Origin of the sequence: Vibrio sp. 10N.286.51.C3 (genome assembly GCF_003050065.1) — a bacterium.
GTDB classification, from domain to species: Bacteria; Pseudomonadota; Gammaproteobacteria; order Enterobacterales; family Vibrionaceae; genus Vibrio; species Vibrio crassostreae.
Genome location: NZ_PIGC01000006.1, coordinates 115,343 through 230,685, shown reverse-complemented (window position 1 = coordinate 230,685; position 115,343 = coordinate 115,343). Strand labels below are relative to the sequence as shown.

The following is a 115,343-nucleotide window of genomic DNA, read 5'->3' as shown; positions in this document are numbered from 1 at the left end:
ATGAGATAATTGATATAAGTGGTTTCAAGACAATCTTGTTCCCACACTGATAAAATCCGTTTAGCCGCAAAATAATAGTCTTTGTTTCTCAACAGCATCCCAACGGTGCAGCTAAGCTTTTCAAATCGAACGTGATCGCTCGCAGAGATGTAGTCATCTTCACTTTCAATAATGGGCGCTAAACCATCAGCAAACCAATTATTCAATATTTCTCGCATCTCTAATTCAGACTCAGGCACATCCACGCTAGATAACTCTCGATGTTGAGGTGGCGGCACTATGTACTTCGACGCTTGCGGTGAACTGACATAACGATACATGTCGTTCCTCCTTCATAGCTGACTCTTCTAATAATTAAGGACATATTTACCTGTTCTCAAGTTTAATTAGCGAAACAAGCAACAAAAAACAAATTAAAAAAAGCCATGTATCAATAACTCTACATGGCTTTAATTAGGGCAACTTTACGCTGCCCTATTTACTTGTTGGTTTAGACTAAAACTAAGCCCTCTCGATTAAATCGAGCTTTGGTCGAAGTCGTTGCCTTGATCGGTTCCAGTTTGAGAATCTGAATCGAAGCTTCCAGAGTCGTCCGTGAAGTCAACACCTTGGTCTTGACCTCCCGCATTTGTCCAGTCGCTGCCACCAGATTCCATACCCGCCATGTCCGGTTGCTGCTCTTGCGTAGAACCTTGCATGGTGTATTGGTCATCGACCTCAACTTCAACAGAACCGCTAGCACCGTCTATTGAGCTACCCAGTTCGTCGTAACCTTGGAATTGGATCTCGCTAGTACCTTCATAACCTTCTGGAAGTTCAACGGATACAGGCTGCTCTAAGTTGCCACTGATTGTGAAGCTACCATCACCGTTATCAAGTGCGTTGCTCACAGTAGCGCCCTCAGGTAAGCCAGACATATCAGCGTAATCAACCGATTCGTTACCACTCACCTCATCTGGAATCGAGATAGAGATGGTATCGCCCGGTGCCGCGGTTACATCAGCTGTACTGTCTTCAGTTTCAACATCTTGAGATTGGTCATCAGCTTGTTGCGCCACTTCCACTTGTTGCTCTTCTGTTGCTTGAGCTGCTTGAACTTGTGGTTCATCACTTTGTACTGAATCATCGGCTACTTGGATGCTTACGCTGTGACTTGATACTTCACCACCGTCGTTAACTTCAACATTCATCGCTAAATTGCCATCGAAGTCTTCGTTCGGCCAGTACGTCCACTCACCTTCACCAGATTCCGCGAAGAAGCCAGCATCGTTCGCGTCTGCAACATCAACAACTTGTGCAGAGTCACTCACGCCCAACTCATCCACCAACTGTGCATCCGTGATAATTAGTGAACCATCATCAGCTAAGGCATAACCTTCGCTCGCCGCTGCTTCATCTCCGCCTTGGATATCCACATTGAAGAAGCTTTCGATGCGATTTTCGCCATCGGTCGCTATGAATCCAACTTGAACATCGCCGGTGTAGTCTTCAGCTGGTGTGAATTGATAGTTACCTTGGTTATCGCTCTCAATGACGCCCTGACCTTCCACCAAGCTTACTGACTCAATGCTTAAGCTATCACCTTCTGCATCGCTCAGATTCGCTAACATATCTTCATCAGTGAACGACAAGGTTGTATCCGCTGCGATTTCCGTCGTCGTAATGCTGTTAACTTCTGGTGCTGCATTCTCTTGTGAGTCGTCTTCTTTCACGACTACGCCAGTTTGCTCATCATGAAGTACGCCATCTTTATCAACCACGTAAGCAATGTCTGCTTCACCAGTAAAGCCAGGTGCTGGTGTGAATGTCCAAGTGCCATCGCCATTATCGACAATCTCACCTTGGCTGCGGTCTGCTAGATGAACCAGTTTCACTTCATCGTCGCTGTCTGCATCTACATTCTCAACCAACCCAATCAGGTCATCAGCAGTTAGGATGATAGAATCACCCGCTACCGTTTCGAAATCACCTGAATCGATGCCATCTTCGAACGCTTCGGGCTCATCTCCGTAATCGACCGTTGTTGCACTTACGGTTACGAAGAACTCACCATGGAAGTCTTCCGGTGGTGTCATTTGAATGTTTGAGATATCCCAGTCGAACAGGTCGATGTATTGACCCGGCTCAGTGATCATCACGGTGTTCACACCATCGGTTACCTCGAATCCAACAGGGAAACCTGTCATCACTAGGTTACTTAGTGTTTCTGAGTCGTCGACTAGGCCAACGTTCAGTCCCAAGTGACCCGTTTCATCTTCACCGAAGACTAGCGGACCGTCATGGTCCGTGGTAATTACCGCGCCATCCGCAACAGGACGAACGTACACAGGAACATCGAGAACCGTTTCAAACTCACCATCACTTACGACAACTTGCAGGTCTGAAACGCCTGCAAAGTCACCCGTTGGTGTGAATGTCCAAGTGCCATCGCCGTTGTCTGTTACTTCTCCGCCATCTTCACCGTCGGCGGTGATAATGCGTGAAACCACAAGGTCAGCCGTATCAATGTCACCGAACAAGTTCATCAAGTCGCCAGCATCGAAGGTGAACGCGCCATCTTCGTCTGTGGTCATCATTGCGTTACCGACATTAAATGGAGCGTCGTTAACTGGAATCACATCCACATTCAGCGAACCATCAACCACCTCTTCACCATCAGTTGCTTGATAACCCAGTTCTACCAAGCCATTGAAGTCTTGAGTAGTCACTAAGTGATACATGCCATCTGGCTGCTGAGTTAAAGTCGCATTAGCTGGAGCACGAACCGTAATGCTTTCGATACTGATCTCGTCACCATCTAAATCCGTCACTTGATCCGCGATGTAAGCTGGGTCAATCACCATGACCACATCTTCTTCGCCTTGCATCTCAATCGTAGGCGCTTCAGGGGCATCGTTCACTGGCGTGACGTCGATGTTGCCGTCGACTGAAATAGTTTCTTGACCATCACTAACGTTGAAGGTCATTGGCACATCGCCATTGAAGTTTTCGTTAGGCGTAAATGACCAAGTACCATCTTCGTTATCTAGCAACTCACCCAAGCTAGGGTCGATTTGTAGACCAGAAGCTGATAGCTCGTCTGCGGTGTTATCGATGTCGGTAGCTTGAGCTAACAACATGTCTTGTGTGATAAGAATGGTACTGTCTTCGGCTGTGGTTAGTTTCACATCCTCAGATTCAGGTCCATCGTTCACACCCAGAACTTCGATACCTGCCGTTGTTGTTGCAGTTGCACCGTCATCATCGGTCACGACCACATCTAGGCTGATATCACCATTAAAGTTCTCGTTTGGCGTGAAGGTCACAGACCCGTTATCGTTTTGAACCAAGGTGCCGTCAGAGCCTGAGTAAGTCACGCTTTCAAGCGACACTTCACCATCAACGTCAGAGCTATTAGCAATTAACTGCTCAGGGCTGATTGTGATGGTGCCATCTTCGTTCATTTGGTAAGACGTAGAACCCGCTACTGGCGCATCGTTAACATCCGTTACCGTCACACCAATATTGGCATCGACTGTCTCAGTGCCATCAGACACTGTGAAGCCAAGGTTTACATCGCCATTGAAGTTCTCGTTTGGAGCAAAGCTGTAAGTGCCATCACCGTTATCAGTGAACACACCCTCTGCGCCAGTGTAAGACACGTCCGTAATAGACAGGTCATCTCCGTCGATGTCTGCAGCGCCTGCTAGTAAGTCTGCATCCGTGAAGGTTAGCGTTCCATCTTCCTCAACGGTAAAGCTTTGGTCAGCGGCTGTTGGTAAGTCATTGACTGGGTTTACCGTCAGGTCAGCGTTCGCCACAATTGACTCAGTACCGTCCGAAATATCAAAGCTTAGGTCGATATCGCCATTGAAGTTAGCATCTGGCGTTACCGTAAAGGTGCCATCACCATTATCAACAACGTTAGCATTATCACCTGCGCTTAAGTTGCTTGCGGTCAGGTCATCGCCATCCACATCAGAGGCTTGAGATAGCAACTGCTCTTGAGTTAGAGTAATCGAACCATCTTCATCAATGCTGTATGCCAAATCACCCGATACTGGTGGATCGTTAATTGGAAGAACATCAATGCTTGCCGTCGTGGCCGTCGTTGCACCATCCTCATCGGTCACAACTACATCGAGGCTAACATCGCCGTCGAAGTTTGCGTTCGGCGCGAAGCTGAATGTTCCATCGCCATTGTCAGTAAAGATGCCGTCAGCGCCTGTGTAGTTAACGCTATCAATCGCCACTTCACCTTCAATATCAGAAGCATTCGCCAACAGTTGCTCTGCACTGATGGTGATAACTTCATCTTCGTTCATTGAGTAACTGGTAGAACCTGCGATTGGCGGATCGTTCACCTCAAGTACGGTGATTCCTGCTGTGGTCGCTTCTGTTGCTCCTTCTTCATCGGTAACAACAACCACTAAGCTCACATCACCATTGAAGTTCTCGTTTGGCGAGAAGGTGTAAGTGCCGTCACCGTTGTCTTCGAACACACCGTCACTACCAGTGTAAGTCACACTATCAATCGCAACCTCACCTTCAATGTCTGAAGAATTGGCTAATAGCTGTTCGTTACTGATCGTGATTGAGTTGTCTTCATACACAGTGTAAGACGTGCTACCCGCCACTGGTGGATCGTTCTCAGGAGTCATACTCACATCAATGTTGGCTTGAACCGTATCTGTGCCATCTGACACATCAAAACTGAAGTTCACATCACCATTGAAGTTCTCGTTTGGCGCAAAGCTGTAGCTTCCGTCGCCATTATCAGTAAGAACACCATCAGCACCCGTGTATGTCACACCTTCTACCGTCAGGTCATCACCTTCAACATCCGTTGCACCTGTTAACAGGTCAGCGTCAGTGAAGTTAAGAACCCCATCTTCACCAATAGTGAATGCTTGATCTTGTGGTTGTGGAAGATCATTGGCTGGATTAACGGTTAGGTCAGCCGTCGCAACAAGCGTATCTGTACCATCGCTAATGTCGAACGTTAGGTCAATGTCACCATTGAAGTTCGCATCTGGTGTGATGGTAAAGCTACCGTCATCGTTAGCCGTAACCGTCGCGTCACCATCAACAATCAAGTTAGAAGCAGTAAGGTCGTCGCCATCTACATCACTCGCTTGAGAAAGAAGCTGCTCTTGGCTCAAGGTAATCGAACCGTCTTCCTCAACACTGTATGCCAGGTCGCCTGATACTGGTACGTCGTTGATTGGTAAGACATCAACCGTAATATAGGTATCAACCTGAGCACCGTCTTCATCTTGAATGGTCACATCCAACTGCACTTGGCCGTTGAAATTTTCGTTCGGTGCAAAACTACATGTGCCATCTCCATTGATAGAGAAGATGCCGTCAGGACCATCGTAGTTAATTTCGACAAGCTCAACATCACCTTCAATATCAGAAGCATTCAACAGCACTTGAGATTCGCTGAACGTCAGTACTGAATCTTCATCAATTGTGTAAGACGTTGGGCCAGCAACCGGCGGATCGTTCACCTCAAGAACGGTGATACCTGCGGTGGTTGCTTCGATCGCACCGTCTTCATCCGTCACTTCAACATCTAGGCTAACTTCACCATTGAAGTTCTCATTTGGAGAGAAGATATATGTACCGTCGCCGTTGATTTCCAGAACACCGTCACTACCACTGTAAGTCACGCTATCAATCGCGACTTCACCTTCGATATCTGAAGAGTTCGCTAATAGCTGCTCGTTACTGATGGTGATCGAATTGTCTTCATGAACTGTGTAAGACGTACTGCCTGCAACAGGTGGATCGTTCTCTGGTGTCACGTTCACATCAATGTTAGCGCTTACCGTATCGGTACCATCTGATACATTGAACGAGAAGTTCACATCGCCATTGAAGTTTTCGTTTGGCGCGAAGCTGTATGTGCCATCGCCATTATCGGTTAGGACACCGTCGGCGCCAGTGTAAGTTACACCTTCAACACCTAGGTCGTCTCCTTCAATGTCCGTTGCACCTGTTAATAGGTCTTGATCATTGAAAGTTAACACGCCATCTTCGCCGATTGTGAATGTCTGGTCTTGTGCTTCTGGACCATCGTTCACTGGTGAAACGGTTAGCTCTAGATTGGTAGAGACAATATCATCACCATCCGATACATCGAAGGTGAAGTTAACGTCACCGTTGAAGTCAGCATCTGGCGTTAATGTGTAAGTACCATCGCCGTTATCCGTGATGGTCACATTGTCATCATCAGTCGCTAGGTTGAGCGCTGTGAGTTGGTCGCCATCTAGATCACTGGCATTGGCCAGCAGATCTTCTTGCGAGATCACAATGGAGCCATCTTCTTGAACGGTAGCAGCGACAGGTAGAGCCTCAGGAGCATGATCAACTGACACTCCCGTCGCATTAATGTAGATAGTTTGAGAGACCACTTCAGAGTCATCATTTGATAATTCTGTCGCGGTAGCCGTTACATGAACTTCAAACTGTTGATTAAAGTCTTCTGGTAACTGGAGTTGTAATTCGTTTTCGAACGCTGTTATTGGTAGGTTTACCGCGCCATCTGGGCCAACAGTAACTTCACCGCTATAGATTTGGCTGTTCACCTCACCCACATCAATCGTGAAATTGAAATCGGTATAGTCTGCGTCACCGCTGCCATAAAGATCTTCAAATCCGTAAACCAACTCGCCATCTTCATTAACTGTGGTACGAGTATGTTCGATACCATCTTGGTTTAGTTGTGCGCTTGAACCTCCGTGGAAAATCGCATCTCCATTCTGGCCTTGAATCACTGTTTCAGTGCCATCGGCAGCAACAAACACAAGTTGAGGATCAACCGTATCCATGTTCGCTGGAGAACCATCTTCAGCACGGAACTCATACTGACCATCTTGCATCGCGTCAAAGTCGTTGTGCTGGTGTCCGTTTGGAATCAAGAACAGGTTGAAGCTTTCACCTTCTGCAACTTGGAAGCTGAATTGATCTTGCCCTGGGACAAGGTCACCACCACCACCAACTTGTGATGCGTTCTCGTAAACAACTTCAACACCTGTGATGTTGCCGTCTTCGTCAACTTTGTAGTAACCCGCTGCGTTTTGGTAACCCGCGGTTTCACCTTCAAACGTTACTGTAATTTCAGTATCGTTGTAACTGGTGATACCGTTCTCTTGGTCATTAAGAACACCTTCGTTATCGTATTGAATAACCGAACCTTCAGGAACACCATCCACAGTTACTGTCAGTGTTTCTGATAGATCTTGGTCTACCAGTGCAGCCGCAATATTAAGCTCAACAATGCCGCCAGGCTCAACCAAAATCGCTTCATCATCAACATTAACACCATCGCCATCCGTGATAACTAAGTCAGGCGCATCCGCTACCGCTTCAATGTGGATATTAAGGTCTTGCTCTACTTCAGTTGTGCCGTCGGTCACTGTAAAACTGAACTGTAGATCACCACTAAAATGTTCTTCAGGAACGAAGCTGAACGTGCCATCACCGTTATCGGTTACTGTGCCTTCATCACCAGAGTAGTTAATGCTGGTAACGCTTAGGTCGTCACCATCAATATCAATCGCACCACTCAATAGATCATCTTGAGTGAACAAGATGATGCCATCCTCTTCGAGGTGGTACATACCTGGAGCAACAATTGGAATATCATTCACCGAATTCACGGTCAATGTCATGTCATTAGAGGTACTTAACTCACCATCGCTCACCTCATAAGTGAATGCGATATCACCGTTGAAGTTCTCCGAAGGTGTCACCGTGTAAGTGCCATCGCCATTGTCTACGATGCTTGCGTTTGGATCGTTGGTTTCAAGAGCACTCGCAAATAGCTCATCGCCATCTTGGTCGCTCGCGTTCTCCAACAGCATTTCTTGTGTAACGAGGATTGAACCATCTTCATCGACATCTGCCACCATTGGCGTTGCTTCTGGTGCATCGTTGACGAATTCAACTTTTAGGTCGATGTTTACAGCCACCACATCGGTGCCGTCACTCACATCAAACGCTAGATCAACATTGCCGAAAAAGCCCTGTTCTGGCGTTAGTGTGTATGTTCCATCACCATTATCCGTAACTTCGACTGTGTCGCTCGCGCTAGTCACATTCACCACAGATAGTTCATCACCTTCAACGTCTGTCGCTTGTGCCAATAGCTCAGCTTCGGTAATCGTAATGGCTTGACCATCTTCCGTAGAGAAAGACATGTCCGGCACATCTGGCGCATCGTTGATTGGGTTTACGGTTAGGTTAAGATCAGCAGCGACTGTCTCAATCGCGTCAGTGACATCGTAAGTAAACTCAATCTCGCCAAAGAAATCTTCGCTTGGTGTGATAGTGAAACTACCGTCTGAGTTTTCTACGATAACCGCATTTGGATCGTTCGTTGAAAGATTAACGGCTTCTAGGTTATCGCCATCGACATCCGTCGCGTTCGCTAACAAGTCCTCTTGAGTAATGGTGATTGAGCCATCTTCATCAACCGCCGCTTCAATCGGACCGCTCACTTCAGGGCCTTCGTTGACAATCTCAACGTCGACTCTTGCAGTACTTGGTGCGCTTGCTTGACCATCACTGATATCGAAGGTCAGGTTCACTTCACCATAGAAATTCTCAGCAGGTTCAAAGGTAAAGGTGTTGTCGCCATTGTCTGTTAGCGTACCTTGCGTTTGGTCTGCAAGTAGAAGGTTTTCGACATGGAGAATGTCACCATCAACATCTGTCGCGCCAGATAGAAGGTCTTTCACTTCAATGAAAATCGAGCCATTTTCGAGCATTTGGGTGTGTAGCGCTTCACCTGGAACTGGAACATCGTTAACAGGCACAACCGTTAGGTCTAGGTGAGTTGCTACTTCATCGGTGCCATCGAATACCTTGTAGTCGATGTCGATTTCGCCGTTGAAGTTCTCATTCGGCATAAAGGTAAATGTACCATCGCCATTGTCGACTAAGTCACCGTCATCACCACCATAAGTGATGTCAGAAATAGACAGCGTATCGCCCTCTATATCTGTGGTGTTCGCCAACAAGTCATCAGCACTGAACGTGATGCCTTGATCTTCATCTGTCGATAGAACAATTGGGCCAGAAACGATTGGCGCATCATTCACCGATTCGAAGTTGATATTGATAATGTTGTCGTCAGTTAACTCACCATCGCTAACTTGGTACCCTAGCTCAATTTCACCGTAAAAGTTTTCATCCGGTGTTACTGTCCAAGTGCCATCACCATTATCTGTTAGTGTTGCATGCTCTGAGTTTTCACCCACCAGCTCTAGGTTTTGAATATCAAGATCATCACCATCGATGTCTGATGCTTGAGCTAATAACTGCTCTTCAGTAATCACAACAGAAGCAAACTGAGCTGAACCTTCAGTATCGATAGTGATATTAGGCAGATCAGCCGTTAGTTCGATTTCGTTATCACCCGCATGGATGTTCAATTCAACCGTTTCAGTGATTTCTGAACCGTCGACACCAATCGATGTAAACACAGCTTCATCATGACACGTTTGTGACACTGTCATGTTTTGTACAACGTAAGTACCATTACCTTGCACTGTACCCAGTTCAAAGTAAGACACTGGTTGGTCAACCGTTAGTGTGTAGTCAGTCTCGAACGTACCACGATCTTCTTTGTGGTAAGTCATCGAGTCAATCATGTCACCGTCTTCATTGAAGGCGCGAATTTCGACTTCAGTAAAGTGGCGCGACTCTTCCATGAACCAGCCACCCAAACCATCTAGGTGGAAGCTGATTTCATTGATGTCTTGACCTTCAACCGAGATAGTCAGTTTTTCATCACCACTCAAGCCTTGACGGTCAGTGTCACCGATACCATGACCAATGTGCGTATTACCATTCCACGCACCAAGCGGATCATCGTTACTTTGAACCGTAACCGTTAAGTCACCATCTGAGAACTCACGAGTGTAAGGGTCAACTTCTGTACCCCAATCGTCTACGCTCGCGTTATCGTCGAAAGTACCAATTTGTGTGGTATGCGTGCCTTCAGCTAAAGCGTCTTCACTTGGTACAAAGCGTACTTCTGTGTCGGCAGGAACTTCTTGCCCTACTTCCAGCACCACCCATTCCCCATTAACATTCGCTTCAATGATGCCGTTTTCTGGCGCTTGGTCTAAACGTAGTGCAGGTTCTTCACGAAGCGTCACACCAACCGTTTGATCTTCTTGCGCTTGGATGAAGATCTCTTCGCCCGCTTCTGGCGCATCATTAACTGGATTAACCGTTAGGTCGAGCGTGGTCAGAACTTCATTGTCACCATCACTGATGCTGTATGTGAACTCCAACTCGCCATTGAAGTTTTCTGTGTGCGTGATGGTGAATGAACCATCGTCATTAGCAACAATTGTCACGTCAGGGTCGTTGGTTTGAAGATTAGATGCCGTTAACTCATCACCCTCAATGTCAGTAGCATTCGCAAGCAGCTGTTCTTGAGTAATCGTGATTGAATTATCTTCATCGACTTCGGCTTCAATACCGGACGTTTCAGGCCCATCATTCACAGCAATGACATCAATTCCCGCTGTCGTTGTCGCCGTTGCACCGTCTTCGTCAACGACGACAACGTCTAGTGAGATGTCTCCGTCGAAGTTTTCATTTGGCGTGAAGGTGTAGGTGCCATTACCGTTATCAACGAACGAACCATCGTCACCAGCGTAAGTAACGCTCGATAGAGCAACATCACCCTCTACATCTGAAGAGTTCGCTAATAACTGTTCATCACTGATTGTGATTTGGCCATCTTCTTGAACTGTATAAGCTGTCGAGCCCGCTACAGGTGGATCGTTCTCCGGCGTTACACTTACATCAATATGGGCAGCTGTTGAACCCGTGCCATCAGAAACATCAAATGAGAATTGAACATCACCATTGAAGTTCTCGTTTGGTGCAAAGCTGTAAGTGCCGTCACCATTATCACTAAGAACACCATCAGCGCCCGTGTAGAGCACGTTTTCAATCGACAGCTCATCACCATCAATATCTGACGCGCCTGCAAGTAGATCAGCATCGGTGAAGAGTAACGTACCGTCTTCTTCAATCGTGAACTGTTGATCTTGCGCTTGTGGCAAGTCATTCAACGGGTTCACTGTGATATCAAGACCAACTTGAACCTCACCACCATCGTTATCGATGATATCGAAGCTCAGGTCTAGGTCGCCGTTGTAATCAGTGTCTGGTGTAATGGTGTAGCTACCATCCTCGTTTTGTTGGATGGTCGCGTTCTCATCGGTCGAAAGGTTGATAGCTTCTAAGTTGTCGCTATCGATATCATCGGCTCTTGCAAGCAATTGCTCTTGGCTTAACGTGATAGAACTATCTTCATTGATGGTGTAAGCCAAATCGCCCGATACTGGCGCATCATTGATTGGCAATACATCAACGTTAATGTGTGTTTCAACCGTTGCACCATCTTCATCTTGAATGGTCACACCCAGTTGAACCTGACCATTGAAGTTTTCGTTGGGTGCAAAACTGCATGTACCATCACCATTTACAGTGAAGATACCGTCAGAGCCATCATAGTTAATGCCAACAAGTTCTACATCGCCTTCGATATCCGAAGCATTCACAAGAATCTGAGATTCACTGAACGTCAGAACCGAATCTTCGTCAATGGTGTACGACGTTGGACCCGCAACTGGTGGATCGTTCACTTCAAGAACGGTAATACCTGCTGTGGTTTCATCAATTGCACCTTCTTCATCTGCAACAATCACATCAAGGCTGATATCACCGCTGAAGTTTTCATTAGGAAGGAAGGTATAGCTGCCATCGCCGTTATCTTGGAACACACCATCAGTGCCACTGTAAGTCACAGTATCAACCGACACGGCACCTTCAATATCCGAAGAGTTAGCTAACAACTGTTCATCAGAAATTGTGATGGCATTGTCTTCATTGACCATGTATGAGGTTGAACCCGCAACTGGCGGATCGTTCTCAGGAGTCACACTCACAACAATGTTAGCGCTGACTGTTTCTGTGCCATCAGACACATCGAAACTGAAGTTCACATCACCATTGAAGTTTTCGTTTGGTGCAAAGGTATAAGTACCATCACCATGGTCTGTTAATACACCGTCACCACCTGTGTAGCTAACGCCTTCAACAGTTAGGTCATCGCCATCAATATCGGTGGCACCGGTAAGTAGATCGGCATCTGTAAATTGCAGCGTACCGTCTTCTTCAATGCTGAATTGTTGATCTTGAGGAACCGGCAAGTCATTAACTGGATTAACCGTAAGATCGGCGGTTGCTTGAACCGTGTCAGTACCATCCGTGATGTTGAATTGGATATCAACGTCACCATTAAAGTTCGCATCTGGAACAAGGGTGAAGCTACCATCATCATGAGCGGTTACTGTAGCGTTGCCATCAACCGTTAGGTCGCTCGCCGTTAGGTCATCACCCTCAACGTCAGATACTTGAGACAATAATTGTTCTTGGCTCAAGGTAATTGAGCCGTCTTCGTTAACGTTGTAAGCCAAGTCGCCCGATACTGGTACATCGTTGATTGGCAGTACGTCAACGTTGATGACCGTATCAACTTCAGCGCCATCTTCATCACGAATGGTCACATCAAGTTTAACTTGGCCATTAAAGTTCTCATTTGGTGCAAAGCTACAAGTACCGTCGCTATTGACTGAGAAGATACCATCGGGGCCGTCGTAGCTAATACCGACAAGCTCAACATTCCCTTCAACATCAGAAGCGTTAAGTAGCACTTGTGACTCACTGAATGTAAGTACTGAGTCTTCATCAATCGTGTAAGACGTTGGGCCTGCAACTGGTGGATCGTTCACTTCAAGAACATTGATACCAGCGGTCGTCGCATCGGTCGCACCATCTTCATCAGCAACAACCACATCCAGTGCAATTTCACCGCTGAAGTTTTCATTTGGCGAGAAAGTGTATGTACCATCACCATTGATTTCCAATACACCGTCACTACCTGAATACGTCACACTATCGATAGATACATCGCCTTCGATATCTGAAGACGTTGCCAACAATTGTGCATCAGAAATGGTAATCGAATTGTCTTCATTCACCGTGTAAGACGTTGAACCCGCAACTGGCGGATCGTTCTCAGGAGTCACACTAACATCAATGTTTGCAGACACCGTATCGGTGCCGTCCGACACATCGAAGCTGAAGCTCACATCGCCATTGAAGTTTTCATTTGGCGCAAAGCTGTATGAGCCGTCACCATGGTCTGTCAGTACCCCATCAGTCCCTTCATAACTGATGCCTTCAACCGTTAAATCATCACCTTCAATATCGGTTGCACCCGTTAGGAGGTCTGCATCCGTGAAAACAAGTGTGCCATCTTCCTCAATTTCAAACGTTTTATCTTCAGGAACAGGCGCGTCATTAATCGGACGTACCGTTAAGTCAATTGCGCTACTGATCGTTTCTTGGCCATCACTGATGTCGAAAGTAAGGTCAAGTTCACCATTAAAGTCAGCTGAAGGAACAACGGTGAAAGTACCATCACCATTGTCTTGAACTGTTGCATCAGCACCAACTTGAACGTTAGAAGCAACAAGCTCGTCCCCATCTACATCACTTGCGTATTCGAGTAATTGTTCTTGGGTAAATGTTATGGATCCATCTTCATCCATGATGTAAGCCAGATCTTGTTCAGCTTCTGGCGCATCATTTTCACTTTCCACTTTGATTTTGAACGTTTCACTTGTTGTCTCAGAATCAAAGTCATCTTCTACTTCACTAATGGTCTCTTCGTCAGAAGCTTGAACATCTACTGCGAATGTCTCTTCTACGGTCTGTGAATCGAGGTCATCACCAACTTGTTGGTCACCTGACTCTGAAGATGTCGCACTCGGCGCTGCTGAAGTACGCGCAGCTTGGCCTTGTTCTTCATTACCTTCTGCGTCTGCGCCACCTGTCGCAGCCTCTGCGTTATCACCGCCTACAGCTTGTGCGCCCGCTCCAGGTCCGCCACCACTACCAGCAGCGTTATCCGAGCCAGCTTCAGAAGCGGCCCCACCAACTACATTGGATTGTGCTGCGTCTGAATCACTACCACTTTCTTGCGTATCTTCTTGCACACCCGCACCAGAAGCCGAGGCATCTTCAGCATTACCTGCACCACTCGGATTGTCGTCTAAAGCCTGGTTAACTTCGTCTGCCGCATCCGTATTTTCAGCACCCGTCGCTATTGTCGACGCAATCGTATTTTGTTGATTTTGTTGATTCTGCTGTTGGGAGGGCGTACCCGCGTCGTTCGTATCCGTTTGTTCTACCGCGTCATTTAGATCTTCATTTTGGTTGTTTTGGTTATTTTCGCCTGCCATTACAGCCTCCGTTGCTACTAGCTAACTGATCGTATTTATAGAGGCATTAAAGGACATCATTTTGAAAAACCAATTTTTTATACAACATTTTTCATAGCTTCTTTTTAAAGAGAAAGAATCAAAAAAAATTTGAAAACTGCGTTTAAAGATCCTTAGTTATTGTGATTAAAGCAATTAAGGCAGTGGAGCGATGATAGACATGACGAATTTGTTGCGCTCGATCGACAACAACCACAAAGGGCTGCAATTGCTATTAGGCGACTTTTACAACGACTTTTCTGACGCAGCCCTAAATATAGAAGCGCTTCATAACGGTAATCGTTTTGATGAACTCAACAGTTACTCAAAAAAGTTGAAGACCATCTTAACGTTGCTTTGCGACCAAGACCTTCCGCCCAAAATGGCCAAATTGGAACACTTGAGTAGACACGAGTTCCCTGCGCCGGAAGATCTAATAGAGGATGTAAAAACTGAATTGCACAACGTCAATCGCCAAATCAACCACTTGTTGGATATTAAGCAAGTAATAGATGGCAAGTAACCGAGGTCAGTCATGAGCAATAACCAAATAGAACATCACCTCAGAAAAGCACTTGTTTCCAATAACGAGGCTTCTAAGGTCACAGCTGATGACACTATTGTGCTTGCTAGTGCCATGACCAGCGTTCACAAAACGTTACTCATTATATTCTTACTCGCTTTGGTCGCTATCGCAGTGGCGTCACAAGCACGTATCGACATTGTTGTTTCTGTACGTGGCGAACTGCTATTGGAATCGGATGTTGAGAAGGTTCAACATCTGGAGGGCGGGATATTAGAAGAATTGTTAGTCAGAAAAGGTGAAGTCGTTTATGAGGGCCAACCTATCGCTCGAATACGCTCACTCGACCGCAACACTCAACTTGATACCGTGAATACTGAAATTATTCAGATAGAGCTCGACAAGATTCGTTATGAAAGCTTACGCGACATGATAGAGCCTAACTTCGATGCTTTCATTGAAAAATACCCTGAACAAGTTCAGGTCAACATGAATACGTGGAGGCAAGAGTTCTCTAAAAACCGTTCAAATGAAGAACTCATCACTCACGATATTAAGCACAAGAACTCGTTAATTAGTTCAATGTTAAAGCGTCGCAAAAGCTCAGAAAATCAACTATCTCTGATTCGTAAGCAACTCAACATCAAAAACACCCTCTATAAAGAAGAGATGGCGTCTTATGTCGACGTTCTTAACATGAAAGTACAAGAGTCGAATATGGTTCGTGAGATTGAGAACCTTGACGAGTCTGTGATGAATGAGCGTTTCCAACTCGACAAATTGGAAAAGCAACACCGTGACTTGGTTGAGAACCGAAACTCTGAGTATCAAGCGCAAATCATTCAAGCGAATAAAGACCTCAAGTTGAAGCGAATCTTACAACCACAGCATTCCGACAAGGTTGATCGCCTAATCGTCTACTCTCCAGTGGATGGCGTAGTCGACAAACTTCACTTCAACTTCCGTTCCGCAGTGATTCCGCCAGGTGAAAGTATCGCCGATATTGCACCCATCAATAACTCCCTTCACGGTGAAGCGAAAATTCCACGTAAAGACATGGGCTTCGTTGAAATTGGTCAGGCGGTAAAAGTAAAAATGGACACCTATAACTTTGCAAAATACGGTTTTGTTGAAGGAACCATCGCCTCAATCAGCCGTTCATCATACGAAGAGGAAGACGCTGAGTTCTATTTAGCAGAGATTGAAATTGACCGAAACTTTCTTGAACGAGGAGGCACTCAGTACAAGTTATCACCTTACATGGAATTTACCGCCGATGTAAAAACAGGCTCGCGTCGCGTGATCGAATACGCTGCGAAACCTGTGATGTCAGCCATCGAGGATGCTTTCGATGAGAGGTAATCAATGAGCAGAAAACCTTCGTACAATATTTCCGTACCCGCTGTACGCCTAAGCATACTATTTAGCATGGTCTTGGCTGCACTCGCTTTCTATTTATACTTTTCTTGGTCAAAAGTAGACTCAGTCGCACAAGTGCAAAGTGCCCCACTGCTCATACAAGCCCAGAAACTTAATCAGACCATAGAACAAGATATTCAAACTCTGCAGCTCTGCTTAAGTACCAACACTTGCGGTACTAACGCATTCAATCTAGTTAACTTGAAGCGTGAAATTGATGAATTTCGCTCTTTAGCCTCGTTGAACAAAACCGAATTCAGCTTGGTTGGAGCAACTGAATACACGCAACTGGAATTAGCGATTAATCGTTTCTCTGATAGCCCTAAAACACGTAACGACGTATTAGGCTTGTACCTTTCACTGACCAATAACTACCTTCAGATGGATGACAACTATCGCACCATGTTTAACAACCATGCGAATGACTTAATGTCTAAGAAAAACGAGTTCTTTATCTGGTTGTTTATGGTGGTCGTGATATTGGCTGTGATTACTATTCTATCCAACTCAGTTGCTATGTTGAAACTGAAGAAATCCAGCTCGAACGAACGCGAAATCGACTATGAATTCGACGCTCTATACAAAGAGCTGAAGCAGCTCGATTTACAACGGCTTGAAGAGCTTCTTAACGAAGTGAGCATTAACCCTAAGCAGCGTCAGATCTACTCTCATCTCAAACTGATCTTCAGTAAATTGGAAGACCAAAAGCGCAATAACGATCTCTACAAACAGCTGTATGCGCTAATCGGCTATGAGATTCGCGGAATCACCAACACCATCAACGGTGGTGTCCAATATCTGGTGCAAGAAACCGATGAAAACGGCGTATTGATGGCGAAGGATATTACCTCTGCGTGTAGTACCTTATCTGAGTTAGCAGAAAACTATAACCGTTTGATTTCACAGGGTACGGAAAGTAAGTCGAAGGAGTTCTCTCTACTGAACGTGTTGTCTGAATTGATGATTCATATCAGCGCCAAAGTTCAGAGGAACGAAGGTCAACTTGACTGCTTTATCTCTGACAACTTGCCGAACCGTGTTGCAGGCCAATCCACCAGCTTGTTCTGGATATTGTTCCTGCAGCTTTCTAATGCCATCCAACTTAAATCAAACAAGAAGTTATTCGTGACAATAGAGTTTGGCGCGGCTTCTGATATGGAAAATACCCGTGTCACCATCAACCTGAATTTCCTTTCAACGTTGGATGTCTCTGTAGCTAAGCTAAATAAACTCCATTGGAGCGCTCACAAAGACCATACTGCGAACACAGATGACTTGGCTAAAAGCGTTTTGAAAGATTACAGATATTACGAGAGTCACTGGTTCCAATCCGGGGCTCAGGAACGTTTTCAGATCGAACTTGATCTCAAGGCTAAGAATTTCCACACAGAGAAGACTCGCTTTGATGGCAAGCGTTTGCTGTTGTGTGCCAATACTCAAATCCGTATTGATGTGATGAAGAAGATGCTCAGCAACTTGGGGCTAGACATCACCGAGATTCGCACTGCAAATGAGCTTTTCTCAGCGGCGAAAACATTCGGTGATTACGACGCGATTATGCTCACCGATACCTTTGAACCCAACAAGCTGCCGTCGTTGAGTAAGACGGTGAAATCTCAGCTAAAGAATCATCCAAATACCAAGTTACTGTTGTCAGTAACCAGTACTCAGCAAGCACAAGAATGTCATAGCTTCGTCGACAAGATCATCAACTCACCAGCCATCCCCTATGAGTTTATTCCTAACTTACTCACCATTATGGAAGCAGAAGCATCGGAAGAGCAGATGGAAAACAGCTCATTCCTTATCGTAGAGGATGACCGAGTTCAGCAGATTTTACTTAAACGGATTCTTACCAAACAAGAATATGAACCAGACATGGTTGGCGATGGCGCTGACGCAGTGAAACACTTCATGAATAAACGCTCAGACATCATTTTTATGGACTGCATCATGCCAGGGATGGGCGGCATTGAGGCGACAAAACGTATTCGACAATTTGAACAACAAAACGAGAAAAACCCTTGTACCATCATAGGTGCAACCGCATTGACCAGCAGTAACGAACACCAGGCTTGTATTGAGGCCGGAATGGATTACGTGATCAGCAAACCTTATAAAAGCGACCAAATCATCAAGGTGATCAACAAGTATGTGGCGGTACAGAAACTTAACTAGCAGCATCATAGCTGCACTTACATTAATCACGACACCTTCAGCATCGGGGACAACCCTGCTTGAGGCGGTCGAACTCGGCCTGCAAAACAGCCTATCCCTTCGCGCCAGTGATAAAGGTGTCGAAGAAAACGAGTACAACATAGGTATCAGTCGTTCTAAATTTCTACCTTCACTCAATGGCGCAGCAGATACCACATGGAACGAGAATGAGACCTTGTTATCGAGCGTACCAGATGAAACCTCTAGCTATAACTCAACCAGCTACAGCCTTTCTCTTTCCCAGTCGATCTTCAATCTGGGCGATATTTTCAAATATGGAACAGCTAAGCTCGACTTCGATATTGAAGAAATTAAACACGAGAACAAAACCCAAAGCACCATCTCAGAAATCGGCTCTCAATACTTTGAGTATTTGAAAAACAATGCACAGATTAAAGCGACCAAGGTTGAGCTTAAGTCGTCTGAAACACGTGAACATCAGATGCGACGTAACGTAGAATTGGGGAACACAGCCGCAAGTGAACTGTACGAAGTTATCGCTCAAAAAGAAGGCGTGTCGAATCGATTAAGAACCTTGCAGAAAGATCGCCGTGTCATTCTCAACGGACTATCCATTCAGATTCAGTACCCTATCACTCCATCACAAGATATATACGAAAGTGTCCCATTAAAAGAGATAAACGAAAGCGAACAACACTCAATCATGGATCAAGCATTAAAGCTCAACAACGACTTGTTAGTGGCGAAGAAAAACGTCGAGAGAAGCCGTAGAAGCTTAAAAGAGAGCGGTACAAACTTCTTACCTACCGTGTCGCTTTCAGCCAGTTATCGTCACGATGACGCCAATAACTACGATAAAACCGACATCACAGCAACAGGCGAAAGCAACTCAACCAGCGTTGGCTTGAACCTAGCCTTGCCTATCTTGTCTGGTGGCTCTGATTACTACGGATATCAAAAATCCTCGACGGCGATTGAACGTACCGAGCTGCTTTATCAAGACTCGCTTTACACCACGCGCAACAGCGTGAACACCTCAGTGCTCAACATTAACGATTTTTCGCAATCTATAAGCAGTTACGAGAACATCATTCGCGCCAACTATGCCTCTTATAAAGGTATTCAAAGGGCATACCAGTTAGGCACCCGTACGATCACCGATTTATTGGCCGCAGAAAGTAAGCTTTTCAGCGCCTTAAGAGATTATGAAAGCGCACGATACGACTACATCATCGAAACCATTAAGCTTGAACAAACAAAAGGCGTACTCTCGATTCAATCTATCGAAAGCATCATGCAATTGATGAGTGATATCGAAGGACGAAACAATCAAGAATTAGTACCTAAACACCTTCTCTCAACTGAGTCGTTGAAAACAGGAGGTCGTAATGCAAACTGAGCAGTTTTCTCAAAAGATCAATATGGCAGATAAGTGTTATCTGACTTTCTCTACAATAATTTCCACTCTATTTGGCTTGGTACTGCCCTTCTCCATTCTAATCATTTTCGACCGAGTATTACCCAACCAAGCACAAGATACCTTGTTCTTGCTGTTCGCGATTATCCTGATTTCTATCTTCCTCGACTACCACCTGAAAAATCAGGAAGAGAAGATATCTTCCGTCATCATGAGGCAGTTTGAGACCAACTTAACCAACAAGGTATTCCAATCCATCTGTTTGGCTGAGATCTCTAAATTTCGCCGCTTAGAACCGGGCGAATACCTCGAACGAATCTCAACCATTCCTGAACTGAAAACCTTCTTTGGTGGCGAATCGGTTCGAGCTCTGATAAACCTTGCCGTCAGCGTAATAACCATCCTTATTATTGGTCTAATCAACATATGGGCTGGCGTGACGCTTCTGATTGCCTCGCTCATTTTAGCTATTTTCGCTTGGAGCCTTTCTAAACAAAAGATTGGCAGCTTACAGAACAAGTCCGATATAGAGGGCTTAACGACGTCCAAAATCATTGAAATTATTTCAAGCCCGCTGGACATCAAAGCGCGAAACATGGAATACCGCGTTGAAAGCCTGATGACACAAATGGTCGAGGAACGTGAAGTTGAAAACATCAAATACGAACAGATTGAATCGAATTTTGGCTTGATCTTAGCGCTCATCCAACAACTATCAATTGCTTGTGTTGTTGTGGTATTGGCAACAGCCGTGATCAATATGGAGTCAAGCCAAGGCATTATGGCCGCGATAATCATGCTGACCAACCGTTACTTCGCGCCATACCAACAAGTGATGCGTACCGCGAGCCGTTGGGAACTAAACAAACTCCATATACAGCGCATCGCCGAGCTTCTTGAACTGGCCGCGTCGGTTGAACATCAACATGAGACGACCGAAGTAGAACGTATTTCTGTTAAATATTCTGAAAAGCAGCGTATCGAATTTGAACTCGGACAAACCTATTTGCTTACCGGGGAAAGTGGCTCCGGTAAGACCCACCTTGCTAACTGTATTACACGTCAGAACAATGATAACAAACTGGACATCATGATTAATGACACGCCTCTGAGTGACGTAAACTACAACGTTTGGCGTAACAGCGTGCTGATGGTCGATAAAACAAGCTCATTCGTGGAAGGGACCATTATTGATAACCTAACGTGTTTCCGTCCAAGCTTGAATAACACCGCTTTCGCCTTATGCGAAACCATGAACATCAAGGCGCAAATTGACGGACTTCCTGCTGGTTTTTATACGGAACTCAAAGGGCACATGCGCAATCCATTCTCTCGCCAAGTTGGATATGCTCTGTTATTAGTCAGAGCCCTGCTCGCCAGTAAACGTGTATTGATATTCGACGATATAGATTGTGTCTTTGATGAGGAATTTGCGCGCGTCGTGCTGACCAGTACCGCCTATCGTGCCAATGACAAAATCTTAATCATCGCCAGCAATAAGATGGACAAACTTAACCACCGCCTCAAACGTGTCAAGCTTACGGGAGGTAACCAATGAGTATCCTTGTGGACTTCAACAACGTCTCTCAACGTGTTTCGGATTTTGAAGCAAGCGGTTATGACGAGCGTTACAGTCATTCACCTCTGATTCGCGGCTTGGCTTATACCTTGATTGCTCTTGAATGGGAAGGTACGCCCTCTATACTCAGTGACGCCTTTATTCCCAAGCCAAAAGACAGCGACAGCTTTACTGCAACCATAGAACGTCTTGGATACCGGTGTGATGTCACCCAGTTAAAAACGCTAGAGAATATCGATAAGTACCCTCACCCATGCTTTATTGAGATAGAAAATCTGAGCGCCATCTTCTTGGGTACCAAAGATGGAAAGCTGATGTTGTTTGATTACACGAACAACAACACCATTGAATATCCAATGTGTAAGAAGCCCTGTTTGTTGATTGCAATTAGTGAATATTCTCGCCTGTTTCGTGAACCACCACCGGAATCTCAGGACAGAAGCAATTGGATAAAGTACGCTTTCTATCGTTATAACAATGAACTTAAAAGCCTGATCATTCTTAGCTTCGTGATCAGTATTCTGGGCGCATTACAGCCATTCTTTATCATGAGTGTGTATAACTTCGCGCTTACTTCGAGTTCTCAAGCGACACTCTATTGGTTGACCTTATTTGCCATTATTGTGGGTTTTTCGGAATACTTTTTTAAAAAGATGCGAGTCAACATCATTGCTACCTCCGGTAAAGATCTCGCGGTTCACATATCTCAAGCCGTAATATCGAAACTGCTTTGGCTACCTTACGCAATGACATCAACTGCAGGGGTTTCATCTCAACTGGCGCGATTGAAAGATATCGATACCTTCCGTCGCTTAGTAACCGCAGAATCAACCCTCAGCTACTTTGATATGCCGTTTGTGATTGTTTTTATCATCGCGATTGCCCTAATGTCTGGCACGGCAGCGCTTGTGGTGATGGGCGGCTTAATCTTGATGTTGGTGTTCTGTGTATACTCACGCTATATCTATTCTCAAGCCACATCCAAAAGCTCTCGCGCCAATGCGATGGTCTCTTATCAATGGAATGAAATCCTTCGTGGTATTAAAACCATTCAGGGTTTGCCTTTACTGCGTGTGGTTCAATCTCGCTTTAGTGCCTCCCATATGCAAAGCACCAGTGATGCCGAGAACGTTGCTGTAACCAACAGTAAAATTCAGGCGGCTGGCGGTAGTTTGATTCAGGTGATTGGTACGGCAAGTATCGTGACCGCAGTAATCGGAGTAATGGAAGGCACTTCTGATGCGGGTGCGATGCTTGCAACCGTTATTCTCGTTTGGAAAGCACTAGGCCCGATAATGGGCATCTATAACTCAATTTCTAAATTTCAATCCATCAAGGCTTCGTCGGCACAGATCAACAACTTGATGTCGATGAATGACGATAAATTGACCTTAGAGAAGAGCCCGCCTATTCGCTTATTCCAAGGCACTATTGTGGGCAGTGGTGTGAGTCACCGTTATACAGGAGCAGCAACAGGGTTAACCAACCTTGGCTTCAAGATACCGCCCAGTGCAAAAGTCGTTATATGTGGACCGACAGGCAGCGGAAAGACCACGCTGATTTCAATCATGGCTGGCTTAGAAGATCGTTATCAGGGCGCGGTGTCTGTCGATGGCTATAACATTAAGCAATTCAACAGCTATCGCTATCGAACGTCGATTAACTACATCCCTTTCAATTTGCACATTTTCGAAGGTTCTTTGGAGACCAATTTCATTTTACACAATGGATTGATTCCGACAGAGAAAATGCAGGAGATGGTGAGCTTCTTCGAGCTAGACGAATGGCTGCCAGAAGGCTTGGCGACTCAATTGAGTGTCGATAAGTGCAAAGGTCTTCCCAATGGCATTCAACAAAAGCTGCGTTTGGCGCTTGGTTTAGGTAACTGTGAACAATCTCTTATAATCATTGATGAACCGTTCAACGGGGCTGAAAATGAAAACGCGCAGTATTTTAACCGCCTGTTCAGCGATAAGCTGCTGAATAAAACAGTCATTTTTTCAACCAATGATCCCGGTTTGATCGCTACTTCCAATATGAGTTTGGTTCTAGAACCTGATGGCAACTTGAAATATTTTGGCTTAACAGACAAATACTTAAACAGTTTAAGTTAAACACGACGATGCTTACTCACAGATTACTCGTTCAATAAATGGATGTAATTGACAAAAACATAAGTGAGAGAGATGATTCGATCTGAAATCACATGTAACAAGGAAGCAAATGTACACATTCGTTGCAGACAAGCTTGATGTCGCTTACTTATCCGCAATTCCTGAAAACCATCAACTTCAGGGCTGCGATGTGCCTGAAGAGGAGATCGAACTTCGAGAGATCGTTGAGGTTTGGTATGAGTGTGCCTTTCTACCCGCTTTCAACCTTCAGAAAGTCGATATCGAGAACAAAGCTGAGCTAACCGTCATACAAACACATGTTTTGAACAACGATACGAGTACGCTCGCTTTCCTACTCAAAAACAGAGTGTATCGCGCCGCGCTAAACAGAATGCTAGGGGTTTGGGCGTTAGAGCCCTCAGCAAAAACCGTGTTAGAGCAACTTCTGTTTGAACTAAGTCTCGATAAAAAGCGCCCTCATTAACTCGCTTTATAAGCTATTCATCAATAAGCATAAAAATTAAACCGACTAACAATCGCTATAAGTTGCTAGTAAGAGAAGATATTTCAAAATAAGCTGTGGAATCACAAGAACTTATACCCCTCCCACACTTCCATTAAATTTACCGTTTCAAGGTTTCCATATCCGCATTTTTATTCTACTGTTTTTATATAAAAACAGTTGGATGGATCCTTATATGGCGATTACGGTCTGGAATAACCTTTCAGTCAAACATAAACTCTTTGGCTTAGTTCTACTTCCCATTTCACTACTGCTCTTTCTAGCAGGCAGACAAGCGTATATTTTAACGACTCAGTTAACAGATTTTGAACGAACCAATCAGTTATCTGTGTATTTGCAAGATATTTCGATCTTATATCGGAGTACTCTGGCTTCGAGCCCTGAAGAATTCGCGACACAAAGCAATCAAGTAAAGGCAGAATTAAAAACGCTGTCACCCATCATTTTTTTAGACGCTTCGGATGATATGAATCAACTGGTGGCTGACTTCAGTGAAGCGACCCTATCCACGATGGAAGCGACTGACACTTACGATAAGTTGGACGCTCTTGAATGGCAGAGTGATTTATACAAGCAACTGTTGCTTGAGATAGAAAAAGTCCCATTCGAAAATACCAAGCGCGAAATTCAACAACACCTCACCGCATTACAACAACTCGAATGGTTGATGTTCTGGTCGAACGAAGAGTTCAAACTGGGCACTTCACTGATTGAGATATTCCAAACTAGCCAAGAATACGATCCAGAACTCGCTGAACAGATCGAAACTCTGAGTGAAAGACAACAACTGTTCCTAGAACGCTTTGTGTCATTGAACGCCAACGAACATCAAGTGTCATTGATGGTTGAGGTATTTAGAAACGACGTGTTTGCTCAGAGCCAAGAGATCAGAAACGCACTGCTTGATCTAAACGCCATTAGCCAACTGACACCCCAAGAGGTTTCTGTTGGGTTAGAGGCGATGAGTGCTCGACTCAGCTTATTACAAAGCCTCGGTAATGTTATCAAGCAAGAGTTCCAACAAGAAGTTGAGCAAGCGATCTCAGATGCGCAAGTGCAACGAACACTGTTTATCTCCATCGTTGCCCTGCTCGCAGCCATGGTCATGGGGCTAACCTTAAGTTTAGCGAGACAAGTAACCAACAACCTCAATTTGGTGTTGGCTTTCTTAAAAAGCGAAAACGCTGAACAGCGCCCTTCTTTAGACAAACTAATTCAGGGTAAAGATGAGCTCAGCCTATTTGCTCAACAAGTTAAGCGATTGACCATCGAGCGAGAGCTCGCTAAAGAGAAACTAACACTAGCCAAAGAAGACGCTGAGAGAGCCAAAGAGGACGCCGAACAAGCGAAAGATCACGCAATACAGGCCAGCAAAGCGAAAAGTAGCTTCTTAGCTAATATGTCTCATGAAATTCGTACCCCACTCAATGGCGTTATTGGTATTTCTGAGATTCTTGCAGACACCCCTCTCACACCGACCCAACGCGATTATGTTGATACGATTGAGACCTCGTCCCAACTGCTACTGAGCCTAATCAACGACATCTTGGACTTCTCTAAGATTGAATCTGGCATGCTAATGATCAGTCCACACTCAGCATCCGTTAGAGAATCGATATACGACATCGCCTCTATTGTGGCGCCAAAAGCGAAAGAACAAAAAATTTCAGTCAACGTTGATATCAGCCCTGACACACCTGCTCGTGTGATGATTGACGATCACCGCTTAAGACAGGTCCTAATGAACTTCATGTCTAATGCGGTGAAGTTTACTGCAGAAGGCGGTGTCACCCTATCAATTCAAACACTCGACAAGTCAGAAAATAGTGTCACCCTTAGATTTGCTGTACGAGACACCGGTATTGGGATCGACAAACAACAACAGAAACAAATATTCGAACCCTTTGCTCAAGAAGATGATTCAACCACACGTCAATTCGGAGGTACTGGTCTTGGCCTAGCCATTAGCACACAGTTGGTTGAACTGATGGGTGGCCAGATTCAGCTCGACTCCGTCAAGGGCGAAGGCAGCTGTTTCTACTTCGACTTAGAATTACCCGTCGATATTATGCTACCGAAACCAAGCACAGCAACAGCTGACATATATGTTCTAGGTAACGAGAACATGCTCTCTAAACGCATAGAATGGGATCTTAACCTTTACGGCTTGAAGGTTACTCAGCAAGTGAGTAACACAGCTACGATCACACAACAGCTCGTAACTCAAAAACACAATAAACCAATCACCGTAATTTTTGCTGAAGATGACGAGTTCCAAGCCAATGACTACACCACTGATTTAGATAAGCTGCACCAAAACGGCATCACTATCTGTTTGATTCGTTCTTTCTTAAGTGAGCCAGCTGACATCGGTAATAGCGTTACTGCTCAGGTATCGCAGCCCCTACTTGGATTACGTTTGATTAAAGCGGTTGAGCTCTGTGATACGCAAGGTTTAGCTGAATTGTCAGAAGCCAACCAACAAACTACGACCATCCAACACAAAATCCTCATCGTCGAAGACAACAAGATCAACCAAAAAATTGCTGGACTCCACGTCGGTAAAAGTGGTTTTGAATTCGAGTTTGCGAATAATGGTCAAGAGGCCATCGACATGTTCACCGCCAACCCTCATTACGCTGCGATACTCATGGATTGCATGATGCCAGTAATGGATGGCTTCAACGCAACAAGCAACATCCGACGAATTGAAAAAGAAACTGGCGCCACGCGCCGCATCCCTATTATCGCCCTCACCGCCAGTGTGATTGATGACGATATTCAAAAGTGTTTCGACGTGGGTATGGATGATTATGTACCAAAACCATTCAAGTTCGAGATGTTGAAGGAGAAAGTGCTTGCGGCTGTAGAAGCAATGCCACTGCCAGTTACACATAACGCGCCAGCAGCATCAACAAGTTCAACCGTTACTCCTATTCATAGTGCACAAACAGCCAAGAAAACATTACCAGAGCAAGCTGAGCCTAACTTTGTGCCAAGCAAATCTGAGAAGATCCTTCTGGTTGAAGACAATCGCGTAAACCAGAAAGTTGCTTCAGTCATGCTCAAAAAGGCCGGTTACGCCTTTGAAATTGCAGACAACGGGCAAATCGCCGTTGATATGTATCAGAATGACAGCAGTTTCGACATTATTTTAATGGACTGCATGATGCCGGTGATGGATGGCTTCACCGCCACTAAGGAGATTCGAGAACACGAGAAAAACCTAGGCTTAAGCAAGACTCCTATTATCGCGTTAACCGCCAGTGTTATCGATGATGATATTCAAAAGTGCTTTGATTCCGGAATGGATGGGTACGTAGCGAAGCCCGTAAGAAAAGAAAAACTATTCCACCAAATAGAAAGTGCGACTTGTTAGGAGAAACCAATGAATTGGATCAAAACAATTAAAACGCTCTCGAGCAGAGCGCTGTTACCAGCAGTGGTAGGGTTGTTTGGAAGCTTACTTCTTCTCAGCCCCGCTCATGCTGCAGAAGAATACGCCATATTCTCTTTAGACTCAGGGTTTGAAGAGATATCAATCAACAAAGCGAGAAAGCTATATCGAGGTAAAACCAAACGTCTCAACGGCAAGCGTGTAGAACTCTCTGATTGGCCTGAAAACAGCGCCGAAAGAGAGGCATTTTATCAGCTTCTACTTGGGAAGAACGCCGCTCAAATGAACGCACACTGGGCTGGCTTATCTTTTTCAGGAAAAGCTCGTTATCCAAGAGAAATCAAAACGGCTTCAACCGACAGTTTAGTCGACTGGCTAGACGACAAACCAAACCGTATTGGTTACTCCCCACTCTCTTCGGTTCCTCAAAATGCCAACATTCTCTACGTTATAAGTTCGGAGAAATAATATGAAAAAAATAATTACGCTAGTGCTATGTGCTTCGATTGCCTCTCCGGCCTTTGCCATTATTGAACTTACCGATAATTTATCTTTAAGTGGTTTTGGTTCAACATCTTGGGCAACATCGGATAACGATAATCCATTGATCATCAACCGCGGTTTTACTGATGAGAGCTGTTACGACTGCGATACCACATTTGGTGTTCAACTCGATTACTTCTACAACTCATTCAAAGCTTCCGTGCAAGTTGTCAAGCCACCCCAATATGACTGGAGTGAACCGCAGCTAGAGTGGGCTTATTTAGGCTATGAATTTAATGACTTTGATGTAAGCGTTGGTCGATTGCGACTGCCACTATTCCTTGCCTCTGAGTACTACTATGTAGGCCAAGCCTATATGACAGCAAGGCCACCGACAGAGGTGTATAACAGCGTTCTCGGAATCACAGCTTTCAACGGCATAAAAGTGAGCTGGACTCATGATGTCAGTGATGAAGCAACGCTATTGCTCTCACCTTTCTTCGGTGTAAAAGACAAAAACAAAGTCGACTTTAATTCGAGTACAGAGCTGGAATTTGAAACCAACCGAATGTTCGGTGCCAATCTTCAATTGAGCGGTGAAAACTATCGTTGGAACTTATCATTCCTCGACTCCAATTTTGATCAAACCGTTTCTGGCACGATTACAATCCCTGGAACTTCGATAACAGCTCCATTCAGTAGCAAACAAGACAACCAACACATTCAACTTTGGTCGTTAGGTACTGAGTATGAATTAGGTCAAGCGGTGCTTGCAAGTGAAGGACAAATCAGTGACTTCTCGTCCTCGATATACGCTAGTTTGGGCTATAGACTAGATTTATTCACTCCATACGTCGTTTACGGAGCAGAGTTTGACTCTAATGAACATCTAACAGGTAACAGCTATTTAATTGGTGTTGATTACGACGTGTTACCTAACGTGTCCATCAATGGTGAGGTGCAGTACTTTGAAGCTCGTAAAACAAATGGTGCCTTTGTTGAAGATTTTAACGCCCAGACAGGCTTTGATGATAAAGACGCTGTTCTTTACACCATCATGTTGAGTTTCGTTTTCTAACCTAGAATTCAATCGTCATTCAAATCAAAGCCCAAGGTACTCACGTAATCTTGGGCTTTTTTATGATGAATAAGTAACAACGGATCAGTATTTAAAGAGAACCTTCACGTCACCTGTCACTGCCGTTTCATCAACATATCCGATAGCGTTAGTTTTAGAAGCTACCGTTGTAATTGCGGCACTATAGTCAGCGACCTGAATAGGAGCTTCGGCTTTACCTGTAAAGACCAGTCGTGACCAAGCTGATTGAAGCTGTGATTCACTGCGCCCTGTCGCTACCTCGTGAAAGGCGAGTCGCCCCTCAGAACCATCAGCCAGTTCGACAATTTGTGCTTTCGTTCCATTTGATAGTTTGCTCTTTTTACCCATAAAGAGTTTTTTAACATCAGATTTTGATAATGAATCAACACCTGCATTGTTACCAATAACGACCATTCCTGCAGAGGCATTAAATGAAAGAACCGCTATAGTTATTGCTGTCAGTAAACTTTTCATGTTGCCTCCTTAGAATACGAAATCAAGACGTGCTGAATAAACAATAGAGCTGTCTTCAAGGTAGTTACCAGTCGCAACTCTTGGATCCACCGTTGTCTCAACATTACTTTGGAAGCCACCGCTTGTATCTCGGTAATCCACATAAGTGACATCTGCTTTCAAAGACATATTCTTGGCAAAATCCCAGCGGCTACCGACAGAGTAAGAAAGGCGCTCGTAATTCATCGACTCTTTGATGGCTGTGCTTGTCATATTTTCACGAACTTCGTTATCAGTAGTTTCAACCCAACCAACAGAAACGTAAGGTGTAAATTCATTGACTCGATAGCCGACCAAGCCAGACACCGATTGATAGTCGTAAAACTGCCCTTCCAATTGGACGTCTGCAGCTTCTACGTTAACCAAAAGATCACCATTGTCATATTGAGCACCAAGTGAGATAAACTGGCCATCTTGGCCATCTAGCAATGCGCCTAGCTGACAGTACGGATCTTGTGAACTTTGGAAATCACAAGATGGGTTAGATTCAGCAACAAAATATGAACCACGGAAGGTAAAGTCATCTACGTTCCAGTTAGCACTGATACCGAATAATTTATCCAGTTTCACTTCACCCACAATTGAGTCATCTTCATCAATAGTGCCAATACCCACTACTGGCTGAAGAAGAATGCTTGAGTCTTCAAGCTCAATTGGAATCAATAAATCAGCACCCGTGTAACCCTTCAAAACAATGTTTTCATACAATTCTTGAGAGGGTCTGATCATAGGATATGCGTAACCAAGATCGGTGTAGTCAGAGTAGAAAAACAGAGGTAAACGCAGCTTACCTGCACGAGCGGTAAATGAATCAAAATCATAAGAGGCGTAAGCCATTTCAATTTTTGGTTCATAGTCATAACGACTGTTTGCAACAATTTGGGTCACAAACTTCGCTCGCTCGTTAACTTGAAAATCAAACTGCAAGCCCGCTAGTGTTTCTTGCTCCCAATCCAATTTTTCGTCCGTGTAGCCAGCATAACCGATTGCGTTATCTGACTTACCGATACCTACAGAACCAAATCCACTAATACGAAGGTTATCCATATTTGCAGCATTTGCTCCAAACGCCATACTTACTAGGGCAGCAACCACTGTCTTCTTCATAACTAACTCCAATTTGTTATGTTGTTTCTTGTTTTTATGTAATTAACCCAAATTTTGGGCATACTCCCGCCCTCCTTGAGGCATAGCCAGAAAGAGAGAAGGAATGATTCTAGGGGGCTTAACTCACCTTAAAATGGCCAGTTAATGTTGATATGTTACGAGTAACTTCTTGAATATTTTGGGCAACTGCGTCGACTTGTTTAACACTGTTGCTTGTACCTTCTGCCATTTTTCTAATTTCTTCGACAAAAGTTTCTATACGAGTTGAGGTTTGCTCCTGCTCTTCAGTTGCAGCGGCAATACTTTCGTTTCGCTGACTGATTTCAGTGATCTCAGAAGTGATTTTTTGTAGTGAATTTTCAGCAACAAGTGACTTTTCTACGCAGGTTTCAGCTTTCGTCACACTATCCGAAATGATTGTAGAGGCTGTTTTTGCTTGTTCTTGTAGCTGTAAAAGTACAGATTGGATTTCTTGTGTCGACGTTTGTGTTCTTGATGCTAACGTTCTAACTTCATCAGCAACCACAGCAAAGCCACGACCTTGTTCACCCGCGCGCGCCGCTTCAATTGCAGCATTAAGCGCGAGTAAATTAGTCTGTTCAGCAATAGCGCTGATCGCCTCTAAGATAGAGCCGGCACTTTGAGTATTGTCATTCAACTGCTTAACCACTTGTGAAGCATTACCTACATCGTGCGTCAGTTCTTGCACGGCTAAAATGGTACTTTTAACCTGCTGCTCTCCTAGAGTCGCCTGCTCACTGGCACTCGAAGCTGAAGTCGAAGCATCATTCGCGTTGGTCGCAATCTCTCTAGCAGCAACAAACAACTGATTTAATGAGCTAGATACTTCTTCAATAGAAAGATGTTGTTTGGTCGAAAGTTCGTTCGTGACCTGACTAGAGCTCACCAAAGCGCTAGAAATAGTGTCCAATTGAGTGACGTTCTCGATTGTATGCGTTACATTTTGTTGTAGATGAGAAACAAAACTATTGAATGATTCAACGAGTGGTTTTAGTTCGTCGTTTTTCTCGTGTTGTAAGCGAACCGTTAAATCACCATCCCCTTCCGCAATATCGCGCATTTTGTCACTGATATTTGCTAAATCTTTGCGTATTCCTTTCACCACGAACCATCCAAAGATACACATTGCAAGCATGGCTAATGCACCTGAAATACTCATGATTTGGTTAGCTGTTTTGTTATTTGATTCTAACTCTTGTACTGCGTTCTCAAACTCTGACTGACGAGCCGACGAAAACTCACTCATCCCCGTAGTGAGCTCTTCTAAGATTGCAGTGCTTTGCTTTGCGAGACGACCCGCCTCACTAAGACTAATCTCTTCGTCAATCATGCCTTGCGCGATACGATAAGCCAGATCGAAATATTGATTGGTTTGATTTTGTAGAAGTGCTGACGAACCTTGTAAAGACGGGTCCAATGAAATTTGAATATTGAAGTTACTTTGAATCGCAGTAAGCGTTTGCTTATTCATCTCCAAGATCTCTTCATCACCAAGAATGACCGCTAAATTAAAGCGCTCTGCTAATTGAGAGATCAAAACACTATTTAGCGAAGCAGAATTCATGACGGGATAAGTGACTTGGTCAATTCTATTAACCTGCTTGGTATTGCTAGTGAGCGTATCCCCACCGACAAATAGAATACTAATAAACCCGACTAACGACACTAAACATAGCGCCAAAATTCGATTCTTAATCGATAGTGTAAACATAAGCTTCCTTGCTAAACAGTATGACAAACCGCACTATTATTTTTCCGAACAATAACAGATCTGACCAGTTATTCAATCGGTCAATATGAAAATAGTGATAAATATGTAAATATTGTTTATAGATTGTAGCAATCAAAAAATAACCATATAAATCATGAGTTTTAATTTTTAACTTTATCAAATACAACTCAACCTCAAACTTAATAACCTGTTTAAAACTTAATGTTTATTAGGAGCATTACTCGCACCCTATTTGGGGATGCTTGTAATCCATAGGCTTTGTGTCGAGTTGAAAAATATAAAAACGCTGATTCAAACGATCACCCCAGTAATTAAATTCTCCATATGCCCTACAATTTAGTAACTCTGTCAACATCGTCAGTATCGTGTAAGAAGGCAACAGGCTACAGAGCTTCCTCTTTTTTATTCGGTCAACCTTAGAGCGAATAAACAGATACCTTAAACGGAGAACGCATGCGAATAGCGACTTTATCTTTAAGCTTGGTTTCAGCGGTCGGTTTCGCGGCTGAACCAAACCCTTTTCCAATAACGCCCGACGAAAGTGGCGAGAAGTTTATGGTAAGTGCGACAAACCCATACGTAAGCAGCACTGGGTATTCGATACTCAAGCAAGGTGGTAACGCCATTGAAGTCAAAGGTGGCAACATCTACGGTGCAACAGACCGTCGTCGTGCATCCAGCTCAATGGGCGAATAAATTAATGAGGGTGAGCTGCTAAGCTCACCCATTTTGAAGTCTCTTGCTTGTGTCTTGTTCTAACGATACATTTCAAACAGAACTCCAAATACAAAAAAGCCAATCGAATGATTCGACTGGCTTTTCAATAACTACTTTCCGTTTATCAACTCACTCAAATATTATGAGTTTGGCTCTACTCGTTTCTCTTTTAGCTGATCAATCACATAACCCGGCGCCACTTTCGCAAGCTCTACTAAGCATTCGTCTGTTTTCTCATTGCCGTAGCGTACGTAAATGTCACAGACGGCGTACAACTGCTCTGGAGACCCCGATATCAGATACGCTTTTTCGAATGACTTTGTCGATTTATCGATGTCTAAATCTTCTTGTAACACCCCATTGAGGTACCAGTAGTAGCTGTTGTCTTTAGCTAACTTAGCTGCTACTTCAATCTCATTGGCCGCTGCGCTCTTGTCTTCAAGGCGAACCAAAGTTAATGATTTAGAGTAATGTAGAGCTGCGTTGTCGGGTACATGTTTCAAGCCGCGATCCAATACATCGACCGCTTGTTGGTCTTTTTTCTGCGCTCGGAAATTATCAGCGTAACTTAACCAAACTTGTGGCTCTTTTTGATGCGTTTTGATGAGTTCTAGATAAACCGTTTCTGCCTTATCCCACTCGTTGTGCCAGCGAAGTACATCAGCAAACAATAATTGGTACTTTTCTGATTCTTGCGTCTCTAGGAAACTGATAAGCTCTTTTACTGGTGGCTCGATTTGTCCTTTTTGTTGTTCATCTAAGGCATTAAAGTCGCGAATTAGATTCGATGTTGCCGTGTGGCGAACCATGGTGTCGCTGTCTTTTAGTAGTGGTGATACCAACGCCCAACGATGCTCAAGTTGGTAAGGTTCAGAACCGATGACCGCGGCCTCACGGACTTCAGGGTTTTGATCTTTTAAGCCTCTAGCAACAGCCACCAACGCGTTTTGGCTTGGGTAAGCTGCCAATTCTTGCAGCGCACCAGTACGGTTTTCGATAGACTGGTTTTGATCTTGTGCCATGTAAGACAACTGTTGAATACGGGTTTGAGTGTCCGTCATTTCAAGCACTTGATTGATATTTTGTGCTGGTGCATCAACGATTTGTTGAACGCCATTGGCTGCGATTGCTGACGTTGATAACAATGCGGACGTTGCAACCAATAAAGCAACCGCTGTCGCTAAACTCTTCTTGATCATAGTATTACCTTAAGTTGGAGAACTTAGCCCGTCCCTAGACTCATATCTGATTAAATTTCGTTAGGATCGATAACTCTAAACCTAGAACTTGACTTAAAACTTTGTCTCAAACGTCGTTTGTTTTGCCAGTTCTGCTCGACGCGCCATCATCACAGAATCACTGTACTTACCATGAGCAACGGGGTGTCTCATCGCACGCGCGATATACGCCATCGATTTATCAACATGAGAAAAGAACTTGTGCCAGCCCGCGCATAAATAGTTCAATCCCGGCTCACCTGCACGAGTTTTGATAAAGCGGTTTTTAGGGCATTCACCATGACAAGCAAACTTGTAGTCACATTGCTGACACTGGCTCGTCAGTGTGCGTGATTTAGCGAAACCAAATTTTTGTTGTGGTGCGCTGTATGCTAGGTCATCAAGCTTCTCGTGATGGATGTTGCCAATTTTATATTCAGGGTAAACATAGTGGTCACAAGAGAACACATCGCCGTTTGGTTCCATCGCCAAGCCCTTACCGCAAATCTCATTCAGGGTACAAAGCGGGTTCGGGCGACCAATCCACGTTTCTAAGCTCGCTTCAAAATATTGAACAAACACTTTACCGATGTCTTGCTTCGCCCACTCATCAAACACCGCAATCAGGAAGTTGCCCCACGCTAAGTCCGATACACACCATGATTCCATGATCGAATCTTTATGACCCGGGATAAGACGCTTGTCACCTTGCTTGAGTTGCTCACTAGCTTGAGAGGTTTGCGGCGCAACGGTTCTAAAGGTTTTCTGTTCTACGATAGGAATAAACTGCATTTGTGGAGACTTCACCACGTCACGTAAGAAGCGATACACTTCTAAGGCGTTTTGACTGGTCAGGTTATTCACACAGGTTAGCGTTGCGAATTTAACTTGGTGTTTGTGCAACAGCTCGACAGCAGCCATCACTTGTTTGAATGTGCCACGACCCGCGCGGTTGGTACGGTAAGCGTTGTGCAGCATTTCAGGGCCATCAATACTTAAACCGATCAGGAAGTTGTTCTTTGCTAAGAATCGACCCCAATCGTCATTCAATAATGTGCCATTAGTTTGTAGGTCATTTGAAATTAACACACCTTCAGGCTGATACTTTTTCTGTAGCTCAACCACACGCTCAAAATAAGCCAAACCTAACATAGTCGGTTCGCCGCCCTGCCATGAGAAGATAATTTCAGGCGTATTTTGACCTTCGATGTATTGTCGGATGTAAGTCTCTAGCGTCTCATCATCCATTCTTGGAGAACTGCCTTTCTTGTACTCCAACAAATCTTGCTTACTTAGGTAATAACAATATTTACAGTCAATGTTGCACGCTGCGCCAATCGGCTTAGCCATAACATGCAGGCGCTTAGACGCTTTACCGTTATATTGTGGACCTTGAGTAATGTGCATGATTTACCTACCTATCTTAGTGTCTTGTTCCCATCATAATTCCGAATTAAGTCAGTGGCATGTTATACCCTTTATAACCAATAGGAATGACCAAAAACGTTAGAATCACACCCTATTTCGAACATTTGAGGCACGTGATGAAATTTATCAATTACAAACATTTAGCAGCAGTTAGCGGCGTCACCATGACTATTTTCCTAAGCGGCTGTGCAAGCGTGCCTACACACCCTATCGCTCAAAAAATTGACCAAGAGATGGTGTTGGTTGAAGGCGGAACATTCACCATGGGTTCAAACAACCCGGAAGCGACCAAAGCAGAACGACCAGCCCGTGAAGTAACTGTAGATAGTTTCTACATTGCGAAGTTTGAGGTGACTCAAGAATTGTTTGAATCGGTGATGGGTTCATCTCTCAGTTATTTCCAAAACCCACAAGTTCCGGTCAATAACCTTAGCTGGCAACAAGCGAACTATTTCGTTGAGCAGTTGAATGAATTAACGGGTGAAGAATACCGCCTACCGACTGAAGCGGAATGGGAATTTGCAGCGAAGGGTGGCAACAAAAGCAAAGGCTATACTTACAGTGGTTCCAACAACTTAGATGATGTTGCGTGGTACTCAGCAAATTCGAAAAATAGCGCGCATCCTGTAGGGTTAAAAAAGCCAAATGAACTAGGCTTATATGACATGACAGGAAACGTTGGTGAATTTGTCATTGATGCCTTCGATGACACCTTCTACAGATTCGGGCCAACAGACAATCCAAATAACGCTAAACACAGCGACGTAGGCTTATCGCACAAGTCTGTTCGCGGTGGCAGTTTTGCTTATGACGAAAATGAATCGGAAAGTTACCGTCGTGATTTCGCAAGCCAATCCATCACCATGTCGGACATGGGACTGCGGTTGGTTAAAGATACGAACTAGATACGTGAATAACCCTATCTCAACGTTAAAAATCTGACCACACGTTAGAACGCTACGGCAACAGTGAATAAGGAAACCCTATGCAATACACCAAGCTTTCAGGACTTACACTCGCGTTACTCTGCGCTCTTCCTGCATCGGCTGCAGAAAAGCCAGACCTTGTCCTTCAAATCACGGTTGATGGTCTACGCGCTGACCTCATTGAACGATACAAGCATAATTTTGGTGAAGGTGGCTTTCGCTACTTAATGGATGACGGTACTTATTACACCAATGCGAACTACCAACACGGCAACACAGAAACCATTGTTGGCCATGTGTCGCTTGCAACAGGCGCTCCACCTAGCGTACATGGTATGGTAGGTAACGTTTGGTATGACCGTAGCGAAGAACGCTTGGTGTATAACGTAGAAGATGGCAACTACAAAATGCTGACTTCTGGCGCGGGTGTCGACAAAGCCACCGAGATTGACCCAACACAGAAGACAGCGCAAGGTGACGGTCGTTCTCCGGAGCCAATACTCGCCACCACTTTTGGTGACGAGCTGACGATTTCCAATAGTGGCAAATCAAAAGTGTTCGGCGTATCAGTGAAAGACCGCGGTGCTATCTCATTGGCAGGACACAGTGGTAAAGCCTTTTGGTTCTCCAAAGCACAATCTGAATTCGTCACGAGTAACTATTACTACGACGAGTATCCAGACTGGGTATCACGCTGGAACGAGAAAGCAATTGCTGCTCAGTATTCCAAACAAAAGTGGGAGCTCTCATTACCGCGTGATAAATACACGTTGCAAGAAAATGATACCGAACACAAAGTGAAAGTCGGTGATTTCCAACGCACTTTCCCTCACCCATACGGCCCGGCAAGCTACAAGTACTACAGCACAACGCTAACCGTGAGCCCTGCTGGTGACGAGATCACGGAAAACTTCGCTAGCACCTTGTTGATGCAAGAGAAGCTTGGTCAAGGTGACGTGACTGATTATCTGTCAGTGAGTTTCTCATCAAACGACTACGTGGTACACCTTTATGGCCCTGAAAGCCTAGAAACAGAAGACAACCTTATCCGACTTGATAAGACTCTCGCTAAGCTTTTCAAAACCGTCGACAACCAAGTTGGGTTAGAGAACACCTTAATCGTCTTGTCTGCCGATCACGGTGTTCCTGAATCTTCACCTGCGGCAAATGCTCTAGGTTTCAGTCAAGCTCAGTACTTCGACAAAGACGCACTACTATCGAGTGGTGTAGAGAAACGATTAAAAGATGATTTTGGCTTAACCAAAGACGCAATTCGTTTGTACGCTCAGCCTTATATCTATCTTAATCACGACTTAATCGCTCAGAAGAAACTGGATCTGGCTAAGGTACAAGAAGCTATTGCTGGTGAAATTGCCAAAGTGAAAGGCGTTGCGTTTGCGGTATCAAGCAGTGATATTGCAGCAAACCGAGTCCCTGACACTCATGTGATGCAGCTCATCAAAAACAACTACCACCCCGCTCGTTCAGGCGATGTGTATGTGGTATTTGATCCGCGTAGCTACATTAACGATATGGAAGGCCTACAAATTGCCTCGACTCATGGTTCCCCTTGGAAATACGACACGCACGTGCCAGTGATTTTCGCAGGTTATGATGTGGACGCTAAGAAGGTTTCACGTCCAATCACACCATACGATATTGCACCGACGCTTTCGAACAAACTCGGAATCACTCAACCAAGTGGTTCGATTGGGCAAGTGCTAGAAGAGATTACTGACTAATCACAATTATTAGGTTTGTGAACCAAACATGCTCACAGAGTCTCTAACATAAAAAAGAGCCGCTTATTCTGATTAAACTGAATAAGCGGCTCTTTTTATCATGCAGGATAGATTGAATCGTGCTTAATTCTTTCCTGAGTAACGAAACGCTTCTCTGGTGAGTTGGTTCAACTGGTCGTCATTCATCTTATTGTGCACAACCGTGATACGACCTAAATATACCAGCGGAACTTCAGCTTCTCTCTCTTCTAAATGAAACTTGATCGCTTCAGCAGTCGCTACACCAAGGTCATCACTCATGCGCATTGGTGTTGCATCTAACTCATCAGAGCGAATCTTCTCGATCTCTATCGCTGTGCCGCCCCAACCCGTTACATAGATCTCAGACAACATATCAGCTTGGTTTAACGCATCGACTGCCCCCATGGTCATCGCCGTATTGGCATTATGAACCATGGTCACCTCAGGGAAGTTACCTAGCACTAATCGGATCCCGTCTGCGCCGCCTATTTTTTGATATTGCCCAAAATGCTCATAAACCGTTAACCAGTCACCTTTCTCTTCCACGCAATCAATGAAGCCTTGTGAACGTTGAGTGTCCGTGATTCCCGGGATCCCGCGATTGGCAGAGAACTCGACTTCACTCCCCAACTCTTGCACCACATGGTCACACAGCACTTCCGCGCCCATTGCACTTGAGAAGTCAAACCAACTGTCTGGTTGATGTTTCCATTGTTCATTTGGCGTGTGAAATGCCCAAATAAAGGTTTTGAATTCTGTCGAAGCCGATAGCTTTTGAATGTTCTGAGCTTGTATTCCCAGTTCAGAAGGGCCAAAAATCACGAAGTCATAAGGTGTGTCAGCATTCAACACTTGATCCGTATATTGAGTCTGCAAAGAGTGCTCAATTTGTCTTGAGGTAAACTCGCTGATCTCGAATGGCAACTCTAAAGCGATCAACCTTTCCTTCAATGCAGTGTAATTTCGTCTCCAAAAGTCAGAAATATCTGCACTTGGGTAAATTAGGGCAATTCTGACCGGTTTCTCAACCGACATTGGTGCTAACGAAATCGGCTCGCCACTCACAGTCTCTTGAAATTTTTCGAGTTTCTTTACATCTGAGTCCGACCTTACCCCATCAGCGTATACGTCAAAAGGAAGGATAAAACAAGCTGTCAGTAGGGCTGGTAATACGTTTTTATAAATTTGACCCGGCATAACTGTTACCAAATGTTTGAATGTTTATTAACAATATTATAAATATATAGCGATAATAATTTAAAGCGTTTTATAACCCTTATGAATAAAACAGTGTATTTTGCGAGTTTGTTGCTCGCTACTACTTGCAACTCACCGAGTTTTGCGGGTAATCCTGAGAACAATTTCTTCCATTACGCAGAAGAAAAAGTGATGCGTGCGGTTTCCAACCAACGAACCTGGGATGGTCCAACACAAGGTCCAGCAGTGCGTCATGAAAAGAACGTTATTTTCGTCGCGTCTGATTTACGTAATGGTGGCGTATATGGCGTTGGCAAAGGCATATCTGAAGCCATCTCTAACATCAATTGGCACCTTAGGTTCATTGATGGTTTGGGTTCTGAAGTGCGTCAAGGTGCCGCGATCCGAAAAGCAATCGGTTTTGAACCCGATGCCATTGTTTTAGGTGGCATTGACGCGGTTCGTCACAAAACCATTTTGAAACAAGCAGAAGATCTCGGGATTGTTGTCATCGGATGGCACGCGACGGAGCTTGTTGGCGGAAACCCAGAGATCGGCTTATACACCAACATCACTACTGACCCGCTTGATGTGGCTGAGGTAGCAGCCCTGCTCGCCATCGTCAACTCCAAGGGTCAAGCTAAGACCGTGGTGTTTACCGACCCTAATTATGAAATCGCGATGATCAAAGCCAACGCCATGGTTAACACCATCAAGCGTTGCAGCAATTGTGATGTCCTTGAGCTCAACTACCTGCCTTTAGACAAAATTGCTGAGCAAATGCCCGCGACATTGAAAGACCTTGATAACAAGTACGACGATAAAATCACTCACATATTGGCCATCAACGACTTGTACATCGACTATGCGATACCTTCTTTGGAGTCGAGCCTTGAAGAGTTAAAAATGATCCCGCGGAACATATCTGCAGGTGATGGCAGCAAAGCGGCCTACAAAAGAATCTATAGCGGACAATTCCAACTGGCAACCGTTCCTGAGCCCTTATATTTACAAGGTTGGCAGATTGTTGACGAGCTCAACCGAGCCTTCAATCAAATGCCTCCTAGTGGCTACTCTGCCCCTGTACACCTCGTTACACCGGGTAATGTTGAAGAGCTTATTAGCCAGTCAGACAAAGGCATCTATGACCCTAAAAATGGCTACCGTGAAGCGTATCTGAAAATTTGGAAGCCGCAATGAAACTACCTCAGATCAACATCACCCAAAGGCTCATTATTTCGAATCTGGTTTCGCTTTTGATTGTGAGCCTTGCGGTCATCATGGTGATCCGCTCACTCTATTACGTCGAGTCGACGCTCAAAACGGAAACCTCAACACACGTGTCAGATCTGATTGTTAACTCTGAAATCAGTCGTCGCGTATTTACATTAACCTCTCGTGTGAAGTTACTGGAGCAAACCTTTCTGTTCAGTGAAACCACCTTGTCTGAGGAAGCATTCAACGTTGATTTCCAACTGCAACGCTTGAGAGATTTGTCGACCAACGAAGGTTTCTCGCAAAAGATCGATGCCTTTATCGATAACTTCCATCGTTTCTTAGGCAGTTCGCTAGCACTGAATCGAATCCTCAAGCAAACCAATCAAATCGATGCTGCATTAGCCGAGCAACTTAATCAACTCGAATTTGCGATAGCCGACAGCAAGCTTAGGCACTTAGACCAACCTAATTTCATCCGTTATAACAATGAATTAGATCTCATCAACATGCTACGAGAGTCGTTTCTCACCTCAGGAAAAATGGTCGGTGACATTCACAGCCGCATCACGCCAGAAACGGAGAAAGTACTGCTTATCGAGGTCGAGAAAGAGCTCGATATCTTCTTACTCCACTTAGAAAATGTTGATATAGGAACGGCTGTGGTTATCGCAGAGAAGAAACGAATCCACCGTACCGTGAAGCGATACAACGCCGCGTTAAAACGGATTCGCGCTAATCTGGAACAACGTTGGTTGGTGATGGCTTCGCTATTAGAGGCGCAAGGTGACTTGTTAGAGATGGTAGAAAACACAGAGTCACGCGTACAGAGCCAAGCCTTAGCACTAACCGACCAGCTTGAAAAAGAGATTGGTCTATCAAGACTGAACGCCATTGTTATTAGCTTTTCAGCCGTCGTGTTGTCGATGTTGCTGGTTAACCACGTGGTGAGACATCATATTCGAAAACCGCTCAATGCGCTGAGACATGGCTTCGACCGTTTAGAATCCGGTAGCCTCAAGAATCCTATCAATTTGGGCAGAAGTGACGAGTGGTCTCACTTGGAAAAAGCCTATAACGACATGGCTTCAAGGCTGTCTGAGGCCTATCTCGACCTCACTGAAGAGAAGAAGAACTTCGACTTTCTAGCACATCACGATCCGTTGACTAATTTGGCTAATAGATTGTTAGCAACCAAGCAGTTAGATAAAGAAATTAAGATCTCAAGCGAGAACCAAGCGCCCTTTTTATTGTTTTATCTCGATATTGATGAGTTCAAAACGATCAATGATTCGTTAGGTCACGCACCTGGAGACAACTTGCTGGTTAACGTTTCTGACATCCTTAGCAATCTCGTCGGAGATAAGGGGTTTGTGGCTAGAATGGGCGGCGACGAGTTCTTGGTTGTGTATTCGAACGTTGGTTTAGAAGAAGGTGAACCCATCGCTGATCGCCTAAACCAAGCATTAAGAAAGCCTTACTATATTGATGATAACTCTATCTTCGTTTCAGCAAGTATTGGGGTATGTGAGTACCCTACTCACGGCTTAGATCGTGAAACCTTAATTAGAAACGCAGACACCGCTATGTATCACGCAAAACGTAACGGTAGAGATCAATACAGAGTCTATGCTGATGAAATGACCCATGAAGTCAATGACTTAATTGAAACAAACATGGGGCTTCATCAAGCCATTGCAAACGACGAACTGGAAGTCTTCTTCCAACCAAAAGTCGACTTGGATTCTCAAGACATCATCGGAGCCGAGGCTCTCATTCGCTGGCGTCACCCCAAACTTGGATTGCTTCCACCTATCGATTTTCTTGAAGTCGCAGAGAAAAGCGATCTTATTATCGACATCGATAAGTGGGTATTTAAGAAGGTTGCCAACCTGATCACCGAATGGCAACGCTCAGGTATCGACCTACAAGGTGTGATTTTCTCTATCAACTTCTCAGCAAGAATGTTCTATATGACTGACCTCGCAGAGCAGCTACAAGTGATACTGGATGAAACAGATTGCCAGCCACATCAACTGCTTCTTGAAATCACTGAAAGAGACATGATGCGAGATTTCGAAACCTGCTCAAGAACCATAGAGGTACTTCACTCGAAGGGTTATAAGATTGCGATTGATGACTTTGGTACAGGCTATTCATCGCTGTCGGTATTGAAGAATCTATCTGCTGATTGCGTCAAACTCGACCGAAGCTTTATTGAAGACATTAACTCATCCAAGGTCGATTACGAGATCACATGTGCTGTATTAAAGCTTGCACAAATTCTGAATTTCTCGGTGATTGCCGAAGGGCTTGAAACGCAGAACCACGTAAAGACTCTGCGCCAAATAGGTTGTAAATACGCGCAAGGCTATTTCTTTGCAAGGCCGTTGCCGACTGATGATTGGGTGTCTTACTTCTTGCTTAACTCTGAGCAGAGCCAAAAAGAGGCTTAGTGTCTGTTCCTTAAGTTAATTAAGTTTCAGTGAGTTAAGTTCCTTCACAGATTTTTGACTGAATAAGTGTAGCCTTCGGGCTGCCCTACCGGCCAAGCAGCCGTAACAAAAAGCAACCTCAAAGATCGCACCAGTAAAGCAGCTTTTACCTATAGTCAAAGTGCCACTGTGTTGGCTTTCTTTCCGTTTAAAATCGCGCGAATGCTTTCAATGGCTATGTCCTTGTATAGGCTAACTTGATAACTCTTTTGCTGCTGCTTTGATCTTAGCTCGTAACCACTTATGGCTTGGTTCATTAGTACGGCTTGGATGCCAAATCATACACATCTCCAGGTCTTCCAACTCGAAGGGTAATGGCAGTGTTTTGACCGCGTACTTTTCAGCAAAACAACGCACCGATGAAATAGGCATTACACCGATGTACTCAGAGCCTTCGATAACAGGAAGCATCTCAACAACACCTGCAGCACGATAGACTATTCTACGTTTCTCTAGATCACTGTAGTGTTCAGAGCTCAATAAGCTTTTGCGCGCATGCCACCTAGAGACCACCACATGTTCGAGTGCTAAGAACTGTTCCATATCGATTGTATCGCCAACAGTAGGGTGATCACTACTACACACCACGACCAGCTCCTCTGTAGAAATCACCTCATGCTTAAGCATGGTTCTTCCTTTTGGCGTCATATCGACAATCACATCGTGTCTTTGGAGCCTTAAATCAGACTCGTAATCTTCCGTAAACAGAGGGTGAACTTCGAGTGCGATACCGGGTGCAACCTGGCTGATTAACTGCATCACTCTTGGCATCATTTCATAGCTAGCTGCCGAGACGCAGGCAATAGAAAACACGCGGCCTGAGGTTTTAGGATCGAAGTCTCTTGATGCGGATAAGGTAGACGTAAAGTTTTTAAGCGCAGCGGCCATTGCAGGGTAGATATCAATAGCGAATGTGGTTGGCTCTACGCCTGATGTGGTGCGGTGAAACAATGGCTCATCATAGATATCTCTCAACCTTGCAAGTGCTTTACTCACTGCTGGTTGGCTTATATCCATGCGATTAGCAGCCCTAGATAAGTTCTGTTCTTCATAGATAGCAACAAATATAGGAATTAGATTTAGTTCGGTACTTTTCATACAGTTCCATATTAAAGAAGCAGGTTCCCCATAGTAGAGAACCTGCCGATTATGTTCGATGCGAATAACTAAAGTTTGCTACTTAGTTCTATCTTTTAAGTCTGGCAAGCCTTTAGGGATTTTCAAGCGGGCGAAAATCGAACGAGAATGCCTTGAGTCTGTTTGAGTACTGGGCAGGCTACGTAACTCTCTCCACAAGCGAGTAAATACGTTTTTATCTTCACGCCCTTGTTGGAGCGCTTCGCTGTCTTCCACCCAACGTTTTTGTCCATTTGATTTGCCAAGTTGCGCTTTATTCATTTCTAGCTGCGAGGTTTGTTTTCGCAATTGACGGTAGATAAAGGTTCTCAATGCAGACCAATTACCTTGCTTGAGTAAACGACGGAATACCAACCAACTCGGTGTTGGTCGGTTCTTGTAATAACGCTTCAAAGAAACAAATAACGCAACACACAACACTAATACCAAACCTACGCTGATAAAGACCGACATGTAAGCTTTGATAAAGGATTGGAGTGTATGTTTTGCTTCAAACACTTCACCTTTTATGACAACGCTTTCAAGACGTTGATTCTTACTGTCCCACCACTGGAATGAGAAATCCGGCAAGATAAATTCGCCACCTTGTTGAATCACATAAACCGTTTCTTCGATGCGGCTAGAACGGTAATCACCACGCTCTTGTGTATCGTCTAAACGATTAGGCTGTGGGTAAGCTTGATATTGCTGAGTCGCTTCATTGGACAACACATCTGGCAGTAACACAGACAAGCTGTCTTTCGCTTTAATCGTCACGGTGCGTGTAACCGCATCGCCAACTTTCAAGTTTTCATTCGAACGTTGCCACTGCTGTTCAACATCCACATCGGTTGCAGAAAACCAAGGCGATTCATCACTTAACAAACCTGAAGGTAATGAAGCTTCAAACTTAATGGGTTGCGTATAAAGTGTGCCACCAACGTTTGAACCATCAGGCGCTGAAACTTGAATTCGAACAGGCACAGTAGGAATGACGAATTCGCCCGAAGTCATCGGATAAAGCGTCACTTCCCAGCGTTGGCGTGACCATGTTGTGCCGCCCACTCGTTCCGTGTAGTTCGTCGCCAGCTGGTTGCGCTGCTTAGCAATAACATTCGGGATTTCGATGCTGCCAATTCGGGTTCCCCCAGTTAGCCAACGCGGTGTCGCCACCTCAATGTTCAGAATCACTTGTTCATTAACGCTAACTTTCGTAGGCGTAATCTTGTCGCCAGACTTCGGTTTTTCTCCGACCCAAGCGATCAATTCGACATCGCCAGTCCTCTGCAGGTCATAAATATCAGCCGCAGAAGCAAGTGTAGAAAAAGCAGTGCTAAACAGTAGAACTAGCGACACAAACAAGGCCTTCGTTAGTCTAAAAGACTCCGAGCGCCCTGCTTTTTCTAGAAGCACTGCAAGAGTTAAATCAACTCGACTCATTGTGTTTGCTCCTGTTTTAGCGACTGTTCCTGTTTTGAAGACTGTTCGATCGAAGGTGCAGGATCTCTTAACTGAATTTGGAACTTGGACTTCAAGAAGAACTTAGGATCCGCTTCAACGCGTTTTAACCACTTGTCGGCAAGCTCTTGGCTGCCTAAGATTTCATTGGCATTAAGCGTTTCCTTAAGCATCAATTCCGCTACCGTTTCTTCTTCAGCTCCATCTCCCGTTCGAGGCTGATCGTCTTCGAGTTCTAAAGACTCCTCAGGGCCATCTGTGGTTCCAGACTGGCTTTCACTGGTTCGGTTTACCTCTTCGACAATTCCACTAAGCACAGCAAGATTGTTCTCCACATCCGTTCTTAGTTCTGGTGACAGATCCTCTTTCTCGCTTAATGATTTCAAAAGGTCTCGTGCCGCAAGGTATTCACGCTGTCTGGCTAACGCACTGGCTGCATTGTATAAGCCAAGGTCAGTTTTGGTTTGCAAAAATGCACTGTGAGCTAACTTAAAATCACGAGCATAGTAATAAGCCGCGCCCTTTCTCATTGGATCCTTAAAATGCTTGGCCGCTTCAAGATATTCCTTCTGATTCAATAAACGTTGCCCTTGTTGATCAGGCGTTAGCCATAAGTCCCACCACCATTGAGCTGTTTTGTCCCAAGCTGTAAGCGGCTCCACCACGACTGGTTTCTCAGCAGTTAAATTGACTGTTTTCGCCAAAGTGCTTGGTGAATAGATGCTACCTGAAATCACTAGACCAACGACACACCACTGTACCAACCACCCTTTTCTGAACCACAACAACATGATGATTGCCATTGGAATAAGCAGGCCATATCCCATGTCTTTCCAAGGCATTGAAGACTCACCATTCAGTTGCATGTTTCTTTCAACCGCTTGATTGAGTTGTTGGATATCGGAGTTATCAACGGTCACTTCGATCAGTCGTCCACCCGTCTTGCTCGCTAGGCTGCGCAATGAATCTAGGTCGACAGGGTTATCGCTCACCACATTACTGTTTCCTGCGGCTAGAATCAGCAACTGATACGGATTGTCGCTAAAGAAACTCTCGTACGCCCTAATGGTGCTTGGGTTTACACCATCAGATACCAACAGTACAGAAGAGCCTAACTCACCAGACAGTTGCTGATTAATCAGTGGCAGTGCTTCTTCTGCTGACTTACCTGATACCGGCATGATATCGGGTCTGATAGCCGCTAGAAACGGTTCGAATACCTTGCTGTCTTGAGTGACGGGCATCGCGACGTGTGCGCTGCCTGCGTAAACCACTAAGCCCGTATTACCGCCTTTCCGAGCTGCCAATAAGTCTCTAATTTTCTGCTTAGATCGTTCTAAGCGACTTGGAGGCAAATCTTTAGCAAGCATGGATTCACTGTTATCGAGTACAACCAACATCGATGCTTTATCTTCACCAAAAGGCGAAGCTTCACGCTGCCATGTTGGGCCAGAACAGATAATGATGGCGATGGTCACAATCACCATTAATAGCTTCAGTGGTAACTGTTTGCGCCAACCGGTTTCACCGATGGTTAATGCATCACGTAAATGTGCAGGCAGAATGTCTTTCCACGTTGGTTTGGTCTCTTCTCTCCAGCGAATCCACAATAGGAAAAACATCGGGATAAAGGCCAACAACCACAATGGTCGGATAAAGTGAAACTGGGTAAAGAACTGTTGCAACATGAGAGAATCAGGCATCGTTCTCTCCTTTCAAATTTTTCATTGAAGAAGCCAAAAGCGAGCGTCGGCGGATTGTTGCTAAACTAAACGCAGTCAAATACATCACAACAACAATGGCCATCAGGTAATGGTGTAATCCCTGTTTAGGACGATAAGTCGTACTCTCATACAACTGAGGCTCTAGCTCACCAATTTGAGCATAAGCTTTAGTCAATTCATCGCGATTAAGTGCTTCAAAGGCTTCACCACCAGACTCTTGAGCCACTCGTTTGATGGTTTCCATATCCAAAGCTACTTCACCAACGGTTTGTGGGTCACCCATGGCGATCACGTGAATACGAACGCCTTTCGCCTTCGCAACTTTTGCGGCATCGATAGGTTCGACAAAGCTTCCTGTGTCATTGCCATCAGTTAGTACAATCACAACTTTCTCTTTCGCGTTGGCATCAATGCTCGGGTCTTGAACTGCAGTACTTTGCTTTTCGCTTTGTTCAAACACCTTAATCGCAAGACCAATAGCATCGCCTAAGTGCGTGCTTTGCCCTGCCATCGCGACATCGGTTTGATTAAGCAGTTCAAGCCATACATCTTGATCAGCCGTAAACGGTGTTTGTACAAACGCTGCATCACCAAACAAGATCAAACCGAGTCGGTCCCCTTTTCTGGTTTTCGCAAAATCGGCTAACACCTCTTTGGTCGCATCTAAACGAGAGATTTTATCGCCTTGCTTAGAGGTGAAATCTTGCTCCGCCATTGAGCCGGATAAATCGACCACCACCATCACATCACGACCCAATTGTTCACGAACCTGTGGCTCACCAAGAATGGTTGGTTTCGCTAACGCGCACACGACCAATACCCAAGTAATAATGAGCGTAGTTCGTTGCCACCAGCTTGGTGTTAACTGGCTTGCACCTTCTGACGGCGCTTCCCCAATAGCTTCAACCAATTCTCGAAAAAATGGCACCTTAATCGCCATTTGCTTAGTTCGATAAGCTGGTACGGCAAAGTAGACCAACAACGGCAGAGGTAACGCGATAAACCACAATGGGTGCGCAAATTCGAAGCTTGCAGATAAAGCATCAAACATTATCTTGCCCCTCAAACGTTACTTGTACATCCGGTTTATGAAGCTTTAGCCACATCATCGCGGTTTGAATCACCTCTAAACGCTGTTCAAAGCTCAAACGCACCTTAGGGTCGATTAAACTCTGCATCCATAGTCCCGAAACTTCATCGGCAAAGAAAGCATTGCTATTTTTACTCTCGTTAACGTTAACAGGCAGATAAGCGTTCAAACGGTTAACATATGCTTGGCCAAACAGCTTTGCATTGCTGCTGTCTAGGTAACGAAGCACCACTTTCAGTACCTTGAAGGTTCGTTCGGTAGAGTTCTTGTCTCTTGCATCCAATATCATGAGCTCTTTAAGCGCTTCTTTACGATAACGATTATTCCACCATCTCTGCGCCAAACGATAAGCCAGATAGATAGCGACCAATAACAGAATAACGCCGAGGATCTTCCAACCAATGGTTTGCGGCATCCAGCTCACGCTCTCGGGAATGGCGACATCATGTAGGTCGCGAAGGATGTAAGTACTCGGAGGGGTATGTTCAACGGTCATTAGCGCCCTCCCACCAGCTTTTGCAACTGTGATATGTGATTGCCTGACGTGTCTAGTTCGATATAAGGAAGGTTTTTCATCGCCATCAATTTAGCAAGGGATTGTTTTTGGAGTGCCGCTTTTTGGGCAAGGCTTTCACTTGCGAGGTTAACCTTAGATTGGCTATCCAGATTAAGTTGAAATCGACCATCCCCCACTACCCAGTTTGCACTTGCAAGATCGTGAGGCAGTGATTGTTCTAAGGGATCGGTGACCATAATGGCTAAGATATCGTTGTGTTGTTGCAGTTGCTTAAGGCGATCAAGGTGTTGTTCTTGGCAATCTCGCCAATCACTAATAAAGATTAAGGTCGACTGTTTTAATCTCATTCGTTTGATCAGTTCAATCCATTGACTGAATCCGACACTCTCGCTGTCACTCACACTCACGGCTAAACTTTGATTCGCTTTAGTCAGGTGTTTAAGTTGAGCGAGCAAATCAGACTGTGAGCGCTGTGCTTTGGTATGAAAGAGCTTTTGGTGCGAGGCTAAAACGAAACCGACACGGTCACCATCTTTAAGCACTCGCCACCCACACAGTGCCGCCACTTCGGCGGCTACAACGGATTTCATGGTATTTTGAGACGCAAAAAACATCGAACTGCGCTGATCAACACAGATCATCACATTACGGTCTTTCTCTTCGGTATAACTACGAACATGAGGTTTACCTGTTCGCATCGTGACTTTCCAATCGAGGTTACGAATGTCATCACCCAGTTGGTAGTGACGAAGCTCCTCGAAATTCAAACCTCGACCTCGGAACAATGAATTGTGTCTACCCGAAAGCACGCTGCCCGCCTTTAGGTGAGGCAGTAGAGAAAACGACTCAGCTTGAGCCTGTATTCGCACTAACCTTGAATAGTCGCAGTATAAGCGTGGATCAAGGCCTTGCGATTTGGGAGCTTGTGTTGGCTTCGCCATGACGCCCCCTAATTATCCGATCTCAACATTATCAAGCAGTTCTTCAACCACTCTTTGATGGTCAACGCCATCGGCCAATGCATCATAAGAAAGTGAGAATCTGTGGCCTAATACGGTAGGTAGCATCGCTCGCACATCATCTAACGTGACATGGTCACGCCCTTGTAACCACGCATAAGCGCGTGCACATTTATCCAACGCAATGGAAGCACGCGGGCTTGAGCCAATCTCAATCCATTTAGACAAGTTTGATTCTGGGTAACGCTCTGGCTTACGAGTTGCCATGACCAAGGCCACAATGTAGTTCTCAACTAAATCGGAAACGGCAATGTCTGGAAGTTGTCGGCGTGCCTCAAGTACCAACTCAGGTTCAATATGTTGTGGAGTGACTAATTCTGAACTGGTTTCGCTACCCAACTCCTCACTGCGCACCAGTCGAATGATGTCACGTTCCGCTTCGTCTTCTGGGTAGTCGACCGTCACTTTCATAATGAAACGGTCCATTTGCGCCTCAGGTAGCGGATAAGTACCTTCTTGTTCAACTGGGTTTTGAGTGGCCAATACCATGAACAAGTCAGGAAGGATGTGAGTTTGGCCGCCCACGGTTATCGTGCCTTCCGCCATAGCTTCAAGCAGAGCCGCTTGTACCTTTGCAGGCGCACGGTTCACTTCATCGGCTAAAACAATGCTGTTGAAAATAGGACCCGGTTGGAAATGCAGTTGCGGCTTGCCATCAAGCTCTTGATACACCTCCGTACCCGTCACATCTGACGGCAGCAGGTCAGGAGTAAACTGAATTCGACCAAAACTGGTGTTCAGTAGATTCGCCAGCGATTTTACTGAGCGAGTTTTCGCAGTACCGGGAAGCCCCTCAAGAAGCACATGTCCATTAGTCAATAACCCTATCACCAGAGCCCGAACGACGTGGCTCTGACCGATAACACTTTTTTCTGTTTGTTCAATCAGTTGGTTTATTGCTTGTTGCGCATGGTTCATAGGTCTTCCCTTAATTCAATCTGGCTGCGTACATCCTACTCACAAGCCCCATAACTATTAGTTATACACATGATAAACAGTTATAAACGTGATAATTGGTTACAAGCGGAATAAGCAGCAAGCACGATAGCCAAGCTCACCTCATCGCTTTATTTAAACCTAGATTTCAATTGGTTAATGGCTTCCGGCGGTGCTACTTTGCTCAATGATGAAATACACTGCTCAAACGCCTTTGGTACGCCCGGTAAATGGCTGTTTCGCGCCAACACTTCACACTGGGCATACAGGTGCTGTGGGTTGCGGCTAAATTGGTAAGCCTTGTGCAGTGATTGACTTGCCGCAAGCACATCCGATTTCTCTAAAGCCAATCCGTACACATACCAATATTGTGGGTCGGTTTGCGCAGTTTCAGCGGCTTGTTTAAGGTAGTCCGTTGCTTGTTCGTAATCTTTCACACGAAGCAGAGACAATCCTGTGCTGTATGGCAATACACTCGATTTAGGCTGAGCTTCAATGCCTTGCTTCAACGTCGACAACATTTTTGCTTCGTTACCTTGCGCTCGATACAAATCCGCTAAATTGGCGTAGCTGTTTTCGAAATAAGGCTCGATTTCGATTGCACCTTGATAGAACTCAATCGCTTTATCGTGCTGACCTAAATCGCGGTAAACGTTACCTAAATTTGTGCGGCCAAATCCTCTGTCGGCATTAAATTGTTGTATCTCAATGTACTCTTCCAATGCAGGCTTGATTTGGTCTTTCTGCAGCGGATTCATTTCTCCCAAGTAACGTACTAGCGCGCCTGCGGTTTCTGATCGAATCGACAATACAGGGTCTTTCAATAATGGCTCTAGAATCTGCCAGCGATCAGTGAATGGGAAGCCAGACGAGCCTTGCACCACACCCAAGCGGATCATTTCATCATCGTGTTTCACCGCTCTCGCTAATGAGATAAGCGTGTTCTTGCCCGTGTTGCCACCTAAACGTTCTAAACTCGAAGCACGAATGATATTACTTAAACTTGAGTCTTGAGCTGAATACGCCAGTGCATCTTCTGCACCTCTATGCCCGATTGAATCCGCATAAAAGGCAACAGCAAAGTGTTGCTGGTTACGATACTTAGAATCTGGGAACCACTTACCAATTTGCTGATCGGCCCATTGATCAGTTTGGTCTTCATGACAGCTCGTACACACGTTCGGTGTTTTAATGTGTTGGCTAATATCTGGACGTGGAATATGCCAGCTGTGGTCACGCCTTGGATCGACTTCCATGTAAGTCGTTTCTGGCATGTGACAAGTGGTACATTGTGAAGCTTCGGTATTGGCTTCATGGAATGTGTGCTTTTCAGGTGTGTATTCAGAAGCAATGTGACACTGGCTACACACGGCTTCTTCGGCAATTTTCAGTTCTGCAGTATGAGGATCGTGACAGTTAGTACAAGTAACGCCTTTCTCTGCCATCACTGATTGCAAGAAGGAGCCGTAAACGTAATCTTCATCGTAGATTTGGCCATCGTTATGGTAAAGCTCAGGGGTAATCAGGCTCAAGCGGTATTTATCAAAAAATGAACCGTTAACGTGGTCGCCTGTTTCATTCAACTGGGTGCGTCGGCTGTGGCACTGAGCACAGGTCTGAACTTGATTGGTATGAATAATGTCTTTTGGTTGCAGAGTTGAATTGCCCTCTTGGTAGATCCACTCTTTTACCGATTTTGACAAATCGCGGTCAAAGCCGTAATGCGCCGAGACATGGGCATTTTTTCCCCCTTTGGCTGCGGTTTGCTGGTTATTTGTTTGCTGGGCTTGTTCAACGTGCTCACTCGCAGGGCCATGACACGCTTCACAACCGACATTAATCTCCGACCATGTGGTGTCGTAGGTATTACTCGCGCTATCGTAGTTCTTTTCTAGGTTCGTTGAATGGCAATCAGCACACATGAAGTTCCAGTTTTGACCGCTATTGGTCCAGTAGAATTCATCCGTGTTGGTGGTATCAGGATAAAGGTGAAACCAGCGTTGACCGCCTTCACTCTTATCTCGAGAATCCCAAGCGAAAGGAATCAACTGTACGCGTCCGTCTTCAAACTCAACCATGTACTGTTGCAGAGGTTCAAAGGCAAAGGTATAGCTGATTTTATAATCTTTGAATTGACCATCAGGCCCTTCAATGTTTACCCAGAATTCATCACCTTTGCGGAAAAAGCGATTAGGCTTTCCTTGATGGGTGATGGTTTGGTTATTGAAATCACCGAGAACGGAATCTTCGGTGGCATGCTTCATCGCCATGTCGTGATGAGAACCTTGCCATGCTTCCACTTCCACACTGTGACAGTCAATACAAGCTTCAGATCCGACATACGTCGCTTGAGAGCTCGCATGCGAAGCTTCTGATAAAGCCTGTTCATTGGCATGCGTGTGGAAACTAAGTATCGACAACACGGGTAAAGATAACATTGCGGATAATACTGCAACTCGCTGGTGTTTCAATCCGTTCACTAGCAAGCACAACCATGCAGACATAACATTCCTTGTTTTTATACATCCTTATGCTTAATAAGGTAGACGCAAAAACAATTAATTTACAATTATTTAGTGGCAGCGAGCACGATAGTTGTGATTCATATTCACGACTGGTATTTACTCATCGATATGCGCAAAAAAAAGAGCTCTTAAGAGCTCTTTGTGTTTTCAGTTTCATCAAGCTATCAGTTTCAATAAACCAAAGCTTACTTGTTATGGTTCTCTTGAAGTTTTTCCATAACCTGATCCAAGCTAAAGCTTGCTGCTTTTTGGCGTGGTGGGTATTCAGCAAATGTTTCTAAGAATTTGCCCACATACGCTTGAGCAGGAACGAACATATAAGCGTGGTCTAACAACCAGTCGTAATATGTGTTCGAGGTAATATCTGCGTTTTCGTATGGGTCCATACGAAGGTTAAACAGCTTAGGAAGGCGTAACGTCACGAACGGTTCAGCCCAGATTTGCATCGTACCCGTTGCTCGTTGCTCCATGAACACCGCTTTCCATTGGTTATAACGAAGTGCTGCTAAATCACCATCATCGGTAAAGTAGAAGATCTCCGAACGACGACCTTTTTCTTCTTCACCCGTTAGATAAGGAAGAAAGTTATAACCATCTAGGTGAAGCTTAAACGTTTTATCACCTGCAGTATGGCCTTTCAGCAGTTTCTCTTTGATTTGATCATCACCTGCGGCTGCTACGAAGGTTGGCATCCAGTCCATGTGATGCATAATTTCGTTAGAGACACTGCCCGGTTCAATCTTACCAGGCCAACGAACCATTGCTGGTACACGGTATGCGCCTTCCCAGTTGGTGTTTTTCTCACCACGGAACGGGGTTGTGCCCGCATCAGGCCAAGAGTTCATGTGTGGACCATTATCCGTTGAGTAGAAAACAATCGTATTGTCTTTAATACCCAATTCGTCAACTTGTTTCAGTAACTGACCAACGTGGCGATCGTGCTCAACCATACCGTCGGCGTAATTGCTGATGCCGGTTACACCTTTGCTGTCTGGTTGCACATGCGTTCTAAAGTGCATGCGCGTTGCGTTCCACCAAACGAAGAATGGCTTGTCGGCTTTCACTGCGCGATCCATAAAATCAAGCGCGGCATCGAGCGTTTCTTCGTCAACGGTTTCCATACGCTTACGTGTTAATGGGCCCGTATCTTCAATCTTGCCGTCAGCAAATGATTTGATAACACCACGCGGGCCAAACTTCTTACGAAACTCTGGGTCGGTTGGGTAATCTTCATTTTCTGGTTCTTCTTCAGCATTTAGGTGATAAAGGTTGCCAAAAAATTCGTCAAACCCGTGCGCTGTTGGAAGAAATTCATCTTTATCGCCAAGGTGGTTTTTACCAAATTGACCTGTCATGTAACCCATAGGTTTAAGCAATTCAGCAATGGTTGCATCTTCTGCTTGAAGGCCAATATCTGCACCTGGCAAGCCTACTTTACTTAAGCCTGTTCTCAGTACACTTTGACCTGTAATGAACGTAGAGCGACCTGCGGTACAAGATTGCTCTGCGTAGTAATCGGTAAACATCATGCCTTCTTTGGCGATGCTATCAATATTCGGGGTTTTGTAACCCATGAGACCGAAGGTGTATGCACTCACATTGGATTGACCAATATCGTCCCCCCAAATGACCAATATATTTGGCTTTTCTGCCGCAAAAGTGGCGCTAGACGCGGCCATCATTGCTGTACCCAAAATCGCTAATCGACGTTTAGCGCCATATTTCGCTGTCATAGAAACCTCTTCGTAAGTTATTTGCATCCTGCCCTACAACGTATAGTCCATTTTTTGAACGATCGCGAGATTCGCTAAACTATTAATCTATTTGTCATTTTTATTGAGATATGGACACCGGAATCATCGATAAGGTTAACGCCAACAAACATGATAAGGATCACACATACAAACTAAGGACTTATTCATTCAACCCACTAAAAATGATATTGATCAATGGGTTAACTGAGCATCATAACGATTGGTTATAAGCACTATAAAAGGACGAAGCGGAATTTTGGGAATAACATTTGTTCATCGATGTGTTGCTCTAACGCATTAATCTTTAAAGTGAATCGGAGTCCTTATGGGTACTAAAATTAATAAACTAGCATTAGGTGTTGGCTTATTAGCAGCTTCTTCAGCGGCAACGGCAGCAGAAAAACCAAACATTCTTGCTATCTGGGGTGATGACATTGGTGTATTCAACATCAGTGCATACAACAACGGTATGATGGGTTACGAAACACCTAACATCGACCGTATAGCTAACGAAGGCGCACTATTTACTGACCACTACGGTCAACAATCGTGTACTGCTGGTCGTGCTGCATTCCTAACGGGTCAAGAACCTTTCCGTACAGGTCTATTAACTATCGGTATGCCAGGTTCTGATCACGGTATCCCAGATTGGGCTCCAACTATCGCAGACCTTCTTAAAGAACAGGGCTACATGACTGCTCAGTTCGGTAAGAACCACATGGGTGACCAAGATAAACACCTTCCAACGAACCACGGTTTTGACCAGTTCTTCGGTAACCTATACCACCTGAATGCAGAAGAAGAGCCAGAAACATACTACTACCCTAAAGATCCTGAGTTCCGTAAGAACTTTGGGCCTCGTGGTGTAATCAAATCAACTTCTGACGGTAAGATTGAAGATACTGGCCCTATGACGCGTAAACGTATGGAGCACGCGGATGAAGAGTTCCTAGAAGAATCTCTAGCCTTCATGGAAAAAGCAGTGAAAGCGGACAAACCATTCTTCATTTGGCACAACACAACACGTATGCACGTGTGGACTCGTCTACAAGAAAAATACCAAGGCGCATCGGGTATCAGCATTTACGCTGACGGCATGTTAGAGCACGATGACCAAGTAGGTATCCTACTAGACAAGCTTGATGAGCTTAAGATCGCAGACAACACCATCGTCATCTACTCTACTGATAACGGTGCAGAAACCGTATCTTGGCCTGATGGCGGTGCGACTTACTTCCACGGTGAGAAAGGTACAACTTACGAAGGCGGTATGCGTGTTCCTCAGCTAGTTCGCTGGCCTGGTACAATCAAGCCGGGAACTAAGATCAACGACATCATGAGTCACCAAGACTGGATTCCGACTCTACTAGCAGCAGCTGGTGATGATAAAGTGGTTGAGAAGCTGGCTTCTGATAAAGGTGCGACTTACAACGGTAAAAACTGGCGTGTACACCTAGATGGTTACAACTTCCTGCCTTACTTCCAAGGTAAAGAAGAGAAAGGCCCTCGTGATAGCATGCTTTACTTCTCTGCTAACGCTGAGTTAAACGCGGTACGTTGGAATGACTTCAAGATTTCGTTCGCTGTAATGGACGGTAACATCACAGATGCAGTGCGTTTCCAACCAAACTGGCCTCAAGTCGTTCACCTACGTGCAGACCCATTCGAAAAAGCACCACACGAGTCTGGCATGTACCTGCGTTGGATGGCAGACAACATGTGGCTATTCGTACCAGTAGGCGGCAAAGTACAAGAATTTATGAACACACTACCTGACTACCCAATGCAGAACAGCCAAGTACTGAACCCTGGTAACTTCAACCAGAATGCTTACATGCTTCAAGGTAAACTTAAGCAACTAGAAGCAGCCGCAGCACAAGCTAAATAAGCTACTCTAGACTAAACATGTAATAACGAAGCCGTGGTGACTGAATGCAGTGACCGCGGCTTTTTAGTATCCAATACAAATAACATAAGACGCGAACCGCCAACTAGTATAATTCACACCCAACCTACCCTCTCATTTTTCAAAAATAAAAACTCACACTAGTCAATGTGAACCTTAATATATGACCGTTGCGTTAAGATTTCGCAAATTTTTTCAAATCCTTATAACATGACTTGAATTGGAGTTCTTACCATGCGATTGTAATTCAACTGCCCATAAACAACTGTATGATTATGAAAACATTAAAATCCATCGCGCTGCTTTCCACAATTATCGCAGCACCACACGCGTTCGCTGACGTAACAATTGAAGTTCCTTCTAGCGCAGATGCTTTAGTCGAAGTCTTAGCGGTTAACGAAGCTAAGCCTGCTCTTGAGGGTGGCTTTTTCTCTTCAAGCAAAACGATCACCGTGCCAGACGGCGTAAACCAAATCGTTTTCAAATATCAACTTGCTTTCAGCCAAGGTAACGACCGCGAGTTTGTCGATAGCGATACGATTATTGCTACTTTTGATGCGACAGACACAGCATTGACGTTCGATATGCCTAAGTTCCGTAACACCAACGAAGCGAAAAAAGGCCTTCAAAACTTAGATTGGAAACTGGTTGATGAAAACCAAAATGCAATCAGTGTTAAGCAAGACAAACTTATCAAAGATGGCATGCAGATTGGTCGTAAGTACCCGCAAGAAGCGAAAGAATACAACCAGAAAGGTGGCATCGCTGCACTTACAGTAGGTGCTAGTGCGGGCGCAGCAGCAGTTGTCGTACAGCCAGTAACGCTTCCAGCAAAGATTGACGGAAATGCAGCAAATACAGCTGAAGAGATGTTGTATTTCTGGTACGAAAAAGCAGATGCTGAAACAAAGCAGAAATTCAAAGACTACGTGAACAAGTAACTCAACTGTCTTAATTTAAAAATGAAAGAAGCTGGCACACTGCCAGCTTCTTTTTTGTCTTCATCTAGGTACTTTAGGCTCGTATAGATTAAGCAGACTCAGTGGATACCACTTTGCCATCCACTCTGGTTGGCCATCCTAGCGCTTTATACTCTTCAGCCAGTAAGTATGCACAGCGGCTAGAAATTCTTGTTTTAATCCATTCACCAAGTCCCAATACTTTATATTCCAGTACAGCCATTTTCATAACAATTCTATTCCGCTCTAATTCAATTTATAAATCTAGAGTGAACATTATAGATATTCTCTTGTGGTGTATGTTCCTAAAAGAACACTGTGCATAATTTTTTCATGTGATATTGATTTATCACTGAAGATCCAATCATCCAAAGGTTAGCTGTGCTGTTAGAGATTCACGCTTTAATCTCAGCGACAGGATCGCGCATCATCAAATTCATTGGTGAAATACGCTCATACAAACCCTCTGCATCGGTGATGAACACCTTCCCTCTCTGTATCTTCACTAAACCCTGTTGCTCTATACCTTTAAGCACCTCATTCAACCTGGGTCTCGAGATCCCTGTAATGGTACTCAATTGAGTTTGTGAGATATTTATACTCACGGTCGCACCTGCGATATTGGTTTGGCGTGCAGCAAGCTCCAACAAGACGTAAATGGTTTTCTGTTCTTTTTCATGAATCGAGGATAAGTAAGCTTGCATCCAAATAGATTGTGCTTTGGTCCCACTATGCAGAAGCCATTTGAATACCATGCACTGCTCTTCGGCAAGCGCTAACACCTTCTCGGTGGGAAACAATACCATGGTAATAGGCTCGACCTCCTCTGCCACAGCAAAGAGGTTGTAGTCAGCATGAATAGACAAAGCGCCAATCCAATCTCCTCTTCCAATCACACCACCGGATATGCTTTTCATATTCTCAGTAGAAAAACAGATTCCTGCAGAACCACTCAGAATATAGAAAACGCCAGGCAGATTTTGGAATTTCTGGGTAATTTCCAGGCTATGAACACTCGTTTTGAAAACAGCAATCTCGATTAAGCTATCGATCAACTCTTGCGGCAATTCACATGGCCACTCAATTTGTTCACTGATTGTTGGGTCTAACAACGGTGTATTCCTCCTCCGACAATCGCTATGTTTTCGTTATACAGCGTTAGTGCTGCATTTGACACTCCTTCTAAAGGTAGTTCATTACCGCTAGGACGAGATGTTTTTCGGAAAATAAAATCATACTTCTTAGTCAGTTAGGTTACTTCTTACCTAAGAATTGCGTAGAAGCAATATAAAAACGACCAACATATGTCGGTCGTTATAAGACTCTAAGCTACAGAGTTTTTATTGCCGAAGTCTAAACTAGAGACTATTCAGAATCGGCTTTAGAAAGGTAGTCTTGAACACGCTCACGATATTGCTGCTTCAATGACTCTTCGATAAAGCTCGCGTCAATCGCATTCAAAGTAAACTGTGCCAGTTCTTTCTGCGTCATCTCATGAGCTTGGCTCACTGCGTTGAAGTTATCCGACATGTAGCCACCAAAATACGCTGGGTCATCAGAGTTTATGGTTACAGCGACACCCTTCCTCAACAGTTCGACAATGTTGTGCTCTTCCATTACATCAAACACTCGTAATTTGATGTTAGACAATGGACACACGGTCAGCGGCATTTTAGTCTCAATCAATTCGACGATTAAAGCGTCATCTGTCATGCATTGCACACCATGATCCACTCGACTCACGCTGAGCATTTCAATCGTATCCACAATGTTTTGAGCAGGACCTTCTTCCCCTGCATGTGCCACAGTTAAGAAACCCGCTTGTTTCGCTTGTTGGAATACACGTTTGAACTTCTCTGGTGGATGTCCTAATTCAGAAGAATCCAACCCAACCCCGACGATCTTATCTTGATGTTTTAACACATCGGCGAACGTTTGAATGGCGCGCTCTTCAGTCAGGTGACGCAAGAAACAGGCGATAATTTGAGAGGTAATACCCAGCTCTTTTTGCCCCTGTTGAAGTGCACGATGAATACCGTTAATGACCGTGTCGAATGCAATACCACGATCAGTATGTGTCTGAGGATCAAAGAAGATTTCGGTGTGAATAACATTATCAGCCTTACAGCGCTCTAAGTACGCCCATGTTAGGTCATAGAAATCTTGTTCAGTGCGAAGCGCATCTGCACCTTGATAATAGATATCCAGAAACGACTGCAAGTCATCAAATTGGTATGCGCGCCTTAACTGCTCTGGGGATGAGTAAGGTAGCTCAATGCCGTTGCGTTGAGCGAGTTGAAAAAGCAACTCAGGTTCGAGTGAGCCTTCAATGTGTAAATGCAACTCTACTTTTGGAAGCCCTTGAATAAATGCGTTCATATTTCACCTACTATGGATTTTAGGTGTGCACTTACTCTGAATAATAGACAGGAGGTTTTCTTGAACGCTATTACAAAGAGTAAGAACACAATTGTGTTCTAAACCCTTCGTAATCAGCACTTTGCGGGAGCCGGTAGAGACCCCCAAACCATATCATTGGGGTTATACGAAGCAAACGGTTGCTACTATACAGAGTTCAGTGTGAATTTCACTAATCGTTTCTCGATAAAACTAATAAATTACTCAGTAGCATTTAAGAATACTCGCCACACCTTATTCAGAACAACATTCTAATATTAGATTGACACACTTTAGTTATTGCCGCTATTTTGTCTAAAACCATAAAAGACGGTCGATATGAAACACAACCTATTCGCGAGCTTTGAGGATCTCCTCTCTCACCAAACCAAAACTTTGACCGCATGCCAGCCCAAAGATTTCGATAGCACTTTTTTCTTACTGGCAAGAGAAGCGCTCGCTTGGTTTAAGCTCGACAGACTTACCCTATTTCCAAACTCAATGATTCTTCTGGATACAGGAAAAAGTATTTCCGTATCCCAAACAGATACTCCACCGCTTGAAATGGAACGCTTTCTAAAAGGCAATTATCTTGACTACCTTAAGCTTTTACGTTCAAAAGAGTGTTGGCAGTTGTTCCCTGAAGAAACACTAAAGAACCATAAACTCGACCCGTTACGTGTACTTTATGAAGAAGGTGCTCATTGGCATGGGATTGTAAGCCTTTCGTTGTTTGGCCAGCAGTGGGGAGCTATCGGCTTCTCACGGTTCAATCGTTACGATAAGCCAATTGAAGAGGCTGACATGAAGCGAATCAAATTGCTGAGTGATATCTGGCTCTGTTTTTGGCAGCATTCCAAAATGACGCGTAGTGTCACCAGCGATGAAACCAATAATATTAACGAGAGTGAAAAACTATTATTGCTGACCAAAAGGCAGTGTGCGGTTCTGACTCAACTGGCACAAGGTTATACCGCAAAGCAATGTGCTGAGATCCTCTTTTTAAGCCCTAGAACCATTGAGTCACACAAATACCGCATGTTGGATATTTTGGAACTCGACAACCATACCGAACTGATTCAGTTTGCACTGCGAAATGGCTTTGGCATCGATAATCCATAGCGATCTTATCAAGAAATCTGATAGTGACGAATGCTTATAAACACAAAACCCTCAAGCAAATAAAATTTGAGGGTTTTATTAAAATAACCCTGTTAATTAATATCTTACTTCAACTGCTTCAGTTATATAGAGTCACTTCGCCTTCAAAGGTAATCTGGTCGTATTCTCGACATTAGTAACATATCGATGTACTTACCGCCTTTGAACGTACTGAGCCTTTTTGTGCCTTCTAACTGAAAACCTACACGTTCATACAAAGCAATAGCGGCGTGGTTGTCAGCATGAACCTCTAACTCAAGACGCACGAGGTTAAGCCAGTTATCCGCCTGATTGATCGCTTCTTGCATTAATGCCTTACCGACCCCTTTACCATGCATATCCGGGTGAATAGCAATACCAAGACCAGCGCAGTGCCTGTCTCTTACCTTGCTGGTCATGAATAAAGTAATATGGCCCACTACTTTACCGGATACTTCCGCAACTAAAGTGAAATGGTCGGAGTGACCAAACAGTCGCTCCACTTGATCAGAGCTGAGGAAAGGCTTTTGAGAGGTGTTTTCTGATACTGATGGATGGCGATAAATATCAAAAATATCTTGGTTGTCTGTGAGTTCTAGATGTCTAATTTGTATTTCCAAAGCGCTTCCTTACTATCTGATCTTTTTAACTGAACGACTTTCATACTACGGATAGCAACGAGCACCTACAACCTTAAAGATTATAAGTGCTCGAAATAATTAAACAGATAATAAACCCAACGAAATCTTAGCGTTATACAAAGCTTCGGAATATCTAATCTTTAGAACTTATAGTCGACACCGACGCTCGCGAGTACCTGTTCAGAATTATAGAAGTCGATGTTTGAATCTATGCTTCTTAAACCAAGTAAAGTAATCAATGACCAATCTTCATATCCCATCAAGCCGCCAAACTCGTATGCTAAGAAGGCGCCATATTCGTTCTCTTCACGAGTTTTTTCATAAATCGGATTTGCTTCATCATACTGACGATCACTGGCATCTAATGTGACCACAAAACCATGGCGACCAATTCTCTTAGCGTAATTCAGTTCAATACCGTAGCTATCAAAGCTCAGTGCACCACCCTCCGCATCTGAATTGAAATACACCATAGATGGAACGAACACACCAGCTTGATTAGGCAAGATGAAGGGATACCCTACCTTGGCATACACATAAGTTCGCTCCCTATCGAGCAGTGCTATCTCTTCAGCAGATAAGTTTAGTGAACTCCCTGACAGCTCATCATCTACGTCTGATTCACCAATCGCGAAATCCGTTCGAAAGCCAGTGCCGCCGATGTTAGTCATTTGCAATCGCCCAACATTACCTTTCACATCGGTTTCGTTTCGATTAACGCCAACCGCGTAAGGATCAGACCAAGCCTTACCTGAGATAAGCGTAGGAAGAACAGAAAAATCCAATATGGTGCCACCGGAAAGTTGATGTCTGTAACCAATCTCAAACGCGATGGTACCTGTTGCAATATCCTCTCGTGTCGTACCCGCATACACTTGGTGAGTCAGCGATTCACCAAAAGTATATTGAACGGTACCCAAAAAGCCGAGTAACCCTTGCTTTTCGCTATTCCCTTCCTCAGTGTTGGTTGCTTGATTCGAATCCTGTTCAGTACTCAAATTACTACTGTCAGAGTAGAAACCGGCCAAAACACTGAAGTTACCGCTGAAACCTTCATTTGGAGCAAGGCCACTGTAAGCAGGCATTGAAGCCAATGCAGAAAATACAACTGGTAAAGCAAACCTCATATTCACATCCATTACTTGAATAATCACCCACTAACTATAAGTATCAAAATGCAATTACAACAAGTATTTAACATGGATTTTTTATCCATCTGATGACTTTGGCAGTTGAAGTAAGTGTCACGAGGGTGCAATAAGTTGATCTATCGCTTTTAGGCTTTCGTAATACCTCTCGGAAATAACAGACAAACTCAAAGGACTACAATATGTTTAATCACTTAAGCAAAACCCTGTCAGTACTGTTCGCAACACTTCTTTTCACAGCTTTCGCTCACGCGAATCATCACGGTATGAAGAAAGACATCGTTGATGTGGCAGCAGAAAACGGCTCGTTCACCACACTAGTTGCGGCGGTAAAAGCAGCAGGCTTAGTAGATACATTGAAAGGCGACGGACCATTTACCGTTTTTGCCCCAACCGATGAGGCTTTTGCTGCATTGCCAGAGGGAACGGTCGATATGCTGTTGAAACCAGAGAATAAAGACAAGTTAGTTGCAGTGCTTACTTATCATGTCGTACCTGGGAAGGTTATGGCGGCTGAAGTAATGAAACTGAACAGTGCAGTCACAGTCCAAGGTGAAGCTGTAATGGTAGGGATTGATCATGGCAGTGTGATGATCAACAAAGCTAAAGTCGTGATGCCAGACGTTGAAGCAAGCAATGGTGTCATCCATGTTATTGATGCGGTACTGCTACCAAAATAATCAATGGGTAAAGCCAGTAATAAGCCTTCAAAAATTCTTTAAAGGGTGTGACTCGTTCGCACCCTTTTCGTGTTTAGAGATAACTGAGTTTCGTCATCAAAGAAGGCGAACTTTCTTTTGCGTGTACAGCTAGACAAACAAACGTCCGAATATCAAAAAAGCCGCCATCGACACGACCTTGGTAAACACCACTACCCAAATACAGTCACCAATACTCGCGTGTGTTGCCTTCCCGAGAAGGAATACAAAAAGGATCAACCCGAGAGCCCACCCTACAGTTGGAATCAACGACACTAGAGCAACGATAACAGCGATGGTAAGGAGGGATTTAAAGTCGGCAACAACGAATGACATTTTCGACGCAATGTACATGCAACATGCCGTGATTAAAGCGTCCATTACAAACGCCAAAGCTTCTATTCCCACTTGGATTCCTTAATTAAACTAAATCAGCCTGCATACTATATGCAACCCGGAAAAAGTTCTTAAGAACATGGTAAAAAACCCACCAACAAATGTCGCAAATTTGAGAATTATGAGAAATAAAATCCGGTCATTCATGTCGGTTATTTCTTATGTTTTTCAAACCCTTTGGTTAATGCTTCGGGACGAGCTGTATTCGTTTATTGATAGGAATCGGAGACATCTTTGTCTTCTCGACTGATACACAGCACATACAGATTGATAACGACAGAAAAGAAAGAAATAACGACGACAAAGATCGGGAATAACCCTTCGAAGCCGAACTTCAAGGCCAGTACCCCTGCCGCCAATGAGAGAGAGGAAATTAAGACGAGGATCTTATTACTAAGTACAATATTCATGAGCCACACTCCATGTAGTCTTTATTAGTTTAGATTAGACCAATAAAGATGCACATAACTCGAAGTCGCCAACACTATTGATAGTTAGCTCAGGCTATTAGATTACTTTCTCCATCACGTAATTCGTCAGTTTTACGCCTCGCATGTCAACTTCTTGCTCATTCACAACCTTGAATCCAAGATGTTCATAGAAAGGTCTGGCGGTAATACTCACCTCTGAGAAGTATCGATAAACACCGCGAACTCTGCCGACTGAAAATACATGCTCCATCAAAGCTCTTCCTACCCCCTTTCCTTGATATTCATGGTGACAGAAAAAATGGTCAATCAAGCCATTGGGTTGCAAGTCAGTATAGCCAACAACGCGCCCGTCTAACTCGGCCACAAAGGGCTGTATACGGCGAAGACATTTGTCCCACAGTTCCGAATCAAAATCACTTGGTGCCCAAGCCTCGACTTGTTCTTGAGAGTAATCGCGAACGTTGATGTTACGGACGGTATGAAAATAAATCTCCCATAACGCTTTGTTATCACTAGGTTGGTAATTTCTAATTCTAACCACGACATAATCCTTTCATGTATTTAGTGTATTGGACAAGTACCGTATTGCCCCTAAGCGCTCTCTAAATAAGTCGATTCTAGAACAAAGAGATTCAACGATAAAATACAGCCAACCAGATCGTCACAACGTTTTCCACCGTACCAATCACCTTATGCTTTTCTCTCGCAGCAATGTTGATGTAATCCCCTTTAGACAAGGTAACAACACGTCCATCTTCAAACTCGATGACGCCTTGACCTTCGAGCACCATTACCCATTCATTCTCATCTTGGTTGTACCACCCCTCTTCTGGTGAACTGTGTCCATGTGACAGAATTCGCTCAATTCGAATATTCTCGTTACTAATGAGAGCGTTGAACATCTCATTGGGCAGCGACGAAGGGATATCAGCGTAGATATTTGGCATCGAGCTCTCCTAAATCTTGAATCATCGTCATGCGGTGTACTTTATTACGTAGCAACAGATTCAAACTCTAAGCTATCGCATTCTTTTTGAAGTAAAAACGGTAATAACCCACCAAGTTGCTGCAAATAAACAGCGCTTCCATAAGAACCGCTGTTGGCGAGCCAACTAAATAATTGTGAACCAACCAAAAACTGGTGCCGATGATCATCAATTCTCTTAAGCGGCGGTCATCCTTATTAAACGCAGCGAAGGTTTGAAATACGGAAGCAAAGCAACTCAGTACGCTAGTCAGCCCCGAATAAGTCACGGCCGTTGCGACCACCGACATCGAACAGAATAAATATTTAAACTTAGACGAGGTAGAAAATACGCTCGTCAGATAGCGAATAGTGGCAATCGTCATTAGGCTCGCCGCTGTCCATTGCTCGAGTAGAATAAAGTGACTCGAAATAAGCACACCGGCAAAGAACAGACAAGTGACGATTTTCTTCCTTTCCTTGAACTGGAATGACAGAAGATCGAAGCAAATCGCAATGGCGACTAAGACTTGAGATAGATAAAACGCTGACACAGTGATTCCTTCAATAATAACTTACGCTTTAGCCGCTTCATTCAATCAATCATCGAACGAACTCGCTTGATGCGCTCAAACAGATACAGCCAATAACGCTTTAAATCTTCAACACACCACTAATCACAGTGGTCGCAGAACCGATTAGCTTTATTCGCCCATTAGCTAATAGCTCTGTCGACATATAGCCACCACGACGAGACGCCTGATACGCACTGAAGCTGCTTTTGTCTAGCTTTTCTGCCCAGTGCTGCGTCAATGCACAATGCGCCGACCCTGTCACAGGATCTTCATTTACCCCAACCCATGGTGCAAAATAACGAGAAACAAAATCAAGCTCAGTATTCGATGAAAGCGCTGTCACGACAACGCCTCGCCCTTTAATACCTTTTAAAGCATCAAAATTTGGTGAAAGGCCCAGTAGCACTCGCTCGTCAGACACTTCGATTAGCTGCTTGGAATCAAACTCTCGGAATGAAACGACTTGGTTCGACTCTAAACCAAGATGTTCGAGCAACATGAGGTTGGGCTCAGTAAACAATGATAACTGTGTACTAGGGAAATCAAGCTCAATAGACGATTCACAAACTGCGGCAGACAACTCCCCAGATAAGGTATTAAATATGACCCTATCCCCTGTGTTGAGCAGACCTTGCTCTTTCATCACATGAACGGTTGCCAGTGTACCGTGCCCACACAGCTTCACTTCTACTTCTGGAGTGAACCATTTAAGTGTCATAGTGTTAAGTGACAAAAAAGCCGTTTCGGATACAGCCATCTCTTCAGCAATTGAAAACATTAACGACTCACCCAATGGCTCTTTGGAAATACAGACCCCTGCGGGGTTTCCTTTAAAAGCTTGAGTTGTGAACGAATCCACTTGATATATCTCTAAATTCACAATGTTTCCTAGCTTTGAGATCGGATAAATATTTTGCCTACAATAAGCACAAATACACTGTGCTACAAGTCTTCAACAGAAATTTTATTAATAGTTATTTGAAGAGTAAGGAAAGATAAACAAAGAGTTATGAAAAGAATTGGTGGATGAAGCAGAAGGTTTAATATCGGGCAAGCACTAGATAAAACGTATCAGACAAGGTAGGAAACATACGCACATTCGCGGCACATAAGCATTGTATCGTGCCACAAACGTGAAGTTACTCAGCAATGATGACTCAAATTGAACCTATTGACGTACTAGCGCAGATTTCACAATGGTCAAACCAAGTAGGCCTAGCATTACTCCTGTCACTTTATCAATATAGTAAGCAACACGCGTAAACTCTTGACGTACTTTGGGCGCAGATAACAGGAAGATGATCGCCGCATCCCATATAAAGACAACCACCGTCATCCAAATACCTAGCCCAAACTTAAACATGAAGCCAATATCTTTGTTCAATACCACCGTGAATAAGCTCAAATAGAACAATAGGTTTTTAGGATTAAGGATTCCAGATAGAAAACCGGTGAGGAATTCTTTAAAAAAAGTCGTTTGGTTGAAGCTATCTCCTTCGGTAACATCCATATTATTGTAATTACATTTCTTCGCTCTTATGGCTTGCACTGCAAGATAAACAAGAAACACTCCACCAATTATCTTGAGTGCAATCATAATAGAAACGGATGCTGCCAAAATCGAGCCTACGCCAACTAGGCACAAAGCAATGTAAACCGCATTCGCACTGGCAATACCGAATGCAACGCCTAGGGCTTTTTTTCCCTTATTTCGAACAGCACTCTTCACCACAATCACAAAATCTGGTCCTGGGCTTAATAGCGCCAAAAAGTGAGCAATCGCCACGGTAACAAAAATTCCAACTAAATCTGCATCCATAAACCAACCTCCTTATCGTTCAATTAATGCCCTACTATTGCATAAATAACGAAAAAATGCTCAAGTAGTTGAATATATATTTACTAGTAACCTAATAACCAAACAAATCCCGTGTTTTCATCGGTCAAGGGTTGATATCCCCTTGATTTAACGTAGTGATGTTGTGCTAAAGCTTACTTTTGGCTCCAATTAGGTTATAGGATTTTTCCACCTGGATGCATTGCGTGATGTTGAAGTGAAATTAGAGACCTAAATTTGAGCTATGTCGCAAAATTTGGGCTACGATTTAGTTAGGCAAAGTAGGAAAGGAATCCGTCAGTGAAAGCATTTTATATTTCAGTTCTTGCGTCATCATCTTTTTTAACTGGCACTGCCTTTAGCCAACAGGATGAGATTTATCTCTACAATTGGGATGAATTTCTATCCGATAGCGTCGTGACCGAACTAAGCGACACGTACGGCATTTATTTGAAACAGCAGTTTTTTTCTGACGAGTCGATCAGAGATGAAGTGCTATTAAGCGAACGTCGGGGCGCATTTGAGCTAGTGATTATAGAAAGTGTAAAGCTCAATGCGTTAGCCAAGCAGAACCTGTTTCACAACCTCAGTGAGTTACAACAATCCATTACGGATAACATCGATTCAAGGTGGGTCGAAGGATGTGGCGAGTATGGCATCCCCTATGCTTGGGGAACGACGGGAATCTTATATCGAAGTGACAAATTAAACCCTCCTACCTCTTGGAAAGCTCTTCTTGAACCAGACACGAACAGCAGTGGTCGCATAAGTATGTATTACGAACCAACCGATCTAGTGGGTACCGCGTTGCTAGCAAATGGGTTTGATCCATTCACTAATAACGAGCAAGAACTACGCATAGCTTACAAGACTCTGCAAGCACAAAAGCCTCATATAGAAAGTAGCGAATACGTCATTGACTATACCCACCAACCTGAACGTCTCGCAGATATAGATCTCGCCTACGGCTACTCCGGTGACAGCTATGTACTGAATGATGCCGACCCTAATGCCTCATGGACCTATATTGTCCCTCAGGAGGGCACCACGTTATGGTTGGAGTGTATTGCAGCAATTAACAACGGTGAGCTATCTCCACAAGCGATAACAATTCTATCATTCTTAACTCAACCCGAGATCGCCGCTCAAAACGCGATGGGGTCATGGTTTGCGACTCCAAGTTCAAAAGCAAAAGCCCTGACCACTCAAGAATATCAGAATGATCCTGAGCTTTTCCCTAGCAAAGAGGTATTAGAGCGTAGCCATCTATATGAACAACTCGAACCCAATAGTATTCAAATTCGTAACCGCATTGTCGACAGTCTAAGATAATTAATGTCAGTATTAAAGAAGCTCTATTTTGTACTCATTCCCACGTTATTGTTCGTGTTTGCAATGGGCGGGATGGTTACTTATAACTTAGCCTCCAACCACGTAAAACATATGTACTTAGACGAAGTTCAGTCCGACGTGAACACCGCTCTAGTGGCCGCTGAGTACGAACAACTTGGCCTATCTTTACTAGTAAAAGATATTGGTTCATCCCTACAGTTCTTGAGATATATTCAAAACCCTGGTGACTACACCACCCTATCTCTATTAGAGAAAAGAGTACTTCGAGTCTTAAACCAAAGTCATGTTAATCAATTTGGTCAACGTAATATCTATGTCGTAAATCCTAAATTCAAATTAACGCTTTCTACTTTACGATCAGACCCTTTCGAGGGATTAAAAATCCCAGATAACATCTATGAAAAAGTCTTCGATATCTATACCTCGTTAATCAATAGAAACGAGCTGTCTTATGAAGGTTTCTCTTATATCTCTGTGAGTGGTGAGCTTAGATATGCTTACGTTACCGCGATCGACCCTTATTTAGTCCCGCAAGACAAGCGCGCGAACAACAGTCTAAATCGATATATATTAATTGCAGACGGACCATTAAAACAGTTGTCTAATTTGCTCAACAAATACAACGATGATGACAACATGCAACTACTAATTGAACCGTCATCAAACACAGAACATATCGAAAATACGCAGTTCGTCATCAAGTCGTTTGAACAAACCAAAGACCGTATCAAAGTTGAGATGAACAGCCGTCACTTCCTTGCCCAAGTTAATATCCGCGAAAAAAAATTCAATCAAGAAAAGTCCATTATCGCTCAGAAGACCTTACTTGGTTGCTTGACAACATTATTCATAATCATGCTCATCGTACACATGGTCGTCCGCTATCAATTAGTTCGCCCACTGAAAGACTTGTTACACGAGATCTCCATTGGCGGACTCAAACTTAGATATTTCAAACGCTCATCTGGTCAAAGTGAGATCGATGGTCTTAAGAACGCTTACATTGATTCACTAACGGAATTGAAATTTGAAGCTGAGTTCGATCAATTAACAAAGTTGGCCAACCGACGCTCGTTCATTCGACACCTAGATGTACGTATAAAAAGTTCAATGCGCCCACACTGTTACTTGGTTTGTTGGGATATTATCGACTTCCGTAAAATCAATGATTTATATGGCGCTAAAGTGGGTGACAATGTGCTCGTTAGTCTAGCCAAAGTACTAAGAGAAACCTTACAGAACCAACAATCCTCTTTTGGCTTTAGTTGCAGCGACTATTCAGTAGCAAGGTTGGGAGGAAACCAGTTCATTGCCATATTAGAAATAGGTGATCATCAGTCAATAAACGAAGAAATTGAGAACATTAACCACACTCTTACGGGAACGACTTTCCTCGATTACTATGGTTTTAGGCTCTCGATTGCAACGGGTGTTCTGCCTGTCGACACCCCCAAATTTGAAGAGGTATGGCACCGATGTATTGATGCTATGTTGATTAATGCTAAGAATCACAGCGATGGGGAGAGCAGGATTGTTTATGGCGAAGAGTTACTCCACTCACTTAAAAGGCATGATGTTATCGAAAAAAGACTATTGGAGTGCTGCGAGAGCGACAACTTTGAACTTCGCTTTATGCCTATTTTCAATGCTAAAACACTTCAGATTGACGGAGCAGAATGTCTGATTCGCTGCCCAGCTCTATTTGATATAAAGGCAGGACCAGATGAGTTCATTCCAGTCGCAGAGAAAAGTAATTTGATATCCAAACTCGACATGTGGGTCATTAGTTCCGCAATCAAGAGCTATAAAGAGCTTTCAGATATTCACCAATACAGTGGCACCTTGTCCATTAACATCTCGGCGATGGAACTCTACAACCGTAACTTTGCCGACAATGTTCGGAAGGTACTCGAGCGTTATAAAGTTCCGCCTTGCAATATCATTATAGAGATTACCGAAACCAGTTACGTTAAAAGCAGCAAACTTACGGTGCAGACCATTGAGAGTATCAGAAGCTTAGGTTTAAAAGTTTCCCTTGACGACTTCGGTACGGGTTACACAGCATTTAACCAACTTCTCCATTACCCTGTTGACGAACTTAAAATTGATAAGAGCTTTATCGATAATATCGTCGACGATAAGGCTGACCGCAAGATGGTCGAATCCATGGTTAACTTAGGACACTCTTGTAACACCTTCGTTGTAGGTGAAGGAGTCGAATCTCTTGAACAGTATCATCTTCTTCGAAAAGCCAACTGCGACCTCATTCAGGGCTATTTATTCAGCCAACCGTTAACTTACATTGAGTTTATTGAATTTGTCCGTGACCATAATCCACAAGCCATTCTAGACCAACAATCGCTTTTAGAACCAAACTCTTGCGAAAGGGTTGTGTCACTAAATCAAAAACAATAGTCGTGTTTCGGTAAGCTCGATGACTTAACAACCATGGCCAAACCTCTGCTTCATTATCATCTGAATAAACCTCCTGCAATAAGCACAGACTCACCGATACGCTTGAACTAACAGTTCCTATAGACAAGCCCGAATAAATAAATGAAGCCCTCTTCTGGCTCATAAGCCAACATATTAATGAGGGTAACAAGTTAGTACGTAAGCTAAGCTGACCAAGCTAATAAATTTAGCTTGGTCAGCTTTATTAAGACTCTTAACGTAGACATACAAGTACCAATAAGATGAGGTATCAGTAGGGAGGGATAAAAACGAGACTAAGCCATATAAGAAGCTTAGCCTTGCATCGAGGTCAGTAACTCCATCATATCTTTGGAGCTTATGTTTTTCTTATGCCTGACTACGGCGTCAATCATCAACTCTAGGTTACCTGCCGAGATGTAATCACTGAGCACGTCGTTAAATTCCTCCTGAATTTCATCACTCGCGTACAAATGGTCAGGAATAAAAAATAAAAACTGGCTTCCGCTACTGCGAAACGAAATGGTGCTTTCTGGTATCTTAGCAGTCAGAGACTTAGCTGCCGAACTCACTACAAGATCGCCATATTCAAGACCATATTTTTGATTAATTTCAGTAAGGTTTCTGATTCGGACAAAATAGAGATCAAAGTTGTTGTCTTTCGAGTAGCTATTCTTCACAAATTTCATCAATGAGATTCGATTACGAAACCCTGTAATAAAATCCGTAGAGTAGAGTTTTCTTTTGATAGAGAAATCCACATAGAAAATAACCCCGGTAATCAGCAAGATAGCAACTAGAAACACGCTACTGATTCGATGGACGGTAACTAAGTTATCAACCATTGAAGTATTTTCTTCAATCACAGGGCTTTGTAAGCGAAACTTGTCGTTAATAAAATCTACAAGTGTGTGGTAGCAAATATCGACCTTTTTCTGTAATGACTCCTTGGGTAATAATCCTTCACTGACCAATTTTATCGATGATTCCAAGCTCTTAAATTTATCAAACTCCGAAGTGAAATAAGGCTTAAAATTTGCTGACTTAATGAAATTGGAAGATTCAGTGCTGTTAATCAATATATCAAAACGACTCCACGTAATATCGTACGCTAGCCATAACTCATCGTAATCGATAGTTTCGGAACGACTTACCATCAGAAAATTGGCATATTCCTTTACTAACTGGAAAACAAACCAGGTGGCTTCATTTTGTCGAGTCGAAAAGCTTTTGTTGATGTCGTTAATGCGAGTGACACTGTAAATATTAACGGTGAGCACCACCGCAGCCAAAGATAACACTACGACTTTAATGGCAGTCAACGACAACAGCTTTTTCATAGAGACCTCTATAGGTGGATATCGCGTATCTGCCAGATCATCTTGGCATGGAAGTCTGTATTATCAATATCAGGCGTCGAAGACAATGGATATATCAACCAATAGGGCCCTTTATCTCTAACCGACATAAATTGACCATTTTGTTTTATCGCAATGATCGGTTGGTAATCGTAAAAATCTTCCTTGGGCACCGCAATTTTATAGTCATTCAATGCTACGAAAGTTACCTGAGATGCAATAGGTAAGTCCATGGTTTCAAGTACTGTTTGCAAGGTCACTCCGCTATAGACTAGCTCTCCATCCACCCAAGGTAATGATGTAATAATCTCTTGTTGGGGAAGTTGTAACAGTTGCTCTCGGCTTAACTGGTGCTTTTGACCTAGATGGTCAAATACGGTGAGTTGCGATGTAGCGAAAATAGAAAATGAACACAATGAAAGCATGAACAACAGTGCAGTTCTCATTTTAAACTCCGTTTTAAAAAGGTCACTCATCTGAGTTTAGTCCATATTAGGCATTTGACTTGCTTAGACATTGCCTTATTTTTCATTCGTACAACTCAACCCTGACTAAATAACATTTCAACCTTATAATCCAGCGCGAACACAACCTTTGCTCCTTCCCAGATAATCATTGGCTCACGTTTGTTTAGTAGAAATCTCTGCTTTTTAAACACCTTGAGTAATCCAATCCAGCCACTGAATACGTAGTGACCAATAAAATTGACAATAAAAATGAGTCAGCAAGTAGCGAGAATGCCTGTCGCTGCATAACCTTTAATCGAACGTAAGCAGTTTTAAGAGCCTGTTTATCTGGTATCTGTCGCTTCATATTACGCCAGCCGATATCGAGCGTCGCTCTTAGAAAGCTTACTCACTTCATAATCAAGGGAATCGATAATGAGTTTATACAAGCGAAAATTTAACCCCATGACGACACTTTCTACCTTAGTAATGACGCTGGTCATGTTTCCTGTTTCTGCTGAAGTTGATCAAGAGCAATTCGAATTAGGTAAGCAAAAAGCCAAAGTGTGTATGACCTGTCATGGCGTTGATGGTATTTCTACACAAGACCCTTACCCCAACCTTCGCGGCCAAAAAGTGGGTTACCTAATCTCTTCACTGAAAGATTACCAGACTCGAGAAAGAACCAGTGGTTTAGCGATTCTCATGCAGCAACAAGCCGACACGCTCTCAGACCAAGATATCCGCGACATTTCCTATTTCTATTCAATGCTTGGTAACGATTCGAGCGAAATCGGCGATTCAAATTAAGTCAGCGGTTCAAAACCCCTAGGCAAGGAGCCTTGTTATGGAACAAGTGACAACGCAATACAGCATTAAGGTCGTGAAGTACTTCATCGTCGCATCCTTAGTGTGGGCGATTGTAGGTATGATCATCGGCGTGATTCTCGCCGCGCAATTATATTGGCCAGTCTTAAACTTTGATTCTCAATACTTCCAGTTTGGTCGACTGCGTCCGCTACATACATCAGGAGTGATTTACGGCTTCGTCGTGAATATCTTGATGGGGACCTCATTGTACATTGCCCAACGAACGGGCCATTGTGACTTGTTCAATAAAAGCCTTTCATGGATGGTATTTTGGGGCTGGCAATTCATCCTGTTGCTTGCAGTCATTTCCTTACCCGCAGGCCACACTACTTCAAAAGAGTATGCGGAGCTTGAATGGCCAATCGACTTAATGATTGTGCTGGTTTGGGTGCTTTATGCGGTGTTGTTCTTTGGCACCCTTGCTAAGCGGAAGGTCAGCCATATCTTTGTGGCAAACTGGTTCTTTGCTGCTTTCATTATCGTCGTTGCCATGATTTTCATCGTCAACAACCTCGCGATACCAGTGTTGGCGATGAAGTCCTACTCTGTATTTGCTGGGGCTCAAGATGCAATTGTTCAGTGGTGGTGGGGACATAATGCCGTCGGTTTCTTACTGACCGCTGGTGTGATTGGTATGAATTACTATTTCATACCCAAAGCGGCGGATCGACCTATCTATTCGTACCGTTTGTCTGTGATCCATTTCTGGGGCTTGGTTGGCTTCTACACATGGGCCGGAACGCACCATTTAGTTTATTCTTCCGTTCCTATATGGATTCAGAACATCGGTATCGTGATGTCATTAATCCTATGGCTCCCTTCTTGGGCCGGTGCGTTCAATAGCGCAATGACCCTTTTACAAAACAAGGAAAAGCTGAAATCCGACTACATTCTTTTATTCTTTTTCTCAGCGATTCTTTACTACTGTTTGGCGACATTCGAAGGTCCACTGCTTGCCATTCGTTGGTTCAACATGGTGGCACACAACACCGAGTGGATCATAGGACACGTACATTCCGCAGCTCTTGGATGGGTTGGGATGTCAGGGATAGCGGTTTTTTACTATTTCATTCCACGCTTATGGGGCCAAACCGACCTTTGGTCGCGACGACTGATTAAATGGCACTTTTGGCTCGCTCATGCTGGCGTCGCCATCTATGCAATAGCACTTTGGATCGCAGGCATCGGTGAGGGTTATATGTGGCTCGCTCAAAATGAAAATGGCGAACTGATTTACAGTTTTGTAGAAGCTATGGACTTTAAAGCACCTTGGCTATTCATGCGTTTCTTTGGCGGTGCGCTGTTTGTACTTGGATTGTTCTTAATGGCATTCAACTTGTACAAAACGGTTCGTATGCCAACCGTACATGACGCTAAACACACCATTAGTGAGGGGGCTTAAGTGATGAGTAAAGACTTTACACATTCAATCGTCATTTTAATTTTGACCACCGTTGTTGTCGCCTCCTTCTCTTTATTAGTTTGGGTAGTACCAAGCATTGTCCGTGGAGATGATATTGCCAAGGGCAGCTTAGCGATACCTCTGACACCTATTGAGTTAGCAGGTCGAGATATCTACATCAGCGAAGGCTGTCATGTTTGTCACACTCAGATGGTTCGCCCTCTAGAACCAGAAGTTAAACGTAATGGTCGCCCGAATAAAGAAGCGGATGATATCTATGAGTTTCCAAACTTATGGGGTTCAAAGCGTACAGGCCCAGACTTAACCAATTTAGGTAGAAAGTATTCTGACCAATGGCATGTCATTCACCTCGTGAACCCTCGCAGAGTTGTCCCTACCTCTATCATGCCCTCTTACCCGTGGCTGTTTGAGCAAACTCTGACTGGAGATGATATCAGCGCCAAAATGGAAGCCTTGCGCACGCTGGGTGTACCTTATACCGACAAAGAGATTGGCGATGCGAGATTGCAAGTAAGAGGCAAAACCAAAGGTGAAGCGCTAATTCGTTACCTTCAAAGCCTTGGTAAAGATACGTCACAGGAGGTATCACAATGAGCACATTTTGGAATCTATGGGCGGTATTATTAACCTTAATTTTCTTTGTTCTGATGGTGTCTGTTGTCGTTAAATACTGGCGTAGCAATCACAAGGCCGATCACGACCACACCATTGGCACCTTTGATGGCATTGAAGAGAAAGACGCGCCGCCACCTAAACTGCTGTTTGTCAGTTATGCGGTAGCCTTCTTACTCTCTGCAGGCTACTTGGTGCTCTACCCTGGGCTTGGTGAGTGGAAAGGCTTAGTCGATTGGGAGCAGAGCGATGACAAGCTCAGTTCACCATCCACCACTCTCAATGAGCAATTTGCACAAACCAGTGAAACCACGTTAGAGGGATTAGCTGCAGTTCCTGAGATCGTGAACAGCGGTCAGATACTATTCCAAACTCACTGTGCGGCGTGTCACCGAGACAATGCACAAGGCCAGAAACACTTCCCTAACCTTATCGACCAAGATTGGTTATATGGCGGTAGTGATGAGGCTGTGATCCATTCCATTGCCAAAGGGCGAAATGGTGCGATGCCAGGTTGGAGCGAAATCATGCGCCCGGATGAAGTGGCAAAGGTATCTTACTATCTAGCGTCTCTTAACCAGCGTCATACCGATGTGCCTGAGGTTAAGGTCGAACTCGGTAAGACCTTATTCGCCAAATATTGTTCGTCTTGCCATGCCGATGGTACGGTCGCCAACCCAGCGATTGGAGTACCCGACCTTTCCGATGATACTTGGCTACACGGGGGCAGTATTGAAGAGATTCAGCACACCATCAATTACGGTTTGAATAATCTAATGCCTGCGTTTGATGATCAGCTCAGCGAGAACGAAATACTCGCGCTTGGGGCTTATATCCGACGCGCTGGTGAAGTAGAGCAACAAAGGCTCGCGAGTTTGAAAGCATCATCTGTTGAGCGCGGAGAATATCTCGCTTATGCCGGTGACTGTGTGGCTTGTCACAGTGCAGAAGGTGGTGAACCCTTTGCTGGCGGCTTACCGTTCGTGACACCTTTCGGCACCGTGTATTCAACCAACATAACCCCACACACCACCGAAGGTATCGGGACTTATGACTTCGATGATTTCCGAGCCGCGTTAGTTGCGGGTAAAGGTAAGAACGGTTACTTGTATCCTGCAATGCCTTACACCTCTTATCAATACCTCACCGATCAAGACATGGTCGATTTATGGGAATACATGCAGTCAATCACCGCCGTGCCACGACGCAATGATGACAACAGCATGATGTTTCCATCCAATATTCGCTTAGGTTTGCTTGGCTGGAACATCGTATTCATGGATACCGACCCTATTGATTACGAAGTACCAGAGGAACTTAAAGGAGAAATTGAGGATGTCGATAAGTGGCAACAAGGCAAATATTGGGTCGCAGGACTTGGTCACTGTTCGGAGTGCCATACGCCACGAAACATTGCCCAAGCACTGATACCAGAACGTATTTTCCAAGGTAACTTAATCGACGGTTGGAACGCACCTGACATCACCGCAAATGAGCTGTATATCGACGGCTGGGATGAGAAAATACTCACCGATTTCTTACACACAGGTCACTCAGACAAAGGTACGGCTTTTGCGGGTATGGCTGATGTAGTGAAAAACAGCCTAAGCTTGATGACGCGTGAAGATATTGAGTCTATGTCCTACTACTTGCTGAGCGGTGATATCAACAACACCATTAGCAGCGATGCCGTGCCGTTACAGCCTCAAGGCTTTGATGAAGAGTCTTACGCAGCTGAAATCTACACCACGTATCGTCAAACCTGTGGGGCGTGTCATGGTGATGATGGTAAGGGTCGCGACCCTATCGCCCCTACTCTATTGAATAACGGTATTATCATGCACAGCGACCCATTCAACACCATTGCGGTAACCGTACGTGGCCTACAACCCACCTATCTCGACAAGGATAGAAACTTCATGCCGATGGCAAGTTTTGAAGATGTATTGTCGGATCAGAGACTGGCTGAGTTGATTACCTTCGTGCGATTGCATCTTGGAGACAGGCAAGAACCAGTCACCGCAGAGCATGTTCGTGAGGTAAGAGAAACACTTGAAGCTGCAGGTTACGCAGGTGGCTTACATACCACACCGGACATGTATGACCGCAGAGATAACACCATCAACATCCGATAGCGGACATATCATTTAGACAGTGAATTGCAATAAACCAAAGGAGGCCAATGTGCCTCCTTTTCATTTTCGGTCCTCTTGTACGCAGTGGCGTCAGACAACACAATTATAACTAACTAATTACACAATTAAGCAGATCTGCACATAATGCGATCAATCTCGCAGAACAAAGATGACACCAAGTGCATAATGTTCAAAATTTTTCAAAGATGTACGAAGGACAGATATGGATACAACTACACTCATCTACGATACGTTGGAAGGCCTGTCGAGCGCAAAGCCACAGCAACACGCTCAAATCCGCCAAAATCTATATAACCAATTAGATTTATCATTTGAGAAGCAGTTGGCTTTGTATTCATCAGTTCTAGGTCCAGCGAGTGCTGGTAGATTGACCGATTTGGATAGTGCAGTCATGTCTGCACGCAAGATTGTTGGTTTAGAAAACAGCTAATCTAGCTTCAACCTATCTCCATTTTAACGCTGCCATTGTGCAGCGTTTTTTTATACACGCTATTTACAATAAGTACGGCTATTAACGATAAATGCAGCTGTTTACGATAAGTATGTATGGCTCTTTACAATAAGTCCAAGTCGCTGCAATTTTCAAGTTGCTCGCATTCTCATTTGGTTAATCTTATGTTCCATTTTTAACAGGTGTGTAACCTCAATAATGGCGCTAATGTTAGTAGCACGTTAACCACACATCGGATGGAAGAATCATGAGAGTACTTATTGAATATACACAAACAGGCAAATATCGTGACCATGCGTGGGAAGCACTAACGATTCGTTCAAAAGGCGAAATTCAAGCTGTGACTCCCTCTTATGCGGCGCAGCTCATCGAACAGAACCGCGCCAGCTTATCGACTACTGAAAATCAAGATATCGTCATCCAACCATAATGAGTTTAGGAACTATCCCTCCCGGTTCTTAAATTCTCTGTTTTACTCGCTTTAGTAATCAATACGATACAAAGTAAAAACAGAGTTTGATGACATAAAAAAAACGCTGCACGGATGCAGCGTTTTCTTGTTTCTGGCGTGCCTTGTTTCTAACTTAGATAACTTCTAACGTAGATAACCTACGCAGAGAATTTGATTATTTTGGCAAGTTTTCTAACGAATCAACCATTGTAATTAACTTATCGACAATTCTTTCGCCGTCCACTCGCAAACCATTGTGTTCATATTCACTAGTAATCCACGCTTTCGAATTTGGAATATTCGCCAGTGTTTCACGGCTGTAATCCAACTCAACGTACATGTCATCCGCGTAAACCGCACACGCCATTGGAACCGTATTCTTACTTAGCTGTTCTGCGTTGTACAAAGTGCCCCAGTCCGACTTTTCAGCCAGCATGTTCGCCGCTTCACGCAGTGGCTTCAGTGTTTCTAATTGGTCGAACATCCATGGATAAACCATTTCGCCAGTAAACCAGAATTCACTGCCCGATTGATAGTTGAAATGCGGATACTGCTCACGCACGCGATGTGCCGACCAGTTAGACGCTGTGCCTTGGCAGTAAATCGATTCATGCAGAATCGCGTAAATAGGGTTTGTTAGGTAGCCCTGCTCTTGCTGCATTTGGTTTAGGAAGCTGTAGCTCAGCTGCTTGTTACCGTTCACTTCAACAAACGCACTCTCTAGTGTGAAGTACATAGGAAGGTTTGCTTCACCGCCACCAAGGTTAATACCAATCAATTGGAACTGTTCAACCGTAAACACCTGACCGTTTGGCAGTCTCACGTCGTTGTTAAGCAGGTAATCAGAGATCTCACGACACATAGCTTGCGCTTGTGGGAACTGAGCAAAGAAGGCTCTGTTTTTGTCTTCTACACGCTTGTAGGTTGCTCGATACACATCATCAGCTTCGCGCTCGATAGACGGAATACCGCCCGTGACATAACAACGCTGTAAGCTTTGTGGGAACAGCGACAAGTAGCTAAGTGTACAGAAACCACCAAAGCTCTGGCCAATCGTCGACCATTGTTTAACACCGAACTGCTCACGAATCGCTTCCGCGTCGCGCACGATGTTGTCTGCTCTGAAATGCGATAGGTATTCAGCTTGTTGTTCAGGAGACAAATGAGCCAAGGTTTCGTGGCTGATCACCGTGCTATTGCCTGTACCACGTTGGTCAAGAAGCAGAACACGGTAGTTTTGCAATGCACGCTTTAGCCAACCTGATTGACCGCTGACTCGTGGCGACGGGAAGCCCGGTCCACCTTGAAAGTAGATCAACCACGGCAGTTGTTGCGCATCTTTAGCAAGATCAACCAGCTCACGTGCGAAGACTTGGATCTGTTGTCCATCTTTTGCTTGATAATCGAGTGGCAACTCAAAAGAGTGCTGACGATACAGGGTGGTTCCATCAATAAAGTTAGCTTGCACGCTTCATTCCTTTTTTATCTGATTCTAAAGTCATTGGTACGAATAAAAACGGCGCCTGTTGGCACCTTTAGTTAGCAAGATACGCATAGTGGCTTGTAAAAGAAACCGTTTGTTTAACATGATTGTGAAGGTTCTTCATCTAATCGCTTAATTTACCTTCAACGCGTAACAACTTGTGTCAAAACAGAGAGTTTAAGGTGTGACCTATTGAGAGGAAGAACAAAAGTAGAACACAAATAAAAAGAGCTTAACGAGGTGAGGATACGTTAAGCTCTTTGGTTTTATCTGTTGTAAATGAGGTTTATAAATTCAATAAGCTCAGGATTTATAGGCTCAGTTTCTATAAGCTAAATATCTATAAACTAAAGCTCTATAAAATAAAGCTAAGAAGCTTCTAGCTCACCTGCACCTTGAATTGAACGTTGGCTGTTTTCAACAAGGATCGCCGTGGCCGTTTCTTTCAACGCGCCCCACTCTCCATCGTCAACTTCAATGCCCTCGTACCACGCCTTCTCTTGAGTTTTAAAAAGCGCTTCCGATTCAATGTGTGTTTGGTAGCCATCTGACAAACGTTCGATATCGAAATCCTGGACGGAAAGCTCGATGGTCATATTGTGGATATGATCGTCCGATGCCAGAGGCAAATCTGATAAAAACAATTCTGGTGCAACGCAACCACGGTTAAGCACATACAAAGTGCTCTTAGGGTTGGAGCCATTATCCCAACGTGCAGTACACGCGATGCCCTTCGCCGCCAGTTTCACAAGCTCGCTGTACGCTAGCCAGCGGTTATGACAGTTGTTTAACTCAATTTTCAGCGTCTTCTTGCCGACCATTTTTTCAATCGCGTAATCCATCACCACAGGTAGGTGGCACGCTAAACTTGCCTTGTGCAGGTCAACTTCAACCGTGTTATCACTAAGCACTTGAATGTCCACTGGGCAATCGTCTTCTAACCCAATGAAGTTGCTCGCATTGTTAAAATGACGAACACCATCCAACCCCACCATTTGTAAATCTGCCACCATGTTCGCTATCACATCGGCTTCACCACATGTACGGCGCATACCCAGAAAGGCTTTATTGACGGCCGCTACCAGTTCATTGTGAGAAACGATCATAACGATTTACCTCCATGTTGAGCATTGATATGTGTAGTAGCTTTTTGTGAATCAGCGAGCTCCGCTTCACTTGGTAATACTGGGAACACCCATTCGTCCTGATGAATTTCATCAAGCAGTGGCGCACCTTGGAAAAACGTCACTCGTACCCAACGGTCTGAGCGAGGATCAAACTTAGTCGCACCAAACATCGCAAGCTTGCAACGCAGTAAGTGCATTGGTGGCGAATCTTGGTGCAGCACATTCATTTGAATGTCGCCCATCGCTTTGTTGCCTAGCGTCCATACACGACGTGCAATAGCACGATGCTGTGGCTGCTTAACAAGGAACTCAGCCAATGAAAGCTCTGGCGCAAACTGCAATAAAGCATGGTACAAACGGTAAGCTTGACGGCCTATATCCAACGGCAGTTCACGCTCTTCGCCTAGCTCTTCACCTCGAACACCGAGTCTTGGTTCTTCTTTATCTCGAGAGCGGTACCAGAACCAGTAGTTGTTTTCGGCTTTAGTAAAGTCGGTCGTGATAGCCCAACGGTACTTTTCTTCTAACACAACCAAAAGGTCTTGAATCTTTTTACCACTTGGAAGCGACAGTGTTTCGCTGCTATTCATTTGCTCTTGATGGGCGTCCACTAATTCTGGGTACAATTCCATCAAGCATGAGATAAGGATTTCTTGGGCTTCCATACTCATGTGCTTAGATTGTTCAACTAACTGCGCCCACGTATCACATTGGCTGACAAACACTTCTAGCGATTGCTCTGCGTGTTTTAATTCATCAACCGCTACTTTGTTCAACTCTTGCTGGTTTTCATTGATGGTAACGACTTGTTCTAAATGACACACAGCTTTGTTCATCAAAGCGCGTAACGGTTCAATCAGTGCTGTATCCGTGTGACTAGCTAACACGTCAGCCAATGCATGCTCACGTGTTGTCATCCACTGATCGACAATACTCGGGTGGTTAATAAGGTATGGCGCCATGCCTAAACCAGTCGCATTACCAACACCAAGGTAACGCTGTAATCCTCTATGCAAGGTAATCGCTTGTTCACCGCCCTGTTGCTCGGCTAGGTAATGAACCCAATCTAGGCTGAACTCACGCAGCATATAAACCGCACACATTTGCGCACTAAACGACTGATTAAAATCTTCATTTTTCTCTAAGATTTTAAAGTCAGCAATGCCAAATTTGCCATTACCGTATACCGCTGTCGTTCGCAGGATGTAACCCACTTCAGCCAGCTCTTTTGGCGTTGGTTGAACACCTTTAGCCAAGTGACTCACGATGTGTTCAAACACACGTACACTTTTGTTTGCACGCGCCAACACAAGCACGTTATTTGGATTACGGCCTGCTTCTTGAAGCGGTACGTTCGCACGAAGTCTTTCAAGTAGGGCGACATCAACATCACCAAGAACAAGCGCAAACGTTACGTCCCACTTTTCAGCAATTACACGGTCATTTCGTTCGTCATCTGCAATCTCATCGCAGAAAACAACCAAATGATAAACATGGTTTGGCGTCGCAAGCTTATAGATAACATGACCAAAACCTTGAGCGTCTAATTGCCACTCATGTTTCGTCACTTTCCATTCTTGCTGAGCCATTTTACGAATCAGAGTTCTAACGAAGCTGATACGTGTTTGGTGCATTGCACCTAGCCTTTCCGGTGCCATGACGACAGTCGCGTCACGTAGTGCTGATTCAGTGTAGGTAGAACGATGTGCATCCATTTGCTCACCACCTTATAGTTATAGGATTTTGCTAGCCATTCAGAACCGATCGTTGCCATCATTTGAAGCATTCGTTTTTACAGTGTGTTGGTTAGCTTTCACGTTATTTGGGGCAAGCGAGCTCACCCCTTATTATTTTGTCCTGACTAGATCAATTGACCTAAATACGTGCCGCCCGATGTATCTTCACCAGTACGGTTTTTTGTTCCTTTCGGAATTTTGCATCAGCCTTCTTTCAAAGGCTGATTTGTTCTTATTTAATCAGTTTCTTACAGAGCCTTATTATTACAGCCCCTGCTCTTTTGCCATCTTGATTGCGATTTGAGGCGCGTTCCAAAGTGATGGCAGCAAGATTAAGGAAACCGGTACCGCGGTGATAACAATGAAGGATTGCAGCGCTGAAATACCGCCAGAACCTAGGGAAATCAGAATTAACGCTGTTACCCCCATCATCACACCCCAGAAGGTACGAATAATTGCATTGGGTTCTGTCTCACCACTGATAACTACACTGATGGTGTAAGTCATTGAGTCACCAGTCGTTACGATGAAGATCGTTGTTAAGATCAAGAACAAAATAGATATCAGCATTGGCATTGGTAATTGCTGAGTCACAGCTAGTAGTGCGCCTGGTAAGTTAAAGCCTTCAAATGCCTTACTTACGCTACCCGGATCTGCGATTTCGAACGCAAGACCAGAGCCACCAACAATCGTGAACCAGAAGCAAGTAACAAACGGTGCGATAAGGCTAATGGTTGATACCAATTGGCGTATACTACGACCGCGTGAGATACGAGCGATGAAGATTGCCATCATTGGGCCGTAACCTAGAAACCAGCCCCAGAAGAATACTGTCCACCAGCTCAACCAACCTTCGTCACCACGGTAAGTCGCCATTGGGATGAAGTTATCAATCATGCTGCCTACACCTTGAATGTAGCCATTGAAGATAAAGTTCGTTGGACCAAAGATCAGGATGTAGACCATCAATGCCATTGCCAAAATTACGTTGTAACGGCTTAGCATTTGCATCCCGCGGTTAAGACCACTTAATGCCGATAATGTGTATAAAACGATTGCGAACAGAATGATGATTAGCTGTGTTGTGAAACCATCTGGAATATCAAACAGTGCGTTCAGTGCGTAGCTCACTTGCAAGCCTAAGAAGCCGATAGGACCGATGGTGCCCGCCGCTACTGCGACAATACAACATGCATCAATCAATGCGCCTGTGTGGCCTTTCAGTGCACGCTCACCCAATACTGGGTAAAGCAAAATACGAGGTTTAAGCGGCAAGCCTTTGTCGTAGTGAAGGTGCATAACCACGATAGACGTTAAGCTGCCGACGATAGCCCATGCTAAGAAACCCCAGTGCATGAAGGATTGCGATAACGCATTCACCGCGCCTTGCTGTGCGTTTTCTTGTGCGCCGTACAATGGTGGCGGGCTAACGTAGTGAGCAATAGGCTCTGCTGCTGCCCAAAATACGCCGCCGCCTGCCAGTAGCGTACAGAAGATGATCGCCATCCAACGGAAACCATCCATTTCAGGTTTAGCGATGCCGCCTAGGATAACCTTGCCTGTTCGCCCTGCCGCGAGGCCAAGACCAATAAGAAAAGTCAGAAGAAGAAGCATTTGCCAGTAAGGACCGAATACTTTAACAGACCATGCAAAGCCAGCGTTTACTAGGCTTGATAACAGCTCGCCATCAAATAGAGCAAGTGCCACGAACAGAGCGATAAAGCCGCCGCTGTACCAAAGTGCTGGGTTGGATAGACCTAATTTATCTGATGTAGACTCAGACCCGTTTGTGTTGCTTGTTGTGTGTGCTTGACCCGCATTTAAGCTTGAAGATTTCACGCTATTGGTTAAATCAGACATACTCTGACTCCAGAGGTTTCTTTGCAGCTGTCATTTGAATGATGACTACAAGGGTGTATTTAACACCTGCCCTATTGTTTTTTGTGTTGGGCAGGCTAATCCATGTTTAGGTTACCGCGTTGCGAAATAGACCGTTGTTCCTTTTGAATAGTGAAATTGGTTTAAGCAGCACTTGCTAATTGAACGTTTGTTAGAAGGCTGCTAATTCGATGATGGCTTGCGAGAAATCGTTAACCCTTGGTTTGAGGCTCTAGGCCATCTTTCAAGAAGTTAAACCAGTTTTCTCCCAAGACTTGCCCAGCTTCAGACTCGCTGAAACCATGACGCATCAATCCGTTATAAATATTTTCCATACCCGCACTACCACAGAACCAAGGCAACGCATCTGGCCAACCTGAGTTGTTCGCAGAGCCTTCACCGTAGTCCATAGCTTTAGACCAACGACCATTTCTCATCCACTCAAGAACGGCTTGAGGTTGGTTTAAGCATAGGTCACTGCCAATACCAAGGTGCTCTACGCCGACCATGTCAGCGGTAGTCGCAACCATCTGGCAAAAGTCTTCCAATGTACATTGGCTGCCATTTGGTAGGTGGAATGGGTATAAGCTGAATCCGATTAAGCCACCGCGTGCGGTTAGGGCTTTAATCACATCGTTTGATTTGTTTCGTAATGCATCATGAGCGAACGTCGGGTTCGCGTGACTGATACAAATAGGACGAGAAGACAAGTCAATCGCTTCAAGTGTTGAGCGCTCGGCACTGTGAGACATATCGATGATCATGCCCACTCGGTTCATCTCTTCGATGGCTTGTTTACCAAAGCGAGTAATACCAGTGTCGTTCTTCTCGTAGCAACCTGTCGCCAGTAAGCTCTGGTTGTTGTACGTCAGTTGCATGATCAAAAGACCTTGCTTACGCATCACTTCGATAAGACCGATCTCATCGTCGATTGGAGAACAGTTTTGAGCACCAAGGAAAATACCGACTTTACCGGTCGCTTTTGCAGTCTCAACATCAGCCATTGAGTGAATCGGCATAATAAGGTCTGCGTTCTGCTCGAATCTTAAGTTCCACTCTGCAAAGCGAGATAAGGTTTCACGAGCTGTCTCATGGTAAACCGCGGTAGCGTGAACTGCTGTAATGCCGCTCGCCTTTAGTGTTTGGAAGTATTCTCTATTCCAATTGCAGTATTGCAATCCATCTATAACAATCCGTTGCTGGTACATAACCACTCCTATTGAAAGCTCAGTGTTCTAGCTCGGTTTTGAAAACACGCTCAAGTAACATGTTTTCAAAAATGGGTTAAATCACTTGTCTAAGTTCGTTTGCTGTTTTGGTTTGAATGTTGGCCTGACTCTGTGAATCAGGCCACTTTTCATTAATAGAACGTCAATTAATAGAGATCTATCTAGTAAGGACGCTGGTAAGCCGTCTTAACCACTGTGTAGAACTCTTTCGCGTATTGACCTTGCTCACGAGGACCGAAGCTAGACTCTTTACGGCCGCCAAACGGTACGTGGTAATCCGTGCCTGCTGTTGGTAGGTTCACCATCACACAACCTGTTTGCGCTTGTTGCTTGAACATTGCGCTAGTACGTAGGCTCTGAGTAATGATGCCGCCTGTTAGACCAAAGCGAGTATCGTTGGTCGTCGCGATAGCTTCTTCTAGGTCAGCCACACGAATCACGCTTGCCATTGGTGCGAACACTTCCTCTTGGTTCACTTCCCAATCGTTCTTAGTGTTTAAGAACAGCGTTGGAGACATGTAAAAACCTTCGTGTTGCATGCTCAAGCGTTCACCACCAAATGCCAGCTCACCGCCGCTTTGACGCGCTTTCTCAACCCAGCCTAGGTTTGCTTCAAGTTGGTTACCGTCAACTACCGGCCCCATGAACACGCCTTCTTCTAGTGCGTGACCCACTTTCAGCTCGCTCATACGCTTAATCAGTGCTTCAACGTATTGGTCGTGAATGCCGTCCATAACCACTAGACGAGAAGATGCTGTACATTTTTGACCTGCGCCAGAGAATGAACCTGCGATAGTTGCATCAACTGCTGTTTGGATATCAGCATCGTCAGCAACCACAAGTGCGTTCTTACTGCCCATTTCTAGTTGGCAACGAACGAAGTTTGGTGCGGTAGCGGCTGCTACTTTACGACCCGTATCAACCGAACCAGTAAAGCTCACACCGTTCACTTCTTTAGAGTTGATCAGTGCATCACCCACTGTTGAACCGCTACCCAAAACAAGGTTGAACGTACCTGCAGGGATACCTTGACGGTGGATTATCTCAGTAAGCGCAACCGCACTTGCTGGTGTTAGGTTTGCTGGTTTCCAGATAACGCTGTTACCGAAAGCCAGTGCTGGAGCGATTTTCCAAGCAGCCGTTGCTGTCGGGAAGTTCCAAGGAGAGATGATGCCGATAACACCAACCGCTTCACGAGTCACTTCAACAGAAACGCCAGGGCGTACTGAGTCCGCGTTGTCACCAATTTGACGAAGCACTTCAGCCGCAAAGTATTGGAAGAACTGTCCTGCACGGTAAATCTCACCACGACCTTCAGCAAAAGGCTTACCCTCTTCACGCGAAAGTAGTGTGCCTAGTTCATCACAACGTGCAATCAGCTCATCACCAATCGCTTGAAGTACCGCTTGCTTGCGTTCAATCGGCGTTTTTTCCCACTCTGGTTGAGCGTGTTTTGCCGCTGAAATCGCTTGTTGAACTTGCTCTGCGCTTGCTTGTGCAAAGTTACCGATGTTTTCAGAAATATCTGATGGGTTAATGTTCGCAACGGTGCTTACACCAGCTTGCCATTCGCCGCCAATGTAAAGTGCGCTTTCTGCTTGAACATTCTGTAATTGAGTCATCATTCTGTCCTTGTAACGGTTAGGTTGCGGTTGAGTCTGGCAACCATTTGGTTAATTAATAAACTGTTAATATTCAGGTAATTAATTGCTAAAATAAGTCGTACATTTTGTATCTGAAATGAACCCGACCGCTTGTATCAATAAACCGCTTTAATTCAAAAGAGTTTTGATCCGCAAATAGCCTTAGTTCACAGTCGAATTATTCAGGTTGAGATGCTGATGCATAAACCACGAACTCAACCAACATTTCTTCTCTTGCTAACCCTGCAACGACGACCGCAGCACGGTTTGGATAAGGTGCATTGAAGTATTCTCCGTATACGCTGTTTACCGTTTTTAGGTATTCACGGTCTGTCACGTAGATCAGAACTTGCAGCACTGAATCCATAGATTCGCCAGCACACTCCAATGTATGAACAAGGTTGTTAAAAGTCTGACGCGTTTGCGCTTCAATACCGCCCTCTACTACTGCGCCAGTTTCATCAATTGGAATCTGCGCTGTGTATAGAGTGCCGTTATTAACGATTGCCCACTCTAGTGGTGCTTTTGAGGCGAAAAGCTCGGTTTTTACTGGGTGTTTTTTAGTTTGTGCGTTCACGATTCCATCCAACTTTGTAACAACTATGTTTCAAGATGGTTAAATACTGCACCTTGACGAATGATAAATCTAACGGTAAATTTTGTGCATTTGATAAATAAAATCTATCACCTTGTGAAAAGTAAGGTATAGCAAGGGCTAGAGAAGGATCAGTGCCATGAGTATTAAGCTACAACAGTTAAAACATTTTGTTTTAGTGGTCGAAGAAGGCGGATTTCGAGCAGCATCTCACCGCGCCAATCGCTCGCAAGCGGCACTTTCTACGTCAATAAAAGAGCTAGAAAAAATACTTGGTCAGCCACTGTTTGAAACAGGCAACAAATCAACCCTGACGCCTTTTGGAGAAATATGCTTGCCCAAGATCATTCAATTTCTGAATGTTTACAAAGCATTAGATAATGACCTACGCGCAGCGGCAGCAGGACAACAAGGAAGAGTTCGAATAGCGAGCGTGCCTTCGGTAGCCGCAAAACTAATCCCCAGTGTTTTAGGGGCTTTTTGTGAGCAGTACCCTAATGTAGAAGTGAGTTTGATTGATGATAATGCGGCAGGTGTAGAAGCAAGGTTACTCTCTGGCGAGGTGGATGTTGCCCTCGGCAATAGCTCCCATTTAGAAGAAGAGAGCATCGACTTCACGCCTTTACTTTCTGATCCTATCGGTGTGGTGTGCCTCAAAGACAACCCTATTGCCTCTCAACGGGAAGGAATCGAATGGCAAACTTTGTTAAAACAGCCCTTCATTCGCAACGGGACTTGCACCCTACTAGACCCAACGCCTGCGCGCATGCTCAGCGAACAAGCCCTATACTCAGTCGAGAACATTACCTCGCTGTTTTCGGTGTTAGAGCTCGGGATAGGCGTGACCACGCTACCTAAGCTGGCTTTCCCAACGAATGAAACCCGCTTGGTGTGGATTCCGTTAATTGACCCGCCCTTGCAACGACAAATTGGTATTTTCAGATTGTCTGATCGTACGATCTCACCACAAGCACAGGCTTTCCATGACTTATGTATTCAATACCTCAGTTATGAAGAGTAATAACTGAGCCTAGATTAAGTAAATTAGGCAGCGTTTTGCTGCCATTTACTTCCTCAAAACTCGGTGTTTCTTCTCCGCACCATGCTTCTCATAAACCCAATCCCCCCACTTCACTCCTATATCATCAACATTTAGGCGCTGAATTTTCACTCTCTCGCACGCAAATAGTGACAAGCTGACAACAATATAAAAATTATTCGCTTATTGATAAGGAGCGACGTACGTTTAATTTCCCAGAACAAAGAGCTCTTCCATCATTGGCTCAAACAAGCGTAACCATGGCCAAAACCACACTTCGCAGTTCAACTTGAAAATGAACCTAAGTGTTTGAATAGTCTTAATTGATAAGATCATAAATTGATAATTTCGCTCGCTGAACCCTCCTAAAAAGCCCCTCTTTTTCATGAGGATAAAGCATCTTAAATATTCATGAATAAAGTAATAAAACTATTACTTTCATAAATGAAAAATATATCTTTCAAAAATGGAATTATTGATATCGATATTTGTCGTTTTGATCACATAATTTTAGGCGTAATTTATATTTTGTCGAAACGATAGCGAATTAGCTTAATTCGTTTAATTTCGTCAGGAGATATAAAACCAGCAAGGGTTTTTCTTTAAAGCAAATCAAGTGTTATTAACAAGTGAAATGTAGTAACAAGTTAAATTTAAACTGTGTTTTATATTAACTTACACTGTTTAACATAAGGTTTTATTATGAGGCTTAATGGGATTAGTAGCGACATCCTTGTTGCCGCTAAAAGAGTTGTTCTCTGCCAAATAGTATTAGCCATCGGTGTAGTTTTATATGAAGTGTTTTTTGGTAATAAAGTAGATATGGAATCATCAGCTTTGGGCATCGTAATTGCGATGTTGCCACCGCTGTTTGGATTTATATATGCAAGCCTAAAGGTGCGTAAGAATCCTAATTATAGTTTACGTGACTTAATGCAAATGAGTCGTGTCGTAAAAATAACATATACGTTTTTAATGTTTATCTTGGCGTTCCAGTTTTTCAAATTGGATAACCCAGTAATATTATATGCGTACATCTTTACTATGGTTGGATACTTCTTAACACCGTTTATTACCGCCTCTAATAGATCGGAGTACGCGTAGTATGGATCAAGTAACTACCGCTCACGAATACATAGAGCATCACTTAACCTTCTTAACTACAGGTGATGGTTTCTGGGCGTTTAACATTGACTCGATGTTGGTATCTTGGATTACAGGTTTACTTTTCATCGGTGCATTTCGGTATGTAGCCACTCGTGGCACTAGCGGCGTTCCAGGTCGTTTTCAATGTTTTATCGAGCTTGTCTTTGACTTCGTCAATAATCTCGTCAAAGAGATTTTTCAAGCGGAAGATAAATTAATAGGACCACTGGCATTAACCACTTTTGTTTGGGTGCTGTTAATGAATGCAGTCGACCTATTACCCATTGATTTAATCCCGGGGTTAACTCGAGCTGTGGGTCTAGAGCACTTTAGAGACCTACCAACGGCAGACGTAAATATACCAATGTCGATGGCACTCGGTGTGTTTATTCTACTGTTAACCTATACATTTAAAAATAAAGGTTTTAAAGGCTTTATCAAAGAGCTAACTACTCAGCCATTTGATAACCCTCTTTTATATCCTGTTAACTTAGTTCTTGAATTAATAACATTAATTTCAAAGCCAATATCACTAGGCTTACGATTATTCGGAAATATGTATGCAGGCGAGATGATATTCATCCTTATTGCACTAATGCCTTGGTGGATGCAGTGGGCACTGAGTGTACCTTGGGCCTTATTCCACATATTAATCGTATTCTTACAAGCATTTATATTTATGGTACTGACCGTTGTTTATTTAGGAATGGCAACAGAAGAACACCACTAATTAATAACTAAAAAATTAACTAACAAATTATTTTCGGAGATACAAATGGATATCGTAAGCGCAGTTTTATATGTAGCAGGTGCATTACTGATCGGTTTAGGTGCAGCAGGTGCAGCATCTGGTATTGGTAACTTAGCAGGTAAATACCTTGAAGGTGTTGCGCGTCAACCAGACCTTACTCCAATGCTTCGTACTCAATTCTTCATCATGATGGGTCTTGTGGATGCGGTACCGATGATCGGTGTTGGTATCGGTCTATACATCATCTTCGCCGTGGCTTAATCAAACCGCTTTGAAAGATCGATTTATACATAATCAAGATTTAGTGAGGAAGGTATGAACTTAAATGCAAGCATGTTTGGACAAGCAATCTCATTCGTGATTTTTGTTTGGCTGTGCATGAAATATGTATGGCCCCCTCTCACCGCGATGTTAGACGAGCGCCAAAAAGAAATCGCTGATGGTTTACGCCACTCAGAGAACGCTGCGAAAGAGCTAGAACTAGCAAAATCAAATGGCGCGCAACTCATCGAAGATGCAAGAAAAGATGTGACTGAACTGGTTGAACAAGGCCGAAAACGCCGCAATGAAATCATCAGCTTAGCGCAACAAGAAGCCGAGCAAGAAAAGGCACGCATCTTAGAACAAGGTAGAGCTGAGCTAGAAGGCGAACGCCAAAAGATACGCCGTGAACTTCAGGCGGATATGGCAGACGCAGTGATTCAAAGTGCACAGAAACTGATTAGCAAAAACCTAGATTCCGCAACGAACCGAGCGCTAGTTGACCAAATGATTAGCGAACTCTAAGGAGAGGCAATATGTCAGATTACACCAATATTGCTCATCCCTACGCCAAAGCATCGTTTGAATTTGCTTTAGGTGAAAACCAGTTACAAGAGTGGCACTCAATGCTGTCCATTCTTGTAGCTGTCGCGGAAGAAGAAACGATCGCTAGTCAGATTTCTTCAGCTGAAGGGGCTTCTACACACCAAACGGAAGAGCTGGCAAACCTCATCATTCATATTTGCCAAGGACTCGTTGATGACCACGTCATTAATCTTATTCGAGTCTTGGCCGAGAACGGCCGTCTATCTGTTGTAAGAGATCTGTTTGAATTGTTCTGCGAGCTAAAGGACGAACATGAACGTGTAGTGCCTGTCACTGTCACCAGTTCTGAAATGCTGACACAGGATCAAGTTACGTCATTAACAGCTGCACTTGAGAAGAAATTAGAGCGTCAGGTTGAAATGAAGCAGGTTATTGATGACACGTTAGTAGGTGGAATGGTCATCAAAGCGGGTGAAACCGTTATCGATGGTTCTTTAAACACATCAATTGACCGATTGGCTCATCAACTTCACGCGAGATAGGTAACAATTATGCAATTAAATTCAAATGAAATCAGCGATCTAATCAAAGAGCGCATCTCGAAATTTAATGTGAGCACCGAGGCTCGCAATGAAGGCACTATCGTATCAGTTCGTGATGGCATCATCACAATCAATGGCCTTGCTGATGTTATGCAAGGTGAGATGATTGAGCTACCAGGTGGTAAATACGCACTCGCACTTAACCTCGATACCCACTCAGTAGGTGCCGTGGTTATGGGCCCCTACACTGACCTCTCTGAAGGTATGAAAGTGAAAGGTACAGGTCGTATCTTGGAAGTACCCGTCGGCAATGGACTTCTTGGCCGTGTCGTGAACACATTAGGCGAGCCAATCGATGGCAAAGGCCCAGTGAGTTGTGACCGACTCGACCCTGTAGAAGTGATTGCACCCGGTGTAATCGAACGTAAGTCTGTTGATCAACCTATTCAAACTGGCTACAAAGCGGTTGATACCATGGTGCCAATCGGTCGTGGTCAACGTGAACTTATCATCGGTGACCGTCAGACGGGTAAAACAGCGTTAGCTATCGATGCGATCATCAATCAGAAAGATTCTGGCATCAAATGTGTGTATGTAGCGATTGGCCAAAAAGCCTCCACTATCGCTAACGTGGTTCGTAAACTCGAAGACCACGATGCGCTTAAAAACACCATCGTCGTTGTGGCGTCAGCATCAGAGTCTGCAGCGCTTCAATACCTAGCCCCTTATGCGGGTTGCACCATGGGTGAATACTTCCGTGACCGCGGTGAAGATGCACTGATCATCTATGATGACCTATCAAAACAAGCCGTTGCTTACCGTCAAATCTCATTGCTATTGAAACGCCCACCGGGTCGTGAAGCCTTCCCTGGCGACGTATTCTACCTTCACTCACGCCTACTAGAACGTGCAGCACGAGTGAATGCAGAGTATGTAGAGAAGTTCACTAACGGTGAAGTGAAAGGCCAAACAGGCTCATTAACGGCGCTTCCGATCATTGAAACTCAAGCGGGTGACGTATCAGCGTTTGTACCAACCAACGTAATCTCAATCACCGACGGTCAGGTTTTCCTTCAAACCCAATTGTTTAACTCAGGCTTACGTCCTGCAGTAGATCCAGGTATCTCGGTATCTCGTGTGGGTGGTGCGGCGCAGTGCAAGATCATCAAGAAACTGTCTGGTGGTATCCGTACTTCATTGGCTCAATACCGCGAGCTGGCGGCCTTTGCTCAGTTCTCTTCTGACTTAGATGAGATGACGCGCAAACAGCTAGACCACGGTGAGCGTGTTACCGAATTAATGAAGCAAAAACAATACTCTCCTATGTCAGTCGCTGAGCAAGCAACGGTTATCTACGCGGCAGAGAAAGGCTACTTGGTCGGTGTTGAGCTAAGCAACATTGCCCGTTTTGAAGAAGAGCTGATTGCTTACGCCAAAGGTCAAAACCCTGCGTTGTTCGAAAAAATCAACGCGACAGGCGATTACAACGACAAAATCGATGGCGCTCTTAAAGAGATCCTAGAAGGTTTTGTTGGGATGAAAGCTTGGTAAGTGCTCCGGTTTGTTAGCTGGAAATCAAAACAAATAGGAGCAGATTATGGCAAGTACTAAAGAAATTCGCACCAAGATAGCCAGTGTTAGTAACACTCAGAAAATCACTAGCGCAATGGAAATGGTTGCAGCAAGTAAGATGCGCAAGGTTCAAGACAACATGACGCTAACTCGCCCCTACGCCGAGAACATGCGAAAAGTTATCTCTCATGTTGCATCGGGTTCGCTGGAATACCAGCACCCTTACCTGCAGCAGCGTGAACCTAAGCGTGTCGCTTACATCATTATCTCGTCCGATCGCGGCTTGTGCGGTGGCTTGAACTCAAACTTGTTCAAGAAAGTATTAGAAGAAATGGAGCAATGGCGCACCAAGGGAGTCGAGGTAGAAACAACCTTAGTGGGATCTAAGGCTATCTCGTTCTTCCAACGCGGCGGCAACGTTATTGCACAAACGTCAGGTCTTGGCGATACACCTAAGTTAGAAGACATCTTAGGTACAGTGAACGCGATGCTGGGGCATTACGACGAAGGCAAGATCGATAGCTTGTATCTCGTTTACAACCAGTTCGTCAACACCATGGTTCAAGCGCCAACGACCTTGCAGTTGCTCCCCCACCCTTCAGACACAGAGGAAGCTAGTGAGCCTAAAAAAGCGCGTCGTTGGGACTACATCTATGAGCAAGCACCCAAAGACATACTCTCAGAACTGTTACATCGATACATCGAATCGCAAGTGTATCAAGGCATTGTTGAGAGCATTGCCTGTGAGCAAGCAGCCCGAATGGTCGCTATGAAAGCGGCGACTGATAACGCAGGCCAACTCATTGACGACTTGCAATTGGTCTACAACAAGGCGCGTCAGGCTGCCATTACCCAAGAGCTGAGTGAAATAGTCTCAGGTGCACAAGCTGTCTAGGGCTAGAAAAGACTGGGTCAAGAACAGAATTTGAGGATTTAAGAATGAGTGTTGGAAAAATAGTTAAAGTAATCGGCGCGGTCGTTGACGTCGAGTTCAGCGGCGGCAACAGCCCACGCGTTTATGATGCTTTGAAAGTGACTAGCGACGAAGCAAGCTCGTTAGTATTGGAAGTACAGCAACAACTGGGTAGCAATATCGTTCGTTGTATTGCAATGGGTACGTCAGATGGCTTACGTCGTGGCCTAACGGTTGAAAACACAGGCTCACCAATCACGGTGCCTGTCGGCGAAGAAACATTGGGCCGTATCATGAACGTACTTGGTCAGCCTATTGATGAATGTGGTGAAATAGGCCAGAAAGAAAACTACGAAATTCACCGTGAAGCCCCTTCTTATGAAGAACAAGCAAACAGTACTGAGCTTCTCGAGACGGGTGTTAAGGTTATCGACCTTATCTGTCCATTCGCTAAGGGTGGTAAAATTGGTCTGTTCGGTGGTGCCGGCGTAGGTAAAACCGTCAACATGATGGAGCTTATCAACAACATCGCTAAAGCTCACTCAGGTCTTTCTGTATTTACCGGTGTTGGTGAACGTACTCGTGAAGGTAATGACTTCTACTACGAGATGAAAGAAGCAGGTGTACTAGACAAAGTAGCCATGGTTTACGGCCAAATGAACGAGCCACCGGGAAACCGTCTACGTGTAGCACTTACGGGCCTGACTATGGCTGAGCGCTTCCGTGATGAAGGTCGTGACGTACTGTTGTTCATTGATAACATTTACCGTTACACACTTGCCGGTACTGAAGTATCAGCTCTGCTAGGTCGTATGCCTTCTGCAGTAGGTTACCAACCAACACTGGCTGAAGAGATGGGTGTGCTTCAAGAGCGTATCACTTCGACTAGACAAGGCTCTATCACGTCTATCCAAGCAGTATACGTACCTGCGGATGACTTGACCGATCCATCGCCAGCAACAACCTTTGCTCACTTAGATGCGACCGTTGTACTGTCTCGTAATATCGCGGCATTGGGCCTCTACCCTGCGATTGATCCATTGGATTCAACCTCTCGCCAGTTAGACCCACTTGTGGTTGGCCAAGAGCACTACGACATTGCACAAAAAGTACAAACAACACTGCAACGCTACAAAGAGCTAAAAGACATCATCGCGATTCTTGGTATGGATGAGCTTTCAACTGAAGACAAACAGACCGTATCTCGCGCTCGTAAGATTGAACGTTTCTTAACTCAGCCTTACCACGTAGCCGAAGTGTTTACCGGTCAGAAAGGTGTCTTTGTACCGCTAAGCGAAACACTAAGAGGCTTTAAAGGTCTGTTAAGCGGTGAGTATGACGATATCCCAGAGCAAGCGTTCTTGTACTGTGGTTCTATCGACGAAGTGCTTAACAAAGCGAAATCACTCTAACAGGTAGGTGCACAATGGCTATCGGAATCACAGATAATACATTTCAACTTAATATTGTAAGTGCGGAAGGTACGCTGTTTTCAGGTCCAGCGTATGCCCTAGCCGTTTCTGGCGCTGATGGTGAACTGGGGATCCGCCCCGGTCACTCCCCGCTTCTCAGTAAGATCAAACCGGGCGTAACGGTGTTTGTCACAGATCCTAAATCAGAAGGCCAAGTGCTGTATGTCTCTGGAGGGATGCTGGAAGTTCAACCGGATGTCGTTACGGTGTTAGCCGACACTGCCTTGCATGGTAAAGACATTGACCGCGCTCGCGCAGAAGAGGCGAAATATGCGGCTCTAGAGAACATCAACAAGGGCAATGTCGACATCAATTTTGCACAAGCTCAACTGGAACTGGCGAAAGCTGTCGCTCAACTTCGTGCATCAGAATTAACGTCTTCTCGCACACGTCACTGAGAATAGAGCTTAGATTTTTGTTGATTCTAAATGCAGAAAGGCTCACTAAATAGTGAGCCTTTTGATATCTGCTTAACGCAAACCGAGTTCTAACGTTGATTAACGTCTTAAAAGAATAATGTTAGAAGAATTCAATCGAATTACGGCCGCTTTTATCGTCACGTGTTGGCTTAGGCGTATCCGCTTTCTTTTTCGGTTTCTTCTCTTTTTTCTCTTTCTTTGGTTCAGCCTTTGCGCTTAGCATTTCAGCTTTGCTTTTCTTAGACTCTTTCTTCTTAGAATCCTTTTTAGACTGACCTTTCTTCGCCTTGTTATCTTTTTTAGGCGCTTCTTTCTTTTTCGGCTTGTCTGATTCTTCTTGTACTGGCTGATCACACACCACTACATAGTACTCTTGGTTGAACTCGAAGAAGTCACCATCGTACATTTTGCGACGCTTACGCGTTTCTAGCTCACCATTTACCGCTACGTAGCCTTCAGAGATGATGTGTTTAGCTTCACCGCCACCACTCACTAGGTTAGCAATTTTAAACACCTTGTAGAGTTCGATTGGCTGTGATGAAACATCAATACCAATGGCTTCAATTTCAATCTCTTCGCCTTCTTCGCCAAGCTCTTGGCCTTCGTAATCAGCGTCTTCATAATGTTCTTGGTCCATGGTGACCTCTACCTAAATATGTACTTCTGGAATATTGGGCGCAGTGTAATCTTAAAACAACTAAATGACCATGTTGAATTTATAGCTCAAGCCGAGGAAACGACAAGGCAAAACACGCACCATCCAAGTAACTTTCACCAACAGTGACATGTGCTTGGTGACGGTCACACACCTGTTTAACAATAGCTAACCCTAAACCATGGCCCGTTTTCCCCTTGTTCCTCGCTGCATTAGCGCTGTAGAAAGGATCAAACAAAAAAGGCCAATGCTCCGCTTCAACGCCTTTACCGTCATCATGAACCTCAATAACAAATTCATTGTCGGTATACCACAACTCAATAACGATCTTAGTATCGGCAAACTTAAAAGCATTCCTTACTATATTATCCACCGCCCTATTGAATAACTTTAGATCGACATACAAAGAGGCTGGGACTTTTAGTGGCACCTTAATGAGATCGAGTGTTGTCTCTTTCTCCCAAATGCTAAAACGCTCGTTTAGCCATTCATTGGCATCAATAGGTTGCTTAAGCAATTCAAAGCCCCCTCTTTCCAATCGAGCGTAATACAATAGCTCATCAACCATGTCTTCCATTTCATCCGTATCAGCAAGAATACGGGCTATCGCTTTAGATTGTTGCGGAGTTGGTGCTAAGTCACTCAACAACTCAGCCTGCCACTGAATTCGGAATATAGGCGTCCTTAGCTCGTGAGCAACAGCATTAGTCAAAGACTTATTACTATTGATTAAGTCTCTTATCTTGTCCGCCATAACATTAAAGCTACGGTTTAACGTACCTAATTTTATGCTATTTTTTTCGGAAGCTCTTTCTAGTAGATCCCCATGAGAAAAAGCAACCGTCGCCATTTCAAGGTTATTTAATCGGCGCTTGATTCTCCAAACCAAAAACAAGCCGCTAAACGCGAAACCTGTTATTGCAAAAACCCAAATAAGCCGGTTTTCAAATTTGATTTGCTTCCTCAGATAAGAATTTTTGTTCTTAGATAACTCATATAAATCATCACTTCCAACTAACCTTAACCACAGGAAGTATTCGTCATGGTAGTAAACATTTCGGCCTTGCTGCTGAAACGCTTTTCTCACTAGTTCTGGAGCGTTATCAAAAGGTATGATTCGCAGGTTCTGCCGAGTCTTATCCGCATAACTTTTCAATAGATTCTGCGTTTCAAGCAAACCTTTTTCACGGAAAACCACATCAATTAATTCTTGATAAGCTTCTGCTTCATGGTCTCGTAATATGTATTCGTAGTCAGTGCTTAACTTGTAAACAATAAAAGCATAGGAATATATACTCACTAAGAAGATGACTGTCAGCCCCGCTAGGTATTCAAAATAGATACGTCGCATATTATTTATTCAGCTACCGTTACCAACGTTCTGGTACGAACAAGTAGCCTTTACCTCTTACAGTGATGATCTTTTTAGGTGGGACAGTTATGTCATTAAGCTTTTTACGTAAGATTACGATTTTATTGTCGATAAAGCGGTCAATGCCATCGTAATCAATACCTCTCAACTGTTGAGTCAAAAAATTACGTGACAACACCTGTTCTGGCGAGGAAGCCAATAGCCAAAGCAGTTCAAATTCACTCTCCGCTATGGATATATCTTTTCCAATATGCGTACAGGCTTTGGTTGTGCGGTTTAAATTTAACTTACCAAAAACTAACTCATTCTTACTCACTTCAGCACTTATTGAACTGTCAGGAGTGCGACGCAAAAGCATCCTCACTCGAGCAAGTAATACTCTTTGGCGAATTGGTTTACTAATAAAGTCATCGGCGCCAGTTTCTAACGCTGCAACATGGTCAAAATCATCATCACTAGCTGTAAGAATGAGTATCTTTCCCTTAAACTGACTCCGGACTTGCCTACAGATAGTTAGCCCATCAACTTCTGGCAACATAAGATCAAGTAGAACAATGTCGGGCTGAATATTTAAGATTTGCTCACTCGCTGATGCGCCATCAGAAATAGTGATTACATCAAAAGATTGGCTTTCAAAATATTCCTGTAACATCTCTCTTAAGATGGGATCGTCTTCTACGATCACTAGTTTCGGGTTGGTCATAAATCCTTCTCACCATTCCTATTACTACCTTGCGAACCCCCGCCTCTCTATTGCGAAATTCAGCACATTTTTTTACATAGCTTATATTTATAAAAGTAACAAAAACATCTATATAACATATAAATAAAAGGTAATGCAGCTAAAAATAGACCAAAAGCTCTTAATTTTAGACTCAAAAAAACCGGTCACCTTAGTAAGGTAACCGGTTCAATTTATGGGTTTAATTAAACATTTGTTGTCTAGTCATCATAAACAGGGAACTGTTCAAATGCGCGACGATAATTCACGTACTCATTAGAGCTCCATAACCTCAATTCTTCTGGGTCATAGTTGTACACTTCTTTATGAGCCGCATTTGTGGAACTGGTGTTGTTATCCGCAATCTGATTACCAAAGATTTGTGCTAAATCGAATATACGTTCGTGCTCTTCATCTTCGAATTTACCAATCGAGCTATTTTGTACCGTCTGCAAACTGGATTGAGAGTTACACTTACGTTTCATGTGATCTTCGGTCGACTCGCCATCGACTTTAAATCGTAAACACTTCTGACCATCTTCATCATATTCTTCGAACTGATTATCAAACATAAAAAAGCGTGCGAAACCAGTGGTGTCACGAAGAGCAACGAGCGCCTCTTTATCACCGACAGCGATAATACGAGCTTCGTTGCGATCTCGCGTATTCTTAAACACAGACAGCGCGTTACGGACTCGGTAAGGCAAACCGTTTAATTTTTCTACGCGAGCTTGCTGCTCTTCTGTGTATAAGGCGCGTGAAGCTAAAGCATTTGCAAGTGTGTTACGTGAACTCAACGAGTAATTTGTCCCTTTCCAAGTAAAGTTAATCCCATCTTCGTCGGCATAACTACTATTTGCATAGTTGACATGGATAGAGTCGCTAAAACCAGATACTGAGTCACTCAAACCATATTCATTTGCACGATTATACTTGTTTAGGTTAGCTAATAAGGTTCCAAAGTACGGCACCTTCGTATCTTGGCTAGCTCCCTCAGTCCAATACACAAATGCTTCATTACCGCCCATTGAGAAATAGCGCTTCATTGGCCACAGGTATGAAGGTGTAGCCTCAATTGTTTCGGTAATGTCTTGTTTGTATTTCAGAACCGTTTCTACGTAATCCCCTTTCCCATCAACAAAGATAGCTTGGCGAGCTTCAGCTCTACCCGTTAAATCGGATAGATACGTATACAAGTGTGAAATTTTGTCTGACATATCAACCAACGCTAAGCTCGAATTCTCAGTTGATTTGAATGGTGTATCACGCCTAACTAACATCTGTGCTGCTAGTAGTTTGTCTGGCCATACGCCTAACAAATCGACAGAAGAAGACGATGTTTGATAAGGGTTGTTCGCTTTTAAGCTCGCCCATACTTTTCCATCTCGAGTTTCAGAGCGAATGACGATCTCGTTAGCTTGACTTGCTAACATCTGAACTAATTCCTCATCGAAACAACTGGTTGGAACATCGCGATTTTGCGACATGCCGCCCTGGTAGGTTAACCAAAGGTCAGATAACTTAGCGAAACGATAGCGGTTAGGAACTCCAACAACACCACTCAATTCTTCTAATTCACAAACTTTATCTGGTGCTGTTAGCACTTCTAAAAAGAAGTCTGCTGCCAAATTTGCTGCATTATAAGTATCACAAATTGGACGAATACCCGCAGACAAGTTCTCTAATGGAATAGCGTTACCGCGAAAATCCACACAGTTGTTTCCGGCTATTTCTTCAAAAACCTGCCCTTTGTTATTCGTCGTATTTGCACCTAAGTAACGAGCAAACATAAAGTCAATTTCACCAACGTTTTCAACGATATCGCGAATTTTTTGGAACTCCCCCATTCGATATAAGAAGTAGCTATATTGATGAAATTGTTCAAATCTCTCACGTCCATTTCTTTGGTTAACCGTGTCGTAGCTATCTTTGTATCGCTGAATTCTAAACTCTGTGGCTTCTTGAAGGCTTGTACCTTCATCAAAACGATCACATAACAAGTTAGTGGTCGTGTGTTCATCCGTACAATAGCGATAGCTCACTAACGAATCTGGAATACCATTTTGACCAGCGTTAGCTCTCAAGTGTGCAATAACACCCGTCGGATAAACCTTATAGTCATTAGATAACTGACGGTCATACTCAGCCAAAGAATAGACTTTGCGCTTTTGTGCTCCTGTGGCGTCTACTACAGCGACATCGTCTCCCTCGCTATTGGTGTTAACGATAAGTTCATTTGTTTCAACCTGACGAGCATAAGCGAAACGTAAAGCGGCCTTGTCATACTTACCGAACGTCAACAGTTCATCAAATATTGATGCACCGTAATCCATGATCGAACTGTACGCAGCTGGCTTATCAAGGTGCCCAATTTTGCTTTGTGCAAGCTCAGCCTCTGTATAAAAATGGCTTTCGTCCGTTGAACCCATAAAGTTATGACGTAAACCAAGGTTATGCCCGAGCTCATGAATCAATGTTGATTTAAACATATGCTTTGAAATCGCTTGGCTTGCTAGCTTCTGCTGATCAATCGTTAGCGCTTCCCACGTTTTCATTTTGCTTTGATCAGCATCGGCGAAGAAGCCACCTTGAATATAGTCTAAACCCTTCACTAAGCCCTTTGACTGGGTACTTAACCACATCGCATCAACGCTATATACATTCTGCTCAGAGAATCGCTTCAACATATCTTGGCGTTTATAGAATGATTGCAAAGCGAGGTCTTGGTTGCTGGTATCGTATTTGAAATCCAAATCGGCTTCAGGCAGTGAATCGACTAAATTATCTTTGCCCACCAAATTAATTTCGCGTTCACTCAACGCTGGAACATTGATCGAAGGTCCTCGATCTTCCTCGAGCATTTTATTGAACAAATCGATTTCGGTTGGCTCAGAGCTTGATTTCGAAGCGTTGCTTTTTTCCGCCACAACCACAGGTTGTACTTTTTCAATTTCTTGGCGGTTGTAACGCTTAGCGAGATCATTCCACGTATGGCGACTTGCGGAACGAATCACACCTAAATATTGGTTAACATGCGCATGAATAATTTCACCCGTTAATGGGTTAGTGGCAGATGGGCCATAGCCAAGAAGTCCGTTGTCAACCGGATCCGCGATCAGGTTGAATACGTTGTAACGTAAGTCACCCGTTTTTACACCCGCTTTCTTGTCACTATTAACAATGTTAATGCGAGGAACACCTGTGCCTTCTAATGACTGATTTACCTCTTTCATGGTATCGAGCGTAAGTTGCAGGTACGCTTCATTGCCATCATCGAAGTAGCTGTCGCTTAAGTAGTAATCGATCGACTCTAACTTGGGATTGAATCGGTTAATATAAGAAAAACGAGAACCCTGTACGTTACTCTCACCAGTGTGAGTTTTTACTTCTTTGCTATCGTTGAAGAACCCAAAGTATGCGCTGTCTTGGCCTTGGTAATAGATAGGTTCGTAATTTTCACTTGCTAACCTATCAAGCTTAACAAGAGAATAGAAAAAACGTGTTTTGAATGATAAGTCTTTAAGCTCGCCACCAAACTGGTATTGATCTTCCGCTTCTGCAGTAAAGGTTCGTTCTACTTCAACGTTAATTACCCCATCTTCAGGATCGTATTCGTATGAAATCAAACGAGGCTCTGCAGACTCCGTAACATTACTGGAGGTATACCAAGCTCTAATTGTGTCTTGAGATAGTGATTTAATCTCTTCATATTTAGGTACAAAGTGTGTGGCTTGATCCCAAGAAACGTCTTCATCTGCGTTAATTTCTTCTTTATTTGTACATTCGCCATAACCGTTCTCAGCACAGCGATACTGACGGAATTCTCCAGGAATTTTAAGCACAGGAGCACGGTTAATTTCCGTATCCCAACGACTTTCATCTGTCGAATTCACTTTGTCGCGATCAACTTCTTCGACATAAATACCATTAGTTTCATCAAAACGAAGCGTCACCAACTTTGGATCGCCTTGGAAAAAGCCGCGCTGAGTCATTGCATAACGAGGAGCATCGCCGGTTGACGGCATGTACATCCAAAGTGATTCCGTATCTAAAGATTGAACAGAAATCTCTTCGGTTGGTTTTTCATAGGTGTCATAGGCACGATCTTCGGCCCCACACCCGCTGAGGATTGTGGCAATACTTGCTGCGATAATTGCTTGTTTAAACATAATTTACCTATATTTATAATTATATTAAATTTTTACTTCTAACTATTTAAATTCAATGCGAACGGAGCAATATTAGAATTGATAGTTAATCACTGCGTAATAAGTTGTTTTCTTTAAATCGACTAAATCATTAAGAGGGTTTGAGCCTCTTTCTGGATTGTAATAACTAATGCCATTAGTCAAACCAGCAGAAATAGAAATACTCTTAGTTATTTGGTAACCCACCTCTTCCCCATGTAATAAAGTTGGGTCAAACGTGCTCCCGTTATAATCCCATGACTGTCTAGGCATTACGAAAATGTTAAAATAGAAGTCTTCTGCAAAAACATAATCAAGAGAAAATTGGCTGCTCAATTGATATTCAATAAGCTGATTACCACCAGCTGTTTTATATTCGTGAAAGTTTTTTCTAAGTAATAACGTATTACTTAATGAAAGCCCTTCAATCCAATTATCGAATGGAGCACTCCACCTGACTTTCAACCTAGTTCCTAACGTTAGATCGTTCCTCCTTGACCATTTGGACGTTGGCAATATTACTCTCACCTCACCACTCAGTGATGAACCATCAGTTGGTTTGAATAATCCATTGCGCCCCCATGAGATGGACGTATCATTCCAGAATTGTCCCCTAGTCCCATATTCATCACCGTCGGACAAGTGGTAACCTGACGCCACAACTTGGAGTCGAGATTTGTCTGAAAACGAATATCGGACAACGCCAGTTGCAGAAGCCGAACGGTTTGCTAAAGACGCACTGTCTTCATATCCGTTTCGAGAATAGTCAGCACTAATGTATCCAGACCAAGGGTTTTCATTGTTTTTGGACTCCCACTCATCTTGCAAATTATTTGCTAGGGCGAGCGAAGGCGCCACCAGCATGAACGCTGGCAACATAAGTAGTTTATTCATATTTTCCTTCTTGTATTACACTTCCGTATTATATCTACATTTTCTTTTTCCAGTTTTAAGCCTGTTTAGCTAACCTCGTTGTTTTTATTTTATTCCTTTGAGATGGATGCGTTATTGGAATCGACGCCAATAGAGTTTTTGTATATTCTTCTTTTGGGTTTTTATAAACGTCTTCCACACTTCCAAACTCAATTATTTTACCTTTTTTCATTACGACCACATTATCTGAAATGTGCTTAACGACAGAGAGATCATGTGAAATAAAAATAATGGAAAGGTTCATCTCTTTTTGTATTTTTAGTAATAAGTTCAATATCTGTGCTTGCACAGAAACATCTAATGCCGATACTGACTCATCGCAAATCAATAACTTTGGCTTTAATGCTATTGCTCTTGCTATGCCTATACGCTGCCTTTGCCCTCCAGAAAACTCGTGCGGATAACGGGCTACGGCGGAGTGAGGTAATCCGATCTTATCGAGTAGCTCTAAAACCCATTGCTTTCGGTCTTTCTTTGAACCAATCCCATGAATAATAAAAGGTTCTTCAAGTATGCCGCCTACTGTATGCCTCTGATTCAATGATTCTAGAGGATCCTGAAATACAATCTGCATATCTCGACGAAGTGGACGCATTCTTTTTGTACTGTAATGGGTGATGTCTTCGCCTTCGAAAAAGATCTTCCCAGCGGATGGCTCATACAGTTTAAGTAATGTTCTACCAAGCGTACTTTTTCCACAGCCAGACTCTCCAACCAAACCTAACGTCTCACCTTGCTTCACTGAGAATGAAACGCCGTCAACAGCCTTGATTACATAACCTTTCTTAAATAGGTTCTTACCTGATAGAAAATGCTGCTTTAGCCCTTCAATTCTAATGACTTCTGACATAATCAACTCCCCTTGTATTCTGGGAATTCATTCAAATCAATTGGGTTGATTTGAATGGTTTGTTTCGGCTCGACATTGAGATCTGGAATTAAGCTCAAGAGTCTTTTTGTATACGGATGTTGTGGGTGATCGAAAAGTTCGAAAATTTCTGCATGCTCAACAATACGTCCGTCATACATCACAGCGACTTCATCGCAAATTTCCGCAACAACACCTAGATCATGAGTGATAAAGATCACTGCCATCCCGGTCTCTTCTTGAAGCTCTCTTATCAGTTCCAAAATTGATGCTTGAACCGTTACATCTAATGCAGTCGTCGGCTCATCGCATATCAAGATGTCAGGCTTACATGCAAGAGCTATCGCAATCATTACCCTTTGTCGCATACCCCCTGACAGGCTATGAGGGTATTCTTTAAAGCGTAGTTTCGGCATTGGAATTTCAACTTTCTCAAGCAAACCAATTGCGTACTCTATCTTTTCAGACTTAGACATCTGGCTATGGTGCAAATCCAGAACCTCGACAATCTGCTTGCCAATTGTCTGAACAGGGTTCAAGGCAGTCATAGGGTCTTGGAAAATGATTGAGATACGGTTCCCACGCATCTTATGCATCTCATGTTCAGGTACCTCTGTAAGGTCTGTATCACGATAAATTATTTTTCCAGCCGTGACCTTTCCATAAGGCTTAGGAAGTAGTCCCATAATAGACATGGAAGTTACGCTCTTCCCACTGCCCGACTCTCCAACCAAACCGAGTGTTTTGCCTGATTTCACGTCAAAGGACACACCTTTCAGTATCTTGACAATGCCCTCATCAGTATTGAACTCTGCTTCTAAGTCACGAACTTTTAATATAATATTTTGGTTCATTCCACGGTCATCCTTAGAGCTTATATCTGTCATCAATGATGGTGATGGGTGGATATGCCTTACCTTCTTTAGAAGCCAACTGAGTTTCTTCTTTTAGGTCTGTATCAATCCAGAAATTACTGGTATCTAAAATATTAAACATGGCGCCAGTCTTCTTCGTCATTGGGTTCTTTGGGAACTTAATCCAACGCCAGTAGGCATCTCGCGTATAAGGCACCATATAGCCAGGCACAATCACATACGCATCCTTTATTTTTCTTTGGATGTTCTGAGATAGCTGCTGTTTTCTTTCCATATCAAACTCAGAAATAAACGCCTCAATTTTTTGATCTAGCTCTGGTGAACTGAAATTTGTATGGTTATTAGTTTGAGGACGGTTGGCATTTGTCGAGTGAAAATACTCTTTGTAAGCTGGTATCTCCCCTCCGCCCATATTAAGAAAAGCAAGCTGGTGCTTTTTCTCGAGAATAAATTTGAATGCAGCAGAACCATCGACAAGATTTAAGTCGAGCTCTAAACCAGCTAACTTCGCTTGCTCTTTTAGATAGGCAATTCTTGGTGTCCAAATGTTGTAGCCATACGTAATCTTGAAACTCAAACGAAGCCCATTAGCATTCATTCGGATACCATCAGAACCGATATTATCGAAGCCTGCAGATTCAAAATAACCAATCGCAAGTTCAGGCCTAAACGGTGGCGGCTCTACGCCTTCTAAATCGTATTTTCCATGCCCAAACCCCATAGCATGAGGTTTTCTAGAGTAATCGCCTCGTAACACGTTTTTGATCATGCCGTCGAAATCAGTCGCGTACGTGATACCTTTCCGAACATTAATGTCGTTCAGCAGTGGCATGGATGTATTGATCCATAAACCGCCAGCGCCTTGTGGCCTTTGATTAAAGCCCCAGAATTTCTGTATAAAGCCATGACTAAAAGGTTCTGAGTTAGTTTTCTCATGCCACAGTTGAGGCTGTACCATTGCAAACGTGTCTAACTTTCCTTTTTCAAAATGCTTGCGTGCAATATCACTATCACGAATTACCTTGATGCGAAGTTTTTCCACGTTAAATCGGTTTTTATAATATTTATTTCCGTAACCCCACCAGCTATCACCAACATGTGAAAACGTAATGCTGCGGCCTTTATTTACTTTTGATATAAAATAAGGTGATGTTGTTGGCTCTGGCTTGAAGTTGTATTTGCGAACAAAATTATCATCCATGCCATCCTTATTCCCATCGTTAATATCAACAAAATGATGCTTGGGACGAGGCTGGACTCCGTGACTCGGCATATTGATAAGAGCCATAAGTTCATCATTACTTTTAGGCTCGGCCATCGTAATACTTATCGTATAGTCATCGAATTTTTCAACGGTCGTGATGCTATTGCGGAAAAAGTCGCTATACCAAGGATCAATAATGTCTTTGGAACGGTAATACGTAAGCATAAATAGATAGTCGTCAGCCGTTACCGCTTCCCCATCAGACCATTTCGCGTCAGGATTCAGTTTGAAATAAACCGTCTGGTGATCGTTCCCAAATGCCCATTCATTCGCCAGTTGTGGAATCCAATTGTCGGTATTTGGATGTCGTTGTGCCAATTTAGGCGTGCCATCCATTAAATAGAAACGAATACCTGAATTTGCGTCGGGGCCCACTGAACGTAATGTTTGTGGGAAACTAGGCATAAAGCTACGTAAAGTACCGCCACGCTTAGCCTCTTCAGAAGCAAAAACGGGATCATCCCAATTACTTTGCCATTCCAAGTTATTTGGTGTTTGTTGTGCTTGAGCTAAGAAACTCAACAACAAAGCGAATAGTCCGTATCTGTACATCATCACTTCCTAGTGCCTATCTATAAACTGTGTATTTTTTGGGATCAAAAGCCGTTCTTATCGCTTCACCGATGAATGTAACCATGACCAACACACCGACTATTGCCGTCACAACAGAGCCAACAATCCATGGCGAATCGAGATTCGACTTGCCTTGTTGAAGAAGCTCTCCCCAGCTTGGGGTCGGTGGAATAAGACCTAAACCTAAGTAGTCCAGTGCAGTTAATGCAGTGATATTGGCTGCAATAGTGAAAGGCGCCAGAGTGACGATCATCACCATCGTGTTGGGTAAAATATGATTGAAGAGGATTCTTGCTGTTGATGCTCCTAGCGCCTTTGCAGCTAACACATACTCTCGAGCAGATTCTCTGTAGGTCATCGTTCGCATGTACCAAGTAATGCCCATCCATCCAAAAGTCACATTGATCAATACAAACAGCATGAATGTGGGTTGTGCTATCGAGACCAAAATCATGATCACGTAGAGGAACGGCACCATTGACCAAGTCTCAATGGCTCTTTGAACAATCAGATCAAATTTGCCACCAAAGAAACCCATCGCACACCCCACCGTTACACCAATGCTGTATGCGATGACCATAGTTATCAGAGCAAACCCCATTGCTGTTCTAAACCCGTAAACCAATCGAGCTAAAATATCCCTCCCGATTACGTCAGTGCCCAAATAGTGCTTTGAGTAAGCACTTGGAGCATGTGGCGGATATTCACCAGAGAAGTCTTGTTCATACGGATTCCAAGGCACCAAAGGTAAAATCGCAAAGTCACCATTGTTTTTATCTTTAAGCGCTAATTGAAGTAGTCGATAGTTTGCCTCTCCCGAAGACTCCAAACCAAATGTCTTGCCGGAGTAAACATCAGATACAATTGGAAAGTAATATTCCCCCTGATAACGCACCACTAAAGCCTTACTGTTGATCAACGCTTCAGCAAAAAGAGACAGTAATAACATTACAGATAGAATGATCAGCGACCAGTATCCACGCTTTATTTGTTTGAATCGCTTGATCTGCTTTAGCGTCAACGGATTTAATTTAATCATCATCAAGCTCCAAACTTCACTCTAGGATCGACCAATGCAACGCAGACATCAGACAAGATATTGCCAAGTAGCAATATGCAGGCGTTGATTGCGACAATACCCATAACCACTGGGTAATCTCTTTCTACAATTGATTCATAACCAAGCAGGCCTATGCCATTAATATCGAAAATGACTTCAATTAAGAAAGAGCCCGTCATGAAGAAAAGAAGAGAGTTGCCAAAGTGGCTAGCGATTGGGATTAAACTATTGCGTAGTGCGTGTTTACGAATCGCCTCTCTAAAAGGCAAACCTTTAGCGATAGCAGTGCGAATGTAATCTGACGATAAGTTTTCCATCAAATTATTCTTCATGGTCATGGTTAACGTCGCAAAGTCACCTATCAGATAACAAAGCAAAGGTAAGACCGCATGCCACAAAATATCAGTAATTTGCTCTGAGAAAGTATTGAAGTCGTCGAAGTCATCATCCACAAAGCCCCCCATTGGGAACCACTCTAGGTGATAACTGAAAAACGTAATAAGAAGCACGCCGACCACATATCCTGGTAAGGCATAGCCGACAAAAATCATGATTGATGAAACAGAATCAAAGACGCTGCCGTGCTTCATCGCCTTAAAATAACCAAGAGGAATAGAGACAAAATAACTAATGAAAAAGGTCACACCACCATACATAGCAGAGACGGGCAGGCGCTCAAAAATCATGTCACTGACCGGTTCGTAGTAGCGTGTCGACTCGCCTAGATCAAAATGAACAAGTCGAACTAGCCATTCGAGATACGCTTCCGTTACCGGCTTATCCAATCCATAAAATTTATTAAGATCGGCGAGTTGGTCTTCAGACAAAGCTGAGTTTTGGCCAACGAGACTAGACGCACCACCATCCCCTTGAGGCTGCATGTTAGCGAGCATCCTCTCGACAGGGCCACCTGGAACAAAACGCGTAATCGCGAATATCAAAATCGTAATACCAAGAAACGTAGGTACAACTAAAGCAAAACGTTTCAGTAAATATGCAATCATCCTAACTAGCCAAATTCCATTTAAAGCAATATTTCATCAATTTAATCAATAAAACAAAGTAGTCAAATGGTTACATTTACCTACATTAACTTACAATTGCATTTAGTTTGGATTTATTTACTTAATAAATTTTAATCTTAATAATCAAAAGCTTAAATTGGACACCAGAAAGGAATTTTGAATTAGAAGGTGTGGGTAATCTTTGTTTGTAACTTAGAAAGTGAACTGCTTAGACAATTCAAACATGTTTGTAAGCTGCATTGATATGGTGACAAATCGAAATCAAATACAAAAAATCGCCACTGTTACACAGAAGCGATTTATTGGTCTAATGAAAGAGGAGTTAATCTATGAATAATGTATTTGGCTACAGACCACCAACGTTCGAGAGATTCACCAACTGCTTGGTATATTCATGTTGCGGATTACCAAACAAAGTCTCAGTGTCGCCCTTCTCTATCACCTCACCTGCTTTCATGACAATGGTGTAATGACACAGGGATTTTACAACATTCAAGTCATGGCTAATGAACAGATACGTCAGATCGTACTTTTCTTGAAGTGACTTCAGCAAATCCAACACTTGAGCTTGAACCGTTCTGTCGAGTGACGATGTTGGTTCATCGAGCAGGATAAACTCTGGTTTAAGGATCAGAGCACGAGCAATCGCAATACGCTGCCTTTGGCCGCCTGAAAACTCGTTCGGATAACGGTGGCGAGTTTCAGGGTCGAGATCGACCTCTTTCATTACTTCACAGATGCGTTGATCGAGTTCGTTCTCGTCCAATTGTTGATGCACTAACAAACCTTCACCAATCACCTGAGCGACCGACATTCTTGGGTTCAAGGCAGAAAACGGGTCTTGAAACACAACTTGCATACGGCTTCGAAATGGCAGCATCTGTTGGCGGTCTAAGCCTTGAAGCTGTTCATTCGAATAGGTAATTGACCCTTCGCTATCCACTAGCTTGAGTATCGCCATACCAGTTGTTGATTTACCCGAACCACTCTCACCTACTAGGCCGATTGAGTGCCCCTTTTTCAAGGTAAACTCCATATCGGTAACGGCTTTGACGTGCGAAATCGTACGCTTGAATAAGCCGCCCGTGATCGGGAACCAAACTCGAAGTTGGTCAACATTAAGTAGAGGCTTGCTATCTGGTGATACAGGAACAGGCAAACCTTTAGGATCAGAGTTAATGAGTTTTTGAGTGTAAGGGTGAGTTGGTGCATTAAACAATGTTTGGCAATCGTTACTTTCAACCAAACGACCATCTTTCATTACCGCAACCCTATCGGCAATCTTACGAACGATACTTAAGTCATGGGTAATGAAAAGCATCGCCATACCCAGCTCTTGTTGCAGATCTTTTAGAAGATCAAGGATCTGCGCTTGTACCGACACATCCAATGCGGTTGTCGGCTCATCAGCGATCAGTAACTCTGGCTCGTTGATCAGTGCCATCGCAATCATCACGCGTTGGCGCTCTCCACCAGACAACTCATGTGGATAGGCTGAAATTTTTTGCTCTGGGTAACGAATACCCACCTTTGAGAGCCACTCTATCGCCAAGGCTTGCGCTTTGTTGGTTCGCATACCTCGGTGAATGGCTAAGGTTTCAACCAATTGTTTTCCGATTCGATGAAGTGGATTAAGCGAAACCATAGGTTCTTGGAAGATCATCCCAATGCGACCACCACGAATCCCGCGCAATTGCCTTTCTGAACAACTCAGAATATCGGTGCCAGAGAAATTGATCTTACCGTTTAGGTAGTGGGACGAGCCTTTAGGTAACAGCTTTAAAATCGAATTAGCCGTGACCGATTTACCGGAACCACTCTCACCCACCAGCGCGAGCGTTTCACCTTTGTATATTTCCAAAGAGACATCTTGTGTTACCTGTTCTATCGAATTTTTTCGCCCGAAACCGACAGACAGTTTGTCTATGGTCAAAACCGGAGAAGCAGGCGTTGTATTTGAAGTCATAACCTATCCTTACTTCTGTTGATGTGGGTCGAAGGCATCACGTACCGCTTCACCGACGAAGACGAGTAACGTAAGCATTAAAGAAAGTACAACGAATGCGGAAATACCAAGCCAAGGCGCTTGTAAGTTCGCTTTACCTTGCGCTAAAAGCTCACCTAATGAAGGCGAACCCGCAGGAAGACCAAAGCCCAAGAAGTCTAATGAGGTTAATGTGGTCACTGAGCCAGAAAGAATAAATGGCATCATGGTTAACGATGCAACCATCGCGTTGGGTAGCATGTGACGAAGCATAATGCGTTTATCATCAACGCCCATAGCCTGCGCGGCACGCACATAATCGAAATTTCGACAGCGTAAGAATTCAGCACGAACAATACCCACCAAACTCATCCAACTGAACAACACCATAATCCCAAGCAGCCACCAGAAATTCGGCTCAATAAAGCTCGATAGAATAATCAGCAAGAACAAGGTCGGCATACCAGACCAGACTTCAATGAAGCGCTGTCCGAATAGATCAACCCAACCACCGTAGTAACCTTGTGTTGCTCCAACCACGACACCAATCACGCTCGATACAATCGTCAGAATAAAACCAAATAGAACCGAAATACGGAAGCCATAAATGATACGAGCTAATACATCTCGCCCTTTATCATCGGTTCCGAGCCAATTCACAGAATCAGGTTCAGATGGCACCGCACCTGAAATATCGAAGTTTATCGTGTCGTAGCTAAACGGAATGATTGGCCACACGATGTAACCGCTGTCTTCAATGAGTTCGATAACATATGGATCTTTGTAGTCGGCTTCAGTTTCAAACTCACCACCAAATTCCGTCTCGGCGTATTCATTGATAACAGGCACAAACCACTGATTATCATAAGAAACCAATAAAGGCTTATCGTTAGCGATGATCTCAGCGAACAGGCTCAGTCCAAACAAGATGGTAAATATCCAAAGGGAGATAAAACCACGCTTGTTTGCTTTAAAACGTAACCAACGAGCTTCAGCTAAAGGGTTGTTAAACATTTATTATCAATACCTTGTTATTCGTTCGCCATTAACGCGCTTCAAAATCAATTCGAGGATCAACCCAGGTATACGTCAGGTCGGAGATAATGCTCAGCACCAAGCCAAGCAAGGTCATGATATAGAGAGAGCTGAACACCACGGGATAGTCACGTTGAATGGTTGATTCAAAGCCAAGAAGACCAATTCCTTCGAGTGAAAACATCACTTCAATCAACATAGAACCCGTGAAGAAAATACTAATAAATGCGCTTGGGAAACCCGCAATAATGAT

Annotated in this window: 86 protein-coding genes, 2 pseudogenes and 1 riboswitch (2 of these 89 running past the window's edge); of the genes and pseudogenes, 37 read left to right on the top strand and 51 right to left on the bottom strand. The window is 44.0% G+C overall.

The window, feature by feature from the left end; translation table 11 throughout:
- Positions 1-320: the 5' portion of a hypothetical protein gene (locus CWO27_RS08835; RefSeq protein WP_102432430.1), read on the bottom strand. It extends 34 nt beyond the left edge of the window; only the first 320 of its 354 coding nucleotides appear in the window; it begins with the start codon at positions 318-320; the stop codon falls past the left edge of the window.
- 195 nt (positions 321-515) lie between these two features.
- Positions 516-14,321 (bottom strand): tandem-95 repeat protein, encoded by a 13,806-nt coding sequence (locus CWO27_RS08830; protein WP_107898858.1) that lies wholly within the window; start codon positions 14,319-14,321, stop codon positions 516-518.
- A 190-nt stretch (positions 14,322-14,511) separates the two neighbouring features.
- On the opposite strand from CWO27_RS08830, the gene CWO27_RS08825 reads away from it, so the two are divergent.
- From CWO27_RS08825 to CWO27_RS08780, 10 genes are all read left to right on the top strand, one after another.
- Positions 14,512-14,862, top strand: coding sequence for a hypothetical protein (locus CWO27_RS08825; protein WP_102432432.1), 351 nt, complete (start codon positions 14,512-14,514; stop codon positions 14,860-14,862).
- Positions 14,863-14,874: 12 nt separating this feature from the next.
- Positions 14,875-16,224, top strand: a complete 1,350-nt coding sequence (locus tag CWO27_RS08820; RefSeq protein WP_102432433.1) for an HlyD family type I secretion periplasmic adaptor subunit — start codon at positions 14,875-14,877, stop codon at positions 16,222-16,224.
- A gap of 3 nt (positions 16,225-16,227) precedes the next feature.
- Entirely contained in the window at positions 16,228-18,459 is a 2,232-nt protein-coding gene (locus CWO27_RS08815) for an ATP-binding response regulator (RefSeq protein WP_102432434.1), read from the top strand.
- Positions 18,434-19,858 (top strand): TolC family protein, encoded by a 1,425-nt coding sequence (locus tag CWO27_RS08810; RefSeq protein ID WP_107898857.1) that lies wholly within the window; start codon positions 18,434-18,436, stop codon positions 19,856-19,858. Before CWO27_RS08815 ends, CWO27_RS08810 begins: the two co-directional genes overlap by 26 nt.
- Positions 19,848-21,434 carry an ABC transporter transmembrane domain-containing protein gene (locus CWO27_RS08805; protein WP_107898856.1) on the top strand — a complete coding sequence of 529 codons (1,587 nt, stop codon included), beginning with the start codon at positions 19,848-19,850 and terminating at the stop codon, positions 21,432-21,434. The genes CWO27_RS08810 and CWO27_RS08805 overlap by 11 nt, the downstream gene beginning before the upstream one ends.
- Positions 21,431-23,569, top strand: a complete 2,139-nt coding sequence (locus CWO27_RS08800) for an ATP-binding cassette domain-containing protein (RefSeq protein ID WP_102432437.1) — start codon at positions 21,431-21,433, stop codon at positions 23,567-23,569. The genes CWO27_RS08805 and CWO27_RS08800 overlap by 4 nt, the downstream gene beginning before the upstream one ends.
- 109 nt (positions 23,570-23,678) lie before the next feature.
- Positions 23,679-24,053, top strand: a complete 375-nt coding sequence (locus CWO27_RS08795; protein WP_076670179.1) for a hypothetical protein — start codon at positions 23,679-23,681, stop codon at positions 24,051-24,053.
- A 214-nt stretch (positions 24,054-24,267) separates the two neighbouring features.
- On the top strand, positions 24,268-27,471 hold the full coding sequence (locus CWO27_RS08790; protein ID WP_107898855.1) for a response regulator: 3,204 nt from the start codon (positions 24,268-24,270) through the stop codon (positions 27,469-27,471).
- A gap of 9 nt (positions 27,472-27,480) precedes the next feature.
- Entirely contained in the window at positions 27,481-27,957 is a 477-nt protein-coding gene (locus CWO27_RS08785) for a hypothetical protein (RefSeq protein WP_107898854.1), read from the top strand.
- 1 nt (position 27,958) lies between these two features.
- Positions 27,959-29,050 carry a sulfate ABC transporter permease gene (locus CWO27_RS08780; RefSeq protein ID WP_102478288.1) on the top strand — a complete coding sequence of 364 codons (1,092 nt, stop codon included), beginning with the start codon at positions 27,959-27,961 and terminating at the stop codon, positions 29,048-29,050.
- An 84-nt stretch (positions 29,051-29,134) separates the two neighbouring features.
- Here the strand turns inward: CWO27_RS08780 and CWO27_RS08775 are convergent, their stop codons facing one another.
- From CWO27_RS08775 to CWO27_RS08765, 3 genes are all read right to left on the bottom strand, one after another.
- Complete coding sequence (locus tag CWO27_RS08775) at positions 29,135-29,545, bottom strand: phosphate ABC transporter substrate-binding protein (protein WP_102286177.1); 411 nt, start codon at positions 29,543-29,545, stop codon at positions 29,135-29,137.
- 9 nt (positions 29,546-29,554) lie between these two features.
- Positions 29,555-30,691, bottom strand: coding sequence for an outer membrane protein (locus CWO27_RS08770; RefSeq protein ID WP_102478289.1), 1,137 nt, complete (start codon positions 30,689-30,691; stop codon positions 29,555-29,557).
- A gap of 118 nt (positions 30,692-30,809) precedes the next feature.
- A complete protein-coding gene (locus CWO27_RS08765; RefSeq protein ID WP_102478290.1) occupies positions 30,810-32,276 on the bottom strand; it encodes a methyl-accepting chemotaxis protein in 1,467 nt (488 codons plus the stop codon).
- A gap of 621 nt (positions 32,277-32,897) precedes the next feature.
- Here CWO27_RS08765 and CWO27_RS08760 point away from each other — a divergent pair.
- A pseudogene (locus tag CWO27_RS08760) lies at positions 32,898-33,074 on the top strand (gamma-glutamyltransferase); the annotation flags it as partial.
- 227 nt (positions 33,075-33,301) lie between these two features.
- Here CWO27_RS08760 and CWO27_RS08755 read toward each other — a convergent pair.
- Both CWO27_RS08755 and CWO27_RS08750 read right to left on the bottom strand, forming a co-directional pair.
- Complete coding sequence (locus CWO27_RS08755; RefSeq protein WP_102478779.1) at positions 33,302-34,360, bottom strand: hypothetical protein; 1,059 nt, start codon at positions 34,358-34,360, stop codon at positions 33,302-33,304.
- Between the two features lie 93 nt (positions 34,361-34,453).
- Positions 34,454-35,785, bottom strand: a complete 1,332-nt coding sequence (locus CWO27_RS08750; protein WP_102478780.1) for an anaerobic sulfatase maturase — start codon at positions 35,783-35,785, stop codon at positions 34,454-34,456.
- Positions 35,786-35,922: 137 nt separating this feature from the next.
- On the opposite strand from CWO27_RS08750, the gene CWO27_RS08745 reads away from it, so the two are divergent.
- Together CWO27_RS08745 and CWO27_RS08740 are read left to right on the top strand one after the other, a co-directional pair.
- Positions 35,923-36,711 carry a formylglycine-generating enzyme family protein gene (locus CWO27_RS08745; protein WP_102431207.1) on the top strand — a complete coding sequence of 263 codons (789 nt, stop codon included), beginning with the start codon at positions 35,923-35,925 and terminating at the stop codon, positions 36,709-36,711.
- Positions 36,712-36,791: 80 nt separating this feature from the next.
- A complete protein-coding gene (locus tag CWO27_RS08740; RefSeq protein WP_102478782.1) occupies positions 36,792-38,474 on the top strand; it encodes an alkaline phosphatase family protein in 1,683 nt (560 codons plus the stop codon).
- Between the two features lie 123 nt (positions 38,475-38,597).
- Here the strand turns inward: CWO27_RS08740 and CWO27_RS08735 are convergent, their stop codons facing one another.
- Entirely contained in the window at positions 38,598-39,692 is a 1,095-nt protein-coding gene (locus CWO27_RS08735; protein WP_102431209.1) for a substrate-binding domain-containing protein, read from the bottom strand.
- An 81-nt stretch (positions 39,693-39,773) separates the two neighbouring features.
- Between CWO27_RS08735 and CWO27_RS08730 the strand changes: the two genes are divergently transcribed.
- Together CWO27_RS08730 and CWO27_RS08725 are read left to right on the top strand one after the other, a co-directional pair.
- Positions 39,774-40,892 carry a substrate-binding domain-containing protein gene (locus CWO27_RS08730; protein ID WP_102479200.1) on the top strand — a complete coding sequence of 373 codons (1,119 nt, stop codon included), beginning with the start codon at positions 39,774-39,776 and terminating at the stop codon, positions 40,890-40,892.
- Positions 40,889-43,363 (top strand): putative bifunctional diguanylate cyclase/phosphodiesterase, encoded by a 2,475-nt coding sequence (locus CWO27_RS08725; protein WP_102479201.1) that lies wholly within the window; start codon positions 40,889-40,891, stop codon positions 43,361-43,363. The genes CWO27_RS08730 and CWO27_RS08725 overlap by 4 nt, the downstream gene beginning before the upstream one ends.
- Before the next feature lie 231 nt (positions 43,364-43,594).
- Here the strand turns inward: CWO27_RS08725 and CWO27_RS08720 are convergent, their stop codons facing one another.
- From CWO27_RS08720 to CWO27_RS08680, 9 genes are all read right to left on the bottom strand, one after another.
- Positions 43,595-44,500, bottom strand: a complete 906-nt coding sequence (locus CWO27_RS08720; RefSeq protein WP_102431212.1) for a LysR family transcriptional regulator — start codon at positions 44,498-44,500, stop codon at positions 43,595-43,597.
- A 78-nt stretch (positions 44,501-44,578) separates the two neighbouring features.
- Positions 44,579-45,958 (bottom strand): BatD family protein, encoded by a 1,380-nt coding sequence (locus CWO27_RS08715; RefSeq protein WP_102479202.1) that lies wholly within the window; start codon positions 45,956-45,958, stop codon positions 44,579-44,581.
- Positions 45,955-47,679 (bottom strand): vWA domain-containing protein, encoded by a 1,725-nt coding sequence (locus tag CWO27_RS08710; RefSeq protein ID WP_107898853.1) that lies wholly within the window; start codon positions 47,677-47,679, stop codon positions 45,955-45,957. The genes CWO27_RS08715 and CWO27_RS08710 overlap by 4 nt, the downstream gene beginning before the upstream one ends.
- On the bottom strand, positions 47,672-48,751 hold the full coding sequence (locus tag CWO27_RS08705; RefSeq protein WP_107898852.1) for a vWA domain-containing protein: 1,080 nt from the start codon (positions 48,749-48,751) through the stop codon (positions 47,672-47,674). The genes CWO27_RS08710 and CWO27_RS08705 overlap by 8 nt, the downstream gene beginning before the upstream one ends.
- Positions 48,744-49,286: a DUF4381 domain-containing protein gene (locus CWO27_RS08700; protein WP_107898851.1), complete on the bottom strand. Its 543-nt coding sequence runs from the start codon at positions 49,284-49,286 to the stop codon at positions 48,744-48,746. Before CWO27_RS08700 ends, CWO27_RS08705 begins: the two co-directional genes overlap by 8 nt.
- Positions 49,286-50,248, bottom strand: coding sequence for a DUF58 domain-containing protein (locus tag CWO27_RS08695; protein WP_107898850.1), 963 nt, complete (start codon positions 50,246-50,248; stop codon positions 49,286-49,288). The genes CWO27_RS08700 and CWO27_RS08695 overlap by 1 nt, the downstream gene beginning before the upstream one ends.
- 12 nt (positions 50,249-50,260) lie before the next feature.
- Positions 50,261-51,244 carry an AAA family ATPase gene (locus CWO27_RS08690; RefSeq protein ID WP_017060007.1) on the bottom strand — a complete coding sequence of 328 codons (984 nt, stop codon included), beginning with the start codon at positions 51,242-51,244 and terminating at the stop codon, positions 50,261-50,263.
- Positions 51,245-51,393: 149 nt separating this feature from the next.
- Positions 51,394-53,766 carry a tetratricopeptide repeat protein gene (locus CWO27_RS08685; RefSeq protein WP_107898849.1) on the bottom strand — a complete coding sequence of 791 codons (2,373 nt, stop codon included), beginning with the start codon at positions 53,764-53,766 and terminating at the stop codon, positions 51,394-51,396.
- A gap of 206 nt (positions 53,767-53,972) precedes the next feature.
- Complete coding sequence (locus CWO27_RS08680) at positions 53,973-55,520, bottom strand: arylsulfatase (protein WP_102479208.1); 1,548 nt, start codon at positions 55,518-55,520, stop codon at positions 53,973-53,975.
- Between the two features lie 346 nt (positions 55,521-55,866).
- On the opposite strand from CWO27_RS08680, the gene CWO27_RS08675 reads away from it, so the two are divergent.
- Together CWO27_RS08675 and CWO27_RS08670 are read left to right on the top strand one after the other, a co-directional pair.
- Entirely contained in the window at positions 55,867-57,429 is a 1,563-nt protein-coding gene (locus tag CWO27_RS08675; protein WP_077681544.1) for an arylsulfatase, read from the top strand.
- Positions 57,430-57,722: 293 nt separating this feature from the next.
- A complete protein-coding gene (locus tag CWO27_RS08670) occupies positions 57,723-58,388 on the top strand; it encodes a DUF2057 family protein (RefSeq protein WP_102479209.1) in 666 nt (221 codons plus the stop codon).
- 88 nt (positions 58,389-58,476) lie between these two features.
- Here the strand turns inward: CWO27_RS08670 and CWO27_RS23575 are convergent, their stop codons facing one another.
- From CWO27_RS23575 to CWO27_RS08660, 3 genes are all read right to left on the bottom strand, one after another.
- On the bottom strand, positions 58,477-58,629 hold the full coding sequence (locus CWO27_RS23575) for a hypothetical protein (protein WP_165887216.1): 153 nt from the start codon (positions 58,627-58,629) through the stop codon (positions 58,477-58,479).
- A gap of 172 nt (positions 58,630-58,801) precedes the next feature.
- Positions 58,802-59,518 (bottom strand): Crp/Fnr family transcriptional regulator, encoded by a 717-nt coding sequence (locus CWO27_RS08665; RefSeq protein WP_107898848.1) that lies wholly within the window; start codon positions 59,516-59,518, stop codon positions 58,802-58,804.
- 253 nt (positions 59,519-59,771) lie between these two features.
- The gene (locus CWO27_RS08660; RefSeq protein ID WP_102479645.1) at positions 59,772-60,785 is read right to left on the bottom strand and encodes an adenosine deaminase; all 1,014 of its coding nucleotides are present in this window, start codon (positions 60,783-60,785) and stop codon (positions 59,772-59,774) included.
- A gap of 90 nt (positions 60,786-60,875) precedes the next feature.
- A riboswitch (purine riboswitch) is annotated at positions 60,876-60,975 on the bottom strand.
- Positions 60,976-61,142: 167 nt separating this feature from the next.
- On the opposite strand from CWO27_RS08660, the gene CWO27_RS08655 reads away from it, so the two are divergent.
- Positions 61,143-61,925, top strand: a complete 783-nt coding sequence (locus CWO27_RS08655; RefSeq protein WP_102431223.1) for a LuxR C-terminal-related transcriptional regulator — start codon at positions 61,143-61,145, stop codon at positions 61,923-61,925.
- Between the two features lie 143 nt (positions 61,926-62,068).
- On the opposite strand, the gene CWO27_RS08650 is transcribed toward CWO27_RS08655, so the two are convergent.
- Both CWO27_RS08650 and CWO27_RS08645 read right to left on the bottom strand, forming a co-directional pair.
- Positions 62,069-62,563, bottom strand: coding sequence for a GNAT family N-acetyltransferase (locus CWO27_RS08650; RefSeq protein ID WP_102431224.1), 495 nt, complete (start codon positions 62,561-62,563; stop codon positions 62,069-62,071).
- A gap of 161 nt (positions 62,564-62,724) precedes the next feature.
- The gene (locus CWO27_RS08645) at positions 62,725-63,711 is read right to left on the bottom strand and encodes a DUF2860 family protein (RefSeq protein WP_102431225.1); all 987 of its coding nucleotides are present in this window, start codon (positions 63,709-63,711) and stop codon (positions 62,725-62,727) included.
- A 203-nt stretch (positions 63,712-63,914) separates the two neighbouring features.
- On the opposite strand from CWO27_RS08645, the gene CWO27_RS08640 reads away from it, so the two are divergent.
- Complete coding sequence (locus CWO27_RS08640) at positions 63,915-64,412, top strand: fasciclin domain-containing protein (RefSeq protein WP_107898847.1); 498 nt, start codon at positions 63,915-63,917, stop codon at positions 64,410-64,412.
- 129 nt (positions 64,413-64,541) lie between these two features.
- Here the strand turns inward: CWO27_RS08640 and CWO27_RS08635 are convergent, their stop codons facing one another.
- The 7 genes from CWO27_RS08635 to CWO27_RS08605 all read right to left on the bottom strand — a co-directional run bounded on the left by CWO27_RS08635 (position 64,542) and on the right by CWO27_RS08605 (position 68,615).
- Positions 64,542-64,838: a hypothetical protein gene (locus CWO27_RS08635; RefSeq protein ID WP_048660304.1), complete on the bottom strand. Its 297-nt coding sequence runs from the start codon at positions 64,836-64,838 to the stop codon at positions 64,542-64,544.
- 197 nt (positions 64,839-65,035) lie between these two features.
- Complete coding sequence (locus tag CWO27_RS23570; protein ID WP_157933142.1) at positions 65,036-65,236, bottom strand: hypothetical protein; 201 nt, start codon at positions 65,234-65,236, stop codon at positions 65,036-65,038.
- 97 nt (positions 65,237-65,333) lie between these two features.
- Positions 65,334-65,798, bottom strand: a complete 465-nt coding sequence (locus tag CWO27_RS08625; protein ID WP_107898846.1) for a GNAT family N-acetyltransferase — start codon at positions 65,796-65,798, stop codon at positions 65,334-65,336.
- Between the two features lie 91 nt (positions 65,799-65,889).
- On the bottom strand, positions 65,890-66,204 hold the full coding sequence (locus tag CWO27_RS08620; protein WP_048660307.1) for a cupin domain-containing protein: 315 nt from the start codon (positions 66,202-66,204) through the stop codon (positions 65,890-65,892).
- 67 nt (positions 66,205-66,271) lie between these two features.
- A complete protein-coding gene (locus CWO27_RS08615; protein ID WP_048660308.1) occupies positions 66,272-66,775 on the bottom strand; it encodes a YgjV family protein in 504 nt (167 codons plus the stop codon).
- A 100-nt stretch (positions 66,776-66,875) separates the two neighbouring features.
- A complete protein-coding gene (locus CWO27_RS08610) occupies positions 66,876-67,676 on the bottom strand; it encodes a PhzF family phenazine biosynthesis protein (protein ID WP_107898845.1) in 801 nt (266 codons plus the stop codon).
- 288 nt (positions 67,677-67,964) lie between these two features.
- Positions 67,965-68,615, bottom strand: a complete 651-nt coding sequence (locus tag CWO27_RS08605; protein ID WP_102431230.1) for a LysE family translocator — start codon at positions 68,613-68,615, stop codon at positions 67,965-67,967.
- Positions 68,616-68,933: 318 nt separating this feature from the next.
- On the opposite strand from CWO27_RS08605, the gene CWO27_RS08600 reads away from it, so the two are divergent.
- On the top strand, positions 68,934-69,965 hold the full coding sequence (locus CWO27_RS08600) for an ABC transporter substrate-binding protein (RefSeq protein WP_102479650.1): 1,032 nt from the start codon (positions 68,934-68,936) through the stop codon (positions 69,963-69,965).
- 3 nt (positions 69,966-69,968) lie between these two features.
- Positions 69,969-72,401, top strand: coding sequence for a putative bifunctional diguanylate cyclase/phosphodiesterase (locus tag CWO27_RS08595; RefSeq protein WP_107898844.1), 2,433 nt, complete (start codon positions 69,969-69,971; stop codon positions 72,399-72,401).
- A 332-nt stretch (positions 72,402-72,733) separates the two neighbouring features.
- Here the strand turns inward: CWO27_RS08595 and CWO27_RS08590 are convergent, their stop codons facing one another.
- Positions 72,734-73,759 carry a diguanylate cyclase domain-containing protein gene (locus CWO27_RS08590; RefSeq protein ID WP_107898843.1) on the bottom strand — a complete coding sequence of 342 codons (1,026 nt, stop codon included), beginning with the start codon at positions 73,757-73,759 and terminating at the stop codon, positions 72,734-72,736.
- Positions 73,760-73,767: 8 nt separating this feature from the next.
- Complete coding sequence (locus tag CWO27_RS08585; protein WP_102431251.1) at positions 73,768-74,223, bottom strand: hypothetical protein; 456 nt, start codon at positions 74,221-74,223, stop codon at positions 73,768-73,770.
- Positions 74,224-74,658: 435 nt separating this feature from the next.
- On the opposite strand from CWO27_RS08585, the gene CWO27_RS08580 reads away from it, so the two are divergent.
- The 6 genes from CWO27_RS08580 to CWO27_RS08555 all read left to right on the top strand — a co-directional run bounded on the left by CWO27_RS08580 (position 74,659) and on the right by CWO27_RS08555 (position 80,165).
- Complete coding sequence (locus tag CWO27_RS08580; RefSeq protein ID WP_048660315.1) at positions 74,659-75,033, top strand: c-type cytochrome; 375 nt, start codon at positions 74,659-74,661, stop codon at positions 75,031-75,033.
- Between the two features lie 37 nt (positions 75,034-75,070).
- Positions 75,071-76,495, top strand: coding sequence for a cytochrome-c oxidase, cbb3-type subunit I (gene ccoN, locus CWO27_RS08575; protein ID WP_102479653.1), 1,425 nt, complete (start codon positions 75,071-75,073; stop codon positions 76,493-76,495).
- Complete coding sequence (locus CWO27_RS08570) at positions 76,496-77,110, top strand: cbb3-type cytochrome c oxidase subunit II (RefSeq protein ID WP_122080839.1); 615 nt, start codon at positions 76,496-76,498, stop codon at positions 77,108-77,110.
- On the top strand, positions 77,107-79,263 hold the full coding sequence (locus CWO27_RS08565) for a cytochrome c (protein ID WP_102479655.1): 2,157 nt from the start codon (positions 77,107-77,109) through the stop codon (positions 79,261-79,263). Before CWO27_RS08570 ends, CWO27_RS08565 begins: the two co-directional genes overlap by 4 nt.
- Before the next feature lie 223 nt (positions 79,264-79,486).
- Positions 79,487-79,714, top strand: a complete 228-nt coding sequence (locus CWO27_RS08560) for a PAS factor family protein (RefSeq protein WP_004730426.1) — start codon at positions 79,487-79,489, stop codon at positions 79,712-79,714.
- 268 nt (positions 79,715-79,982) lie between these two features.
- On the top strand, positions 79,983-80,165 hold the full coding sequence (locus tag CWO27_RS08555; protein ID WP_004730424.1) for a hypothetical protein: 183 nt from the start codon (positions 79,983-79,985) through the stop codon (positions 80,163-80,165).
- Positions 80,166-80,361: 196 nt separating this feature from the next.
- Here the strand turns inward: CWO27_RS08555 and CWO27_RS08550 are convergent, their stop codons facing one another.
- The 7 genes and pseudogenes from CWO27_RS08550 to CWO27_RS08515 all read right to left on the bottom strand — a co-directional run bounded on the left by CWO27_RS08550 (position 80,362) and on the right by CWO27_RS08515 (position 89,859).
- Positions 80,362-81,654 (bottom strand): alpha/beta fold hydrolase, encoded by a 1,293-nt coding sequence (locus CWO27_RS08550; protein ID WP_107898841.1) that lies wholly within the window; start codon positions 81,652-81,654, stop codon positions 80,362-80,364.
- A 383-nt stretch (positions 81,655-82,037) separates the two neighbouring features.
- Entirely contained in the window at positions 82,038-82,775 is a 738-nt protein-coding gene (locus tag CWO27_RS08545) for a DUF3726 domain-containing protein (RefSeq protein WP_102479657.1), read from the bottom strand.
- A pseudogene (locus CWO27_RS08540) lies at positions 82,772-84,573 on the bottom strand (hypothetical protein). Before CWO27_RS08540 ends, CWO27_RS08545 begins: the two are co-directional and overlap by 4 nt.
- Before the next feature lie 223 nt (positions 84,574-84,796).
- Positions 84,797-86,392 carry a BCCT family transporter gene (locus CWO27_RS08535; RefSeq protein WP_048660322.1) on the bottom strand — a complete coding sequence of 532 codons (1,596 nt, stop codon included), beginning with the start codon at positions 86,390-86,392 and terminating at the stop codon, positions 84,797-84,799.
- A gap of 230 nt (positions 86,393-86,622) precedes the next feature.
- A complete protein-coding gene (locus CWO27_RS08525) occupies positions 86,623-87,618 on the bottom strand; it encodes a membrane dipeptidase (RefSeq protein WP_017060833.1) in 996 nt (331 codons plus the stop codon).
- A gap of 182 nt (positions 87,619-87,800) precedes the next feature.
- Complete coding sequence (locus CWO27_RS08520; protein ID WP_048668871.1) at positions 87,801-89,261, bottom strand: aldehyde dehydrogenase family protein; 1,461 nt, start codon at positions 89,259-89,261, stop codon at positions 87,801-87,803.
- A 199-nt stretch (positions 89,262-89,460) separates the two neighbouring features.
- On the bottom strand, positions 89,461-89,859 hold the full coding sequence (locus tag CWO27_RS08515) for a RidA family protein (protein ID WP_004730412.1): 399 nt from the start codon (positions 89,857-89,859) through the stop codon (positions 89,461-89,463).
- A 157-nt stretch (positions 89,860-90,016) separates the two neighbouring features.
- On the opposite strand from CWO27_RS08515, the gene CWO27_RS08510 reads away from it, so the two are divergent.
- The 10 genes from CWO27_RS08510 to CWO27_RS08460 all read left to right on the top strand — a co-directional run bounded on the left by CWO27_RS08510 (position 90,017) and on the right by CWO27_RS08460 (position 98,517).
- Positions 90,017-90,898, top strand: a complete 882-nt coding sequence (locus tag CWO27_RS08510) for a LysR family transcriptional regulator (RefSeq protein ID WP_048608581.1) — start codon at positions 90,017-90,019, stop codon at positions 90,896-90,898.
- Positions 90,899-91,618: 720 nt separating this feature from the next.
- Positions 91,619-92,020: an ATP synthase subunit I gene (locus CWO27_RS08500; RefSeq protein WP_048608582.1), complete on the top strand. Its 402-nt coding sequence runs from the start codon at positions 91,619-91,621 to the stop codon at positions 92,018-92,020.
- 1 nt (position 92,021) lies between these two features.
- Positions 92,022-92,792, top strand: coding sequence for a F0F1 ATP synthase subunit A (gene atpB / locus CWO27_RS08495; protein ID WP_107898840.1), 771 nt, complete (start codon positions 92,022-92,024; stop codon positions 92,790-92,792).
- A 45-nt stretch (positions 92,793-92,837) separates the two neighbouring features.
- Positions 92,838-93,074, top strand: a complete 237-nt coding sequence (atpE, locus tag CWO27_RS08490) for a F0F1 ATP synthase subunit C (protein ID WP_004730405.1) — start codon at positions 92,838-92,840, stop codon at positions 93,072-93,074.
- Between the two features lie 54 nt (positions 93,075-93,128).
- Complete coding sequence (locus CWO27_RS08485; RefSeq protein ID WP_017060839.1) at positions 93,129-93,599, top strand: F0F1 ATP synthase subunit B; 471 nt, start codon at positions 93,129-93,131, stop codon at positions 93,597-93,599.
- Between the two features lie 11 nt (positions 93,600-93,610).
- Positions 93,611-94,162 (top strand): F0F1 ATP synthase subunit delta, encoded by a 552-nt coding sequence (locus tag CWO27_RS08480; RefSeq protein WP_048608584.1) that lies wholly within the window; start codon positions 93,611-93,613, stop codon positions 94,160-94,162.
- Between the two features lie 9 nt (positions 94,163-94,171).
- Complete coding sequence (atpA, locus tag CWO27_RS08475; protein WP_102431242.1) at positions 94,172-95,713, top strand: F0F1 ATP synthase subunit alpha; 1,542 nt, start codon at positions 94,172-94,174, stop codon at positions 95,711-95,713.
- 46 nt (positions 95,714-95,759) lie between these two features.
- Positions 95,760-96,629, top strand: a complete 870-nt coding sequence (atpG, locus tag CWO27_RS08470; protein WP_107898839.1) for a F0F1 ATP synthase subunit gamma — start codon at positions 95,760-95,762, stop codon at positions 96,627-96,629.
- A 44-nt stretch (positions 96,630-96,673) separates the two neighbouring features.
- Complete coding sequence (gene atpD, locus CWO27_RS08465) at positions 96,674-98,059, top strand: F0F1 ATP synthase subunit beta (RefSeq protein WP_019820615.1); 1,386 nt, start codon at positions 96,674-96,676, stop codon at positions 98,057-98,059.
- A gap of 14 nt (positions 98,060-98,073) precedes the next feature.
- Positions 98,074-98,517 (top strand): F0F1 ATP synthase subunit epsilon, encoded by a 444-nt coding sequence (locus tag CWO27_RS08460; RefSeq protein WP_048668867.1) that lies wholly within the window; start codon positions 98,074-98,076, stop codon positions 98,515-98,517.
- 121 nt (positions 98,518-98,638) lie between these two features.
- On the opposite strand, the gene CWO27_RS08455 is transcribed toward CWO27_RS08460, so the two are convergent.
- The 13 genes from CWO27_RS08455 to CWO27_RS08395 form a co-directional block, all read right to left on the bottom strand.
- Positions 98,639-99,175 carry an RNA-binding S4 domain-containing protein gene (locus CWO27_RS08455; protein WP_102431246.1) on the bottom strand — a complete coding sequence of 179 codons (537 nt, stop codon included), beginning with the start codon at positions 99,173-99,175 and terminating at the stop codon, positions 98,639-98,641.
- Positions 99,176-99,254: 79 nt separating this feature from the next.
- Positions 99,255-100,544 (bottom strand): ATP-binding protein, encoded by a 1,290-nt coding sequence (locus CWO27_RS08450; protein ID WP_017064731.1) that lies wholly within the window; start codon positions 100,542-100,544, stop codon positions 99,255-99,257.
- 19 nt (positions 100,545-100,563) lie between these two features.
- A complete protein-coding gene (locus CWO27_RS08445) occupies positions 100,564-101,268 on the bottom strand; it encodes a response regulator (protein ID WP_017064732.1) in 705 nt (234 codons plus the stop codon).
- Between the two features lie 239 nt (positions 101,269-101,507).
- Positions 101,508-105,455, bottom strand: a complete 3,948-nt coding sequence (locus tag CWO27_RS08440; RefSeq protein ID WP_107898838.1) for a zinc-dependent metalloprotease — start codon at positions 105,453-105,455, stop codon at positions 101,508-101,510.
- Between the two features lie 72 nt (positions 105,456-105,527).
- Positions 105,528-106,367, bottom strand: coding sequence for a hypothetical protein (locus tag CWO27_RS08435; RefSeq protein WP_017064734.1), 840 nt, complete (start codon positions 106,365-106,367; stop codon positions 105,528-105,530).
- Positions 106,368-106,422: 55 nt separating this feature from the next.
- Positions 106,423-107,256, bottom strand: coding sequence for an ABC transporter ATP-binding protein (locus CWO27_RS08430; protein WP_102479476.1), 834 nt, complete (start codon positions 107,254-107,256; stop codon positions 106,423-106,425).
- Positions 107,257-107,258: 2 nt separating this feature from the next.
- Positions 107,259-108,128, bottom strand: a complete 870-nt coding sequence (locus CWO27_RS08425; RefSeq protein WP_102332934.1) for an ABC transporter ATP-binding protein — start codon at positions 108,126-108,128, stop codon at positions 107,259-107,261.
- A gap of 13 nt (positions 108,129-108,141) precedes the next feature.
- Positions 108,142-109,965, bottom strand: coding sequence for an extracellular solute-binding protein (locus CWO27_RS08420; RefSeq protein WP_102479474.1), 1,824 nt, complete (start codon positions 109,963-109,965; stop codon positions 108,142-108,144).
- Between the two features lie 16 nt (positions 109,966-109,981).
- The gene (locus tag CWO27_RS08415; protein WP_029235249.1) at positions 109,982-111,025 is read right to left on the bottom strand and encodes an ABC transporter permease; all 1,044 of its coding nucleotides are present in this window, start codon (positions 111,023-111,025) and stop codon (positions 109,982-109,984) included.
- 2 nt (positions 111,026-111,027) lie between these two features.
- Positions 111,028-112,050 carry an ABC transporter permease subunit gene (locus tag CWO27_RS08410; protein WP_055319460.1) on the bottom strand — a complete coding sequence of 341 codons (1,023 nt, stop codon included), beginning with the start codon at positions 112,048-112,050 and terminating at the stop codon, positions 111,028-111,030.
- Between the two features lie 367 nt (positions 112,051-112,417).
- A complete protein-coding gene (gene yejF, locus CWO27_RS08405; RefSeq protein ID WP_102480809.1) occupies positions 112,418-114,037 on the bottom strand; it encodes a microcin C ABC transporter ATP-binding protein YejF in 1,620 nt (539 codons plus the stop codon).
- A gap of 9 nt (positions 114,038-114,046) precedes the next feature.
- On the bottom strand, positions 114,047-115,069 hold the full coding sequence (locus CWO27_RS08400) for an ABC transporter permease (protein WP_048608646.1): 1,023 nt from the start codon (positions 115,067-115,069) through the stop codon (positions 114,047-114,049).
- A gap of 31 nt (positions 115,070-115,100) precedes the next feature.
- Positions 115,101-115,343, bottom strand: partial view of a microcin C ABC transporter permease YejB gene (locus tag CWO27_RS08395; protein ID WP_048663438.1) — the 3' end only. The gene runs 846 nt beyond the window's last position; only the last 243 of its 1,089 coding nucleotides appear in the window; the start codon falls outside the window, past its right edge — the gene reads right to left on this strand; its stop codon occupies positions 115,101-115,103.

Excerpts from the sequence above, each read along its gene's own strand:
- CWO27_RS08830 (WP_107898858.1), bottom strand. The coding sequence starts at position 14,321 with ATGGCAGGCGAAAATAACCAAAACAACCAAAATGAAGATCTAAATGAC.
- CWO27_RS08825 (WP_102432432.1), top strand. The coding sequence starts at position 14,512 with ATGATAGACATGACGAATTTGTTGCGCTCGATCGACAACAACCACAAA.
- CWO27_RS08820 (WP_102432433.1), top strand. The coding sequence starts at position 14,875 with ATGAGCAATAACCAAATAGAACATCACCTCAGAAAAGCACTTGTTTCC.
- CWO27_RS08815 (WP_102432434.1), top strand. The coding sequence starts at position 16,228 with ATGAGCAGAAAACCTTCGTACAATATTTCCGTACCCGCTGTACGCCTA.
- CWO27_RS08810 (WP_107898857.1), top strand. The coding sequence starts at position 18,434 with ATGTGGCGGTACAGAAACTTAACTAGCAGCATCATAGCTGCACTTACA.
- CWO27_RS08805 (WP_107898856.1), top strand. The coding sequence starts at position 19,848 with ATGCAAACTGAGCAGTTTTCTCAAAAGATCAATATGGCAGATAAGTGT.
- CWO27_RS08800 (WP_102432437.1), top strand. The coding sequence starts at position 21,431 with ATGAGTATCCTTGTGGACTTCAACAACGTCTCTCAACGTGTTTCGGAT.
- CWO27_RS08795 (WP_076670179.1), top strand. The coding sequence starts at position 23,679 with ATGTACACATTCGTTGCAGACAAGCTTGATGTCGCTTACTTATCCGCA.
- CWO27_RS08790 (WP_107898855.1), top strand. The coding sequence starts at position 24,268 with ATGGCGATTACGGTCTGGAATAACCTTTCAGTCAAACATAAACTCTTT.
- CWO27_RS08785 (WP_107898854.1), top strand. The coding sequence starts at position 27,481 with ATGAATTGGATCAAAACAATTAAAACGCTCTCGAGCAGAGCGCTGTTA.
- CWO27_RS08780 (WP_102478288.1), top strand. The coding sequence starts at position 27,959 with ATGAAAAAAATAATTACGCTAGTGCTATGTGCTTCGATTGCCTCTCCG.
- CWO27_RS08775 (WP_102286177.1), bottom strand. The coding sequence starts at position 29,545 with ATGAAAAGTTTACTGACAGCAATAACTATAGCGGTTCTTTCATTTAAT.
- CWO27_RS08770 (WP_102478289.1), bottom strand. The coding sequence starts at position 30,691 with ATGAAGAAGACAGTGGTTGCTGCCCTAGTAAGTATGGCGTTTGGAGCA.
- CWO27_RS08765 (WP_102478290.1), bottom strand. The coding sequence starts at position 32,276 with ATGAATTCTGCTTCGCTAAATAGTGTTTTGATCTCTCAATTAGCAGAG.
- CWO27_RS08755 (WP_102478779.1), bottom strand. The coding sequence starts at position 34,360 with ATGATCAAGAAGAGTTTAGCGACAGCGGTTGCTTTATTGGTTGCAACG.
- CWO27_RS08750 (WP_102478780.1), bottom strand. The coding sequence starts at position 35,785 with ATGCACATTACTCAAGGTCCACAATATAACGGTAAAGCGTCTAAGCGC.
- CWO27_RS08745 (WP_102431207.1), top strand. The coding sequence starts at position 35,923 with ATGAAATTTATCAATTACAAACATTTAGCAGCAGTTAGCGGCGTCACC.
- CWO27_RS08740 (WP_102478782.1), top strand. The coding sequence starts at position 36,792 with ATGCAATACACCAAGCTTTCAGGACTTACACTCGCGTTACTCTGCGCT.
- CWO27_RS08735 (WP_102431209.1), bottom strand. The coding sequence starts at position 39,692 with ATGCCGGGTCAAATTTATAAAAACGTATTACCAGCCCTACTGACAGCT.
- CWO27_RS08730 (WP_102479200.1), top strand. The coding sequence starts at position 39,774 with ATGAATAAAACAGTGTATTTTGCGAGTTTGTTGCTCGCTACTACTTGC.
- CWO27_RS08725 (WP_102479201.1), top strand. The coding sequence starts at position 40,889 with ATGAAACTACCTCAGATCAACATCACCCAAAGGCTCATTATTTCGAAT.
- CWO27_RS08720 (WP_102431212.1), bottom strand. The coding sequence starts at position 44,500 with ATGAAAAGTACCGAACTAAATCTAATTCCTATATTTGTTGCTATCTAT.
- CWO27_RS08715 (WP_102479202.1), bottom strand. The coding sequence starts at position 45,958 with ATGAGTCGAGTTGATTTAACTCTTGCAGTGCTTCTAGAAAAAGCAGGG.
- CWO27_RS08710 (WP_107898853.1), bottom strand. The coding sequence starts at position 47,679 with ATGCCTGATTCTCTCATGTTGCAACAGTTCTTTACCCAGTTTCACTTT.
- CWO27_RS08705 (WP_107898852.1), bottom strand. The coding sequence starts at position 48,751 with ATGTTTGATGCTTTATCTGCAAGCTTCGAATTTGCGCACCCATTGTGG.
- CWO27_RS08700 (WP_107898851.1), bottom strand. The coding sequence starts at position 49,286 with ATGACCGTTGAACATACCCCTCCGAGTACTTACATCCTTCGCGACCTA.
- CWO27_RS08695 (WP_107898850.1), bottom strand. The coding sequence starts at position 50,248 with ATGGCGAAGCCAACACAAGCTCCCAAATCGCAAGGCCTTGATCCACGC.
- CWO27_RS08690 (WP_017060007.1), bottom strand. The coding sequence starts at position 51,244 with ATGAACCATGCGCAACAAGCAATAAACCAACTGATTGAACAAACAGAA.
- CWO27_RS08685 (WP_107898849.1), bottom strand. The coding sequence starts at position 53,766 with ATGTCTGCATGGTTGTGCTTGCTAGTGAACGGATTGAAACACCAGCGA.
- CWO27_RS08680 (WP_102479208.1), bottom strand. The coding sequence starts at position 55,520 with ATGACAGCGAAATATGGCGCTAAACGTCGATTAGCGATTTTGGGTACA.
- CWO27_RS08675 (WP_077681544.1), top strand. The coding sequence starts at position 55,867 with ATGGGTACTAAAATTAATAAACTAGCATTAGGTGTTGGCTTATTAGCA.
- CWO27_RS08670 (WP_102479209.1), top strand. The coding sequence starts at position 57,723 with ATGAAAACATTAAAATCCATCGCGCTGCTTTCCACAATTATCGCAGCA.
- CWO27_RS23575 (WP_165887216.1), bottom strand. The coding sequence starts at position 58,629 with ATGGCTGTACTGGAATATAAAGTATTGGGACTTGGTGAATGGATTAAA.
- CWO27_RS08660 (WP_102479645.1), bottom strand. The coding sequence starts at position 60,785 with ATGAACGCATTTATTCAAGGGCTTCCAAAAGTAGAGTTGCATTTACAC.
- CWO27_RS08655 (WP_102431223.1), top strand. The coding sequence starts at position 61,143 with ATGAAACACAACCTATTCGCGAGCTTTGAGGATCTCCTCTCTCACCAA.
- CWO27_RS08645 (WP_102431225.1), bottom strand. The coding sequence starts at position 63,711 with ATGAGGTTTGCTTTACCAGTTGTATTTTCTGCATTGGCTTCAATGCCT.
- CWO27_RS08640 (WP_107898847.1), top strand. The coding sequence starts at position 63,915 with ATGTTTAATCACTTAAGCAAAACCCTGTCAGTACTGTTCGCAACACTT.
- CWO27_RS23570 (WP_157933142.1), bottom strand. The coding sequence starts at position 65,236 with ATGAATATTGTACTTAGTAATAAGATCCTCGTCTTAATTTCCTCTCTC.
- CWO27_RS08620 (WP_048660307.1), bottom strand. The coding sequence starts at position 66,204 with ATGCCAAATATCTACGCTGATATCCCTTCGTCGCTGCCCAATGAGATG.
- CWO27_RS08605 (WP_102431230.1), bottom strand. The coding sequence starts at position 68,615 with ATGGATGCAGATTTAGTTGGAATTTTTGTTACCGTGGCGATTGCTCAC.
- CWO27_RS08595 (WP_107898844.1), top strand. The coding sequence starts at position 69,969 with ATGTCAGTATTAAAGAAGCTCTATTTTGTACTCATTCCCACGTTATTG.
- CWO27_RS08590 (WP_107898843.1), bottom strand. The coding sequence starts at position 73,759 with ATGAAAAAGCTGTTGTCGTTGACTGCCATTAAAGTCGTAGTGTTATCT.
- CWO27_RS08585 (WP_102431251.1), bottom strand. The coding sequence starts at position 74,223 with ATGAGAACTGCACTGTTGTTCATGCTTTCATTGTGTTCATTTTCTATT.
- CWO27_RS08580 (WP_048660315.1), top strand. The coding sequence starts at position 74,659 with ATGAGTTTATACAAGCGAAAATTTAACCCCATGACGACACTTTCTACC.
- ccoN (WP_102479653.1), top strand. The coding sequence starts at position 75,071 with ATGGAACAAGTGACAACGCAATACAGCATTAAGGTCGTGAAGTACTTC.
- CWO27_RS08565 (WP_102479655.1), top strand. The coding sequence starts at position 77,107 with ATGAGCACATTTTGGAATCTATGGGCGGTATTATTAACCTTAATTTTC.
- CWO27_RS08560 (WP_004730426.1), top strand. The coding sequence starts at position 79,487 with ATGGATACAACTACACTCATCTACGATACGTTGGAAGGCCTGTCGAGC.
- CWO27_RS08555 (WP_004730424.1), top strand. The coding sequence starts at position 79,983 with ATGAGAGTACTTATTGAATATACACAAACAGGCAAATATCGTGACCAT.
- CWO27_RS08545 (WP_102479657.1), bottom strand. The coding sequence starts at position 82,775 with ATGATCGTTTCTCACAATGAACTGGTAGCGGCCGTCAATAAAGCCTTT.
- CWO27_RS08535 (WP_048660322.1), bottom strand. The coding sequence starts at position 86,392 with ATGTCTGATTTAACCAATAGCGTGAAATCTTCAAGCTTAAATGCGGGT.
- CWO27_RS08525 (WP_017060833.1), bottom strand. The coding sequence starts at position 87,618 with ATGTACCAGCAACGGATTGTTATAGATGGATTGCAATACTGCAATTGG.
- CWO27_RS08520 (WP_048668871.1), bottom strand. The coding sequence starts at position 89,261 with ATGACTCAATTACAGAATGTTCAAGCAGAAAGCGCACTTTACATTGGC.
- CWO27_RS08510 (WP_048608581.1), top strand. The coding sequence starts at position 90,017 with ATGAGTATTAAGCTACAACAGTTAAAACATTTTGTTTTAGTGGTCGAA.
- CWO27_RS08500 (WP_048608582.1), top strand. The coding sequence starts at position 91,619 with ATGAGGCTTAATGGGATTAGTAGCGACATCCTTGTTGCCGCTAAAAGA.
- atpB (WP_107898840.1), top strand. The coding sequence starts at position 92,022 with ATGGATCAAGTAACTACCGCTCACGAATACATAGAGCATCACTTAACC.
- atpE (WP_004730405.1), top strand. The coding sequence starts at position 92,838 with ATGGATATCGTAAGCGCAGTTTTATATGTAGCAGGTGCATTACTGATC.
- CWO27_RS08485 (WP_017060839.1), top strand. The coding sequence starts at position 93,129 with ATGAACTTAAATGCAAGCATGTTTGGACAAGCAATCTCATTCGTGATT.
- CWO27_RS08480 (WP_048608584.1), top strand. The coding sequence starts at position 93,611 with ATGTCAGATTACACCAATATTGCTCATCCCTACGCCAAAGCATCGTTT.
- atpA (WP_102431242.1), top strand. The coding sequence starts at position 94,172 with ATGCAATTAAATTCAAATGAAATCAGCGATCTAATCAAAGAGCGCATC.
- atpG (WP_107898839.1), top strand. The coding sequence starts at position 95,760 with ATGGCAAGTACTAAAGAAATTCGCACCAAGATAGCCAGTGTTAGTAAC.
- atpD (WP_019820615.1), top strand. The coding sequence starts at position 96,674 with ATGAGTGTTGGAAAAATAGTTAAAGTAATCGGCGCGGTCGTTGACGTC.
- CWO27_RS08460 (WP_048668867.1), top strand. The coding sequence starts at position 98,074 with ATGGCTATCGGAATCACAGATAATACATTTCAACTTAATATTGTAAGT.
- CWO27_RS08455 (WP_102431246.1), bottom strand. The coding sequence starts at position 99,175 with ATGGACCAAGAACATTATGAAGACGCTGATTACGAAGGCCAAGAGCTT.
- CWO27_RS08450 (WP_017064731.1), bottom strand. The coding sequence starts at position 100,544 with ATGCGACGTATCTATTTTGAATACCTAGCGGGGCTGACAGTCATCTTC.
- CWO27_RS08445 (WP_017064732.1), bottom strand. The coding sequence starts at position 101,268 with ATGACCAACCCGAAACTAGTGATCGTAGAAGACGATCCCATCTTAAGA.
- CWO27_RS08440 (WP_107898838.1), bottom strand. The coding sequence starts at position 105,455 with ATGTTTAAACAAGCAATTATCGCAGCAAGTATTGCCACAATCCTCAGC.
- CWO27_RS08435 (WP_017064734.1), bottom strand. The coding sequence starts at position 106,367 with ATGAATAAACTACTTATGTTGCCAGCGTTCATGCTGGTGGCGCCTTCG.
- CWO27_RS08430 (WP_102479476.1), bottom strand. The coding sequence starts at position 107,256 with ATGTCAGAAGTCATTAGAATTGAAGGGCTAAAGCAGCATTTTCTATCA.
- CWO27_RS08425 (WP_102332934.1), bottom strand. The coding sequence starts at position 108,128 with ATGAACCAAAATATTATATTAAAAGTTCGTGACTTAGAAGCAGAGTTC.
- CWO27_RS08420 (WP_102479474.1), bottom strand. The coding sequence starts at position 109,965 with ATGTACAGATACGGACTATTCGCTTTGTTGTTGAGTTTCTTAGCTCAA.
- CWO27_RS08415 (WP_029235249.1), bottom strand. The coding sequence starts at position 111,025 with ATGATTAAATTAAATCCGTTGACGCTAAAGCAGATCAAGCGATTCAAA.
- CWO27_RS08410 (WP_055319460.1), bottom strand. The coding sequence starts at position 112,050 with ATGATTGCATATTTACTGAAACGTTTTGCTTTAGTTGTACCTACGTTT.
- yejF (WP_102480809.1), bottom strand. The coding sequence starts at position 114,037 with ATGACTTCAAATACAACGCCTGCTTCTCCGGTTTTGACCATAGACAAA.
- CWO27_RS08400 (WP_048608646.1), bottom strand. The coding sequence starts at position 115,069 with ATGTTTAACAACCCTTTAGCTGAAGCTCGTTGGTTACGTTTTAAAGCA.